Source organism: Butyrivibrio sp. NC3005, from assembly GCF_000424545.1.
Classification (GTDB): domain Bacteria; phylum Bacillota; class Clostridia; order Lachnospirales; family Lachnospiraceae; genus Butyrivibrio.
Genome location: NZ_KE384206.1, coordinates 61693 through 177035, shown reverse-complemented (window position 1 = coordinate 177035; position 115343 = coordinate 61693). Strand labels below are relative to the sequence as shown.

The following is a 115343-nucleotide window of genomic DNA, read 5'->3' as shown; positions in this document are numbered from 1 at the left end:
AAAAATGAAATGGCGGGGAATTCATTCGTATTTAACAAGGTAAAAATGTTTACATTTGTATCGGTGACTATTCTTGGAACACTTAATGTAATGCTTATGTTTATTTATCTGTTCAAGGATTCTAATAGAATAAAAACAAATGTATTCCTGGTTTTAGTGACTGTTGTTATATGCTTTATAATATCAATGATAATGAATCTTATACTGCTTAATGGAGTAAAAGCATTATTTAAGAACTTTAAATTTACACTTGCCTGCTGTGTGTTTGCCTCAGTGTTCATTATTTCATTTAGACTTGATTTATTTGGATATAATTCATATCTTCCAAACCCATCTAAGGTTGAAAGTTGTGCGCTGTTCGATGCTTACTATGGAAGCGATAACGAACTATTTAATAGTGAGTATGCTAGTGACAGTCAGAGAATATCAAAATACTTTGCAGAAAAATATATGAATATCACTGATGTTCAAAGCTTCGAAAGAATTGCAGCTGTAGGACAAAGAAACAAAGTTACAAATGAGGTCTATGGTAATGATTTAGTGGTTTTATATAGAATGAAGAATGGAAGAAAGATATATCGTGTAATCACGGTTCCGTTCAACATAGATGAAGCTTTAATGGATAAGGTTACGAGCTCTAACCAGTTTAAAGAGGGTGCTTTCAAGATTTATCATGTAGATGAGTTTGAGAAAGAATATCCGGAGAATCATGACTTTTCATATCATAGTTATGGTGAATCTATTCATAGCACTAAAAGAAGTGCGGTTAAAGAGTTTGTTAAAGCTTACAAGAAAGATCTTGAAAGTTACTCATATAGTAAAGAGAAAAATGATCTTATTATAGGAAAAGTTCAATACTCTGGAGAGAAGGATTATTGCAAACGAAGCATCACTCTTCCTGTGTATGCTTCATATACTAATTCTATAAATGTGTTAAAGCAAAATGGTATGTTGCTTAGTCAGAAAGCAAGTACATATAATGTGAAAGCTATAACGATATCTCATTATTCAAATGTAGATGGAGAAGACATAAAAGATAAAACTGTCACTTACACTGATGAGAATAAGATGCATGAAATATTATCTCATGTTCACGGAAATAGTAGCAACTATTGGATGTCAGATGAGGAGGACGATAGCTCTGAAGATTATTACAGAATAAATATGTATTATATGTCAAGGAAAGAATTGACAGATAAACTTATAAAAGAAAAAAATAAAAATGAAAAAGATAAAAATGAAAAAGATAATGAGCTTAATAGTTCTGGCAGCAATAAAGAAGATCAAGACAGTTATGATGAGTACGATAGTGAGTATGGAGACGAATATGATGATGAATATGGATATGATGATGAATATGGATATGATGATGGCAGAGATTCGGATGAAGAAAATGTAATTATTCCTGTTCAAGACGAAGAAGGAAGAACTATTTCAAATTATAGAAACTTCAGTTTTAATAAAAATGAAGTACCTGCTTTTGTTATTTCAGATTTGAAGTAAAATGTCGAAATATCCAAAGCGTCTTGAACTTTCACTGCAGATGGTTTTAGGAAAATAGCAATTAGTAAACTAATTCGGGATGATTGTTTAATACATTCGTCCCGAAATTTTTTGCTTAATGGTAATTTCAAATTACAGATTAAACTGACCTAAACTACGACTTATTGCTCTTTGGGACAAAACTTCTCTAATTATAAATATTGGTCTGATACGGTTCTTGTTTTTCCTGATGAAAACAAGAACCTATGACTTCTTGCTGAGATTTAGGATAATCATCAGCAAGAATCCTGCTTCGCAGGACAAAATTTGTCTTAACGACAAATTTTGGTCTGGTACGGTTACCTGTTTTCCTGATGAAAACAATAACCTATGATTTATTTATACACTTTACTATGGATAAAATACTTAAAATATAATAAAATGTCGGAAGAAACAATAATTAATACAGGTTTTGAAGAGGTTTTGGAAATGAAAAGAAAATTGTTAGGAAATAGTATTGAAAAATTTAAAGATTTAGGGGATGATAATTGTTCTGAAGATAGCATAAAAGTTAAATTATTCTTTTTGATTCAATGGATTTTAATGGGGAGCATTACAGGAATTGTGGTTGGCGCAGTAGGAGCTGTGTTTTATCATGCAATTGTATTTGCTACAAAGTTTAGAACTAATCACGATTTTATTATTTTTCTGCTTCCATTTGCTGGCCTTTTTATAGTTTTCATGTATAGATCTTGTAAAGATTATGAGGATAGAGGAACTAATCTTGTAATCAAGTCTATTCAATCTGGCGAGAACCTTCCTCTTATAAAGGCTCCATTAATTTTTATTTCTACCACAGTGACACATCTTTTTGGCGGATCAACAGGAAGAGAGAGTGCTGCTCTGCAGATGGGTGGTAGCCTTGGCTATAATATAGGAAAGCTATTCAAACTAAATGAAGGTAATAGTAAAATTATTACTATGTGTGGCATGAGTGCAGCTTTTTCAGCTCTTTTTGGAACTCCGATGACTGCTGCTTTTATGGCGATGGAATTGGAAAGTGTTGGAATTATGTACTACTCAGCGTTGTTTCCTTGTGTCCTTTCGGCACTAATAGCTAATTTTGTTGCCAAAAACATGGGGGTTGCTGCAGAAATCTTTGTTGTTAATATTACATATGATTTTTCACCTGCAAAGGCTTTGGCAACGGGGGCTTTAGCGATTTTATGTGCTGTACTTAGTGTGTTTTTTTGTCAATCATTGAAATTTGCAGGTAAGAATTATAAAAAACTTTTGACAAATCCATATGTAAGAGTATTTGTGGGTGGTGTTATAGTAGTAGCACTGACATTTATTTCTGGTTCTCGTTATTATAATGGTGCAGGAATGAATGTTATAGAAATGGCAATTGAAGGAAAAGCACCATATCTTGCTTTTTTATTTAAGATTATATTTACTGCATTTACTCTTGGAGCAGGATATAAAGGTGGTGAGATTGTACCTGCTCTTTATGTTGGTGCAACGTTTGGATGTTTGTTTTCTAATATTTTTGGATTTGATTCGGCTCTTTGTGCTTCAATAGGAATGGGAGCTTTGTTTTGTGGTGTTACCAATTGTCCTATTTCATCATTGTTTATTTGTTTTGAACTTTTTGGATTTAAGGCAATGCCATTTTATTTGTTCGCGGTTGCGCTTAGTTATACTTTTTCTGGTTATCACAGTTTATATAGTAGCCAGAAGATTGTATATTCTAAATTTCATAATAAATATATTAACAGACCAACAAAGTAGAGTATATTGAAGAATATATAGGTTCTTGATTTTCCTGATGAAAACAAGAACCTATGCTTTATTGCTAATGAAATGGATTATGCTAAAACTTGTTTTATTCCAATAATCCTTATAAAAAAGAGGGAAATTTGAAAAGACTTGCATCTCTACAAATTTCTCTCTTTTTATTTGTTAGCGATTAAAAACTTAGTGTTTTTCGATTATTTTCTAAATGCACCTAGGTTTTTTACTTGAATAGATTCAAATGAACCATCATCATTGATGTAGATTCTGATGTAGTCCTTAGGATAGTCAGATGTGTCATTCTTATCAAGTGGAATTGTGTAATACTTAGAAGATTTCTTGTATCTGTAGTTTGTAATTCCCTGCTTATCTAATACAGCCTTAAGATCACTATCATTTGATTTGATAGTTATTCCACCAGGTAATTCAAAGCTTGCACTAGAATGATCACGTACTGTAACTGAAGTAATCATTGTATTCTGAAGGTATGTAGCGTTTTCAGATAAGTTATAAGCACTTACATTGATACGTTTATCACCCTTCTTCATGGATACAGAATAACCTTCTCCGGCACCAACCTTGTAAGAATCATCTTTACCATAGCTCCAACCATCATCTAAAAGAAGCTGCATTGGGAATGGTACAGAGTATGTCTTTCCTTCAAGTGTGACATTGCCACTTACTAAATCATCGCCAAGTGAGTCTGGAGCTTTATATTGGCTAAGGTATTCAGGCTTCTCATCACTTACTTTGGCTTCTTCCATGTCTGCTGGCTTAACTTCATTTTTTACTGAAATTGTACCAACGCCTGGTTTATCATCTTCAAACATGAATGATAAAGATGAATTGTAGTTTGAAGAATCATGGTTGAGGTAGTAGCTAATATGTGTATAAGATGAAGAACTATCACTTGTATAATCAGGTTCACCATAAATCTGCTTTATTTCATCAATTGTTGTTTTGCCAAGAACAACAGAACCTCCATGAGTAGTAACTTCTATGCCCATCTTATCAAATGTGAAGTCATACAAAGATACAGATGAAATGTAGCAATCCTTAACTTCCATTGCATTAAGAGAGAAGTTTGTAACTTCTATGGATACTCTGTGAGATGTATCATCTTTGTAAAGTACGTCTAAATAATCTGTCTGACCTGATGAAAGCTTTTTAGTTGCATCAGAATCTTCATTATACTGCCATCCCTTTGACATGAAATCTTCAACTTTTACTGGAAGACTATAATTCTGACCATCAATTGTGAATGAGAACAAATTATCATCACTGACAGTAGTTGTTGCTGTTGATGCCTCAGTTGAACTTCCTAATGTTACGTCTTCATCTGTTGTTGTGCTTTCAGTTGAAGCATTGTTAACGGCATCAAGATCTTCAGTAGTTGCGGTTGTTGATGCAACTGCTATTTCTTTGTCATCATCTTTCTTTTTGGTTTCTTTTTTCTTATTAGAAGAGTCTTTTTTCTTGGTTACTTCTCTTGAAGTTTCCTTATTGTCATTAAAGCTGGATATAATGCGAGTTGTTGCAAATGCGCCTGCACCTACAAGTAAGAGTACAATTAAAACAACAGCAATAACTGCTTTCTTGTTGCTCTTACCACTTTGAGCAGGAGGAACAGCTCCGTTAAAGTTGTTCTGAATAGGCTGTCCAGTCATAGGATCAAAACCGGCATTACCAGAAATAGGCTGCCCAGTCATAGGATCAAAACCGGCATTACCAGAAATAGGCTGTCCAGTCATAGGATCAAAACCGGCATTACCAGAAATAGGCTGTCCGGTCATAGGATCGAAACCGGCATTACCAGAAATAGGCTGCCCAGTCATAGGATCGAAACCGGCATTATCAGAAATAGGCTGTCCAGTCATAGGATCGAAGCCGCTGTTACCAGAAATAGGCTGACCGGTCATAGGATCAAAACCGGTATTACCAGAAATAGGCTGCCCAGTCATAGGATCAAAACCGGCATTGCTGGAAATAGGCTGACCGGTCATAGGATCAAAGCCGCCATTGCCGGAAATAGGCTGCCCAGTCATAGGATCAAAACCAGCATTACTAGAAATAGGCTGACCGGTCATAGGATCAAAACCAGCATTACTAGAAATAGGCTGTCCGGTCATGGAATCGAAACCGCCGTTTTCTAAATTAGACTCAGTATTTAATGTATTAGATTGTTGTCCATTTTCAAGATTATCATTTTCCGGAGCTATAGGTTGCCCAGTCATAGGATCGAAATTTTGTTCACTCATTTCATAATTCTCCCTTCAATTTTTGTTTCGCACCATGAAACGAATTTTATTTTATCAAATCACCGAATATCTAGCAACAGCAAAATTGTCGCTTTATCGGATAAAATTGTTAATACGATAAATGTTAATGGTATATTGTTCACTCGCTTCGATAGCATATAAGTGATATAATAAACAATTGTGTCGCATAATCACGATAAATCTTTTTTATGTGGCGCTTAAGTTTAATTTATTTAGAAGGAGATTATTATGTTAGAGATTAAGATTAAATATTTTGATAAGGATGCTGAGAAAATTGAACTTGTCGCAGGTAAGTCTGATTGGTTCGATCTTCGTGCATCGGAGGAGGTTGAATTTAAGGCTGGTGAGTTTAAACTTGTACCACTTGGAGTTGCTATGAAGCTTCCAGAGGGGTATGAAGCCCATATTGCACCTAGAAGTTCAACTTTCAAGAATTTTGGAGTACTTCAAACCAATTCAGTTGGAGTTGTGGATAATAGCTATTCAGGTGATGAAGATATGTGGAAAATGCCTTGTCTTGCAATGAGAGATACTGTGATTCGCAAGGGTGACAGAATTTGTCAGTTCAGAATAATGCAAAAGCAACCTGTAATAAATTTTGTTGAAGTTGAACATTTAGATGGAATTAATCGTGGTGGATTTGGTTCTACAGGAAAAAACTAATTGAAAACACACTTTTTTCACATTTTTTTCTATAAACAAACACAAAGTACTAATAGTATTATAAAGCGTTAAAAGCTTCAAAAAATATTTTAAGGGAGGGACTAAAGTGATTGAGGTTGATAATATCGTAAAAACTTATGGCGATTATCTTGCTGTTGATCATTTGTCTTTTAAATTGGAAAAAGGCAAAATTTATGGATTTTTAGGACCTAATGGTGCCGGAAAGTCTACTACAATGAATATTATGACAGGTTATATTGCTGCAGATAGCGGCAGTGTAAAAATAAACGGACATGATATTTTGAAGGAGCCAGAGGCTGCAAAGTCTCATATTGGTTATCTTCCGGAGATTCCACCGCTTTACACAGATATGACAGTGGGTGAGTATCTTAGATTTGTCAGTGAATTGAAAAAAGTTCCAAAGAAGATGATTAAAGATTCTCTGTCTCATATTTTGGAAAAGACAATGCTTACAGATTATGAGAATAGAATGATTCGTAATCTATCTAAAGGTTATCGTCAAAGAGTGGGGCTTGCTCAGGCTCTTGTAGGAGATCCTGAAGTTATCATTCTAGATGAGCCTACTGTAGGTCTTGATCCTCAGCAGATTAATCAGATGGAAGATTTGATGCGTGAGCTTAAAGAAAATCATATTGTTATATTGAGTTCGCATATTCTTTCACAGGTGAGCGAAGTGTGCGATTATATTCTTATTGTTTCTCATGGAAAACTTGTTCAGGAAGGTTCACAGGAAGAGCTCGAGGCAAATGAAAACAAGAATCAGACGTTGCAGCTTTCTTTACTTTCTGATAATAGAGATAAGATTATTGATGTTCTTTCATCTATTGGAAATGTTACTGTTACAGTTGGTGAAAATGAGGATGAGAACGGTGCATATTCTGCAAGTGTTGTAACTGATGGTTATAGAGATATCAGAAAAGAAGTTGGCATTTTGCTTGCTCAAAACAGTATTCCTGTTTTAGAACTGAGCGAGAAGAAGATTACTCTGGAAGATATTTTCCTTACAGCTACAAGCGAAACTCCTGGTATTTCCGAAAAAGCACGTCTTAAAGCTGAGAAAAAAGCAAAAAAAGAAGCTTTAAAGGATATGGAAGAAACTAAAGGTAATAAATCAGATGTAGCTGACAAGGATGTCCCAGAGGATGACATTAGCTCAGAATCTTTAGAGAATAGAACTAATGATTTATTAAAAGAAGAATCATCGGATATTGATGACAGTAGAAGTGGGGAGGAAAACTAACAATGCTTGCTATATTTAAAAGAGAGTTTAAATCCTATTTTCAGACTTTGATTGCGCCTATCGCAATTTTTATATTGTTACTTCTTGGTTTTTTGTTTTTTCAGGTTTATAACCTTGTTTCAGGGTATAACAATATTTCTAATATGTTATACAGTCTTTGCTTATATGGAATGACTTTTGCACTTCCTATTTTGTCAATGCGTGTTTTTGCTGATGAAAAAAGGACAAAGTCTGATCAGCTCATTTTGACTGCACCTGTTTCAATAGGGAAAATAGTTCTTGGAAAGTTTTTAGCACTTTCAGCTGTTTTTGCCATTCCTATGGCGTTTTTTTGCATATTGCCACCGGTTATGTCTCTTTATGGAAATGTACCGCTTAAGTGGAATTATGTTTCTATTGTAACCATTTTTTTGTACGGACTTATGATAATTGCAATTAGCATGTTCATGTCATCAATGACAGAGACTCCGGCTATTGCAGCTGTACTTGCTATTATCGTAACATTCCTTGGAATGATAATGAGTACAATTTATAAGAATATCAAGATTGAGTGGTTGTCAAAGGCTTTGTCTGCTGTTTACGATTTTGGAAGCAGACTTACAACACTGCTTAATGGAACACTTGATTGGACTGCTATTGTTTACTTTATTTCAGTTATTGCTTTGTTCCTTTTTTTATGTACACAATCTATACAAAAGAGAAGGTTTTCTTTTTCAAAAGATACTCTTTCTGTTAGTGCATACTCATTTGTAACAACTATTGTATGTATTTTGGTGATTGTATTTGTAAATCTGGCATCCAATCAGATTCCAGAGAGATTCAAGACTATTGATATTACCTCAAATCATTTATATTCTTTGACAAAAGATTCAAAAGATTTTGTTAAATCCATAAATGATGATATTAAGATTTATATTCTTAGCGAAAAAGATACAGACAATGGTTATGTGTCTGTAGTTGCCAAAAATATTGAGAATTATGCTTCTCTTAATAAGAAAATAAGCTATGAATATGTTAGCACTGTTACAAATCCTACTTTTGCAACAAAGTATACATCTGATAAATTGTCAGATGGTAGTGTAATTGTAGAAAACACTACTAAAAATCGTAGCAGAGTAATTGATTTTTACAGTTTTTTCAAACTTGATATGGATTACCAGACTTACCAGCAATACATTACGGGATATGATATTGAAGGAAAGCTTACAGAGGCTCTGCAATATGTTAATCTGTCAGAGGATTCTTTGAATAAGGCTTATTCGCTTACAGGTCACAATGAAGCCAGTCTTGATGACTCCTTTACAGACCTTTTGACCAAAAATTATTTGTCTATGACAGATTTGAATCTTATGACAAGCGAAAAAGTACCTGATGATTGTAAGGTTCTTTTCATTAACGCACCAAAAAATGACTTAAATGATGATGAAGTATTAAAGATTGAGGCTTACATCAAAAAAGGCGGAAATATTCTTTTTGTCAGCAGTATTTCTGGTACAGGACTTACAAATTTTGATAAAGTTCTTGACATGTATTCTGTTTCTATTGCAGATAACCTTGCTATTGAAAATGACTCACAGCACTATTACAACGGACAGTTTGGAACAAGTCAGATTTATCTTATTCCTGAAATGGGAAGTTCAGATATAGTTTCTGGATTTGGTGATGCTAATAATATGGTAATTGCGCCTATTTGCCAGCCAATTAGTTATGAAAAGAAAGATGGTTTGACATTTACAGAACTGCTTACGACATCTGATAAGGCAAGTCTTGGAAAGGTTAATGGAAATCAGGTTCAGCTCGTTGATAATACTCAGAAGAAGCTTGTAGTTGGTCTTGAAGCTGAGAAGAAGATAAGTGATAAAGTTAGCAGTAAGTGCATTGTTTACTCAAGTGAGAATATGTTTACTAAGGATGCTGATAAGCTTGTAAATGGTACAAACCAGAGACTATTTTCCAATACGGTGAACGCACTTTCAAAGGGTGAGTTTTCATTTGTATCAATTCCTGTGAAAGAGGTTAGCAATACAATTACACTTCCGGTTTCTACAGTTAGACTTATTTCTACAGTTTGGATTGTAATCATTTTTGCTGTCATTATCTGCGGCATTGTTACATGGGTTAGAAGAAGACATATGTAAAATGCTGAAAAAATATATATGATTCGAGGTGCTTAACATGAAAAAGCAGAAAATTCAGCTCATAATTATGTTAATTGTTCTTGCTGTTGTTGCAGGTACATGGTTTTTTCTTGGAAAATACAATAAAAATGCGGCTAAAGAGAAGGCAGATGATAAGTACACTGTGATGACTTTAGACAGTTCCAAGGTTAAAGAGATTCAGATAAAAAATGATAAGAATTCAGATATAACACTTGTTTTATCTGATAAAAACTGGTCTTTAAAGAACGATAAGGCATTAAATGTCGATGATAGTAAAGTTATTTCAAAGCTTAATCAGCTTAGTAAGGTAACTTCTTCAATTGAGATTAAAGATGTTACTGATTTTGATCAATACGGTCTTGAAAAGCCATCAACTACTGTTACATTGACACTTGATGATGGTAAAAAGATGGTACTAAACTTTGGTAATCTCAATTCTAATGCAGGAAAGTACTATGTAAGAATTGGCAGTGAAAATACAGTTTACTTTATTGATTCCACTATTAAGACTGCTTTTGATGTTGATACAGGCGATTTTGAAAAAGCAGATTCAGCATCAAGTGCTGCATCTTCAAAAGCAAGTAATGATTAATTTTTTGTCATAGTAAGTTACAGGCATTAAACAGTACCTCCATTTACTTTATCTGAATGAATTGCACAGAGATTGTATTTGTAATATAATCATGTGGTTTGGTTTGCGCACCTTAATCAATATTAAGAGTGTAAGGGGCAAATAGGGAATCCGTTTTTGGCGGTGAACATTGATAAGGTGAGTGGAGGATATTGTTTATGAGTTTGTGCGAGAGTGAACAAAACAGCACATATCGAATTAAGCAGATGAACTTTGAGTTGGATGAGACAGGTGCTGGAAAAAGACTTGAAGCGCTTGGTCTTAAGAAGGGCACAATTGTAACTGTTATCAGCAAAAAGAAGCAGGGTGGCGTTATAATAGATGCTGAGGGAAAACATATTGCGCTCTGCAGGTCTTTTGCTTCTGCAATAGATGTAGAGGAAAAAGAGGCTGTATAAGTGTAGTGTTTGAAAGTTTTTGTAATCTGAATTTCATCAGAAATGCGGATTCCGTATCTGACAGTTTTTTATCTTTATGGAAGTTTTTTCGGTAATAAATCTGTCTTGTTTAAAATATTTTTTTAAAAGAGGAACATGAAATGGCAATTAAGATTAGAACAAGATATGCACCAAGCCCAACTGGACGTATGCATGTAGGTAACCTTAGAACAGCTTTGTATGCTTATCTGATTGCGAAGCATGAAGATGGCGATTTTATTCTTAGAATTGAAGATACTGATCAGGAACGTTTTGTAGAAGGTGCTACTGAGATTATTTATCAAACACTTAAAGATACTGGACTTAAGCATGATGAAGGTCCGGATATTGGTGGCCCTGTCGGCCCTTATGTTCAGAGTGAACGTCAGACAAACGGACTTTATCTTAAATATGCTCAGGAACTTGTAGAAAAGGGAGAGGCATATTACTGTTTTTGTACTCAGGAAAGACTTGATTCTTTGAAACAGGAGATTGATGGCAAGGAAGTTATGGTATATGACAAGCATTGCCTCCATCTTTCCAAAGAAGAGGTTGAAAAGAATCTTGCTGATGGAAAGCCTTATGTTATTAGACAGAATAATCCTAGAGAAGGTGTTACAACTTTTCATGATGAACTTTATGGGGATATTTCTGTTGAAAATAAAGAGTTAGACGATATGGTATTGATTAAGTCAGATGGATATCCGACTTACAATTTTGCTAATGTTGTTGATGATCATCTTATGGGGATTACTCATGTTGTTCGTGGAAATGAGTATATTTCGTCTTCTCCTAAGTATAATCGTTTGTATGATGCTTTTGGATGGGAAGTTCCTAAATATATCCATTGTCCACTTATTACAGATGAGGATCATCACAAACTTTCCAAGCGTTCTGGTCACAGCTCTTTTGAGGACTTGATTGATCAGGGATTTTTAGCTGAAGCTGTAGTAAACTTTGTAGCACTTCTTGGATGGTCTCCTGAAGAGAACAAGGAAATCATGAATCTTGATGAACTTGTAAAGAGCTTTGATTATCATCGTATTAACAAGTCTCCAGCGGTATTTGATTATGTTAAGCTTCGTTGGATGAATGGCGAGTATATCAAGATGATGGATGATGATAAGTTTTATGAACTTGCACTTCCATATATGAGGGAAGTAATCAAGAGAGAGGTTGATTTTCATAAGATTGCTCCTATGATAAAGACTCGTATTGAAGTTTGGACAGATATTGCTGATATGATTGACTTCTTTGAGAGTGTTCCTGAATATGATAATTCAGTTTACTGTAACAAGAAAATGAAGACAGATGAGTCTTCTTCACTTACAGTATTGAAAGAGCTTCTTCCACTTTGTGAGAGCATAGATGATTATAGCAATGACAATCTCTTTGCTAAGATAAAAGAGTTTAATGCCAATAAGGGTTACAAGAATGGCTATACTTTATGGCCACTTCGTATCGCTCTTTCTGGTAAGATGATGACTCCTTGCGGCGGAACCGAGATGATGGATGTCTTAGGTAAGGAAGAGTCAATAAAGCGTCTCAAGGATGCTATTGCTAAACTTGAGGCTTAATAACAGGATATGTATTAATATATGAAATATAGAATCACGGAAGATTCCCTGAAAGGTTGCGGAGGAGATTTTTCCGCAGCCTTTTATGATGATGATTTTATCGTCAAAGGAAATAAAGAACAGATTGAAGCGATAACGCATATAAATGGGCCGGCAATGGTATTGGCGGGGCCTGGAAGTGGTAAAACATATGTTATCGTTCAAAGATTGAAATATATGATAACGAGAGCTCATATTAATCCAGCCAATATTCTCGTTATCACTTTTACAAAGGCTGCTGCCCTTGAAATGCAGAATAGATTTTTAAAAGAAACAGATGGAAAGTATCAAAATGTTGCATTCGGAACATTTCATTCTGTCTTTTATCAAATTCTTTGTAGATCTAAGCCGGGTTTTCGCCCGAAATTACTCACTAGTACCGATAAATATACTTTGCTTGATAAATCAATTAATAAAGTTTTGATGCTAAATGCAGAGGTAGTAAATGAATATTGTATAAGAGAAAGAGAAAAAGTTAACTTTTCGCAGGAGGATAAGAGGCTTATTTTGTCTGAAATTTCCAGACTAAAAAATGAAGGAAGTAATTTGTCTAATTGCATAGAGGAGGTTCCGTATAGATTTTTATTTGAAGATATATTCAGAGAGTATACCTATTACTGCAAGCAGATTGGAAGAATTGATTTTGATGACATGGTTTTAATGTGCCATAATCTTCTTTATAGAGATGCGAAAATCTTAGAGAAATGGCAGAACCTTTTTAAATATGTTCTTATAGATGAATATCAGGATATAAATAATTTGCAGGAACAGATTATCAGAATGTTGTGTGATAAAAGTCAGAATATTTTTGTCGTAGGAGATGATGACCAGTCTATATATGGTTTTAGAGGTGCAAAACCAGCTATCATGAAGGAATTCAAAGAATATTATGAAGATGTACATAATATTACATTGAAAATCAATTACAGGTGTGGTCAGGAGATAGTTGAAAATTCTTTAAAGCTTATTTCGGAGAATAAGAATAGATTTGTAAAGAAAATAGCTGCAGCAAATGCTGATAGGGCTGGAGAGTTTAGCATTCTTAAATTTGAATCAGAACAGGAAGAAGCAAAATTCCTTGTTGATATGATTGTCTATGAGTCTATGAACACTTCTCTAGACAAAATGGCAGTTTTGTTCAGGACAAATTCAGAAGCACAGTTATTGGCACTTAGATTAAGTGACAATAACATTCCATTTCTATTTGCCGGTGGTTTTAAAAGTTTTTACGAAAATAAAGATATTTCACTTATTTTAGATTATTTAAGATTTGTTACAAATGGACAACAAAGGGGTACTTTCCTGCGTATTATGAATCATCCTTTAAGGTACATTAAAAGAGATTCTTTGAAAGAAGTTGTGAGATTTGAAGATTTGTATTCTTTATACGCATATGATGAAGATATGCGCAGGGGTATCAAGAGGCTTTTTGATGGATTTAATCTAATATCTAGAATGAAATCTGAGTTTGCAATAAGATTTATCCTTTCCGAAATGGGAGTAAGGGAAGATGTCTGTAAGAATAAATCGAGTGAAGATGTTAAAATCTTTGAAGGTAATGTTGACAAAATGTTAGAAGATGCAAAACAGTATCCTGATATAAGAAAATTTTTGAAATTTGCAGATGATAGTAATGAAAAATCAAAGATAGTAAAAAATAGATGTAAAGGTGAAAGTGATAATAATGATGGTACTTATGATAAAGTCGCACTAAGACTTATGACTATGCACTCATCAAAAGGACTTGAATTTGACGTTGTCTTTTTGCCAAATCTTAATGAAGGAGTAATTCCTTCAAGGAAAAGTACTGAAGATGAGCAGATTGAGGAAGAGCGAAGACTCCTATATGTTGGAATGACGAGAGCTAAAAACAAATTGTATATGAGTTATGTATCAGGAAATGGAGATGATAATAGATCTCCTTCAAGATTTCTTAAACCTTTAATAAGAAAAAGTGTGAAAAAAGTGTGAAGATGTGGTATCATTTAAAGTGTCAGTGAGTTTTATTTTTATAACTATATTATAGGTGGAGGTGCATGGATGTTTTTTTCTGACATTGCAACAAAAATGAATCAAAGAATTATCGATGGTGAAGAGATCACTGTAGATCTTGATTTGGATGATGGAAGAAAAGTTACCTGTGCTACGATGATTATTCTGACTGTTAAAGAGAAAGATTATATTGTTTTGCTTCCTCTTGATAAGAAGGGTCAGAATACTGATGGAAATGTATGGTTCTACAGATATATAACTAAAGAGGGTTCAGAGCCTGAGCTTGGTTATATAAGTGATGACGATGAATACACAGATGTTTCAGATGCTTTTGATAAGTATTTGGATGAGTCAGAGCATGATGAAGTCGTTGATGCAACAGATGCAGATGAAATTTTAAAATGATAGAAATACCAGAGAATTTAAAACGTTCTCTGGTATTTTTATGCTGTGAGATAGTGTTGTTATTAAAAAAGAAAATGTGTTATACTAGTACCGATTATGATTTTTTACTGCCTAAAAAGCAGACAAAATCTTATAAATACTGAAGCTGTAGATGTTATTGCCGGCTTTATAGAAAAAATATGTTGGGATTATGTACCTGACCATGGGAGTTAAATGATAAAAAATTATAAAATAATGCCTGCTGGCCCGTATCCACTTGGACTTCGTAGACAGGGATCAACATTTCTTTATAGCGGAGTTTTTCGCAGAGCAACAGGTTGTGGAATTAAGCTTATAAAACTCTTGTTCAAAAAAGATAAGTGGGAAGTTGAAAAAGAAGAGATAATTTCTTTTGATGACTCATGTCGTTTTGGTGATATTTATTCGGCACAGATAAGTGGTATTGATGATGATTTTAATGCATATCAGGTTGTTGCTGATGGAAAGTGCTTTCCCGATTCTAGCGCTCGTAGAATATATGGACTTGAGAAATTTGGGAATTTTATTCCTGATTCTGCTATTTACAGCGCAATTGATGATACTGCAAGTTACGATTGGAAGAGGGATGAGAGGCCACAGATTCCTTTTTCTCAAAGTTTTTTTTACTTAGTTCATGTTCGTGGATACACTATGCAGGACAAGAGTGTTGAGGCAGCAAAAAGAGGTACTTTTAAAGGGCTTATTTCTAAGATTCCATATTTGAAATCTCTTGGTGTTACGACAATTGAGCTTATGCCTATTGCTGAGCAGGTTAGTGTTTTGCCTAAACGTTTCAGAAGAGTTGGACACGCGCCAGGAATAGTTAAAAGTAGTGTGATGTTCAGTGATAATGGCGTTTTAAAGGCAGAAAGTGCTTCTAATTCAAATAAACTCAATTACTGGGGATTTGAGAAGGCTTATTATTACGCTCCTCGAAGCTGTTACGCTTGTAAAGACAGTGATCCAATTGTCGAGTTTAAGGAAATGGTTGCCAGCTTCCACAAAGCTGGAATTGAGGTTATTGCACAGTTTTTTTTCACGGAAGATATGTATCTTCAGGAAGTGATTGATATTCTTCGTTTTTGGAGAATAGAGTATCATCTTGACGGCTTTCATCTTAAGGGCAAAAATCTTAATTCAACTGTAATTGCTCAAGAACCGCTTCTTGCTGATGTGAAGATTCTTGACTATGGTTTTGATTATGGAAGAATTTATAATGGTTGTCAGATTGAGCCTAGAAAGAGAAATTTGTGCGAATGCAGAGACGATTTTTTGTATACCGCAAGACATTTCCTTAAAGGCGATGACCATATTTTGTCAGATTTTCTTAGGATATCCAAGGAGGTTGGACAAGATCATGCGAATCTTCATTACATTTCTAATTATGAAGGATTTTGTCTTGCTGATATGGTTACTTACGAACATAAGCATAATGAGGCAAATGGTGAAGGTAATGCTGATGGACCTGATGATAATGAAACCTGGAATTGCGGAGTAGAAGGAAAGAGCAGGAAGAAATCTATTGTTTCATTAAGAAATAAACAGATAAGAAATGCTCTTGCACTTGTATTTTTGTCTCAGGGAGTTCCAGCTCTTTATGGAGGTGATGAATTCGGTAATTCACAAGATGGTAATAACAATCCTTATTGTCAGGATAATTCAATCGGCTGGATAAGTTGGAATCAGGCGGCAAAGAATGTTGATTTGACCAATTATGTGAAGTTTTTGACTGAAATTAGAAAAAAGTATTCGATGATTAGGTCAGAGACACCTTTTAGGCAGATAGATTATAAGGCATGTGGTTATCCGGATTTTTCTTATCACGGAAGCGAAGCGTGGAGACCGGATTTGTCTTCCTATAGTCATACTATTGGAATGCTCTATTGTGGAAATTATGTTCAAAATGATATGGATTCCGCAAGCATTTATGTGGCTTATAATATGCATTGGGAAAAGAAGCTTTTTGCACTTCCTGTTCTTCCGAAGGGATGTAACTGGAAACTTCTAATGGATACTGCAGGTGAAAGTTTTGACAAGATTTGTTATGAGGTTCCGGCAGAGCTTAAGTCTCAGCAAGAATATCTTCTTCAGGACAGAAGTATTTGCGTGTTTGTATCAGATGGGATGCCTATGCCTGAACGTAAAGGCAGACATGGGACAGAGAAAAGCTTTTTTTAAAGGCAGGTTGGAAATTGAGGCTTTAAATGGAACAAATAAATGATAGTAAAAACATAGCTGAAGTGAAAATTCCAAGGCTAAGGCTTATTAATGTATGGAGACATTTTAAAACAATAACACAGCACAAGGTAAAAGTGTGTCAGCATTGTTTTAAAATGGGACTTTATTATCAGGGACTTACGCATGATTTATCTAAGTATTCATTTACTGAATTTTGGGTAGGATGCAGGTTTTATCAAGGAACTCGTTCGCCTAATGCGAAAGAACGAGAAATATATGGTCTTTCAAAGGCGTGGCTTCATCACAAAGGAAGAAACAAGCACCATTTTGAATATTGGATAGACTTTTCTTGCAGAGCATCAGACAAGCCGTATGGTATTTTGCCTTGTAAAATGCCTGATAGATATATTGCAGAAATGGTAGCTGACAGGGTTGCCGCCTGCAAGATTTATATGGGAGAAAAGTATACATCATCTTCTCCATTAGAGTATTATCTTGCATCTAAGAAAAAGGGGGTGCCTATGCATCCTTATACTCAGGAAATGCTTGAAAAGTTTTTATATATGCTTGCAGATGAGGGTGAAGAAAAAACCTTTTCATATATTAAGAATGTATTTTTAAAAAACACAGACATTAAAGGAGAAAATTATGACAAACGAAATAAAAAATGAAGACGTGATTTCCCGTTTTCTTAAATACGTTAAATTTGATACTCAGTCAGATGAAAATACCGGCACATCACCTTCCACTATGAAACAGCATGAACTTGCAAAGTTTTTGTATAATGAGCTGACAGAGCTTGGAGCAAGCGATGTTTATTATGACAAAGAGCATTGCTATGTTTATGCTACTATTCCATCAAATCTGGAAGATAAGAAAGCCCCTACAATTGGTTTTATCAGCCATATGGATACATCTGATGCTGTAAGCGGTAAAGATGTAAATCCTAGAATTGTTGAAAACTATGATGGAAGTGATATCGTTCTTTGCGAGAAAGATCCGGACAGTGGAAAGAAGATTGTTCTTTCTCCAGTTGACTTCCCTGAACTTTATAACCATAAGTCAGAAGATCTTATTGTAACAGATGGTACAACACTTCTTGGTGCAGATGACAAGGCCGGCATAGCTGAGATTATGACTCTTTGCGAGAAACTATTGAAAAATCCGGATATTAAGCATGGCAAAATACGTGTTGCGTTTACTCCTGATGAGGAAATTGGTGAAGGTACAAAGCATTTTGATTTAGAGCGCTTTGGAGCTGATTTTGCTTATACAGTTGATGGTGGTAAACTTGGTGAACTTGAATATGAATGTTTTAACGCTGCTGAGGTTGAACTTGTAATTAATGGTCGAAGTGTGCACCCTGGAGATGCCAAAAACAAGATGTTAAACGCTACTTTAGTTGCATATGAGTTTCAGTCAATGCTTCCAAAGGAGCAGAATCCTATGTACACAGAGAAGCGTGAAGGATTTTTCCATCTCACTGTTATGAAGGGAACTTGTGAAAAGGCAGTTGTATATTATATTATCCGAGATCATGATATGGATAAGTTTGAGGATAAGAAGAAGCTTGTTAAGAAAATAGTTGAGTTCCTTAATGATAAATATGGCGAAGGAACTGTTGAGCTTACTATGGAAGATAGTTATTATAACATGATTGAGAAGATTCGTCCTCACATGCATTTGATTGAAAATGCACGCCTTGCAATGAAGGAGGCAGGAGTTGTGTCTATCGAGAATCCTATTCGTGGAGGCACAGATGGAGCAATGCTTTCTTTCAAAGGTCTTCCTTGTCCAAATCTTTGTACAGGTGGTTATAACTACCATGGAAGATATGAGTATGCATCAATTCCAGAAATGAGAAAAGTTACGGAAATTCTTGAAAATATAGTTAAGCTATATGCTGATTTTGAAAATTGAAACAATGTTAATAAGCTGCAAGACCCTAAGCTATACTAGGGTCTTGCAGTAGGATTTTTTTAGAAAGATATTTATGAATAAAGTTACAATAAGCAATAATTCAAATTATAAGATTGATGAAAATATGGAGGCAATGATTAATGCCTCTGATTTAAATGGACCAGTACCTATAAACGAGCCTGAAAGACAATACTATTTTATAAAAAAAGCAAGAAATTATGTTGATGAGCTAGCAAAAGAACTTGGAAGACGTCCTAAGGCTTGCAGCATTGCATTTGGATGTCAGATGAACGCTCGTGATTCTGAGAAGATTCTGGGTGTATTAAGATGTGTTGGATATGATGAAGCAGAAGATGAAAAGGCAGATTTTGTAATTTATAATACATGTACCGTTCGTGATAATGCTGATCAGAGAGTATACGGAAGACTTGGATATGCCGGTAGTTTGAAGAAAAAAAATCCACATATGAAAATTGCTGTCTGCGGTTGTATGATGCAGGAAGAAGTCGCAGTTGAAAAGATTCGTAAGAGTTACAGACAGGTTGATCTTATTTTCGGAACACATAATTTATTTAAATTTGCAGAACTGTTATGCTACATGTTTGAATCAGACAGAATGATTATTGATATTTGGAAGGAAACTACTGAGATTGTAGAAGATCTTCCTATTGAGCGTAAATATCCGTTCAAATCTGGTGTAAATATAATGTTTGGATGTAATAATTTCTGTACGTATTGTATAGTTCCATACGTTAGAGGAAGAGAGCGAAGCAGAGAACCTAAGGATATCATAAGAGAGATTGAGCATCTTGCTGCTGATGGTGTTAAGGAAGTAATGCTTCTTGGTCAGAATGTTAATTCCTATGGTCAGAATCTTGAGAATCCTATTTCTTTTGCTCAGCTTCTTGCAGAGGTATGCAAAGTTGACGGAATTGAAAGAGTAAGATTTATGACTCCTCATCCAAAAGATTTGTCACAGGAACTTATTGATGTAATAAGAGATAATCCAAAGGTGGCTCGTCATATTCATCTTCCATGCCAGTCTGGAAGTACAGAAATTCTAAGACGTATGAATCGCAAATATACTAAGGAATCTTATCTTGAACTTGCAACCAGAATAAGAGAGCAGCTTCCTGATGTTGCGATTACTACTGATATTATTGTTGGTTTCCCAGGTGAAACTGATAAAGATGTTGATGATACTATCGATCTTATTAATAAAGTTAAGTATGATAATGCGTTTACATTTATATATAGTAAGCGTACTGGAACGCCTGCTGCCTCTTTTGAAAATCAGGTTTCAGAAGAAGATGTTAAGAGAAACTTTGATAGAGTGTTGAAGGCTGTCCAGGAAAATGCTCATGCTCAGGCTAGAAAGTGGACTGGAACTGTTCAAAGAGTTTTGATTGAATCTATAAATGAACAGGATGAAAGTCTTGTAACAGGAAGAATGAGTAATAATACTCTTGTTCATTTTAAAGGTGATAAAACTAGAATTGGTACATTTGCAGATGTTCACCTTGACGAGTGTAGAGGTTTCTATTATATGGGCACTGAAGTAGGAGGCGTATAATTGGATACTCAGGATATAAGCGTGGGAATCCCTGAAGGGTTGGCAGTTAAGCCGGATATAGATAAAGTTTCACCTATGATGAAGCACTATCTTCAGACGAAAGAGGAAAATCCGGATTGTCTTTTGTTCTATAGACTAGGTGATTTCTACGAAATGTTTTTTGAAGATGCTATTATTTGTAGCAGAGAATTGGAATTGACGCTTACAGGTAAAGCTTGTGGTATGGAAGAACGTGCTCCTATGTGCGGTATTCCATATCATGCTGTGGATTCATACCTTACTCGCCTTGTAAAAAAAGGATATAAAGTAGCTATATGTGAGCAGATGGAAGATCCAAAACAAGCTAAGGGTATTGTTAAAAGAGAAGTTATAAGAATAGTAACGCCTGGAACTAATATTGATACGCAATCTCTTGAAGAATCACGAAATAATTATCTAATGTGCGTATATTATAGTGATGAAAGTATCGGAATTACTGCAGTTGATGTATCAACAGGTGATTTTTATCTTACTCAGGTGCAGAAACTTCGAGGTGTGCTTGATGAAATATCCAAGTATATGCCTTCGGAAATTATCTGCAATGAAGCGTTTTCTTTGTGTGGTGCAGATTTTGATGATTTAAAAGGAAGACTTGGAATTACTATTTATCCGCTTGATCCTCATTATTTTGATGAAGATTTATGCAAAAAGGCTATAATGAAGCAGTTTAATGTTAATTCATTAATCGGGCTTGGAATTGAAGATTTTCATGAAGGCGTACTTGCTGCTGGAGCATGCCTTACATATATGAGAGAAATGGCAAAATCTGATTTGACCAATCTTACGCACATAACTCCATATCTGACCAGTAAGTTTATGCTTTTAGATACTTCAACTCGTAGAAATCTTGAACTTGTAGAAACAATGAGAGACAAGCAAAAAAGAGGAACTCTTTTGTGGGTTCTTGATAAGACAAAAACCGCAATGGGTGCTAGAATGCTTAGAAATTTTATTGAGCAGCCACTTATCGATCTGGATGAAATGATTTTAAGGCAGAATGCAGTTGAAAGTCTTGTTAATAATGCTGTTTCAAGAGATGAAATCAGAGAATATCTTACACCGGTATATGATCTTGAAAGAATTATGAGTAAGGTCAGCTATAAGACAGCAAATCCAAGAGATTTATTGTCGTTTAGAAATTCTTTGAAGATGCTTCCAGCTATAAAAATTGCTCTCGAAGACTTAAAGGATTGTTCTGAACTTGAAAATGTTTTTGATAATATTGATGAACTTAAAGATATATATGAATTGATTGATTCTTCGATTGTTGAAGAACCACCTTTGGTTATTCGCGAGGGTGGAATAATAAAAGACGGTTTTGATGAGAATATTGATAATTTTAGACAGGCAAGAGCAAATGGAAAACAATGGCTTGCAGAACTTGAATCTAGAGTCAAAGAAGAAACAGGAATTAAGAATCTAAGAATCAAATACAGTAATGTATTTGGGTATGCGTTTGAAGTTACGAATTCTTTCAAGAATCTTGTACCAGAAAACTTCGAAAGAAAACAGACTCTTACTAATTGTGAGCGTTATACAACTAAAGAATTAAAAGAACTCGAAGATACTATTCTTAATGCAGAAGATAAGCTTAATGGTCTTGAGTACGAGCTTTTTTGCATGGTCAGAGATAAAATAGCTGCTCAAATGGAAAGAATTCAGAAAACTGCCAAAGCAATTGCTCTTTTGGATGTTTATTGTTCTCTTGCATTTGTTGCTGAAAGAAATCATTATACAAAGCCAATTCTTAATGATAAGGGAAAAATTCATATTTGCGAAGGACGTCATCCGGTTGTTGAACAGATGATGGATCAGTCAAATATGTTTATTGCTAATGATACTTATCTTGATAATAAAAAGCATATGATTGCGATTATAACCGGTCCTAATATGGCAGGAAAATCCACGTATATGCGTCAGACAGCACTTATTGTTTTAATGGCACAACTAGGAAGTTTTGTTCCTGCTCAAAGTGCAGAAATTGGAATTGTAGATAGAATTTTTACTCGTGTGGGTGCAAGTGATGATCTTGGAAGTGGCCAGTCTACTTTTATGGTGGAGATGAATGAAGTTGCTAATATTCTTAGAAATGCTACTAATAAGAGTCTTCTTATTCTTGATGAAATTGGCCGTGGAACTTCTACATATGATGGACTTTCAATTGCTTGGGCAGTTATTGAGCATATCGCTAACAGGAAATATCTTGGAGCAAGGTCACTTTTTGCGACACATTATCATGAATTGACAGAACTTGAAGGAAAGATTGATTCAGTTAACAATTATTGCATTGCTGTCAAAGAAAAAGGTGATGATATAGTTTTTCTTAGAAAAATTATCAAGGGCGGTGCAGACAAAAGTTATGGTATTCAAGTTGCAAAACTTGCAGGCATTCCTGACATGGTTACTGATAGAGCTAAGGAAATCTGTGCGCAGCTTGTAGATAGTGATATTACTGATAAAGTTCAGGAAATAGCAGCAATAAGCGCCAAAAATACGAAAGTTTCCAAGACTGAAGTAAAGCATTACGATACTGTGGATCTTGGTCAGATGAGCTTGTTTGATACTTATAAAGACGAAGATATATTGAAAGAATTAGAGTCTATAGATGTGACCAATTTAACACCTATGGATGCACTTAATACTTTATACAAACTTCAAAATGATTTGAAGAACAGATGGAAGGGCAATAAAGCAGTTAATGACTAATAGTTATTGACATCTTACACCTATAAGGAGTTGCACATGGCTGAAATACATATTCTCGATAAAAACACAGTTGATCAGATTGCGGCCGGTGAGGTTGTAGAAAGACCTAGCAGTGTTGTTAAGGAGCTGGTAGAAAATGCAATGGATGCAGGTGCTACTGCGATTACAGTTGAAATACATAATGGCGGAATTGATTTTATCAGGATTACGGATAACGGTGATGGAATCGAAGAAAGTCAGATAAAAAAAGCTTTTTTGCGTCATGCAACGAGCAAACTTGAAAGAATAGAGGATCTCTTTACCCTAAATACTCTAGGATTTAGAGGGGAGGCACTTTCAAGTATAGCATCTGTTGCTATGGTTGAAATGATTACCAAGACTTCTAAGTCTTTAACAGGAACAAGATATATTATTGAAGGTGGAGAAGAAAAAGAGTGTGAAGAAGTTGGAGCACCAAAGGGAACGACTATCATTGTAAGAAATCTCTTTTTTAATACACCAGTCCGAAAAAAGTTCCTGAAATCAGCACGTACTGAAGCAAGTTATGTAGCTGATCTTATGGAACACTTGGCGCTGGATAATCCAAATGTTTCTTTTCATTTCATCAATAATAAAGACGACCGTTTTCATACAAATGGTAATGGTGATTTGAAAGAACTTATATATCGAATTTATGGTAGAGATGTTTCAATGGCACTTGTTCCAATAAAGGTTGAATCTTGCGGCATTGTGATGGAAGGATATCTTGGAGAACCTTCCATTAACAGGTCTAATCGTAATTATGAGATATTCTTTGTGAATGGTCGTTATATTAAAGATAGGGTAATGTCTAAAGCAATCGAAGAAGGATACAAACAGTATTTGATGCAGCATAAGTTTCCATTTTGTGTTTTGCATTTTAGGCTGGATCCAGATCAGATTGATGTTAATGTTCACCCATCCAAGATGGAGATAAAGTTTCAAAATCAACATGAATTGTTTGAATTTATAAGGATTCATGTTGATGAAACTTTGAGAAATCATGAAATGATTCCAGAGGCGCTTCGTGATGAAGAAGAAGATTTGAAAGTAGCTGCGCTTAGTAAGAAGGCTAAGATAAATCCAGATGGAAGCATTGATTTTTTTGGTACTGAATCTGAATTTAAGAAAAATGGAACGTATCATGTTGATAAAAAGGCTCCAGGAAGTTTTCATGGCGAATTTGAATTAAGCGGAAAACAGATTGGTGGCGGTTTTACTAATGATTATGTTAAAAATGAAGAAGATTTTTCAGAAATTAAAAATAATCAGGTAAAAGAAAAATCAGCTGAACCATTTGAAACTTCTCGCTTTACTGAGCAGCAAAAAAAAGAAAGCAAACCTGTATTTGCTGAAAATGTCGATATTAAGCCGGTTAGGATTGAAGATAATGATATAAATCCTATTTGGTCAAATAAAAAAGATACAGATGATAATTCTTTGCCTAACAAAACAGAATTGTTTTTATTTGAATCTGATAAAGATAATACGATTATTAAAAATGATGAAAATAGAAGCGAGTTTATAAATGTTACAGATACTGCCAATTTAACAGAAGTTAAAGCAGCTTATGAAAACAAAGAAGGTCTAGAAGAATCTAATAGGGATGGAGATTTGTTATCTTCCTTAGAAGAAGCATCTGATAATAAAGAGAATTCTCCTGAAAACAGTAATTTTACAGGGAAAGTGATAGGACAACCTCTTGACAATATATCTGAGTATTCTTCGCCTATTTTAAAGAAGAGTGCGACCACATTTGTTGAAAAGCCTGTTCAAATGAAGCTTTTCGATGAAGAAGAAAAGATGCTCACGAGCGATAACAGAAGGCAGTACAAGATTATTGGCCAGGTTTTCAACACTTATTGGATTCTTGAATTCAAGGATAAATTGTATGTTGTTGACCAGCATGCGGCTCATGAAAAGGTGAATTTTGAGCACATGATGGCTTCTTTTAAAAATAAGAATGTTTGTAGTCAGATGGTTAATCCTCCTGTAATTATGACTTTTTCTGCACAGGAGGAAGAGATATATCTTGAATTTGAAGATTATTTTTCTAATCTTGGTTTTCAAATAGATCATTTTGGAGGAAAAGAGTATGCTATGAGGGCGATTCCTCAGGATTTGTTTGGATGTGATAATGCAAAAGAGATGTTTTTAGATATATTAGGAGAAATGAGTCATGATAGTGGACATAGAGAGCCTAATGTAATTTATTACAAGATTGCCAGCATGGCCTGTAAAGCTTCTGTGAAAGGAAATATGAGAATGTCTGTTCAAGAGATGGAAGCACTTATTGATGAACTTTTGACTTTGGAAAATCCTTATAATTGTCCACACGGAAGACCGACAATTATTTCGATGAGTAAATATGAACTTGAAAAGCGTTTTAAGCGCGTTGTGGATTGAGTATGAATAAACTGGTTATTTTAACGGGACCAACTGCTGTTGGTAAATCAAAATTGTCTATAGAACTTGCAAAGAAAATCGGAGGAGAGATTATTTCTGCTGATTCTATGCAGGTATATAAACACATGGATATAGGAACAGATAAAATTTCACCTGAGAAAATGGAAGGCGTAACTCATTATTTGATTGATATATTAGAGCCTACTGAAGAATTTAATGTTGTTCTTTTTCAGAAAAAAGTAAAAGAAGCTATGAAAAGGATCTATCAAAATGGGCATATTCCTATTCTTGTGGGTGGAACAGGTTTTTATATTCAGGCTGTATTGTATGATATAGATTTTACTCAGACTGATGCTGATACTTCTTTTAGAAAAGGATTAGAGCAGATTGCGCTAACTGAAGGTGCCTCTGTTTTGCATGAGAGATTATCTATGGTTGATCCTGAGTCAGCAAAGGCTATTCCAGAGGGAAATGTTAAACGAGTTATAAGAGCACTTGAGTATTTTGAGAAAACCGGAAAGAAAATTTCAGAGCATAATAAAGAGCAGCATGAACGCACATCGCCTTACGATTTCAGATATTTTGTTCTAACTGATGATAGAGACGAACTTTATAGAAGAATTGAAGTTAGAATTGATGAGATGATAAAAAATGGTCTGGTAGAGGAATGCCAAAATCTTAAGAAACTTGGAGTTACTAATGATATGACCTCTATGCAGGGGCTTGGATATCGTGAAGTAATGTCTTATTTAGATGGCAAGACAAATCTTGAAAATGCAATTTATCTTATAAAAAGAAATACAAGACATTTTGCCAAAAGACAGCTTACATGGTTTAGAAGAGAAAAAGATGTAATATGGCTTGACAAGAAGGCTTATAATAGAGAAGATGCGCTTGTGCTTAAAGCTATATGTTCTAAATTAAACTGGTGAATTATAGTTTTGTTTTAATTTGTATAATAAGGAAGTGAATTATATGTCAGAATTTAATAAAGCAAAGATGTTCGAGAAAATGGGTATTTCTGCTGATGTATATGAATATGGAGAAATGATTTGCAACTCTTTAAAAGAGCGCTTTGAGAGAATTGATCAGGTGGCAGAGTATAATCAGCTTAAGGTTATAAATGCTATGCAAAAAGCTCAGGTTCAAGAAGCTTGTCTTATGGGAACAACAGGTTATGGTTATAATGATCTTGGTCGTGATACTTTAGAAAAGGTATATGCAGATATTTTTCATACTGAAGATGCACTTGTAAGACCGCAGATAACATGTGGAACACATGCACTTGCACTTGCTCTTATGAGTAATCTTAGACCAGGCGATGAGCTTCTTTCTCCAGTCGGAAAACCATATGATACTTTGGAAGAAGTTATCGGAATACGTCCTTCAAAGGGTTCTCTTGCTGAATACGGTATTTCATACAAACAGGTAGATCTTTTAGAAGATGGAGGTTTTGATTACGATGGAATTGAGAAGGCTCTTAATTCCAAAACAAAACTTGTGACAATCCAGCGATCGAAAGGATATCAAACAAGACCTACACTTTCTGTTGAGAGAATTGGCGAACTTATTAGCTTCATAAAAGAAAGAAGACCTGACGTTTTGGTTATGGTCGATAACTGTTATGGGGAATTTGTTGAAACTATAGAGCCTACAGATGTAGGTGCTGATATGGTAGTAGGATCTCTTATCAAGAACCCTGGCGGCGGACTTGCACCTATTGGTGGATATATTGCGGGTAAGAAAGAATGTGTAGAAAATGCAGCGTATCGTCTTACTAGTCCTGGATTGGGTAAAGAAGTTGGGGCCTCGCTTGGTATTCTTCCGCAGTTTTATCAGGGATTATTCCTTGCACCTATAGTAGTTGCATCAGCGCTTAAGGGAGCTATTTTTGCAGCAAATCTTTATGAAAGACTGGGATATTCGTGTCTTCCTAACGCAACAGAAGATCGTTTTGATATTATTCAGGCTATTACTTTTGGAACAGAAGATGGACTTGTTGGATTTTGCGAAGGTATTCAATCGGGTTCTCCAGTAGATAGTTTTGTAACTCCAGAACCATGGCCAATGCCTGGATATGATTCAAATGTTATTATGGCAGCCGGTAATTTTGTTTCCGGTTCATCAATTGAATTATCAGCCGATGGTCCGCTAAAGCCTCCTTATGCTGTATATTTTCAAGGAGGACTTACATTTCCTCATGCAAAGTATGGTATTTTAAAGACGGTTCAGGCTCTTAAGGATAAAGGTGTTATAGATACTGTCAATTTGAAAAACAAATGATATTTTTCTATATAGGTTTTTTTCCAAAAAACTATACAGTAAATTTTTTTTGTAGTAAAATATAGAAACATGGGGAAATTATTGTTTGATTCCTACTGTCCGGAGAGGCTTTTGATAGTAGGAGGAAAAGTTTGAGTCATAAAAAATCACTTTCAAATATGCTTCAGGATGGGAGCGCAAGTATTGAGGCTCTACCTTTTGAACGTTTTCGAAAATATGGACCTGAAACTTTAACAGATGCAGAACTTCTTGCTGTTTTAATACGGTGTGGGACTTTGAACTCTACTCCGATGGAGATTGGTCAGGAAGTCTTAAAAAGGGGAAGTATCTATGAAAAGGGATTAAATGGACTTCATCATCTTTCTGTGAAAGAGTTATGTGAGATTAATGGTATTGGTGAAGTTAAAGCTATCCAGTTGAAGGCTATAGGTGAGATTGCGAGGAGAATGTCTGTTTCAAGCAAAAATGATAGATTATGTTGTAATAATCCGACGACTGTGGCAAAGCATTATATGGAAATGATGCGCCATGAAGAAAGAGAACAGCTTCGTATTCTGTCGCTAGGAACCCACTTGGAGCTAAAAAGTGATAAGGTGATATATCAAGGAACTGCTGACAGATGTCTAATAGAACCGCGTGATATTTTTCAATTTGCATTACGGGCAGGAGCGGTTTCTATTATTCTTTTACATAATCATCCCAGCGGAGATCCCACTCCGTCCAACGCAGATTGCAAAATTACAAAACGCATAAGCACACTTGGAAAAGAGCTTGGAATTATACTCCAAGATCATATAATTATTGGAGATAACAAATATATAAGCTTTAGGGAAAATAAATTGCTTGATTTTAATTAAATCATAATTACAGGAGGTCCACTTTGGCTAATAACGCATTTGGTATTGACCTGGGAACAAGTACCATAAAAATTTATAACAGAGCAACTGATAGCACAATCGTTGAAAAAAATATGATTGCTATTCAAAATAAATCAACAATCCGTGCAATTGGTAATGAAGCATACGAAATGTATGAGAAAACGCCGGAATCTATTCGTGTATCATATCCGCTTAGTAATGGCGTCATTGCAGATATTAAGCACATGGGTATATTAATCAATCGCTTTATTACTCAGGAAATGAAGGGTAGTGTTAAGCCTGCTGATTATTATATTGCAACACCATATGATATTACATCTGTTGAAACACGAGCTTTCACAGATTTGATTCGTGATAGTAATGTTAAGGCAAAGAAAATTAAAGTAGTAGATAAGTCTATTGCTGGCGGACTTGGAATGGATGTTGATGTACAGAATTCTAATGGTGTTCTTATTGTGGATGTTGGATTTGACACAACTGAAATTTCTGTATTGTCACTTGGTGGAATTGTTATCAGCAAGCTTATTAAAGTTGGCGGACGTAAGTTTGATGATTCTATTCGTTCTGCAATTCGAAAAGAGTATAGTCTTTTGATTGGTTCTAAAACAGCTGAAAATGTTAAGATGGAACTTAGAAATTTGGAAAACGAAAATAAGCCGGCTGTAGTATATGGTAGAGATATTGTGACAGGCCTTCCTATTGAACGTGAGATTCCAACAGATCTTGTAAATAATGCTCTTATAGAGAGCTTTGATACTATTTTAGATAATATTAAAGCTACTTTGGAGAAAACACCACCAGAACTTGCTGCTGATATTTACAAGCATGGTCTCTACCTTACTGGCGGAGCATCTCAGGTATACCATTTGGCACAGCAGATTAGCAATGGATGCGGTTTGAATGTCAATATATCAGAGGAGCCAGTTGAATCTGTAACTTTTGGATTGGCTAAGATAATCAAGGATGATCAATATAAATCACTTGCAAGGGATGAGTAAATGAGTTCTGTGATTAGAAGAGAAAGAGAGAAATTTACCATTCCTGGTAAATATCTCCTTTTTATTTTGACAACATTATCTATAGTGTTAGCTGTGATAACAATTAATACCAACATTTTTTCTGGTGTATCCAATACAATTGTTGGTGTAATTGTTGTGCCGTTTCAAAAGGGTGCTACGGTAGCTGGAACCTTTTTGACACATCAGGCTGAGAAGTTTACTACAATGGATAAGCTTCGAGAGGAAAATCATAAGTTAAAAAAACAGGTTGCTGATTTAATGGAAGCAAATACTCAGCTTGCGCAGGATCAGTATGAAATTCAGGAACTTAGAAAACTGTATAGTCTTGATGCGAAGTATTCTTCCTATAAAAAAGTTGGAGCAAGAGTCATTGCAAAGGATTCGGGCAACTGGTATCACAGTTTTATTATAAACAAAGGTACAGAAGACGGCTTGGCTGTAAATATGAATATTATTGCAGATGGCGGTCTTGTAGGAAGAATTTCAAGTATCGGTAAGAATTGGTCGAAGATTACAACTATAATTGCTGATAATTCTGCTGTAAGTGGTAAAGTTTTAACTACATCTGATAATTTAATTGTATCTGGTAGTCTTGAAAACTATTCCAAAGGAGTTATTAACTTTTCTAAACTTAAGGATGATTCGGATAGAGTATCTGTCAGTGATAAAATAGTTACATCAAATATTTCTGATAAGTATCTTCCTGGAATATTAATAGGTTATATTACAACGATTGAATCAGATTCAAATAACCTGACTAAATCTGGAACTGTTACACCAGCTGTTGACTTTGAACATCTTGATGAAGTTCTTGTTATTACAACGCTTAAACAGACTGTAAATGAGGATAAGGAAGTATTAGAAACTGACTCTATTATTCCTGACACTAATAAGAAAAAATCTAGCGAGAATTCAAATGAAAATAGTAGCGAGGAATCATCTGGTAGTGATGAAGCAGAAAATAGACAGAATAACTAGGAGGTATGTATGAGGAAATTTCTTGCAACTTTTCTGATGATTCTTGTTTGTTATTTGCTTCAGACAACCGTTTTTTCTTATTTTAGGTTTGGAGATATAGTACCGAATTGTTTGCTTATAATTACAGTCTCATCAGGTATTATGCGTGGTGACAGACATGGTTTGTTGGCTGGATTTGTGTGCGGATTGTTAGTGGATATTTTCTTTGGAAATTTTATTGGATTTTATGCAATTTTATATATGTATGCAGGATTTCTAAGTGGAATTTTTCATAAAATCTATTTTCCAGAAAATATGTTATTTTCATTAGGTGTTATAACAGGAGTAGATTTTTGCTACGGATTTCTGGTCTATGTTTTGAGCTTTTTGCTTAGATCTAGATTTGCATTTGGATATTATCTGCTTCATATTATTGTGCCAGAAGTAATATATACATCAATTGTTGCGGTATTTCTTTATCCAGTTATATTGAAAGTCAATATGAAAGTGGATGATATTATTCAAGGGAGCGCGAAAAAATTTGTTTGATGAAATTAAAGAAGCCATTGCGAGGTTTTTAACTTCACGCCTTTTAGTTATTGGCCTAGTGATGATACTTATTGCGAGTGGTCTTGTTTATAGACTATTTGATTTGCAGATAATAAAAGGTGAAGCATATTTGGATTCATTTCAGCTTAGAATAAAAAAAGAAAAAGAAATTCAGGCTGCAAGAGGAAATATTTATGATAAAAATGGAAATCTTCTTGCGTATAATGAACTTGCAAACTCGGTTGTAATTGAAGATGTATATGAAAGTGGTTCACAGCGTAGCAAAAAGATTAATGCTACGCTTAATGCAGTTGTAGACATTGTTGAAAAGAACGGTGATGCAATTGTAAATGACTTAAGTATTCAGTTAAATGAAAATAATGAATTTGAATTCACTGTTGAAGGAACAATGCAACTGAGATTTTTGGCTGATATTTATGGATATAAAACCATAGATAAAATGAAGTATGATGAAAGAACTTCAACCGCTGACGATGTAATGAACTATATGGGAAAAAAGTTTGAAGTCGGCGAGTATATAAATCCTGATGATAAGAATAGTTTTGTTGCAGGTAAAGGATATAGCAAAAAGAGATTTCTTCAGCTTGTAACATTAAGATATAATATGAGTCTTAACAGTTATCAGAAGTATATTGACACAACTATTGCGGAAGATGTATCTGATAAAACTGTATCTGATATTGAAGAGAATAAGTCTTGCCTTGAAGGTGTAAGTATAGATGAAAAAACTGCAAGAAAGTATGTAGATTCTAAGTATTTTGCTCAAATATTGGGATATACAGGCAAAATATCTTCTACTGAACTTAAAGATTTAAGAGAAAAATATCCTAATCTCAATTATGATGGAAATGATACCGTTGGAAAATCAGGAATCGAAGCAGCAATGGAAACAACTTTGCAGGGAAAAAAAGGTTCGGAAACATTATTTGTAGATAAAGTTGGACAGGTTCTTGATACCACTAACTATATTGAACCATCTGCTGGAAATGATGTTTATCTTACAATAGATAAGGATTTGCAAGAAGCTGCTTATGATATTCTTGAATCAAGACTTGCAGGTATTTTGTCGAGGAAAATTGTTAATTCTAAAAAAGTAGGAACCACAGCAAAATCAAGTGATATCATGATAGCTGTTTATGATGTTTACTATAAACTTTTTGAGAATACAGTAATTGATACAAAGAAGTTTAATAACAAAAATGCAAGTGCAACAGAAAAAAAAGTTGCAAAAGTATTTGCCGGTAAACAAAAAAATGTTCTTTCTACATTAAAAAAAGAATTGACATCATCTAAAACTGCATATAATAAACTTCCGCTTGAATATCAAAACTATGAGACATATATTACTGGAATTCTACGTAATAGTGGAATTCTGACAAATGAAGATTATCATGATGAAACGTATATTAAGTACGCCAAAAATGAAAGTATTTCTTTAAATGAGTACTTACACTATGCTATTTCTATGAATTGGGTTGATATTACAAAGCTTGAGCTTGATGGACAATATTCTGATTCAGAAGAAGTGTACTTGCAAGTTGTCAATCATTTAATTAATACTTTGGAAAATGATGTTACTTTTAGTAAGATGCTGTATAGATATATTTTACAGTCTGATTTAATAAGTCCAACTGACTGTTGTAATCTTTTACTTGATCAAAAAGTTGTAAAGCTTTCAGATGCTGAACTTACAAGGTGGAAATCTGGTAGCGAATCTGCATATACTTTTATAATGAATCGTATTCAGAAACTTGATTTGACACCTGCACAATTAAATCTTGATCCATGTAGTGGATCTATTGTTATTACAGATATTAAGACAGGTGAAGTGAGAGCACTTGTTTCATATCCGGGTTATGATAATAATAAAATGGCAAATGGAGTAGATGCTAAGTATTATGCAAAGCTTAGAGCTGATTTATCTAATCCATTGTACAACTATGCAACGCAGCAGAAGACGGCTCCTGGATCAACTTTTAAACCATTGTCAGCAACAGCGGGTCTTATGGAAGGTGTGATTTCTACAACATCAACGATTACATGTACAGGAAGTTTTACAAGATTTAATCCAGCGCCTAAATGTTGGATTTATCCGCGTGCACATGGTTCTTTAAATGTATCTGGAGGTATCACTAATTCTTGTAACGATTTCTTCTTTGAAGTTGGTTATAGACTTGGATCGGTTGGAGGAAATTATAATTCTGACAAAGGTCTTGAAAAGTTAAAGAAATATGCCAACTTGTATGGACTTACAGAGAAAAGTGGAATAGAAATTGAAGAAAGTGAACCGTCTGTTTCTAAAGAAGATGCAGTTAGATCTGCTATTGGACAGGGTAGTAATGCGTATACTACAGTTCAGCTTTCTAGATATATAACAACTGTTGCAAACAGTGGAACATGTTTTAATTTAACACTAATTGATAAAACAACAGATTCTAATGGTAAATTGTTAAAAGATAACAAAGCAACAGTTAGAAACAAGGTAAAAATGCCTAGCGCATATTGGGATGCTATTCATGCTGGTATGAGAGGCGTTGTTGAGAAAAGGAGTGAATATGCAAATCTTGGAGTAAATGTAGCAGGTAAGACAGGTACAGCCGAAGAGAGACATGATAGAGCTAACCATGCTTTGTTTGTAAGTTATGCTCCGTATGAACAACCTTGTATATCTGTAACTACTCGAGTGGCTTATGGTTATTCTTCTAGTTATGCTGCACAAATTTCAAGAGATGTATATGATTATTATTTCAATGAAGAATCTAGAGAAAAACTTCTTAAAGGAGGAGCAAAGACTCTAGAAGGTGGTGGAAGAGCCGACTAAAGAGGGTTATATGAATAAAAAATATAAGCTGCGAAATTTTGATTTTATGTTAGTTATAATGGCATGGGCACTATCTGCTGTTGGTGTAGTAGCTGTTAGCTCATCTAATAATACACTAACATCCAAGCAAATATTGGGTATAGTAATTGGTACCATAGTTATGTTTTTTATAGCTTTTGTTGATTATGTAAAAGTGATTAAGTATAATTATGTGTTTTATTCGATTACTATTTTGATGCTTGCTGCTGTTAAAATAATGGGAAGATCGTCACATGGTGCGACAAGATGGCTGAGAATTGGAGGATTCATGTTTCAGCCATCTGAATTTTCCAAAATCTTGCTAATTCTATTTTTTTCAAAACTAATGTTTGATAACAGAAAAAAAGCAAAAACTATAAAATATGTAATTACATGTATCCTCTATTTTGTACCGCCTCTTTTGCTGGTTTTGGTAGAACCCGATTTATCCACTAGTATTTTAATTTGTCTTGTATTTGTGGCTCTATTATATGAATCTGGAATTAGTTCCAAACTTGTAACTATGACTCTACTTGTTGCAATTCCGGTACTTGCTGTTGGCTTTTATCTTGTAATTATGCCTAATAGTCCTATTGTCAAGAAATATCAGCAAGAAAGAGTCTTGGCATGGCTTCATCCAGAAGATTATGCCAGCACAACAGCTTATCAGACTATGAATTCTATTATGGCTATTGGTTCCGGACAGCTTGAAGGAAAAGGTTATAATACAAATGAAATTAGTTCTGTTTTAAATGGCGGATTTATCTCTGAGTCTGATACTGACTTTATATTCACAGTTATTGGCGAAGAGTTTGGATTTATAGGAGGAATTGTAGTTGTATCTCTTATTTTGATTATTTCTTTAAGATGTTTAATGATTGCCGGGAAGGCAAAAGATTTGTCGGGGAGGCTGATTGCAACCGGAGTCGGAGCATGGATAGGATTTCAAGGCTTTATGAATATTGCAGTTGCAACTGGAGCTATGCCTAATACAGGTCTTCCTCTACCTTTAGTAAGTAGTGGTCTTACATCAATTGTTAGTGTATATATTGGAATTGGTTTTGTGTTAAATGTAGGACTTCAACAAACAAGACGATATTCATGACAAGAAGTAATGTTAGTTTCTGATGAAAAAATAAGAAGTCATGACTTTGAAAAATTCACATATTTTTGATAATATTGTTGTAAAATATGTAGAAGTTTTGATTAGCTCCTTGAAATAATTTCAAAATAGGTTAAAATCCTTAGTGGAAACGATACCATAATTATATTAATTTGAAATGATTATATATAATTTTAGAATATAGATGGAGGGAAATAAAATGAACATTGCTTTAATAGCACATGATGCAAAGAAGAAACTCATGCAGAATTTTTGTATTGCCTATAGAGGAGTTTTAAGTAAAAATGAATTATATGCTACAGGAACAACTGGCCGACTAGTCGAAGAAGTAACGAATTTAAGTGTTCACAAGTTTCTTGCAGGACATTTGGGTGGAGAGCAGCAAATCGGTGCAGCAATTGAACACAATGAAATTGATTTAGTTATATTTCTTAGAGATCCTTTGACACAGAAGTCACATGAACCTGATGTTGGAAATGTTATGCATTTATGTGATGTACATAATATTCCAGTAGCAACAAATTTAGCTTCAGCAGAACTTTTGATTAAATCATTAGATAGAGGAGATCTTGAGTGGCGTGAGATGTATAAATAAGCATAAAGTTCTTATTTCAATTTTTTTACTTAGTAGCATTTTTCTTGGTGGTTGTAACAGCGCATCATATGAGATGCCATATTCTTCTGATAATACTAATTCTGTTGCAGGAACACAGCTACTAGAGACATTTTCATCAAACTTATGTGTTGTTGGAAGCGATATTCCTAAAGAGGGTATTACTATGTCAAATAATTCATGCGCAGGGTTATTTGACTTAAATAAGAAAGAAACCCTTTATGCAGTTAATGTTAACGAAAGAATAAATCCTGCTTCTCTGACAAAAATAATGACTGCCCTTGTAGCTTTGAAATATGGATCATTGGATAAAGTGCTAACCGCCTCCTCTAATGTCAATATTTCAGAATCAGGAGCTCAACTTATAGGTCTGTCTAAAGGCGATACAATGACTTTGGATCAGGCTTTACATTTGTTACTTATTTATTCTGCTAATGATGCGGCAGAACTTATCGCAGAGAATATAGGTGGTTCTGAGGATTCTTTCGTAGAAATGATGAATCAAGAAGCGAGGTCTATTGGTGCGGTTGGGTGTAATTTTAGAAATCCTCATGGCTTAACAGCTGAAAACCACTATGTTACTGCATATGATATGTATTTGATTTTTAATGAAGCCATGAAGTATGATACATTTCAAGAAATTATAAATATGGGGGTGTATTCAACTACATATACCAAGGCTGATGGAAGTGGAAAAAAAGTTGATATTAAGTCAACAAATGCTTTTTTGCGAGGAGATAGGAAGGCACCTACTAATATTACAGTTATAGGTGGCAAGACAGGTACTACGAACGCTGCTGGTCACTGTCTAATTTTGCTTGCAAAAGATTCATCCGGAAACCCATATATCGCTGTTGTAATGCGTGCTGAGGATACAGATACTCTGTACAATGAAATGACACAGCTTCTTGCTAGCTGTGCTGAACAGTGAGTAAGAAAATATATATTGTTTTTTCTATCATACAAACTTATAATAGTATTATGTAGGAGCGAAAACCTGGTTAGAGTATTTTGAAGGGTTTGTCTTATCCGCTCATTTTTCCTATTAGTATTCAAGCATCCGTACAGAAGAAAGTGATCAACAAATTTAAGGAGGTTACGCTTATGGTACAGCTGATTGTAGGTAAGAAAGGAAAGGGTAAGACCAAATGTCTCTTGGAAAAGGTTAATTCCGAGGTCAAGAGCATTTTGGGGGATGTAGTATTTCTTGACAAGAATACGAGCCACATGTATGAGTTGAATAATAAGGTTCGACTTATTGTAGTTCCAGATTTTATGATTGATACAGAAGAAGAGTTTGTAGGCTTTATAGCAGGTATTATTTCTCAAGATCATGATTTGCAACAAGTTTATGTAGATAGTTTTCTAAATGTCTCTGGAATAGGAGAAGGTGGTATTCTTCCTATTATCGAGAAACTCGAAAAATTCAGTGATAATTTCCATATCGATTTTATATTGAGTATTTCAATGGATGAGACTGAGCTACCCGAGTCAGTTCGTAAAAATGTTGTGACCTCTCTTTGATTTTGATATATTGCTTTTTATTTTGATAACATTATTAATTATGAAGCCGCGACTTGTGCCGCGGCTTTTATAATTACATTGGAGGTAGAGATGGCTTCTTCCCGAAAAAAAAATAATGTAATAAGTATGAACGACGGGCGAAAAGCTGTTAATATCGGCTACCTTATTTTCGCTGGTTTATTATTTTATATTTGCAGTTGTATTTGGCAATATGCGCATACGAAGCATATTGTTGGATATGAAGTGGTTGAAGGCTCCATCTCGACCAATAATATCTATACAGCTATTGCACTTAGACAGGAAATGACTGTACCTAATGCTGTAGCAGGTCCGGTTTATTATTTTGCAACAGAGGATAGAAAAGTTGCAGCTAAAGATTTAGTTTATGTTGTCGATGAATCAGATACTCTTTCACAGAGCAAAGATGTTGGTTCTGCAGATAATAGCATGTCTTTATCAGAATCTGATTATTCAGCAATTCAGAATAACATTGAAGGTTTTTGTGAAACATTTTCAGCTTCAAAGTTTAGTCAGGTTTATGATTTTAAAAATAGCATACAGGGATCGGTTTCAAAACTTGTTAATAGTCTTTATTTAAAAAATATTGATGATTTAAAAGCATCTTCCCAAGCTTTTTCATATCAATATTCTCCTGCATCTGGAGTTGTAGTGTATTCAGTTGATGGATATGAAGGTTTAACATTGAAAGATATGAAAAGTGATTATTTTGATCAGGAAAAGTATAACAAAACTGTTTTTGGATCTAATGAGATAATTGCTGCAAATGATCCTGCATATAAACTTGTCACATCAGAAGATTGGTCGGTTGTGATTAATACAGATGAAGAAACTGCAAAAAAATTAGTTGATGAAAAATTTGTTCAGGTCCGCTTTTTGAAAAACCAGGTTAAGGCATGGGGAGAAGTATCTTCTTTTACAAATAAGGATGGCGAAACATTTGTTGCGCTGACATTTACAAATTCTATGATAACTTTTGCATCGGACAGATTTTTATCAATTGAAATTATTAGTAATCAAGAAAAAGGATTGAAAATACCTAATAGTGCAATTGTAAAAAAAGAATTTTATTTGATTCCAAAAGACTATGTTGTTAGTAGTGATAACGAACAATATGTATATAGAAAAGCTTTTTCTGACGATGGTACAGAATCGCAGGAAAAAGTATCTGCTCAGATATGCGGTTTGTCAAAAAATGAAAAAGAATACTACATAGATAAAACTTCATTAAGAACAGGAGATATTCTCTTAAATCCTTCGAATGATCAGACTTTTACCGTTAGTAAAGTTGATTCACTTTATGGAGTATATAATATCAATAAAGGATATGCTGACTTTAAAGAAATTGTTAGAGATAAGCGTTATTCCAATGATGAGTATTCAATTGTTAAGTCAAATACTAAATATGGTTTGAGTGTTTATGATTACATTGTTCTTGATGCATCAGCAGTTGTTGATGATGAATTAATAAAATGAGAAAAAACATTGACATTATCATTGAAAAAAACGATAATATAGTAGTAGTTGAGGATTTTATCTGGTTTTTCAGGTGAAATTTTTGTTACTGAATTAAATAACTTAAGGAAATCGGTAACGAATTATTAGAGGGATCTGCCTAAAGTTCAATCAATGGTGGAGTTAGGAGAAAAGTATGAGTATAATGGACAGCTTACTAAAGACCATGAAGTTGACTGACGTAGATGATGATTATTATGATGATGGCGATGATGATTACTATGAAAAGGGTTCCAATGCATTAGACACTAAGCCAATTGGCAAAGATGATCCATCCATAGAGGTTCCTGAGGAGAAGCTTTCTAAGAGAAGCGGAGCGCAGATTAGAACAATGTCTGGTACCAAAGCAAGGAAGTCTAATGGTGGACTGAGTGCACTAGAGCATAATAGTGGTATGGAAGTATGTGTTATTAAACCTAAGTCCTTTGAAGAGGCTGGTGCTATAACTGAAACTCTTTTGTCTAATCGCACAGTCGTATTGAATTTAGAAGGTTTAGATGTTGATGTTGCACAGCGTATTATTGATTTTGCATCTGGTTCTACATTTGCTATAAATGGCACATTACAAAAGATTTCTAAGTTCATTTTCATAATTACACCACCTACTGTTGACGTTTCTGGTGATTTTCAGGAATTAATTGGTGGGTTAGATGAGAAGAAAGCTTCATTTCAGGTTGATACAACCTTAAGCTAACTAACATCAGCGTTATTTTCAACGACTAATAATAAAGCAATGTTGCTTTTTTGTAGCTGTTCATGGCGCAATTATTTAATGACAGTTACGCTTTTGAAAAGCGAAAGGCAAATTTTGAGTTTGCTTTTCGCTTTTTATATTGAATCAAAACAGGAGTTTTTCGTATAACGTCTGTTTAAATAAAGGAGCTATTTATGGGAGAACAAATACTTAATGTGAATTATGAAGAAAAGCCTTGTTATGACATTATTTTTAGAAATGATTTTGATGGGCTTGCTTCAAGGGTTAGAGAATTAGGATTTCTTAAGAGAAAAATCTGCATCATTACTGATTCAAATGTAAGACCTTTATATCTTGATTGCGTTAGAGACCTTTTAAAAAGCGTTGGAAAAGTTTTTGCATTTGAAATTGAAGCTGGTGAAGATAATAAGAATCTTAATACTGTTCGTAATATATACGGTTACTTAATTGAAAATCATTTTGATAGACATGATTTGTTAGTTGCACTTGGCGGGGGTGTTGTAGGAGATATTACTGGTTTCGCTGCAAGTACATATTTGCGAGGAATTGCTTTTATTCAAATTCCAACGACTCTTTTGGCTCAGACAGATTCAAGTATTGGAGGAAAAACAGGTGTTGATTTTGAAGGATACAAGAACATGGTAGGAGCTTTTTATATGCCTGCTCTTGTTTATATAAATACTGAAGTTTTGAAAACTCTTGATGATCGTCAATTTGCTGCTGGATTTGCTGAAGTTATGAAATATGGTCTTATAATGGACCAGGAGTTTTATTTCTGGCTTATTGAAAACATGTATGAAATACAGGAGAAAGACAATGAAGTTCTTACTCATATGATTTATAGAAGTTGTGAATGCAAAAAGGAAGTAGTTGAGAAAGATCCAAAAGAGCAGAATGAGCGTGCTCTTCTTAACTTTGGTCATACAATAGGACATGCTATTGAAAAGGCTAGTAATTTCAAGCTTCTTCATGGCGAATGTGTTGCTCTTGGAAGTATTGCTGCAGCGTACATTTCCATGAAAAAAGGTTTGATTGAAACAGGTACGTGCTACGAGATTAGAGATATGTTTGTTCCTTTTAACCTTCCTATTTCTGTCGAAAATATTGAGCCTAATCAGATTGCAGAGCTTATAAAGAGCGATAAAAAAGTGGATAATGGTACAATTCGCTTCATTCTTTTGCACGATATAGGCAAAGCTTTTATAGATACAACTGTTACTAAAGAAGAAATATGTGAAGCAGTAAAAGAAATTTTGTATATGGAGAATGGGGATTAATATATGCCGCAAATAACTAAGAGAAAGAAAGTTTTTTTATTGGCTGATATAGTTTTACTCATACTATTAGTGTTTTTTGATCAATTTACTAAATATTTAGCTGTGAAGTTTTTGAAAGGTAAAGAGAATTTTTATCTTTTAAAAGATATTCTTGAACTTCAATATCTTGAAAATAACGGTGCAGCTTTTGGAGTACTGCAGAATCAAAAAGCGTTTTTTATTTTAATTGCGATTCTGATTTTGGCAGTAATAGCATATGTATTGTTTCTTATACCAGATGATAAGAAATACAATATTGTACATATCCTTCTAATCAGCATAAGCGCGGGTGCTGTTGGAAATATGATTGATAGATTAAAGGGAACTTATGTAGTTGATTTTATCTATTTTAAAATAATTAATTTCCCGATTTTTAATGTGGCAGATATTTATATTACTGTAGCGACATTTGTCTTTGCATTTATGATTTGTTTTTATTATAAAGAAAAAGATTTTGAGTTTTTAAGTTTTAAACAGCAAAAGAAGATTAGAGATATTAAGTGATTTTAAGATGTTAGTATCAAATTTAAATAGGAAAATTATTAATTTATGACTTTAATTTGATACTAACAACTTGACTTTATGCATGCTAAAAGTAATAATTTGGAGTTGAATTTTATGATTGTATCTGACAATAATGATGGAATTCGTTTGGATAAATATCTTAGTCTGCAATATTCAGAGCATTCTAGATCATATTTAAAAAATCTGATTTCAGACGGAAAAGTTACTGTTAACGGAAAAGAAGTTTTGAAAGGATCTTTTATCGTTTCAGCAGGAGATGAAATTGAGTTTGAACTTCCGCCTGTTCAGGAGTTAAGTGTCGAGGAAGAAGATATTCCTCTAGATATTTTATACGAAGATAATGATGTTTTGGTGATTAATAAGCCTAAGAATATGGTAGTACATCCAGCTGCAGGGCATAGTAGTGGAACGCTTGTTAATGCTGTTTTGTTTCATTGTAAGGGAAATCTTTCGGGTATAAATGGTGTTCTAAGACCTGGAATTGTTCATCGCATTGATAAAGATACAACAGGATCTGTTATTATCTGTAAAAATGATAAATCTCATCAAAGTATTGCAAAGCAGCTTAAGGATCATAGTATTAACAGAATATATCATGCTATAGTTTACGGTATTATCGATAATGATGAGGGCACTATTAAAGGCTCTATAGGACGAAGTACTGTAGATAGAAAAAAGATGGCTATTAATGAGAAGAATGGAAAGCCTGCTGTGACGCACTATAAGGTTCTAAAACGATTTTCAACTGATAAGATGACATATATTGCATGCAAACTAGAAACAGGCCGTACGCATCAAATTAGAGTGCATATGGCTAGTATTGGTCATCCACTTCTTGGCGATGAGGTTTATGCTGGTAATAGAAAAACAAAATTTAAGCTTGAAGGACAGTGTCTTCATGCAAAAATACTGGGTTTTGTGCATCCAACAACAGGAGAGTATGTCGAAACAGACGCTCCATTACCTGAATATTTTGAACATTTATTAGAAATACTGAAATAGTAATGTATTTGTTGAAGAATAGCGACAATTCTTGAATTGAGTTTGATTTTCATCTATAATTAGAAGTGTTTGAGATATTATTTCATATATCGTTATCTATAAAAGGAGGATATGTGTTATGAATTCTATTATTACGATAGGAAGAGAATTTGGTTCGGGAGGTAGAGCCATCGGGGAACTTGTTGCGAAAAAATGTAATGTGAAGTATTACGATAAGGAATTGATTGCAAGGGTGGCAAAAGAAAGTGGTTTTTGCGAAGAGATGATTGAAAATCACGATGAAAGACCAACTAATTCCTTTTTGTACAATCTTGTTATGGACACATATTCATTTGGCTATAACTCTTCAAGTTTTATGGATATGCCAATTAGTCATAAGGTTTTTTTGGCCCAGTTTGATACCATTAAGAAAATTGCAAAGGAAGGTCCATGTGTTATCATCGGAAGATGCGCTGATTATGCATTAAGTGATTTCTCTAATGTAGTTAATATATTTATCACAGCTGATGAAAAAGAAAAAATTCGCCGTATAAAGAACAGATATGCTGATATAACAAGCGACGAAAAGGCTAGAGATATGTTTCTTAAGAAAGATAAACAGCGTAAAAGCTATTATAATTATTATACGTCCAAGAAATGGGCAGCTTGTGACAGCTATGATTTAACAGTCAGAGCTGGAATTGTTTCAGATGAAGCTACTGCAGATTTTATTATTGATTATGTCAATAAAATAGAAGAAACAAGAAAAAATTATTAATATGCTTTCTTTTAAAATTGATGAACTATAGATAAATGACTTGGCTTGATTTTATAATAAGAGTGGTATAAGTTAAACAATGCCTGCAAAAGAGTGTTGTTTAACTTATACCAAACTATTCGCAAAACACAGGTTTTTCGAATAGTTTGGTATAAGTTGTGCTTTTCTCAATATTTTATCATCTTTTAAAAAATCTATATTTTAAAAGAGTTTTTGTTTTATTTTGATGAACTTATGAATCATAGATAAATGACTTTGCTTGATTTTTATAACCGGAGGTTTTATGCAGTCAAATATTAATTCAGACAATCAACGCTATTTTGAGGAACAAGATAAAGAAAATATTCAAAAATTGCGTGCAGTTATTGAAACGTTACCATCTTTTTGCAAAAGTTATTTTCGTTCTATTTCAAATACTGCTGCTGTAAGAACAAGACTTGGTTACGCATATGATCTTCGAATTTTTTTTGAATATTTACATGAAATAAATCCTGTTTTATCTAAGATTGACATTAAGGATTTTCCTATTGATGTCCTAGATCAGATTAAACGCGATGATTTGGATGAATATCTAGAATATGTTACTTTGTATGATAAAGATGGTATGGAGTTTACTAATGGAGAAAATGGCAAGAAACGTAAAGTTTCTGCTCTTCGTTCCATGTATAATTACTTCTTTAAAATGGATAAAATTGAGACAAATCCAGCTTCTAAAGTTAATACTCCTAAACTTCATGACAAGGAAATTATCAGATTAGAACCTAATGAAGTGGCTATAATGCTTGATAAAGTTGAGGAGGGCGAAGGGCTTACCAAGCGCCAGAAGGCTTACCATAAGCTTACCAGAAATAGAGATGTTGCTCTTATTACTCTCCTTCTTGGAACAGGTATACGTGTTTCTGAGTGTGTTGGTCTTGATCTTAGTGATATAAATTTCGATACTAATGGTATTAGAGTTCATAGAAAAGGTGGAAATGAATCTATTGTTTATTTTGGTGATGAGGTTGAGTCTGCACTTAGAGTTTATCTCTTAGAAAGAAATAAAATTGTTGCTTTATCAGGACATGAAGATGCTCTTTTTTTGTCGATTCAAAATCGCCGAATTACAGTTAGAGCTGTCGAAAATCTCGTTAAAAAGTATGCTAAGACTGTAACTACTCTAAAGAAAATTACACCTCATAAGCTTAGAAGCACTTTTGGTACAAATCTTTATAATGAAACAGGTGATATTTATCTTGTAGCTGATGTGCTTGGTCACAAAGATGTTAATACTACAAGAAAACACTATGCGGCTATGCAAGATGCCAACCGAAGAAAGGCTGCCAGAATTATCCATTTACGTGAAGAGAACGAATAACAATCAAAAAGCCATAATTTTAATGGTTTTACCTAAAATCATGGCTTTTTGATTAATAAATAAATGCTCTTTTATTCTTCACAACTATCAACAATTTCAACAGATTGGTCTGATATCTCATTTATGGTATCAATGATTCGATTTTTATACTCTTCGCTAGATTTATCCATTTCTATACCTTTTTCTCTTAAACGTATATCAGTAATGTTTCTAGCAATATTGTATAAAGTATAGCTTCCGTGTTGAATCATTCCATTGTCATCGGATTGCGTGAATTGTGAACCAAATTTAAGATTCAGGCATGAATTACCATCAGATTGATTTCTAACCTCTATCTTAAATATATAATCATTTATTTCATTTTCGCTCATACTGCTTTCTCCTTACATATTTTTAAACTCATTCGCACACTATATTTTTCGGTATATTATTCAAAAAAAAATAAGAAAAAAGGCTTAAAATGATAAAGAAATAATAAATTAGAACTCAAATTCTTTGGCATCTCTCCAAATTCGTTCCAAATCATAATATTTTCTACTTTCATCATCGAAAATGTGAATTACAATATCTCCATAATCCATTAGAATCCAGTTAGAATTATTATGTCCTTCAATATAATTTACAAAATATCCGGCGTGTCCAAGAATTTCATCAACCCTGTTTTTTAAAGCATTAATCTGGTTTTTATTCGTACCATTAGCGATTATGAATAAATCAGACATTACAGATACTTCACTGATATCTAAAACCTTGATATCTTGTCCTTTTACATCTTCAAGTGCTGAAACTGCAAGCTTTGCCATTTCTTTTGATTTTTCTGTTACAAAACTCATAAATCAGAGGTGTTCCTTCCTAAAATAATATCATTATAAAAATCATATGTTACTTTTGTCATAGGATCTTCTTCGAAATCTTCTGACTCGAGGTAAGTTAGTGTATTATGTAAAATATGCCATACAGCTTTATCGATATCACTTAAAGCTTCTTTTCTAATGCTTTCAATTTCTGGTAGTGGTGCTCTATTTGGCTCAATATAATCAGCGGTAAAGATAATTTTATCTAACTTGGTCATATTTGGACGACCTGTTGTATGATAACGTATAGCATCTAAGATATAGTAGTCAGTGATTCCATATTTATACTGTGCAAGACACATGCCAGCTTTCGCGTGAATGAGTTTTTGATTCCTTAACTCTATATCTGTTAGTTCAACATGATACTTATTGCAGATTGAAATCTGTTTTTCATGAGGAAGACATTTTGCACAATCATGAAGCATTCCTGCGACTAATGCTTTTTCAACATCTTCATCAAACACAAAAGCCATATTTGCAGCTGTATATGCTACACCAAGCGTATGATCAAAACGGTTCTTTTTTAAAGTCTTTTCCATTTCGATGCGTAACTGTTGTGATTTTTCCAAAATACTGTCTGACATTATAGTTTCTCCTGGTTGTGATGATTTTTGTCGGTTCTATGATTAAGATAACATATATATATTTTTTGTATGTAATGTTTTCAATATATTTTAACATCGTCAGAATTTAATGAAATCTGATTGTCTTCTGCATATAAATTATTCATTACAATATACTCTAAACATTCCTCCGGAAGCAAGTATCGAACGGATTGTTTATTGTGTATTTTTTCTCTAATCATCGTAGAACTAATATCAAGTCGTCCTGTTCTAATCATCCTTATATCTGCACTTGGAACGATACTTTTTAATTCTTCAATTTTTTTAACAAGCGTTTTTTCGTCCGTATCATTTCGCACAGCAGCTAAAATCGTACAAATTTCAAGAATATCAGTGAAACGAACCCATTTATCTAGTGAATTCACTGAATCAGCACCCATTATAAAGTATAAGTCATCACCTGGGTACATGTCAGAAAGCTGTTCCAAAGTTTCAATTGTATAGGTGTCACCTGGTCTGTCTATTTCAATCCGAGATACAGTGAAATAAGGATTTGATTCAACAGCCTTTTTTACAAGTTGATACCTGATTGATCCGTCAGGGATTTCCATACCTTGCTTAAAGTATGAAAATCCACTTGGAATAAAAATAACTCTATCTAAGTGAAACTGCTCTCTTGCCTGTTCTGCCATGTATAAATGAGCATTGTGAATCGGATTAAAAGTTCCACCCATTATACCAATCTTTTTATTACTCATATCATATCCTCTGTGATTCTATACTGCTTCAAAGGCTTGGTCTAGTCTTTTTACTTGTAGTTGTCTATAATAATTGTATTTGGTAACAATGATTTTAGCTTCCTACATATAATATATCGGGAAAATTACTTATTTTATTATCGTGGAAGTTTTATTTCAGGCTTTTCATGAAACTGTTTATATAGAACAACCTTTCTTCCGGTTACAGCTACAAGCGTGGAACGAGTACGATCTGCAATCATATTTGCAGCTGTTTTAACATCTTCTGGACAGTTTTTTAAAATAGAAATCTTTACCAGTTCTCTATTATTAAAGGATTCGCTTACTGCTTCAGTAACTTCAGGGGAAACTGCGCTTTTTCCAATCTGAAAAATAGGATCTACATCAGCTGCAAGACTGCGTAAATATGCTCTTTGTTTGCTAGTTAAGTTAACCATGTTTCCTTCTTTCTTGAATAAGATAAATCATTGTAAAACGCAATGGGAATTTATTATATTCATTAATCAATCTCAGAATTATCAAAATCTTCTTTATCAAAATCTTCATCACCGAAATTTTCTTCATTAAAATCAGTATTTGAAGATTCTTCGGCCTGTTTAATAGTGTCTGCATTTCTAAAATAGTCGAATGCCAGTCCATACATACGAACAGTATCACCTTCTTGAATATTAAGTGCTTCAAGTTCATCAAGAATTTTATTATCTTCAAGGAATTTTTGGAAGAAAATAAAGCCTTTTTCTGAATCAAGATTTGTATATCCAAGCATTTTTTCAATCTTTGGTCCTTCTACAACATACTCATGAGATTTGGAATCATAAGTAACAGTGAAGGATTCTGTAGTAGTTGCAAGTTCTACTTCCGGATCAAATTCCTGTTCGTAAACCATAGGTTTGTCACCCATTTCAACTAATGTACGGCTCACATAATAAAGAAGTTCTTTAAGTCCTTTTCCGGTTATTGTTGATAAAGGAAATACCTTAACTCCTTTTGGTTCAAATTCTTTACGAATCTTCTCTACAATGTTGTTAGCGTCTTCTTCAGAGAGCATATCGAGCTTATTTGCGGCTATAATTTGAGTTTTCTGTCCTAAATCAGCATTATAATTTGAAAGCTCCTTGTTAATAGCATATATATCATCTATAGGATCTCTTCCTTCAGTTGATGCTGCATCTACTACATGAATAATAAGCCTTGTTCTTTCGATATGACGTAAGAATTCATGACCAAGTCCAGCACCTGAAGCGGCACCTTCTATAAGTCCAGGTATATCAGCTACAACAAAACCCTTTGCATCTGGAAGATCTACCACTCCCAAAGAAGGTGTTAATGTTGTGAAATGATAATTGGCAATCTTGGGTTTTGCATTAGAAACTTTGGAAAGAAAAGTTGATTTACCAACATTTGGAAAACCTGCAAGACCAACATCAGCTATAACCTTAAGTTCAAGTATGATTTCGAGTTCCTTAGCTGGCTGACCAGGTTGAGCATACTTTGGGGCTTGCATAGTAGATGTGGCGTAATGCATATTTCCGTTTCCGCCACGGCCACCTTTAAGCAATACTACGCGCTTATTATCACCAGACATATCTGCTATTATTTTTTTGCTTGAAGCTTCTTTAATGACAGTTCCTTCTGGAACTTTAAGAATAATATCGGCACCACTTTTACCTGTACAGCGATTCTGACCGCCTTCATCACCATTTTCAGCTTTATATTTTCCACCAAAATGGTAATCAGAAAGCGTATTAAGACCGTTGTCAACAACTACAACGACATCTCCACCTTTACCGCCATCTCCGCCATTTGGGCCGCCGCTTGCGACAAATTTTTCTCTTCTAAAAGAAACATGGCCGTCGCCGCCTTTTCCACTTTTAATAAAAATCCTAGCCTGATCTACAAATTGTGGCATTTTATCTCCGTTCTGACTTTCCTCACAGCTTCGCAAAAATGCTGAGCCATTCCTGTCAGTTCAATGATGGACTGTGTAAATACAGCCTGTGAGTGTATTCGATTAAAAAGGGACTTCAAACTTATTGTTTGAAGTCCCCTCGAGTTCAATTTAAAATTGCTAATCAATCTTTAGCAACAACTGGGTGAACACTAGCCTGCTTCTTGTCTCTACCCTTACGCTCAAATCTTAGAACGCCGTCAACAAGTGCGAATAATGTATCATCCTTACCGATTCCTACATTAACGCCAGGGTGAATGTGTGTTCCACGCTGTCTGTAAAGAATGTTACCAGCTTTTACGAACTGACCATCAGCTCTCTTTGCTCCTAATCTCTTGGATTCGGAATCACGACCGTTCTTTGTGGATCCGACACCCTTCTTATGAGCAAAAAATTGAAGGTTCATCTGTAACATAGCTCTAGACCTCCTCAAATTTAATGTTCAAATACTGTTCTCCATACTGCTTAAACACAGAGGTGACACCGAGTTCGAATGATTTCATAAGAAGCGTTGCTTCGTCAGAAATATCACTAACTCCGGATTTGAACTTACAAGATATAAATCCCTGCTCTTCATCCGCTTCTACATCCATTAAATCGCCACACAATTCTTCAATTGAATTGATGGTATTTATAGTCAGCATTGAAATTGCCGCACAGACAATATCCATTCCTTCATAACTAAATCCTGAATGTCCATTGCAGGAAAATCCTTTATACCATCCTTTGGCATTTTTCTGAATAGTAATGTTTGTCATAATATCTGTCTTCCAGTATGATTTTAAAACCTAGACATGCTCCAGAAATTAGAGAGAAATCTTTTCAATCTTAACCTGTGTATAAGCCTGTCTGTGACCGTTCTTCTTGTGATAACCTGTCTTTGGCTTGAACTTATAAACGATAACCTTCTTTGCACGAGCCTGCTTTACAACAGTAGCCTCTACCTTTGCAGATGCTACATCTCCAGCAACCTTAAGCTCCTTGTCATCATTTACAGCAAGAACCTGGTCAAATGTAACCTTTTCGTCAGCTGCAGCTTCAAGCTTCTCAACGTTGATTACATCACCCTCGGAAACTTTGTACTGCTTACCACCTGTAACAATAATTGCGTACATAAGTAACCTCCTTCTTCAAAAAAACTCGCTAACTATGGTGATACTATTTTAGTATACTTAAACCTCGTTAAGCGGCATACTCAATTATAATAAGTCAGTCATTAGAGTTTGTCAATAACTTTTGATTTTTTTTATAATATCTTTGGAAATTTCTTTTATTATATGGTAAAATTATAAACTGTAGGCATGATATGTCCAAAATAATTGCCATTACACTGTTTTCTTGTTCATAAATAGCAGATAACGTTCTTACGTAGTCTGCAAAATGATATGATGAAAGAACTGATGCAATTGTTGATTGGTTTAGATTTTTACTGCGAAATTCTAAACCAATCAATAGTATTCCTCACAAATTCATTCTTTTATCGTCTCACGGCACGCGGCTATTTTCTATAGTTTTTTTCATGAAGGAAAATAATGAACCATACTAGACCAAAATCTATTGTAAGAGTTATTTTGTCCTTCAAAGCAGGATTTTTACTAATGATTATTCTAAATCTTAGTAAGAAGTCATGATAATAGGAAGATATATCGCGAAAGGGATTAATCTGATATTTAGGAGAACGAACTTGAAAAAACTTAATATTTACAAGACTAAACTTATTACTACTATTTTATCTTTTTGCTGCATTTGTTCTATTGTATTCAATATGATGCCTGTAATAACTACATCTGGTGCAGCTACTAATTCCCGAGTACCTGCAGATATTATTGAGAAGCTTGGAATTGGATGGAACTTGGGAAACAGTTTGGATTGTGTCAATAAAAAACTGGGGTACACAAAAGATACAGAGGAAATCTGGGGCAATAAAAAGGCTACTTCCAAGCTTTTTAAGGCTGTTAAAAAAGCTGGTTTTAGTTCTGTTAGGATTCCTGTAACTTATTACAATCATATTGATTCCAAGAAGAAAATTGATCCAGAGTGGCTTAAGCGTGTATCTGAGGTGGTTGATTATGCTATAAATGAAAATTTATATGTAGTAATTGATGTACATCATGATGCAGGTATGGATAAGCAATACAGTTGGATTTTTGCTGATACTGATACTTATGCTCAGTCATCAACTGATTTAACAGCGCTTTGGGCACAGATTGCAGAGTATTTTAAGAATTATGATGAACACTTAATTTTTCAGGCTACAAATGAGATCATCAACGTTGATGGTAATTGGGACTGGGGGCAAAGCTATAAGGATTTTAGAGTCGTTCATGACCTTGATCAGCATTTTATAAATGTTGTAAGAGGCTCAGGTGGAAATAATGCAACTAGATATTTGATGTTAACAACCTGGGGAGCTTCTGTGGATTCATGTGAAATTGAATCTTTGTTTTATAAGCCTTTTGAAGATGCTGTAAAAGGAAGGCTTATTATGAGTGTTCACAATTATGCTACAAAGCAGGATGGAATTAATGCTGTTGTTGCTTCTCTTTCAAATTATAGCAAGAAATATAATATTCCTGTAGTTATTGATGAGTCTGGTACATTTGATAGAGAAGACATGAATGTGCGAATTGCTGCTCTATCTCATTGGGTGTATATAACAAGAAAAGAACATATGGGATACTTTTGGTGGGACAATGGAAGTGACAGTGCTCTTTTTTCAAGAGTTGATTATCACGTAATTCATGAGGATTTAATACGTGCCATTAAAGCTGGTTATGCAAAAAAGTACCGACAAGGAGTTTATTTTAATCCTTTTTTTCGCTGATTTTAATATATTTTTTGGGGATAAGGAGTTAAGAAAGTTTATTTTTTATGAGTAATATTTTAATGATTGACGACGATACAGAGCTTCTTTTTTTAAATAAGAAGTACTTTGTTCAAAAGGGATATAATGTATTGTGTTTCTCTGATCCACTAGAAGGAATAGATTATTTGAAAAATAATTCTGCTGATATTATTTTGCTGGATGTTATGATGCCCAATATAGATGGGTTTGAGGCAATGTGTAGGATTCGTCAGTTTTCTAAGGTACCCATTATCTTTTTGACTGGAAAAGATGATGAAGAAAACAAAATTAAAGGTCTTTTAAATGGTGCTGATGATTATATGTGTAAACCTTTTAGTCTTGCTGAATTATCCGCAAGAATTCAGGTTCAACTTCGAAAGGAATCTCTTTTAATAAAGAAGAATGTTAAACAAAAGAGTTCAATTCAGACTTTGTCATTTCCTCCTCTTTTGTTAAATAGGTTAGATCGAAAGCTATTTTACCTAGATCAAGAGGTGCCTTTATCTAACAGAGAGTTTTCTTTTTTACAATATATGATGGAGAATGCTCGTAGATTAGTTACTTTTGAAGAAATTGGAAATAAGATATGGGGGTTTTATGAAGAAAAAGATAGGCGTAGTGTCATGGTTCTTGCCAGTCGAGTAAGAAATCGTTTATCATGTTTTAGTGACTTGGAAAATGCAATTGAAACCGAATATGGAAAAGGCTATCGATTTACTTTAAAAAGTTGATTATATGTAAGCATGGATAAGTCTTTTATATTAAGATTTTACTAGAATAAATAAAAAATATTTATTCTAGTAATTAGTTAAAACACTTATTTTAATAATTTGCGAAATAAAAAATATTTATTTGTTAATCTGTAAATGTGTCAAAAGTAAATAATATTGATTTACTATGAAAAATCATAGATTGTATAAAATTTTAAAACATTATTTTCTTAGAGGAGCCGAGGTGCTTAGATATTGAATACTAAAGATTATAAAGAAGTTCAGGAGCTTGAAAAAAAAGAGTATCAAGCTCCTGAACTTGCAATTGAAAACCTAACAAAGGCATTATACGAATCGAATCAGAAATTAGCTCGAGTTATGAGAGAAAGAGATGATATTTTTAGTAATATCTCACATGATCTTCGCTCTCCTATTACAACAATCCATAATTCTTTGGAATATTTACTTGAACAGAAGGATTTATCAAAAGAAGAAATTAGTGAAACATTAAATATAATGTATAAAAGGACCTTAACTCTTGAGCATATGGTTGAAAATATTTTTCTTTTGACAAAACTAAAATCTTCCAATCAGTTATTTTCTTTTAAAAATGTTCCAATAGGTTCATTTTTGGAAGATTTATTTTATCAGCGTATGGTTGAACAAAAATATTCCGAAAGAAAATTGATGATTAATATTCCTATGGATTTTCCTTATTCTGCTAATATTGATATTGATTATCTAACCAGAGCTATTGATAATCTTTTAGAAAATGCTTTAAAAGCTTCAAAGAAAGACGATATCATTAGTCTTGAAGCTTTATTATTGGACGATTTTCATATTAAAGAAATTGTAAAGACACAATCGGATGGAACATGTATATCAGATAAAGATATAGATGTTTTTATACACTCTAATCCGGGTACAGCATATTGCTATATAAAAATTTGGAATACAGGGTCAATTATGACACAAGATATGATTTCTCATATTTTTGAAAGAACATATACAGCTCAAAATGCTAGAACTCCTTCTTCGAAATCAGGAATAGGGCTTGGATTGACCATTTGTAGATCAATAATTGAGAAGCACGAAGGAAAAATCTGGTGTACCTCTATTCCAACTGAAGAAAAGTGTATTTTTAATATTCTTCTTCCGGTTTATAGTATGTAAAATATTTTTAACATAAAAGCATTAAACCCGCATTGACTGCGAATTTTGTGAGAACAATGCTAAGTTGCAAACTGTTCTTGGGCAAATTCTTTTTAAATTGCTAGTTGCGTGTTTTTTGTTACAATGTGAAAAAATATAGATTTTTTATTATTAGATAGATACAGAAAAATACTAGACTTCTTGCTGATGATTAATCCAAATCTCAACAAGAAGTCTAGTATTTTTTAATTATATTTGATATTTACAAAAATATGTATGAAATTACATGTCAGTGTTTTAATGATTTTACTGTCATATAAAAGGTATTTTTTTCTATTTTTCGAAAACTTGAATGAATCAAATGCTCAAAATATAGTTTGCTAATCTCTGAGTCTGAAAATAATGATTTTGAATACTTAATTAAAGAGTTTTCCTCGAGTTCTTTTTTCCAATTGTTCTTATCTTCTAGCGACCATTTGTATTCATGTTTAATACTATAAATCTGTCGTATATAAAACATAATCCAATATTTGTGCATTTCTTTATTATATTCATTTTGTAAATCAAATTTTTTAAAATCTTTAATGTACTGGGCAAAGATTTTTTCCCTATTTTCAAGTTCTAGTTGACAGTCTTTCCGATTTTTGCAATAAATTCTTGATAAGCTATTTCGATTTTGATATCTATAAAAGTATAGTTTGTTATGGATTATTCTGACATTATTTATAAATAAGAGATACTCTAGTAAAAATACAAAATCTTCTCCTAATGTTATGTCAGAATGAAAATAAACTCTATTTTTTTTAATGACATCTAAGCAAAACATTTTGTTCCAAACAACACCAAAATAGTGATGTCCAGGATCAATTAAAGTCATCTTTATAAACTCTTTTGATGTTAAATTACTGTTCCGTAAAAGAGGCTTTTGAGGAATTGTAACATCATAGATGAGTCTGTTGTACCCACATATGACCAAATCTGTCTGGCTTTTTTTTATAATAGACCACATTTTATAAATATAGTCTTTTTGCACAAAATCATCCCCGTCAATAAAAACTATGTAGTTTCCTTTTGCATGTTCAATTCCTCTATTTCTTGCAACAGATACTCCTTGTCTTGTTTGCGTAAATAGCTTTATGCGCTTATCGTTTTTTGTGTAGCTTAATACTTTTTTCGCTGTTGAATCTGTTGAACCATCATCTATTATGAGTATTTCAATATTCGAGTATGTTTGACTAAGGATACTTTGCAAACAATCATCAATTGTATTCGAACATTGATATACTGGAACTACAACAGATATCAAATCCCCATTTAACATCTTTTATACTCACCACATTATTATAGATAGTACTTTTATTAGCAAATTTAACTAATAAAATGAATAATGACTTTATGAAACAAATAAATTAGTATTATCAAGAATCGAAATTATAAAAAAGTAGTAATCTGTAAGTTTAACATTTCGATTCTTGACGTATAGTTCTATTAAAAGCTTTCAAAAGTCTTCAATCGTTTGCATTCAAACCTAGATTTTTTATCAAAGATAATCTGTTTTCACCAACATTAATCTTTTCTTTGACAGAATAGACTTGATCATGATGGAAAATATACTTCCATAAAAATTTAAAATCTCTTTGTATCCAAGCAAATGGCAAAAGGCACGGATGCTTTTTAACATAAGTATAGCAAGAAGGTATACTTTTAACGCTAGGAAAAATCATCTGAATTTTCCTAGAAACTTCAGATGATGCTACTTTGGCATTTCCTGTAAAATAGGGAGCCATCGCGCCCATTATTTGCCAATCAGCATCCTTTTTAATTGTATGTCCGCCATACAAAAGATCTAGCTTGAATTGTTCGATTTCCTTTGTAACTCTTACATTTCTGTTTGCAAGAATTTTTGGGTTCATACCTAAATAATCAATGCAAATCTTGAAAAAACTATCACAAAAACATGAATAGCCTAAATATTCAATCTTTTTCCAAAAGTTTTCCCAATCAATTTTGGCATAGTAGGCATTGATATAATAGGTTATATCAAGTAAATAGCGCATTCCAATTCCATCAAGCGAAAAATGCTTTATAACATGAAACATTTGATAAATCAAATGTTCTTCGTAACCGAGTGTGGTTATGTGAATATTACATGCACATATATTCACCAGTGAATCTCTGTTTGTTAAATCCATTTCCTTTAACTTTTCAATTTTAGGCCCTGTAAAATCTTCCCATAATCTTGTGTGAAGTTCAATTACATGTTTTGGATTTTCATGGAGAAAAACCAATACGTTCTCTTTACACTCATCTTCTATCAACCTGTAATCCATATTATTAAGAAGTTTTATAGCATCTTCCTTTTCTTCCTCATAGACAAAAATATCTGAATCACATCCAGGTCTTTCAAATGATTGAGGATACAAAGATGCTAATACTATCCCCTTAAAGAAAACAAAGGTAAGATTTTCTTCTTTTGCTTTCTTGGATAATTTGAAAATTTGCATTGATTTAGACATCTCTGTGAACATTGTTTTTTGAGTGTGATTTTTCCACAATGTCAAAAGTTTTTTGTCATCCTCTGTACCATTGTATGCTGCAACAGTTTTATATAAAAACGGCATAACATTATTTGAATCAGCAATACAAAAAAGATTATTTAACCCCTCTTGCTTTATTATTTCATTAATCTTATTTTGATCATAACCTTTTTGCATTCCCATTCCTAGCAATTTCAGAAAATTATCAACCGTATTTTCTGTAATAACCGGTTTTGCAATATCATGTTTTTCCATAACACTTTCCCCTTACTTTTTTCTTGTGCTTATTTTTTTCGCTTGAGTTTTTTCGAAATAAGTTCTCTAGCCATTATTCTCTCTTCTTTATTAAGAACAATTACATAATTAATTGCATATCCCAAAATACCACTGAAAATTGATATTATAATAAGCATTAACCATGAATTAATTGTAACAAAATATCTTATTGTAGCAAAACATAAAAATACAATTATTGATGAAAACGTTCCTCGTAACAATGGTATGTAGAAAGTCCACCATTTTTGTTTAAGAATATGAGCTGCATATATTGGCGCAAAGAAGAATACTCTTGCAGTTAATAAAATAGAGCTGACTATCTGAATCGCATAAATTCCAAGACTGGAATGTTCACACAACAGGATTGAACCAATTATATTGGCAACTCCTATTCCTAAAGAAACAAACACTGGTATTCTTAGCTTGGCTGTTATTTGATTAACAGTATAAAGTGGATAAATATAAACATCAAAAACAGTTTGAGCCAAAATCATTATTGAAAGAATCTGGATGGTTCTAATCTCCGATGAATTATAAGCTGGAAGCCACAAACTAAAGAACTCAGTTCCAAAGGCTATAAATCCAAGTATTGGAATCGAACATATAAAACCACAGACTTTAATAGCATGCTTTACATATGTGGTAAATTTGTCCATGTCTCCTTCAGCATAGATATAGGTCATTTCTGGGCCGAAAGAACTGCAAACAATGCCTATAATTGACATTAAATAATTTGGAAATGTTTTGGCAAATGTCATCAATGTCATTGATGCTGCATTTATATAGAGATTTGTAATAAGCGTATCACATCCATTTACAAGAATAGCAGATAACTGCTGAACCGAGTTCCATATTCCGGTCTTTATTAAATCCATGATTGAAGATAATTTTACAAGACTTTTTTTGAAGTATAATTCTGGGGTTAGCTTTTTGGTAAAGTAAATATTAGTAGCAATTATATAAAAGCCAGTGATAAATTTTGTTAAACCAACATACCATGCATTTGATGGAAAGAAAGCAAATAGAATAAATAACAGGGTAGCTCTAATAAAATTACATTCCATTGCTCTTCTAGCAGATAAGTCTAATCTATTTGCAGCAAAAGTTGAAACACCATAGCTATTTGTAATAAGACTTGCAAAAAAATCAAAAAAGATAAAAGCCCATAATAATTTTACGTCCAAAGTATTTTTTGCAGGAATTTGAAGCCACTTGTCCAAATATAAAATAGAACATGTAACAGGAAGAAAACAAATCGCTGACATAATTATATTAGCAGCCATTGCAGATGAAAAATATGATCTAGCAGATTCATAATCTTTCCTACTTACATTTATTGTTATATACCTTCCGAGCATTGCATTTAGAGCAGATGTAACGATTGTAATATAGCCCGTTGTCTGAAAAGCTAAATTGATAAATCCATATATATCTTTTCCAACATTTTTGCTGATAAAAGGCGCTAATATAAAATTTATTCCTAAATTCACAATAAATGAAATGAACTGAGCTATCATATTGATAGCAATTTTCTTTTTATTACTCATTTTAACTTCCTTATAATATGTTTCTGTCAGAAATTCAATTTACGTTTTATATATAATTTTGGACAAATAGCAAAAGCCATATAGCCAAGTTTTTTCTTTAAAGGCACTGGTAGAACGATAACATACTTTTTAATGATTTTTTTATAATGCGATGAATATTTTTTAAAATATTCTACTGAAAGATCATTTTGAAAAATAGTATGTCGCGCTAGATTTCTGAAATATAATCGATATAAATTCAGGATTTTTTCCAAAGAATAGTAATCATTTCTTTGATAATAATAATCCATTCGTTCTTCATAGGCATCAAACTTGGAAAGATTCTTTTCAGAAAAACTTTCTTTCATGATACTATTTTGTCGACTAAGATAATTATAAAGAGGGTGTTCTATGTAGCAGATTGTATCAGCTCTATCCAAAAGCTTATATGTGGTAAATTCATCTTCGTGAATCTTTCCTTTTGGATATCTAATATTTTTGAAAAAATAGGCTGGATACATTTTATTCCATGCAACAACAAATGTTACTATTTTTTCTTCTTCAAAATAGTATTTATGTCTATCTGCCAAGGAATGAATGTAAACACACTTCTCATTATTTATAAATGAAGTATTTGTTACTTCTGGCTCTGTAATTGGATTAAAATCACATACGCTAAGTTGTGCTTTTCCTGCTAAAATTGGTTTTATCAGTAATTCTATCATTTGAGGATGAATCGAATCATCCGAATCAATAAAAACAAGGTATTCACCAGTAGCAACTTCTATACCTGCGTTTCTCGCATCAGAAAGGCCGCCATTTTCCTTATGAATGACTTGTATTCTGAAATCTTTAATAGCATATTCATCGCATATCTGACCACAATTATCTGGTGACCCATCATCAACTAATATAATCTCAAGGTTGGAATATGTTTGATTTAAGATGCTTTCGATGCATATTTTTAAACAACCTTCAACCTTGTAAATAGGTACAATTACACTTACAAGCACTTGTTCCATGCTTAAACCTCCAAGCGAATATATATTCTTCATGTTATAATGACCAGCAATAATACAAAAAAGAATATATTGTATATTTTATTCCTCTTGTTATCCCGAGTGTATTTACTGTGACATAAAACTTTGTTAAAGAAAGATTAAGCATTAATCTAAAAGCTTTTTTATTTGATAAATGCTTTATAATTATCCTTTGACTTTTTAAACTTTCATTCATAAGTTCGTGATAAAGTAAAAGGATGTGTATAAGATAATAATGTCTTGCAATGTATGATTTTTCTTCATTTTTTGATATCAAATCAAATACATCAGAACTAATCTGCACATACCTTTCAAGAATGTTTTTATCTTTGACTTTGGATATTGTAGAGCCTTCTCTATGTCGATAATAATACAATCTTTTGTTTGTAACTAAAGCTTTTCTGGAATACATGAGGTATTTTAGATTAAAGCATACGTCCTCGCCTAATACAGGTTTGTATATAGGAAAGGATAAATTATTATTTTTAATAACCTTGGCGCTATATAATCTGTTCCACACTTCAAATCCACATTTATATGGAAGAAAAATATTGGTAATAAAATACATTCTTGATTTTTGATTTGTTAAATCAATTGAGATTTCTGAAAAATGACGTTCTTCGCATTCTTTTCCATTTGAAAAAACATGAGTATAATTAAACATAATCGTATCTAGGCGATTTTGTTCAATTTTCTCCATACAAAAAGAAATCAAATCCTCGTGCAGATAATCATCACTGTCAGCAAAATATAAGTAATCTCCTGTCGATTCTTTTATTCCGAGATTTCTTGCATTTGATTGACCAGAATTATTTATATGAAATAATCGAATTCTAGAATCATTATTTTGATATTGTTTACAAATATCATAGCTTGAATCAGTTGAACCATCATCTATCAATATGATTTCAAGATTTTTATATGTTTGATTAACAACTGAATCCAAACATTTTTTTAAATATTGTTCGACGTTATATATTGGAATAATAACGCTTACTAAATTACCCATTTATCCCCTCACATTAACCTGATGTCTAACTAAATCCATTAAATCCTTTTATAAAAAACATTAGAATACTTAATGGATTCGCTTTTTCTGGCACTTCCAAATAAAAAAATAAATATTCGGAAAATACATAAATAAAAAGCATTCAGTTTTTAGTCTAAAATCCATTTTACATTTTTTACCTATGTTTTGTATAGTCTTTTTAACTGATTTTGCTCTATCTCCCTTAAAAATATCTTGTTTTATATTTTCTTTATCAAATCTGTATTGAAGAAAACAAAACATATGAAGAAGATGTGATAATTCTTTTGTCCAAAAAAAGTATTCTTTTTTTTGATTATAAAAATTAAGTTTATCAATATAAGCGTCTAAAAGCTGTATATTTTTTGGTGTTAGCTTCTTTCCAACAATACTTGCTTTGTGCTGGTGATAGAAGTATAAAGGCTGATTAAGATATATTATGCGTGATGCTTTATATAATATTTTAAAAACGCTTGCCTCGTCTTCATAAATTCTTTTTGAAGGAAAATCAATGTCATCATATAAAGATTTTTTACATAATTTATTCCACAAGACTGAGAAAGTAACGCCATCCTGATAAGAAGCATATCCCTGAAGTAATGCTTCTTTGCCATTTAAAACAGATTTACTAACGTTTACAGGTAGATTATCATGAACCATTTTGTCAACATCGTTATCATAGACATATTTGTAATCACACATGGCTATATCAGCTTCAAAATCAATAATTTGATTCATTAGAATTTCATACATATGATTGTTAATATAATCATCAGGATCAACAAATGTAATAAAATCTCCGCTGGCTTTTTTGAGTCCAATATTTCTTGCGTCGGCTACTCCTCGATTTTCCTGATGAACTACTACTATTCGACTATCTTTTTTGGCATATTCATCACAAATTTGAGGACATTTGTCATCAGAACCATCATCAATAAGAATTATTTCCAAATTAGTATAGCTCTGAGCTAAAATTGAATCTAAGCATCTTTCTAAATATTGCTCGACTCTGAATATAGGTACAATAACAGATATTTTATTTTCAAAACGACTATCGTTGGTAGATGTCATTTATTTATACACTCCTTATCCAGTAAATCTAAAAGTTTATCAGATTTTCCAGTTCTGACTTTGCGAACGAATAAATCTTTCTGAATACGTATTTTATCGTAATCTTGTTCAGTCATTACCGTAACTTCTTTTGGAAATTCAAAGTAAGTTAGATTTCTCCAGTTAACAAGCCAGCGTTTCATTGGTTCATTGTGTAGAATACACTTGTCTTTGAATTTGCTGTTGTGAACAACCGTATGAAAATATTCCTCATCAGGAAACTGCATAATACGCATTTTTTCATTAAAACGTTTATGAGTTTTTTCAAATGTATCAAGATATTTCGCACAATCTCTTGATACTGCCCATTGAGCACATCCATAGTAAATTGGATAATCACCATCTTCTTCTTTTATTACACCATTAGAAAAAAAAGTAGTAATACTCATCAATGCAGTATAAGCCATGAGCAAGAGCTTATGCGGATTTTTGTGAGAACATTTTCCATATGGATTATCTTTTTTATAGTAAAGCTTATATTTTCGAGAGAACTCAAAATCTCTGGTTTGGGCTATTGGACATCCTCTGATAAACTCTCTTCCATTATTAGCTATAAAAAATTCTTTTATGTATTGATTAGATTTTATAGGATAATCAAGATTTTGCATCATAACAAAATAATCATACTTTACGTTACTATTTAAAGCTGTTCTCAAAAGTTCAAAACAAGCATTAATCGCATTGTAACCTCCCCAGTATACTGGATATCTATTTGGTGTAAAGTATACTCTATCAATAGAATTTAAATATTTTTTAAATGGTGCTATATTCTGTTTTGCGTCAACATGAACGTACATGTCAAAATCAGCATCTTTTGTCAAACGTTTTGCACAGCGGGCTACTAATTCAGGATCAGTGTGACACAGATTTAAAAATGCGATTTTCATTTTATTCCCCAATCTTACTTATCTGGTAAACTTATATTTGAATAAATGCAAAATGGTACATGCATCAAAAAGCAGCTTATAATGACCTTTTTTAACCATAAGTAAAGGTATTTTTTTGATGGTACTACCGCTTTTGCACGGATTATACTTTGATACTAAATTGCGAACAATTGCCTCATCTGCAAAAGATCTGAATGCTTCATATCTTTTTCGTCGATTAATACTATTGTTTTTTGCGGAGAGTAAAAATGCCATTTCTACAACCGACATCAGAATTGTTCCGCTCCAAGTAGGAGTAATATCAATTTTAGAACGATTTTTTATTCTATTTGTCAGTTTTACTCTGGCAATGTTAAGTCTTTTTTTACCTTCAAGCTTAGAGAATGGTTCGCGTTCATAACGAAATATCGCAGAGCTTTCTCTTGTTACAAGATAGTAAAAACTATCATGACATACACTTACTTTATTGCAACAGCTGATATATTCGGTAATGAATACGGTATCTTCTCCTACTTTTAATGTAGTATCAAAGGATAGATTATTATTGATTATAACATCTTTTCTAAGTAAAACATGCCATAATGCAGGGTTTTCAACATAAAGCGAATTTTTCTTTCCCTGAATCCAATTATTAACACTATCAAAAGATAAACCAACGAAATACGGAAGAATACTATTAAAGATTTCGATTTTACCTTCATATTTATCTTTTGAAAAAATCGGTTTTAATTCTGTAATATTAGACTGGCTTTCGTATTTGTAATAGCCAAATATTACAGCTTCAGAAATATCCTTTTCTGCAATTTCAACAAGTTTAGTGCATGTATTTTGCTTTTCAAAATCATCACCATCAAAAAATAGAATGTACTTGCCCTTAGCGATGGAAATTCCATCATTTCTAGCAGCTGAAACACCTTCATTTTTTTTATGAATCACCTTTATTCTTGAATCTTTTTCGGCGTAGGTATCAATTATTTTACCTGTCTCATCTGTCGATCCATCATCAATTACTATTACTTCTATTTCGTTTTGAGGAAAATCTTGATTTAATGCACTGTCAAGACATTTTCCAATGTATCCCTCAATATTGTAAGCTGGGATAATAATGCTTATGCAAGTGTTCATTTCTTTTTTTCTCCTGTACCTTGGCAATATACATTCCTACAATCAGAAGTGAAAAACAAATTGAGCAGTTCATTACATATGCTTCCATAATTGTATACAGTGTGTATAAAACCAAAAAAATACAATCTATTGTCTCCATTTCTTTGGCATATTTCCAAAAGAAAAAAGATATCATTATTAAATAGATAACGCCATAACTTATAAACATCCAAATAAAGCAATTGTCAAAAATCATACTATCAATCCAATATCCTCTCCAATATATTTTGGGAGGAAATTCAACAGTTTTTCCAAACCAGGACATTCCTTTTAAATCATAGGCAACAGCTCCATATAAAAGCCTACCTGTAAAAAAATTATCCAGTTTTTTGAAAATATCAGAAAAAAAGCCGTTTACAAAACCAATAATAACGGTTGTAAAGAATACTGATAATACTGCGTATAAATATCGAGATAAAAATTTTATATTAATCTCGAAGATTTTTTTGTATCTTCCTGTTAGAGACTTAAATGCAAGTATATTTAAACAAGCTAATGTGATAATAATAAAAGATGTATTAGAATCACAACATAAATAAAAAATGAAATTGATAAACCATATAAATCCTATGTGACCTGGTTTTAATTTATCATTTTTGGCATATAAGAATTCAAGTGATGACCAACAAATATACATTGCAAATGTATTGGCGTGTCCCTGATAAAAAGTCATTCTCGGGCCTCCGCCTAATCTATAGGAATATGTAACTTTCCAAGGAAAGAATATTAAATCTTTTATATAGCAAAACACATGATAACCAAGCAAAACAAACTTTGTGATGCTCGTTGCTGATAATACTTTTTTTAAATCAATTTCCTGCATTGCACATAATAACAATGATGTGAAGAACAAATAAAAATAGTGGCATTTTATGCAGGTAAAAACACATGTAAAAAAGAACATAGCAGATAAAATAATGCTTTTAAAAGTATATTTTTGAGTTAGAATTTTTATGCTAATCAAAAATATAAATAATATAATCATAAAATCATCTAATTTATCTGGTTTACGCAAAATCATAGATGAATCTGTTATGTTCTTTATGGCAAGTATAATCATAGCAGCTATAAATAAAGATTGATGAAATTTTTTCTTTTTTTCACCTTCAATGGCATACCATGATAACATTACTTCGATAATCCTTTCGCTTTCAATCTATAATATGCTAATGATAAAGTAATTAATTTGTACTTCATCATCAAATATTCCAAACGTTTATATAGTGGAATATCTGAAAATTTTAGTTTACTAATAACATCTTTTGACATATTACATCCATATAAAAATGTCAGATTTTTTTTAGCATTTTCTTGAATACTGTAAGTTCGAAATAAATCTGTCATTATCCTAAAATGATAGACATATGCCGCTTTTTTTAAATCATCATTCTTATTGGTTATGTACTTTAGATAATAAGAGTATAAATACTCGTTAAATTTCATTCTGTTTTCAACATTAAATCCATGCATAGCACTTTGTGAATGAATTCTATAATTAAGAATACTTTCCTTTTTAAAAGAAATTGTCTTTGCATAAGTATAGTATTCCATAACAAACAATAAGTCTTCTCCACTTTTTATACCCTTTTGAAAGCAAATCTGGTGCTCCTTTATAATGCTGTTTTTAAATAATTTTCCCCAGCATTCATTAAGACTAGATGTAGAATACATAATGAAATCAGCTGTGTTGGTTTTATCAATATTGTCGCCTATAACAGGAAGAGATACCTCTTCCTGTTTTCCTGATTCCATAAAAAGGTTGTGATGAGAATAGGCACAAAAATCATAATTTTTTTCTATGTCAGAAAAAATAGATGTTAACGAATTTTCACGCAAACAGTCGTCTGCATCTAGAAAAAAAATATATTTTCCAGATGCTAGAAACAGTCCTGTATTTCTTGCTTGAGATACTCCGCTATTTATTTGAGATACAACATTTAAATTAATATATGTTGAATCAAAAAATTTAGAATATGAATTAGCAATTTCAAAAGTTTCATCCGTGCTTCCATCATCAATTATGATAATTTCAACCATATGATTATACATAGTCGAATTATTGCATTCATACAATAATGAATCTAAGCAGCTTTTAATATGATTTTGTGCATTATAAGCAGGTATAATAATACTTAAACTAATATTGTTTTCCATTTTTTAATCACATCACTTTAACTTTGATTTGGGAATTATAGCAATTATGTTGTCATTTTCAGAAATTGCGCATTGGCTTGCTTCTCTTATTTTTCCAGAGAAAAATTCTTTGCAAAAATAAAATGCTGCAACAACAACAAAACCAAATGCAAATCCAAGTATACGCTTTTTCCAAACTTCAGTAAGGCCTTTAGAAACTACATAAGCCTCTTGTGCAGGCTCAAGGATTTGTACTGCATCTGTTCCAGTCATATTCTTAATCTCTATTGCAAATGATTTTGATACAGCATTAGCAATTTCAACTGAAAGCGCTGGATCAGAACTATATGCAGAAACAGTTAAGGTTATATCATCTGTGGATTTAGTTATGCCAATCATATTTTGAATATCCTTGGCTGACAATTTCGTTCCTGAAATCATTGAAGCAGCACGTGTACAAACTGTTGTTCCCTGAACCAATGAAGAATAAGTTGTTACAATGCTTGCTGTTTTAGAAGACTGTCCAGACTCGCCATAAAAGGCATTATAAATTGTTGTTGAAGCACAATATGAATTTGTTACTGGATTGAGAACAGTAATCAAAATAACAGCAATAAAACCAATACATCCGCCTAGTACACAGGCAAAGATATTCTTCAAAATGTACAAAAAGCTTTCTATAAAATCTTCAACGCGAATATCCATATTAAAATTAAACTCCCTTTTTACCTTTTATTTTCTTCAATGAAAAAAGTCCTAACAAAGCTGCAATAATTAAGCATATCCCAGATATAGTAAAGTTTATGCCATTTAATTTGTTCATAGATTCGCTATAATCTGTAGCGTTCTTTTTGTCAGAAACATTTATTGTAAAACTTTGAGGTATAGTTTTATATTCATTACCATCATTGTCTTTATAAGAAAAGTATACATTTAGATTTTGCTTTCCTTTTTTGGCAATATTTAAATAGCAGTCAGTATTATTTGAACTGCCTTTTTCCAAAATTCCAATTTTCTTTGTCTGATTTTTCATATTAGTGCCACTAACGTGCATTGAAATATCAGATATTCTTGTTGAGCTGATGTTAGCTAATGATACTCCTATACGAACAGGCTGATCAATCGATATATCTGTATTAACATCAATTTTCTTTATATTTAAGGCGCAATCCATGGATGTCGCAAGAGAAATTTGTTGGAAAATTTCATTATGTGTGCTGTATGCATCCGAATAAGAAACTTTGATATTACATACGATATTAGATAGAGATGTATTACTTAGATTTTTCAAACGTAATTTACAAGTCTGAGTTTCCTGTTGAACTAATTGTCCAATGTAAGCAATAGAACTACTGCCATTTGCTGGAGCAATCAAATTTTGATCTTGTGAAACAGAAACGTAAACATTACCAGCAATTTCAGTATAACTTGTGTTTTTAACAGATAATGTTAATACAAAATTGGAATTAGATTCATCTTCAATTGTGTAAGAATCAATTAGAACAGTGACATTATCAAAAGGCTGCTCATTTAATCCTTTTATTCTTTGAATAGTTTCAGGCTTAGAAGCTGAAGCAGTTGCAGAATTTAAATTGTTTTTTTCTTCAACTTTCTGTTTTGAATTAGTAGCTGAAGCTTTGCCAGAATTATCCTGTATCAAAGAATCAGAAACTGGATTATTCTTTGTTGTATCTTGTGGCAAAGAATTTGAGATAGAATTATTCTTTGTATCTGATTTTGTTGCAGCATCTCTTGTTGAGACGGAAGTTGATTCTTGTTTAGTAGCTGAAGGAGCTTTTTCAGCATTATATCGAGAAGCAGTGTTTCCCGATGGCGAATATACATTTGCTGCAGCATAAGCTACACTTTGATTACAAAATAATACTATTAAAACAATTGGCAATACCTTACCAATGAAAAACTTTTTCATATATAACAATCCCCTTAAAAATGCAAGCTTTTAGTAACGTTGTTAAATACAACCCCTGCATACTTTTCTTCATATTCATTAACGTGCATCCTGGCTTCGAACATTTGTCTCTTTGTAGAATGATTCTGAGAAGAAACAAGCATAAAGTAGTCCATTTCAGGAATCAATAAAAGTGCATCGCTAAATATATTGATAGACGCTGTATCAAAAACAACGTAATCATACTCTCTCTTGACTTTTTTAATCAGAGCTTTCATAGATTCTCTTCCAAGTTTCATAATGTTTGTAGCATTACTACTCATTCCGGAAGTGATAATCTCAAGGCCTCTTATATTAGTAGGATGAACGATTTCATCTATGTTGTTGTAGTTTCCTGTTGAATAGTCAGTTAAACCGGCTTCTTCCGGACATGTAAGGTGTTTATTTTCAGGTGATTTCCGTATATCACTATCTACAAACAGTACCTTGTTTCCGCTTTTTGCCAGAAAAATTGCGCTATTAATAGCTACTGTTGTATTACCAACGTTTGTGTCAACTCCAGTAAATAAAAATGCTTTTGCGCCTTTTGCTTCATGAAGATGATGCATTTGTACACAAAAACGTTCAATTGCATCAGAAAATTCTGAATTATGCAATTGATACAATTCAATATCTTTCATCAATAAAACTCCATTCATAAAATATTTATGCAGAAATCTCTTCAACTTCTGATAATGAGACCTTCCCTTCTTTGATACAAATTTCTTTATTACAATATTTAAGAACCGCTTTTCTATGTGTGATAAGCAGACAAGTCGGTTTATCAACAAGGCTATTTAGATTCTTTAATAACTCGATTTCTGTATCCTCATCAAGAGCAGACGTAGCTTCATCAAAAACTATAAAAGGAGATTTTCTCAAAAGAGCTCTCGCAATAGCAATTCGCTGTGCTTGACCTTCTGATAAACCACTCCCTTTTTCCCCGATTTTTGTATTTAGCCCGTTTGGAAGTTTTGAAATAAATTCATCACAAACGGCAATGTGTAAAGCTTCGTCAATCTCTTTCATTGATGCATTCTTATTTGCAAGCTTAAGGTTTTCAAGAATTGTACCAGAGAAAAGAGTGTTTCCTTGTGGAACATATGAAATTCTTTTTCTAATTGTTCCTGTTGATTTATATGAATTCTTAAAGCAATCATAGAAAACTATATTTCCATGTAAAGGCTCTAAGAAATGCATAATAAGTCTAACAAGTGTTGTTTTACCAACACCTGATTTTCCAACTATGGCAATGGATTCTCCTGGTTCAATATCAATATTTACATTTGATAGAACCTCTTTGGAGGATTCTTTTCCTTTGTAGGAAAAGCTTACATTGTTCAATTGAACACCTATTGAGCCTTTTAGATTTGGCTCATTTCCAATTGACTCGTTGTGAAAATTCTGGATTTCTATTACTCTTCCTGCAGAGGCAAAAATTGTTGCAAGCTGTGAAAACTGACTAGCAATACCCATAATAGGAGTCTGAATTCGACCAAATAAAGTCATTGTCAGTGTCAATATACCAAATGTAATCGTGCCCTTTGAAATACCGATTGCTGAATAGATAAATGCAATCATCATTCCTATACTAAAAGTACCATTTAATACAACTGTTGCTGCTGACGATACAATATTTTTCTTCCAAACCCAAAAAAATCTTTCATTTCGAAGCACTGTAAGTTTGCCTGAAAAGTCATCCTCTGCTGAAAAAGCTTTAACTACAAGCAGGTTTGCTAAACTTTCTTGGATAAAAGATCTGTAGTTTGTCTCTGTTTCCTGAACTTTGACCTGAAGCTTTTTTAGCTTTTTGCCTAGTATCCATGAAAAAAGTAGTCCGAATGGAGTCAAGAACAAAGCTGCAACCGCAAGAAAGTGAGAATAATGAAACAGTGTGAAGAAGAATGATACCAACTGAACCACAAGAATAATGATGTGAGGTACTGTGGAAACCATTCCAGTAGCAATATTGCCAGCATCACTTGTCATTCGAGTCATCATATCTCCAGTATGAAATCTTTGAGAGTCTTCCCATGTCGAATGCAAGATTTTTTCATAAATTTGCTTTCTGATTCCAAAACTGTATTTCTCATTGAGCATCGCTGACATTAAATTTGTGCCCTCGATAATCAAAAGTTGAGAAATAGCTAACATTGCATATAGAGCAAACAATACAGTATTAATTTGGCCTTTTCCGGCACTGTCTACAACTCTTTGGGAAATAATCGCATAATAAATGCTCAAATACGTTAGTCCTATTTGAATTGCCATTAGAAAGGCTATTTTCCACTTATAAGGACTTGTATATTTCAGAAGCCATCGAAAATAGTTATATCCCCTTTTTTTGTTAGTTTTGAATAAACAAACACATTTTTTTATTTTTCCAACCATAACTTTCTCCCCTTTGTCTGCTACCACAGACAAAATACTGCTATAATTTATCACATTTCGGAATATAAATCAATTACTTATTCTTTTTTTATTATAAAAAATAAGTTGAAATATTATAATCTTGTGGTAGAATTTAGTATGCAGTTATTTTTATGAAGTTTTAAGGGGGTTGTATGTATGACTAAAGAAACAATTATTACACTGATTAAGAAACTAGATGTAACTGATATTACTGGTGATAAGGTAATGATTGATTTTGAAACGGGAAAATACTTTATGCTGAAAGGAACGGCTGTTGATATTTGGGATAGTATCCAGTCTCCTATTTCTTTTGGTAATTTGCTTGGAAAACTCGAGAATATCTATGAAGTTGACGAAGCAACATGTAAAGATGATGTTGAAAAATTTTTGAATCAATTAGAAAGTAATAAATTCATTACTCTTTCTTAAAATAATTGCACATAAACAAAAAGCTGTTAGGAGTTTAGGCTTCTTAACAGCTTTTTTTATGACCTGCGTTATTTATAAAACTCTATTAATAATTACAAAAATAGCTCATGAGATGTATCTCATGAGCTATTAACTTATTCATATGTATAAGTTATAAATTAGTGAGCAGTTTCGCTACCGCTAATAGATCCGTTACCTGGGCGATACCATCTTCCGTTGATTTCAACCCAATCTCCGTCAAAGTTTTCGTCTGGAGCCATACCATTTGCTGTAGCATTGATGTTAAGCTCTTCCATAACTGGTGCATTCCACTTCATTATTGTGTCCCCCTTTCTTCAAGCGATGAAGCTATGATAATACTATATTTCCTAAACATCAAATATTCTAACAAAATTGATAGAAAAATGTTTTTTAATGAAATTATGCTTACTCGTCAGCAAAAAAATTCCGTCCATGCTATTTATAAAAATAACATGAACGGAACAATAATTCATCTCTATGAATTAAAATTACTGAGCGATTTCTCCACCGCTTACAGAGCCATTACCTGGGCGATACCATTTTCCGTTGATTTCAACCCAATCTCCGTCAAAGTTTTCGTCTGGAGCCATACCATTTGCTGTAGCATTGATGTTAAGCTCTTCCATAACTGGTGCATTCCACTTCATTATTGTGTCCCCCTTTCTTCATTTGATAAGTTTATGATAATACTTATCTTTTATGATTTCAAACAATCTAACAACATTGATAGAAAACTGTATTTAGTAATAAGAAATTGCTAAATAATGCGAGTTTATTTGCAGATTCTCTTTATAATCTGGTCCATCATTTTAGCTCTTTGAGTTATAGTATAACCCTCTCTTGGTCTTGTTATTTTTAAAACACTGATTTGAGCTCCGAGTTTGGAACACTTCATAAATAAATCTATAGAATTACCAGCTTCATTAGAAGATTGTCCTTGGAAAAGATTTTTTAAAATGTACTTTATTTTTTCTCCACCAGTAATTTCATTTACAACAGGTTCGGTAATTTCATCAGAAATATCCAAATGAAAAAGTGCTTTTACGGGTTTTGGATCATTTATGTAAATATCCTTTGCATCTATAAAAAACTTATCTCTTTCATCTCCTAAAACTTGTTTATAAAGATTTTTGTTCAGATTATTAAAATCCATTGTATCGCCACATAGTTTTCTAAGAGGGAAAGATGCAATTGCATTCATGTTGCTATCAATAGGACAAATTCTAACAATGTCATCAGACAAAAAACCATAGTCCATATTTAACAATGCATCTGTTATTGAAGACTTTCCAGCCCCGGATTCACCGCTTATTATAAAGGCATTATCACCATAGGAAATGCAACTTCCGTGCATTAGCAAATCTTTTCTAATGACCATATTAAATACAAGTAACCAACAAAGAATTATCTGACTAAACCAGCTGTTTTCAATTCCATCAACTATTCTATATTCGATAACGTTCTTTGTTATTTTAAAGAATCCAAATTCAGGAAATGCTAGACTGACTTCATCGGATGTTATGTTTCTATATACAATGTTTTCTTCTGATTTGGAAAGAATACATTCATCAGGAAAAGAATGGTATTTAACAGTTATATCCGGAGTATCAAAATGGGTTTGGACTGCACCTTCAATTTCATAATCAGATTCAATGTTGTAACCAAAAATATAATACTTATACATAGCGTTCACCTTGATTAAAATATTATTTGCTAAAAAAATTCCGTCCATGCTATTTATAAAAATAACATGAACGGAACAATAATTCATCTCTATGAATTAAAATTACTGAGCGATTTCTCCGCCGCTTACAGAGCCATTACCTGGGCGATACCATTTTCCGTTGATTTCAACCCAATCTCCGTCAAAGTTTTCGTCTGGAGCCATACCATTTGCTGTAGCATTGATGTTAAGCTCTTCCATAACTGGTGCATTCCACTTCATTATTGTGTCCCCCTTTCTTCATTTGATGAGTTTATGATAATACTTATCTTTTATGATTTCAAACAATCTAACAACATTGATAGATTGTTGCTTTTGTCTCATCAAGCTGTCATGTACTCATGAATCATTACAGCGTTAATTAGTGCTATAAATTCATTGTCTTTAAGCTCGTCTTTTTGTCCACGTTCAATGTCTTTTTTTATCTTATCAAGGTTCAAAATAGCACTTGTCGGATTAGCATTGATTATCGAGAGCATTTGAATACTTGCTTTGCCCCATTCTTTTCGTATTCTTGAATACATATCTGCACTTTGTCGTCCCTTAAAGGATTGATTAAGTATATGTTCCGGAATAAGATCCTTCATGTAAACGCTAATAAGTCTTCTGAACTCCTCACCTTTTTGATACTGTTCAAGAGGAAGGTTCATACAAAACTCAATAAGTCTTCTGTCTTTTGTTGGATCGCGCATCATTACTCCAGAGTAAATTGAAAACTTGCTTGTAAGTTCTCCAATTTGTCTTTGTGAAAGACGGCGATTTTCCATTTCGAGAAACTTATTATAATCATATCCCATGTCCTTACAGTCTTTGTAATATTTTAAAATCGTATCCGTGATACTATATTTTTTTAGGATATCGTGTTCAATATAGTTTTTATCTTCTGAAAAAACAAGATTGTTTTTCTCAAGCTTTAGACGTGATTTTAATAAACATTTTCGGAAGTATTTATAGGAATAACCCATTTTTCGACAAAAAATTTTGGCCTCTTTAAGTGCTTTAAAATAATGTCTTTTATTCCAAAGTTCGTTAACATACAAAGCATAGTCTCCGAATGAAACTGTTGTGTTTCCATATTCTCCCGTTAAAAGAATCCTACAGTTTTGTTTTCTGCTTTCTTTCATTGATTTGAAAATCCAGACGAGATTTTCGAGAGATTTGTATGGCATTTCAATCACGTTCATCATTTCATCATGAATATCCCATAATCCTATTCCATGTAGATCTATAAAACTGGTATCAAGATTTCCAAAAATCGAAGCAGTCTTTTTTACACTCTCTGACTCATCTGAAAAACCAAATCCATTTGATACATTAAGGCTTTTATCAGGAACAGAGGTGTAGGTGAAAATTTTCTTACCAGATTTTTTTAAATATGGCGCAGCAACAGCGCAAACACTTGTTGAATCATAACCACCACTAAGAAGCATTGCAGTCTCGCCATCTGCTCTTAAAACATCTTTTATAGCCTTAAAATAAATCCTTCTAAATTCGTCTGCATATTCTTTATCAGTTTTGAATTTTATTTTTTTTCCATTTTTTAGTGGATCATAATATCTGATATTTTCTACCTTGGCTCCGTCAAAAGTTATATACTCAGCAGGAGCAACACGATAAATGTCTTTAATTGGCGTTTCATAGATTTCATTTATCATAATCGGCCCAAGAATGGAATTCGTAGTTGCAAGCCATTTTTCATTATATTTAAAATCGTCAAGTTGTTTTAGTGGTTCAATCAAAGAAGAATAATAAATAGTACTTCCAATCACTCGATAATAGATACATACATTTCCGACTCCGTCATCTGCCAAATAGATTTTTTTTGAATTGTCATCATACCAACATATTGAAAAAGCTCCCAACATGTTATAAACACAAGATATACCTTTTTTCTCAAGTGCTTTAAATGCAATTTCTGCATCTCCTGTTTCTTGCAAATCGTCATCATGAATCTGAGCAATCTTGTTTATTTCATTTCGATTATCTAGCATCATTACAGCATTTCCATAGTAACCGTTTTCGGAAACATATGGTAATTGTTCATAATGGCTTTCACGAGTGATATACTGCATTCCATTACCCATATAGATATTTTTTTTCCTGTACTCAGTCAGATTATCAAGCGGAATATCAGTAATCGAATTTTTAAAAATTCTGATAGATTCGTCAGAAATCTCCTTTCCATCAAAATCTACCGCTCCCCACATTATCGGCATAACAAAACCTCTTTCTTAAAACTAATCAAAAATATGGAAAGTGCATTCAATATGAAATACACTTTCCATAAATATATTTCTGTACTAAATAATTACACATGTAAATACTAGCACAAGAAATCAGCCACGTCAAAATCGTTATTGCTTTACCTATTCATAAACTTATTGGTAATGCTACTTTTGGATAATCTCACCATCAACATGCCAACCATCATTTTCTTTTTTTATGGAATACCATTGAACTCTGTATCCATCTGGTATGTATTTACTATAAGATGGTATTTCACCTAAGTTTTTAAGAATTGCTTCCTCATCATTTTTTATTGTGGTTGGTGTTAAAATAGTACCACTTCCAAGCGAAATGTAATTTGATGCTTTATAATTTGTACGACTTCCGCCTTGTTTTACGAGATAAAACATAGCTTTAGTTGCAGTTGATGATGGTTTCTGAGGCTCCGGATTTACAGGTGTAGGTGTTTCTGGTTCTGGATCTGCAGGTTTAGGCTCCGGATTTGAAGGCTCTGGATCTGAAGGCTTTTGGTTATCATCTTGTTTATTTTCTTTGATTTCGCCATCAACATGCCAACCATCGCCTTCTTTTTTAATTGAATACCATTCAACATATTCATTTTGATTTAAATATTTTGAATAATCAGGAATCTGAGCTAAATTCTTCAGAATTTTATCTGAATCATTTTTAATAGTCTCTTCTTTTGTTATATAGCCTTTTCCAAGTGAAATATAGTTTGAAGCTTTGTAATTTGTACGGCTTCCACCTTTTTTTAATAAATAATAGCTGGCAACAGTCTTTTTAGTTACAATAGAAGGCTCCGGCTCTGGTTTTGGTTCAGGTTTTGGCTCTGGTTTTGGAACATTGGATTCTGAACCATTGAGGTTAATTGTTGAACTTTCGCTATTGCAACGGTAAGTCAAAACACCATCTTTTATGTCAACTATTTCAACATTAGAAGCTGCTGTATATACAACTTCTGATGTTGAAGATGTGAGTTTGGCTTTTTCAATATTTTTACCGTTTGCGAAATACCAGTATCCTTTATAAAATGCGATTTGATTCTCAACATCATGCAATACACTATCAGAATAGATAGTTGAGTCTGCTACAGCTGTTGAACCATCTAAAGGAGTGACTTTATATCCTGTATGCTTTTTGAGCTTATCCGTCTGAAATTCCTTATCGGAACGTAAAAAGAAATGTCTGAAATAAATTCCATTTCCTGTTCCTTTCGAATATCCAGTATCGTCCCATGTGGCATCTACGTTATACCATTTATTATCAATCTTAACGTAATTCCAACTATGATTTGAATTATAAACTTCAAAACTCTCGATACCTGCTAGCTTTAAAAGCAGTGTATACGCATTATTGTATCCACTGCATATTCCTGTTCCGAAGATTAGAGGACCTCCGCCCATATAACAGTAATTGTTAGAGTTGGCATATACAGTGCATTTTACAAGTTCATCATGCAAATATAATGCCTTATCTGCCTCTGTCATATCATTTTGTATTCCAGAAAGAATACGATTTGTATTCTGTTTGATTTTAGAAAAATTTGACTTAAAGTCTACGGGAGCTCTCCCATATGTTTTTAAATAAACCGTTTTAACTTTACTATTTGGAAGTTTTTCATCACCAAGCCCTAGATAAGAATAACAGTATTTGGCAAGAAGTGCATCTCCGCTACTGCCTGCCTTATCATATAGTTCCTTTAATTCATGGAAATACAGGTTGTACTTGGATACATCATGCATAGAATAATCAGCAGTTGTAAGCATTTTTGTAAACATATTTACCAATTCTGTTTTGTCAGAATTAGATATAGCCTTTGATTCAAAGCCTCTAAACAAAAATGCTTGAACAAAGATAGATAATGTTAAAATGATTGATAGAATCTTAAAAGTGCCTCGTGTTACTTTTTTCTTCTGAAAATGCATATTGACCTCCGATTTTTAATGAACAGCGTAACGTTGTTAATATAACAAAGTGTGATATTAACATTTATTCTTCTTGTGTATCATTAAATAATTTAGGATACATAGTGCACTTAACCCATAAAATATATCGGAGAGAAATATGGAATATCAAAGGTTTGAAAACGTTGCTACTTTGGTATAGCCTTTACCATATCCTCCTGTAATAAAAGTGTTTCCGCAGCGAAGCCAGGCATGAGCTTGTAGTCCATGCTCCGAATTTTTTATCCCGAGATAAATTGTTGAAGAGATATTTTTTTCTGACAACAATTTTCGTAAAGTCAACGCTCTCACAAAACATTTTGCATTCCATGGAAGATGCTCAGTTATACGATTAACATGAAAAGCATAAAGATTTGCAAGTTGAAGATTTTCCGGAGTTTCCTCATAAGGAGATTCTTCTCCCTCTTTGCCTAATCTTTTTTTAAGCTTTTTCATGGAAGTGTGCTTTACGATAAATCTGTAATAGAATGAATAAAGGTAGGATTTTATTGTCACAACCTTTTCTCCATTATCTCTAAAAAAAGAAATTATGTCAATATTTTTCATATATTTTATCCTTTGTTTTAAAAAATGTAACTTTGATACAATAAAAAGCTGATATTTGACTCTTTATTATTCTCTCGAAATGTGATAACCTTTAAAGCGTATGTTTATTTGCGTACTTTTATGACTAACCTTTATTTACAACAAATGTTGGTCTATTGCTTTTTTAGGCATCAAATGATTTTAACATACAAAAATAATCTATAAACTCTTAGAGGTTAATATGAAAATAAGTATTATTGTACCAGTCTATAACGTTGAGAAGTATTTAAGTCGATGCATGGAATCACTTATCCATCAAACCTTAGATGATATCGAAATTCTTGCAGTGAATGATGGCTCTACTGATAACTCTTTAAGCATTCTAGAAGATTATGCCACTAAATCTGACAAAATTCAAATCTTAAACAAAAAAAATGGTGGTTTATCTGATGCCCGCAACTATGCTATTCCATTCTGCAAGGGCGAGTACATAGGTTTTGTAGATTCAGATGATTATGTTGATCTTGACATGTACGAAAACTTATATAACAAAGCTATCTTTGACGATGCAGACATTGTCGAATGTAACCTTCATCATACATGGGAAGATCATGAAGATACTGAAATAGGTGAAAAAATAACCGATAAGCAGAAGCTACTTAGAGTAGGTAGATCTGTTGTTTGGAATAAAATCTATAAAAGAGAATGGTTTGAACAATTACAGATAATATTTCCTAAGGGATTTATTTATGAAGATGTTGAATTTTTTTCTATGTTAGTTCCATATATAAGAAAAATTTCTTATGTAGATAATGCTTCTTATCATTATATTCAACGTTCCTCATCTATAAATAATTATCAAACCCTAAAGACTATGGAAATTTTGGATATTTTAAATCACATTATGTTTTTTTACAAAAATCGTGGTTTATATGATGAATATAGAGATTCACTTGAGTATTTGTTTACTAGAATTCTATTGTGCAGTTCGCTTAGTAGAATGTCTAGAATTCCAGATAAGAGTGACAGAAAACGAGCAATACAATCAAATTGGTTATTTCTAAATCTTAATTTTCCAAAGTGGAAAGAGAATGCTTATTTAAGAACGCAAAAAGGAAAAAATGCCATTTTTATGCGTGCTATGAATCCTGTTACTTATTACACTAGTGCTTTTTTACTTCATCTTTTTAGATAAAAAACAGCCTATACGTTTAGATAATAAGCGTATGGGCTGTTTTTTTATCTTTTGGTATTTAATGTGTTTTTAAAACATGTTTTAAAAGTGTTATTATTTAATTCTTTTTAACTTTTCGAAGTACAATAACACTGATACTAACAGCTGCCAACATTAATATGCAAATATTTAGAGCAAGATTGCTGTTATCTCCTGTACTTCTTGGTCTTCTTTTACCTAAAACTTCGCCTTCTTTTGCTTTTTTTCTAGAAGCGCCAAGAACGTCTCCTTCTTGTTTTTTTGTTCTTTTTTGACCAAGAACACTTCCTTCATTTTCCTTATTTCTTCGTTTGCCAGAAATTTCTCCCTGATCTTCATCATTGATACCATTTATGAGTTCAACCTTTTGGACAGTTTTCTGCTTATCTGGTGTTACTGTTGTAGGCTGTGGAGTTGAATCATTGTGGACTGAAGGATCATTTGGTCTTGGATTATCATTATGAGGCGGCGTATTTGGAGTTGGAGTATCTTTTGAAGGTGTATTAGGAATAGTTTCATCTTTCTTTTTTACTTCTAACAAGCCAAGTTTTTCTTCAATCAGTTCATAGTTTTCTTTTTTCGCAGTGAAGTTATTATCATCACTCTTCCAGGTCATTTCATATGTGTTGTCAGATTTTCCAACCTCTGTTTGACTTCCTGTTGTTTCAAAACCGTAAGTTTCGTTATTAACAATACCTTCTACCTTATAACCTTTTTCTGTAAGAGGCTTCCCATCATAGTATTTCTCAGCAGAATCAGTTTTAATCTTAATAGGAGCAGGTGTTACAGCAAGCTTTGCTGTATTAACTTTTACTGTGACATTATACATAGTAGAGTCATCTAACGTTCCTTTATTCCCTGGAATATTAGTTGCTAGCATGTGATGCAATCCATCATCCAAATCAATATATACACAATATTTAACCGTTATTGGAGTTTCTCCAACATCTTTAACATCTCTTGATTCAAGCCTAACAGCAATCTTAAATTTTTTCATGTACTCATCAGATTTATCTGCAGTTACACTCACTTTGTCATTTGTAAAAAGTCCATTCATGGACTTTACCATAAAGCCATTATGAATCTTTCCGTCATAAACATAGGTCAAATCTTCTGGAGTTATTGTAATCTCGATATCTTCCTGACGACCAACGTGAGTCCACTGAAGGCTTCCATCAATGTTCCATTTTTCGTTTGGCTTTCCATAAGAGTCTTTTTCTGATGCTTTAACCACGTACCACTTAATAGTACTGAAATTACTTACGAAAACTTCATTATTTACAATGCAGGTTATATTGTTACCTTCAACATTTATTATAACTTTTTGATTCTTCGGAGTAGAATGGTATATTCCACTTTTTTCCAGTGTACGGTCTATCTTGACGTATTTTGTCAAATCATCTTTTGCATATGACTGATAGTTTTTAGTAATGCAATTAGCAACCCTTGAGCTTCCGTTTCTGGAAAATGTCAAATATGCAACTGTTGGATTTTGAATTGATTGGTAAGGACCCTCGTCTCTTGTAACTGTAACTTCCGGAACTTCATAAATCCATTGTCCATTTACTTTGGCTGGCATACGTATATATGCTCCAGCTATTTTGTCCATGTTCATATCGAGCTCATCTTTTTTTAAAGACTTATATATAAATTTTAAAGAGCTCAAATCATCTATTTCTTTGAATTCTCCATTTTCACTTGTTGTATAAAAAATAGAGAAATTACTATTTACTTTTTCATTAGAATCACTTTCTTGGCGATTTTCTGCTGATATTTCATTTTTGTTATTATGTTTGGAAATTTTTATTTTATATATTTTTTCATTGCCGATTTTGGCGCTGACGCATTGATAATCTTTAATTGCAGGTGCAATATCTGTTGGCAGATAGTCTTTGTCATAAACTACAGCGGCAAAGATATCTTTCTCTGAAATCAAATCTTTAATACTAGTTCCATCTTCTGTCTCGTATGAAAAAAGATCTTTATCGAGCCTGATTTGATCAAGAGTTGAAGGTTCCATCCTCTCTTTATTGCTTAGTACAGTGATTGTAAATGTAGAACACTGTTTTGTAGTGAAAGAAACAGACCTTTTTGATGTAGATGAAGGTACTTTTTCTATTTTTTCAACGTCCCTGTTCTTAGTAGTTACGTTATAAACATCTACTTTTTGACTATCCTTTTTATTAACATTATCAAATGTAACGTTAATATTTCCGTTTAACATACCATTTTCTATTTTTGATTCCTTAGATCTTAATAAAATATCATATGAATATGTATTATCGATAGTTGTTTCGCTTCCTGCGTTATTGGAAATTACTTTTTTGATATTTTTTTCAGTTTCCTGATCAACTTTGATAACGTCAACAGCTGTATCTTGTGGAAGAATTCCTTTGTCCACGTGAATCGTTATTTTGACACCATCAAGTTTCTTTGAAAAATCTACTGATTCTGATGATCTGATATCTTCGCTTGTTTTATCAGATTCCTTTTTGTCTTGAACTTGTTCTCTGGAAGAATCTGTTTCATCATCAAGTAATTCTACGTTTTCGACACCATTTATAGTTTCAATTGAAGGATTACCTTCTATTTCTGTTTCTTGAGCATTTTTTGTTTGCAACTCTTCATTTGGAATATTCTCTGTTTCCAATGATCTGTTACTGTTTTGATCTTTAGATTGTCCAGAATCATCGCTTTGACCGGTATTATTTGTTTCAACCTCTTGCAAAGATTCGTTTGACCCGAATTCATCTTTCGAAGAAAGCTGTGTCACATCACTTGATGGCGGTTCACCCTCAACCTGCCTTTCAAGTTGTGTTAAATTGTCCTCCATTGCATAGCTAGACACAATTGGTCCTCCCAAAAAAGAAGAACCAACAGTAGCTACTGCCAGAATGGTTGACAGTAATCTTATTCTTTTCATTTCTATCTCCTCCCTAGACGATATGGGAAATAACTTTTTGAAAAATTCCCTAACCTAATCTTACTTCACGTTATATCATACAAATTATCATAATTAAAAATTAATTTGATATTTAGGTATATGCGTATAATAGTTATCAATATAGCGATAGTGTTTTAAGTTTTTGTTTATATTTTAGATAATATTTGTTATAATTAGTTTAAAGGTAATGATGAGCTTTGAAATAAAAAACATTGTTATTAATTTTCTTAAGGAGAAAAGTGTAGATGGGAATAAATGTGGCAGAGCCAGAAAAAAATAATCAGATATCCAAGCAATATAAGAAAGTCAAGATTGTTGAGATATTAGTGGTTTTCGTCTGCTTTCTTTTTGCTGTTATTTATCATTATTATAGTTATAAAATGATTAGTTTTAATTCCTTCTTTGGACCTTTTACTATATTATTAGTTGTATTTACTCTTATAATATTTTTTTTGATTTATGAATTGTTATCATTTATTCCTAAAATAGAGGATATCGAAAATTCGGCAGACAGAAATCTTTTGGACAATCTCACAGGGATACCTAACAGATTATCATGTGATTTAATTTTTGAAATGTATGGAAAAAATAAAAGTATAGAAAATGTAGGATGTGCCATTATTACTATTGGCAATCTTGTAACAATAAACGAATCAATAGGTAGAGATGCTGGTAATCAAGCCATTATTGACTTTTCGTGGATGCTTGAAGATATTAGTGAAGATTTCGGATTTGTAGGTAGAAACGGTGGTAATGAATTTCTTCTTATAATTCAGGAGTGTAATAGACAACTTATGGATGATTTCTTTAGAAATCTTGAGCAACGTGTTGAAAAATATAATAAACTTAATCTTGTTCACCCAATATCTCCTTATTATAAATATGTTTTAAATAGTGAATTACAAGCGACTAGGTTTTCTGATATTATAACGGAAGCTTATCATAGAATGCATACAAGACCAGGAAGGATATATAATAAATTTTTTTAAGAATCATTCTACTTAACTAAATCATAAGAATTATAAGTTGTTGATTAAGCAAGAAAAAAAGGATATCTTCGAAGAAAAAAATCTTTATTATCTTTCGAAAATATCCTTTTTGTAATTATTTAATTATTCGTATATAAGTCTATTTAAAATAGTAATTTTTTTACAAGAGAAAAATCAAAAATCAGTGTCTTGTTTTATGCATGACGACTTACTAATGCGGTATTCTCTACTGTAAGCATATATGACTGGATTGTATTAACCATTCTCTTGCGCTGGCTGTGGTAATAGTCAAAATGCATACTCTTGGCCTTAGCAATGCTATCAGCAAGCTGTTTTTCATCCTGACATACAAGAACATAATTTTTCAAAGAAAAAACTCTGGCAATATCAAGCTGATGATCATCAACATGTTCTCTGTATTTTGCCAAACGAGGAAAAACAATTATTGGTGTCTTGCATTGCATAGCTTGAATAATAGAACCAACGCCGCAATGAGTAATAACAAGACTGCTTTCTCTCATTAATCTTCCCATTTCGTCTTTGTCAAAAAAAGGCTGATATTTATAATGCCTTGGAGAATAATCAGAATTACCAACCTGTGCAATAACAGGTTCTTTGATTTCCCCATTTTCAATCATAATATCAATCTGTCTTAAAAGACGATTCAACTGAAACTTTTGTGTACCCAACGTTACAAAAATCATACCCTAATCCCCTTTCAGCAAAACTTATTTATGTTTAACTGTTAACCTGCAAATTACAGGTTAATTAAAACCAAAACTTTTTTCAAAAATTGAATAAGAATTTCCAGGAAAAGAAATCAAAAAATTCCGCCTCCGAATACACCGTTCGGTACTTTATCTTTCAAATCTTCCCACTGATAGATAAATAAATCAGCGACGTGCTTCATAATTTTTCCTGTTAATGATAATTCATCAACTCTAGCGAAAGATTCTATATAGATAACTTTAACTCTTTTGAGTTTTCCTAAAATACATATTGGAACAGTAGCCAAAGCTCCTGTGGAAATAATGAAGTCCGGACGCTCTTTTTTTAGTACGTCATTGGACTTTAGAGTTAACTTAATGAAGTTAAAGAAAAAACCTTTTTCATGTCGGTTGATAACCGGTACTGTAATAGTCCTTTCACAGATTTTATTTTCTGAGAACTCTACTTCTTCCGTGAAAAGAAAAGAATCATACTTTTCTGCCAACTCCTTAAGACACGAAACTTCTTCTAAGTGTCCTCCAGCGGAAGCAGCAAAACAAACTTTATATCCCATATATCCCTTAAACCCTATTCATACAAAAATCACCCATTAAAAACTTATTTAATGATATCACAAATTCAGATAAAATAAACATTATTTTTAAAAAAAATTATTTTTCTGTTCGGCTTCTGATAAATTCTCCTATTCCCAATAGAGTAAAATCAACAAAGCGAACATGGCTATAATCCTTTTTACATTCCGTAATAATAACATCTTTAAGTGCACTATAATCTTTTTGAGATTGCATGTTTATAAAATCAACCATTATCATTCCAGTCAGATTTCGTAAACGTATCTGTCTTAGAATTTCTTTTGCAGCTTCAATATTTATCTGTAAAAAAAGATTTCCTTTTTGTTTTATACTTTTTCCTGTATTAACATCTATAACATGCATAGCTTCGGTAGATTCTACAACAAGATATGCTCCGCTGTTCAGCCAGACATTTTTCTTTTTTATTTCATCAAGCTGTGAGGAAATTCGATAAAGAACATTAAGCGAAACATTTTCATCTATCCATTCTCGTACAAGCATGTCAGGATTTTCTTTTCGCCAAACAGAGTCTTCAATAATATTTTTCATTGAACATGTCTGAGCAATTATTTCAATCTCATTTTTGGAGTCTTGATTAAAGAAATCAAAGCAAGCCTTTAGATATCTCGATATTATATCATCAGTTTGAGGCATGTATAGACAAGTTCCAATTGAAAGATGTTTTCCCTTGTTTATTATATCTGTTAGAGTATCTGTGATTGCTTTAGAATCATTAAAAATATCATCGACTACTGATTCTTCGTTTTTTCTATGAGAAAGCTCTGTTCGTAGAATAAGACCTCTAGAAGGCATGTTGTCATGCTCTTCAAGAAACGAAACCAGTTCTTTGTTTTTTTTACATTCTTTTAAAAGACTATCTTTATCACTTTCGGAAAGTTTTCTTGAGCAGCCAATTCCTCTTTTTCCTAAAGTTATAGCAGTTATTTTACTACTTAAACTAAGTTTCATAGTTAGAGTTGCCTGCTTTGTTTTAACCGGTGCTTTTAAAATTTGGACTATAACTAAATCTCCACCTTTTAATCTATCACCTGTTTTAAAATGTCTATTTATGACACATTCGCTTATTATTTCAGAAAAAGGAAGATAACCAATAGAGTATTGCTTATCTTCTACATTCTGATATTTTACAAATGCAGCGTTCAAGTTATCAACAATGTAATCAACTCTTCCAACATAAATAGAAGAAACAACGTTCCCCTTTTTTGCTTCGTCCTGCCTTTTTGGACAGGAGAAGCAAAGCTCTAATTTTTTGTCATCTATTGCACAGATTCTTATACTATCGTTTTCTTCTAAAACAAGAATATGTTTATTGAAGTTATATTTTTCCATTTTGGAATACGGTTTAATTAATTCCATATCTAAATCCTAGTTTATATAGATTTTTTCGCATGATTCTGCAATCATAGGAATTTCATAGGTTCCTTTATCGTCACTTTCGGATAAATAAGTGTCTACCCTGTGAATTTTATATACAAAATCAGGCATTTCGATACCAAGAGATTTGTAGAAATTTTCAATTATAAGTCCTGGTTTTAAATGATCTCTACTGCCAGAACTTATAAGCATATGAATACATTTGCAGTCTTTTGAAAGAGAATTATCTTCGTATCTATAATTCTTGTTTGAAAATCCTTGAAGTTTATCCCTATCAACTATCTCGAACCTGTAAATAAAAGGTTTCATATCAATTTCAACTTCACCCTTTTTGCTTTTCTTAACAGCCATAAGTTTATCTGAATCAATATACTTCATGAGCATATTTTCCCAATCTTTACAAGGTTCTTTTCCATTTCTGAAAGTAAGAATCCATTCGGCAGCATCGACCATAGTCATAGCCTTTTGAGAATGTTCATCAAGATGCTCGATTGCGGTAATCTTTACTCCTTCATTCATTACACTGTTAAGATCGTCTTTCATTTTGTTGAGGTCTACAGGACTATCAAGCTGAATATCAATGTATTCACCATCACTTGTGGCACCGACACTAAGAGGTTCTGCAAATGACATAATCTGATGAGGACTATAGCCTTCAGAATATTTAACATTAATCTCTGCTCGTCTGTTGCATTTTTGGAAATATCTCATAAGATCCAAATGACCTATAAAGCGTATTGGACCGTTCTTGGTAAACTTTAAACGTATTTTTTCCATTTTCAAATAACTCCTGTCCTATTTATCTTGCTTCACCGCTACAGCTCTTGCCAGCGTTAGGATCTTTTTTATCGTAGCAGACGCCTACACCATATTTTCTAGCACCACAACCAAGACATTGTTGTGCACAATTTGGTGAAACACTGCCATTTTGTGCAGTATGCCATTCTCTTAAAAGGAAAGACTTATCTACACCGCAGTCGAGAATATCCCATGGAAAAATCTCATCATCTTTTCTTTCGCGAACAGTGTAAAAATCTGGGTTAACACCACATTCTTCAAATGTTTTGAGCCAAATATCATAGTGAAAATATTCACTCCATGCATCATATACACAACCATTTTGGTATGCTTTTAAGATAACATCACATAAATGTCTGTCACCTCTTGCAAAGACTCCTTCGAGCATGCTTGCATCCGCTTCATGCCACATATAACGAATATGACGCTGATTAACCTGACTTCTTATGCCAGCTTTAGTCTTTGCTGCTTTTGTAAGAAACTCTTCAGGTGTATTCATTCTTGCCCATTGAAATGGAGTAAACGGTTTTGGAACAAAGAAACTTGTACTTGCAGTGATGTCTATGCTTTTTCCGTTTCTCTTTTCTTTAGGTAATGTTGCATAATATTCTGCCGCCACTGCATTGCAGATTTCACCGATACCAGCAATATCTTCATCTGTTTCTGTCGGATGGCCAAGCATGAAATAAAATTTAACTTTATTCCAACCGCCTTCAAAAGCTTCTCGACTTCCACGCAGAATATCTTCAACAGTAACACCTTTATTAATTACATCTCTAAGCCTTTGAGTTCCAGCTTCTGCAGCAAATGTTAAAGAACTTTTTTTGATATCCTGTACTTTACTCATAACATCTAATGAGAAGTTATCGATTCGTAGTGAAGGGAGTGAAATATTAACATGTCTGCTACCACACTCACGAAGAAGGAAATCCAATAGTTCTGGTAATTGTGAGTAGTCACTTGTCGAAAGAGAACTTAAAGATATTTCTTCATAACCTGTATTTTTCAGCATTTCAAGAGCATACTTTTTAAGAACTTCAACGCTTTTTTCTCGCTTTGGTCTATAAAGCTGTCCTGCCTGACAGAATCTACATCCTCTGATGCATCCACGCATAACTTCAAGAACAATTCTATCCTGCGTAGCCTTAATAAATGGAACTACAGGTTTGGTAGGATAAAAAGCTTCGTCAAGATTTGTTACAACTTCCTTTGAGATATGAGAAGGAACACCGTCATATTTAGGAGTCATAGACTCAATAGTTCCGTCTTCTTTATAAGCTACATCATAAAATGATGGAATATACATTCCAGGAATTTTTGCTACTTCCAGCAAAAAATCATGTTTGGTCGTTCCACTTTCTTTAGCTTTTTCGTATAAATCAAAGAGAGCCCTATATTGTGTTTCTCCTTCACCAATATAGAAAATATCAAAGAAATCAGCTATAGGCTCAGGATTATACGTACATGGACCTCCGCCGATAACAATCGGATATGAGAAATCTGTTCTGTCTTTACTCAAAAAAGGTATTCCAGATAAATCAAGAACCTGCAGAATGTTAGTGTAGCAAAGTTCATACTGCAGAGTAAATGCAAGGAAATCAAAGTTTTTTACAGGATCCTGCGACTCAAGACAGAATAATGGAATGTTGTTTTTTCTCATTACAGCATCCATATCCATCCATGGAGAATAAACTCTTTCGCACCATACATCTTCGTAAGAATTGAACATTCCATACAAAATTTGGATTCCCAAATGAGACATTCCAATTTCATAAACGTCAGGGAAACAGAAAGCAAAACGAATTTTAACGTCATCTTTATTCTTGGTAACGCTATTAACTTCATTTCCAATATAACGTTCTGGTTTAGAAACTGATAAAAGTATTTCATCAGTTAAAGCTAGATTTTCATTCATCTATTAACAACTCCAATCAGAATTTCTATAATAATTTTTTACAAAAATAAAAAGGAGTACTCCGGCATCTGCTAGAGCCACCCCTTTATAATTTAACATCATAAATCAATTTTGGCAATTGAATTAAAGAAACATGAATAAGAACCCGTGTGACAAGCTGCTCCAATCTGCTTAACTTTTGCAAGAATCGTATCTTTATCACAATCAGCTACAAGGTCTTGTACATATTGAAAATGTCCACTTGTATTTCCTTTTATCCACAGTTCTTTTCGCGACCTGCTGTAATAAGTCATTTTTCCGGTTGCGATAGTTGTATTAAATGCTTCTTCATTCATGTAAGCAACCATAAGCACCTGATTTGACAAGTAGTCCTGCACCACAACAGGTACAAGATTATCTGGGCCAAGTTTAAAATCAGACCATTTATAATCCGTTTTTAAAGGCTTTTTTGAATACTCTTCATTACAATCAATCTCACTATCAATACTTTCGCCAAGACTTCCTTTAGTACTTAAAACTTCTGTGATACGTGTATCAAATTGTGTCGCTTCATCCATGGCTTTTGCAAAAGATTTAAACATTGCTTCAATCTTATGATGATCATTTTGTCCTGAAAAGAGCTTAAAATGCAAGTTAATCATAGCACTATAGGATAATGCATAGAAAAACTCTTCTACAAGCTGTGTATCAAAATCTCCAACCATTGGTGCAGTAAAACAAGCATCTGAAACGAAATATGGACGTCCGCATAAATCTACAGCGCACATTGAAAGTGTTTCATCCATAGGTAGAGTGCAGCTTCCATATCGTTTTATACCTTTTTTATCTCCGACAGCTTTAGCTATAGCCTGACCAATCACTATTCCAGTATCTTCTACGCTATGATGGCCATCTACTTCATAGTCTCCCTTAACTTTGACACTTAAATCGAAAAATCCGTGCCTGGCAAAAGCATTCAACATATGATCCAAAAAACCAATACCGGTTGCAATATCCGCTTTTCCGCTACCATCAAGGTTGATAGTAACAGATATATTAGTCTCTCCTGTTTTTCTATGAACTGTTGCTATTCTGCTCATTGGGTATCTCCTTCAAAACGAACTGCAATACTGTTGGCATGTGCAGTTAAGAATTCTTCTTTGGCAAAAAGTTCTATATCTTTGTGTACAGATTTTAGTCCCTCTCGTGAATAAGAGATGATACTGGTCTTTTTTACAAAGTCATCTACAGATAATGGACTAAAAAATCTTGCAGTTTGATTGGTTGGAAGGATATGGTTAGGTCCTGCAAAATAGTCTCCAAGTGGCTCGGATGAATAGTGACCAAGGAAAATTGCACCAGCATTTTTTATTTTTGTCATTGTTTCAAAAGGATTTTTAGTAATAATTTCTAAATGTTCAGAAGCAATTGCATTAGCACAGTCGATTGCATCATCCATATTTTGAGCGACAAAGATATATCCATAGCTATCAAGTGATTTTGTTATTATTTCTTTTCTTTCTAGTACTTTGACAAATTTATCAACTTCTTCAGAGACTTTTTTGGCAATTTCTTCAGAAGTTGTAACCAAAATAGCACTTGCCATTTCATCATGTTCTGCTTGAGAAAGCAAATCAGCAGCAACCCATCTTGGATTGGAAGTTTCATCTGCAATAACCAAAATTTCGGATGGACCAGCAATAGAATCAATAGAAACATATCCAAAGCAAGCTTTTTTTGCTAGAGCAACAAAAATATTTCCTGGACCTGTTATCTTGTCAACTTTAGGAATAGATTCTGTGCCAAAAGCCATTGCCGCAATAGCTTGAGCACCGCCAACTTTATATACTCTATCGGCGCCGGCTATATCCGCAGCCACTAGTGTTCCAGGATTAACTTTTCCATCTTTTCCAGGAGGCGTGCATGCGATAATTTCATTAACTCCTGCAACTTTGGCAGGAACAATATTCATTAGGACACTACTTGGATATGCTGCTTTTCCACCTGGAACATATACTCCTGACTTCTCGATTGGAAGAATTCTTTGACCAAGTATAGAACCATCATCTTTTGTCTCAATCCAAGTATTTCTCTTTTGCTTTTCATGAAAATCTCTAATATTGGCAGCAGCCTTTTTCATCACTTCTATAAAATCAGGAGAAATTTTTGTATAAGCTTCTTGAATTTCTTCTTTGGTTACCAGAATGTTATCAGAGCTAATGTCGCATTTATCAAACTTTTTTGTATAGTCAAATAAGGCCTTGTCACCATTTGTTCGTACATTTGAGATAATATCATTTACTGTTTGTTCATATTCTATATAACTTGCAGGACTTCTATTTTCCAACAAATCCAGAAGCTCTTTTTTTGATTCATTAGTAAGTTTTACAATTCGCATATTCCATTCTCCCTAATATACTTAATCCAGATTTTCTTTCATAGCTTTAATTAGTTTTCGAATCCTATCCGTTTCAATCTGCATACTTACCTGATTGACAATAACCCTTGCGGAAAGTGGACAGATTTCTTCGAGTACTTCCAATCCGTTAGCCTTAAGAGTTGAACCGGTTTCCACTATATCAACAATTACATCGGACAACCCCACAATAGGTCCAAGTTCAACTGAACCGTTTAATTTTATAATATCAACTGTTTGATTTTTTTTATTATAAAAATAGTCTTTTGCAATGTTAGGATATTTACTTGCAACTCGAATCATTTCATGATGGTCAAGGAGTTCTTTTGCTGATTTTGGACCAGCGACACACATCCTGCATTTTCCAAAACCAAGATCAAGAACTTCATATACATTTCGCTGCTCTTCTAAAATAGTATCTTCACCAACAATTCCAATATCAGCAGCTCCATACTCTACATAGGTAGGGACATCAGGACCTTTTGCTAAAAAGAATTTCAGTTTTAATTCTTCATTGGTAAAAATAAGTTTTCTCGTATTTTTGTCAGTAACTTCGTTACAAGTAATACCACATTTATCAAGCAGCTCCATTGTTTGATTAACAAGCCGGCCTTTTCCAAGTGCAAATGTTAAATAACGCATATTATCACCTTTCACTAGTTTAAAGAATTAAGATTCAGAAATTTTTTCAAGTGCAACATAATATCCAGCATTTCGAAGTTTTCTTGCCTTTTGGAGTATTTCTTCGTAGTTGTCATCTGTAAAATAAAGAGTTTGATGTCCTTCTGCAAATGGAATATTAATCTTCTGGCTGTACAGAGCTTTCATAAGGTATTCTAAATCAACCATAAAACCTATAGCAGGCGCATCTTTCCCGAATTTGCTCAAAAGCGTATCATATCTTCCGCCAGTCGCAATAGCATCTCCAACGCCATAAGTATAAGCTCTAAACATTACTCCTGTGTAATAATTCAATGGAGAAAGCATGGATAAATCAAAAGAAATGTATTTTTCAACACCATATATTTTGAGCTTTTGATATAGACTTTTAAGGTGTGCAATAGCTGAGCTTGATCGTTTATTATTTACATTAATAAGTGCATTATCAAGTTCATTGGCCTTTGCAAAATCCGGAGAATTAAGCAAAATGTTAATATACTTATCTTCAACACCGGCATCAATAAGGATTTTTTCTGCAGCAAAGTAATTTTTGCCAGAAATAGCATCTCTTAATTCGATTTCAGTAGCTTCATCAATTTTAGCTTCTTCGCAAATTCCTCTGTAGTAATCAGCTTCGCCAATAGTTACCTGAAAATCTTTAAGCCCGGTTTCTTCAAGCGACTGTATCATCATGGCTATTATTTCAGCATCAGCATACACACTTCCATCACACATAAGTTCAGCTCCAAGTTGAGTATGCTCAGACATTTTTCCCTGGAGGCGATGATTATTAGTAAAAGTATTTCCACTATAGCAAATGCGCACAGAATCATCATTTTCCATGAAATATTTTGCTATACATCTTGCAACAGATGGAGTGAAATCAGGTCTTAGTACAATGGTACTTCCATCATTATCAAAAAATTTATACAAATCTTTTGAGTTTTCCTGGCTGATTTCTTTTGCAAAAACTTCAAAGAATTCAAATGTAGGCGTTGTAATATTTGAATATCCAAACCTTTTCATTATTTCTTTGATTCGATGTTTTACAGTGCTTCTATCACTACATTCTCTGCCATAAATGTCACGAACACCATCAGGTGTATGAACCAGTTCCCTATTCATTTTCTTAGTAGCTAAATTCATTGTAAAGTCTCCTTATATGGTGAGCTTGGTTAATTATATGACTTCTTGCTGAGATTTAGGATAATCATCAGCAAGAATCCTGCTTCGCAGGACAAAATTTCTCTTAACGACAAATTTTGGTCTGGTACGGTTATTGATTTTCTAGATGAAAACAATAACCTATAAATTACTCAAAAGGGCATATTAAAAAATCAACAACGCTTCATTACGTTAATGTGTTATTTATCTAATGTAATAAACTATTAAGAGTATATCTGATAAAAGCAATCTTGTCAAAGACTTTTAATACATTTTTTAATTTCTTTCTTCTAAATCAAGTTGAAGAGCCTCAAGGTACGGAACAAGGCCGTCATGTTTATGCCTTATGAAATATTTGTCATCAAGTTCTTCGTGACGAAAACTCTTTCTTCCGCCTTCTTTCATTCTTTCCCAAAATACTTTCAAATATCTGAAAGGTAGATAATATAGTTCATCTCTACTAGTATAATAAATTAGAAAAAAAGCTACTCCATCCTGCTTTTCAAATTCTTCCATGAATTTAACCTGATGTGGATGTATATTTTGTAATGAAAAGGTATCAACAGCACACTCTTTTGCATCAAAGCATACAGGAATTCCCTGAACAGCGCCAATGTAATCAACCGTACTTTTTTGATCAAAATATGCAAGTGTTATATGTCTTGTTTCTTTATCAATATTAATCGGTGTAATAGGTGTTGGTATTTTCTGCATGAGACAAAGCCCATCTAAAAGATATTTTTCATTTGTCCTGTTTACCATATCTTCTAATACCGAACCTCTAAGTCCTCTGGAATTCCACGTTGCCATATTTTTTCTTTCCTTGTGTCATTTTTTACATTTCATTTATAACTTGGTTCATTTTTGTTGGTAGCACTGAAACAAATTCTCGTTCGCTTAAATCTTCAAAGCCTTCTGGCATTTTTGGAAAAACAACTCTATAGCAGTGAAGCATCTGAGATTTAATGCCATATGTTGAACGGAAATACGTATTTATATCTTCAATTCCATATTTATAATCTCCTATAAGCGGATGTCCTATACTCGATAAATGCGCCCTTATTTGGTGTGTTTTTCCAGTTATAAGTTCTACTTCAAGATATGTTATGTTCTTTTTTTCATTTTGTTTTATCGGATAATAGGCTGTTACTATCTTTGAAGAATCATCGTTTTCTTCTTCAGAAACACTGACTGTATTAGTTTTTTCGTCCTTATGTAAAAAGCCATTAATTCTCGCTTTATCGGTAATAATGCCGCTTACAACCGTTCTATAATATTTCTCAAGTGTTCGCTCTTTTAATAGTTTTGCCATAAGCTGTGCTCCAGGAAGTGTTATAGCTATTATAACAATGCCTGATGTGTTTCTATCTAATCTGTTGCAGATAGATGGCTTGAATGTTGTAAGACTTTTTGCATCTATCTTATTTGTAGCAAGAAGATAGCCAATTCCCCATTCATTCAGCGATATGTCAGAAGGTTCTGCCTTTTGAGTTAATACACCTTCTGGCTTATTAACAAGCAAAATGTGGTGGTTTTCAAAGACTATAGATATATTTTTTAGCTTTCTGTATGCTTTTTCATAAGTTGCAGTGGATATACCTTTTCCGCTTTCAATTGCCTTAATATTTTCATTTGCAAATTTTAAAAATGTATCGTCTGAAAAATAAATCTTAACTACATCGCCTTTTTCAAGTTTTTCTTTACCATCAGCTTTTTTGTCATTTAATACTATATTTTTTTTTCTAAGCATTTTATAAATAAAGCCGGAAGATGCTTTTGACAAATACTGCGATAGAAATTTATCAAATCTCTTTCCGGCTTCATTTTCCTGTATTCTGATTTCTCTCATTAGACTAGCTTTTTCTCCTCATATTTAGTTAATGCTTACCTGCATTATGTAGGTAAGCATTAACATTACTACTAAACTTATTGGCTCGAGCTTATAAAGAAGCCGACATCAAAACTCCCATAGGAGTTTGAATTGTTCCTGGTTTCCAGTTTGCTTCTATTTCTTTTGGATTTATTTTATGGTCTTCTCTTAGCTTTTCAAGTTGCTTTAATCTCTCGCAAAAATCATCAAGCTTCGTGAAAATCTTGATTGTGTAATCATTATGTTTGTTTTGATTCAATAAAAGTTCTATGTGCTTTTCACAGTCAGAAATATCCATATCATCATCTTGTGTAAAGCCGATTACATTTTTCTCAAGTACGGTTAATGCTGCCACGTGAAAAGTAGCCCTTTCAGAAGTCATTTCAAGCTCATAATTAACTAGAAGACTTCCCTTACACTTCTCTATTCGTTCAAAAGCATCTTCACTTATTTTTTTTCCTCTGAAATACATAATAAAGTTAACAACACTCCATCCAGTCGGAAGACAGCCAAGTGCAGCAACAATAGATAACCCGTTCTGATTTGTTTTAAAACGAATCAGTCCTATTAGAAACAGTCCGACCACAATTCCTATACAAATAAGAGAACGAATAAAAGTAAATCTTTTGTTATATTCAATATAACCTTTGTGACCTTTTGTGATTTTTTTCATTATTTTCCTAACACTATTCTAATTATTTTTGAGACTTTCGATTTCTTCTAATGTAAGTCTTCTATATTCTCCAAAGTCAAGATTACTATCTAGAATAACTGCTCCCATTCTAACTCTTTTTAAGTATTCAACTTTGTTTCCTACAGCTTCTAACATTCTTTTTACTTGATGAAAACGTCCTTCATGGAGCGTTAAATAGATTACACTTCTTCCCTTTTCGTCTTTTTCTCCTAGACGGCATTTTGCAGGGAGTGTTATATCTTTTTCTCCACTTTTTTTGATGTCCCCAATATCAACACCTTCTTCAAGTTTTTTGATATCACTTGAAGAAATCTCATGTTCTAAGTGAACTTCATATTCCTTATCAACATGTTTTGTCGGAGATAAAAGGCTATGGATGAGTCCACCATCATCAGTCAGTATCAAAAGTCCTTCAGTGTCTTTGTCAAGACGTCCAACTGGAGAAAGCCCTTTAACATTTTCATTTTTTAATAGATTTAAAACGGTAATGCTTTTCCCGTCTTTTGTTGCGGATACAACATCAGCAGGTTTATTAAGCATGTAATAACGGAACTTTTCATAAACAAGTATTTGTCCCATAAATACTACTTCATCATTCTCTTCATCAATGTGCATATCTGGTTTTTTGGCAACAATTCCGTTAACCTTAACAACTCCGTTTTTAACATAGTCTTTAATTTCTTTTCTTGTGCCTATACCTTGGTCACCAAGAAACTTATCTAATCTTTTCATTAAAAATCCTTTTTTATTTCATTATTACCGGTAAGCTATCTGCAGTAAGGTCATACTGGTTGTATGCTCTTATGGTTAGTATCTTAGAATTATTTGGATTAGGAATAACCACAGTATCTGTTTCAAGAGCTCTGTTCCAACCAACGACAGATGACCAGGTAATTCCACCATCTAAACTATATTTGTAATATATAATCATTGTATCAGGGTCTTTTACAGAAATATTTGCGGTAATGTTTTTTGCAGATTTATTCCTAACAGCAGAATTAATCTTGCAGACAGTAGGATTTGTTAAATCTTCTCCCTTAGGAAATTTTGGAGGTACTACATTGTTTTTTGGATAATTTCCATAGTTTACTTTTAATAAACTGCTTGAAAGACCAAAATATTTTGCGACTGCTGTAGCGTCAGCCTTTCCAAGAATAGTATATGGATCTTTTGATGATTTAAGCCAGTTTAAATCCGCGCCCTGATCCAGATAACAATGCTCGATTATTACGCATGGAATATTAAAAAGTCTGGAATTATTAATTATTCCATAATAATCACCATTTGTACCGAGTTTAGTCTTAACACCTCTTGGATAAATTCCAAGATTTAAAAGCTCGTTTTCCTCGATTTCACCAAATGAGTAACCTTTTTGATAAAAAGAACCAAAGCCAGAGGTCCATACTTCGGAACCACAAAGATCGTGACCTGTAGAAGCATTAAAATGAATTGAATAAACGAAATCAGCATTAACACTTGCTGCATATGCGGCTCTGTTTTTGAGTGATATTTCTGTGTCAGTTGTTCTTGTCATATAGATATTGACACCTTCATATTTTGAAAGTTCTTCTTTCATGGCATTTGCAACTTTAAGAGTAATTTCTTTTTCACTCAGACCATTATATTGAGCACCAAGATTTCTTCCACCTGTTCCACCGTGTCCCGGGTCAATACAGATGTTAACTACTCTTGAAGCTTCAACTTTGCTTTCTGAACTTTTCATAGAAAACAAACTAGAAGAAACTAAAAATGCAACTAAAGCCACGCTGACTTTTTTCTTAAGTGATTTCTTATTCATATTACCCTTCCTGTTCTTGTTATTTAATACTGTCCTTGATATTATTTTTTAGTTTAAAAAGCAGCGCCGGATCTAATGAACCAATCGCTGCTTTTGTAATAGGTAGTTTTTCTCAGGTTAATCCTTCTGCTACTTCCATAGTAGGAATAGTTCCTGTCTGAGAAGAGTCAGAATAATCAGCTTCTGTAGACTTATCAGGTGAGGATTCTTCCTGAGGTGGAACCAGTTCAGATCTATTGGAACGAACCATTTCTGCATACGCAGAAAGATCTGTGAGCATACCTTCATAATGCTTATTTGTAGTATCAATAGAATTTTGCAATATACGTTCAACTTCAGCTAACAATCCATCTGTATACTGTACAGCAGAAGCCTTCATTGTATTGGCTTCCATTGTAGCTCTGTTTAGAAGATCCTGAGCTTGAGTTGCAGCAGCGCTTACTACTTGATTGGCCTGCTCATAAGCTTGCTTCATAATAACATTTTCGTCAATTAGTTCATTAGTCTGCTTTTTTGCATCCTCGATGAGCTGTTCAGCTTTTGTCTTAGCATCATTTAAAATTGCCTCTTTATTGGAAACAATTTTCTGATAACGCTTTATTTCATCAGGAGTTTTAGCTCGAAGTGTTCGAAGAAGCTCCTGAATTTCCTCTTTATTTACTCTGATGTCAGTATTGGAAAAAGCAACAAATTTGCAATTCTCAATATAGGCATCAATTTCGTCTATCATTTGTTCGATTTTGCTGCTCATAGGCGGACTCCCCTTTTAGTTTTTTGGACAAATTACCTTTCATCAGGAAAATTAAATTCTTTCCTCAAGTGCTATTCTAACATTATCAGTAACCATTGATGAAACATCACCATGGTAACTTGCAATTTCTTTAACAGTCGAACTGCTAAGGTATGAATACCTTAAATTAGTTGTTAGAAACACTGTATCAACGTTATTGTGTGAAAGTTCACGATTGGTTTGAGCAATTTGCAATTCATATTCAAAGTCTGTTATAGCTCTAAGCCCCCTCAGGACAATATGAATATTTTTTTGCCTGCAATAGTCAATCATCAAACCATCGAAAGAATCTACTTCAATATTACCTAAATCCCTAGTAATATCTTCTATCATTTTAACACGTTCGTCTACTGAAAACAATGAACTCTTAGAAGAGTTATTCATTACAGTGACAATAACTTTGTCAAACATAATAGATGCTCTTTTTATAACGTCCAAATGACCTAATGTTATCGGGTCAAAAGAACCCGGATATACAGCAACTTTCATAAAATACAATGCCTCTTATATTACTTTATTTTTTTTAAAAATACATGTTTGTTACTCTTGTATAGCTTTTCTCTTGTTATATTGAACCCTAAGGCTTCTACAAAAGAAAAATCCTCATCAAGAATTGCTTCACATATAATTGTTGTATATTCCGTGATATACGGAAGCTGACTTAATGTCTGCAGAGTATATTCATACAGACCTTCTTTGTATGGTGGATCAATATAAACAAGGTCAACTTCTTTTTCATGGATGCTTCGAAGTCCCATTGTTACATCTTTCTTGATAACAGTAGCCATATCCTCAAAATGTGTTTTATGAAGATTTTGAAGAATGCATGCATTGGGTTCTTTTCCATTGTCTATAAAGTAAGCATGCTTTGCTCCTCGGGAAAGTGCTTCGATTCCAATTCCGCCACTTCCAGCAAATGTATCAATGAAAACAGAACCTGGTACTTCCATTTGAATCATATTAAAGAGTGTTTCTTTGATTCTATCTTGTGTAGGTCTTGTCTCCTGCCCTGAAGGAGTGACAAGTGGCATACTACGAGCTTCACCAGCTATTACTCTCATATTAATTATCCTAGCCTTTCTTGGGTTTTACACCCTTGGTTGCACGACCTGCAATTTTCAAATCTGAAAGTGCAACATTTTTATCATTTACTTTAACGACTTTTTCTTCCTCCGCATGCAAGAGCCATACATTTTCAATAAAATCTCCCTTGCCAAGATTCATGCCTTTGGCACCTGCAGCAGTTTTTTTCTGGGTTGGAATCTCTTCAATAGGGAATCTGAGGTAATAGCCATTTTTGGTAGACAAAACTACGCTCTCTTCTCCATCAATTATTCCCACATATTTTACCCTATCATCATCAGAAAGTTTTGTTGCAGCAACACTCTTTCTTGTAACATCAAATTCACCACCGTCAACAATCTTTATCATAGACAAATCTGTAACAAACAATACTCTGTATAGATTTAGGCTTGATTGTGGCATTACACAAATAATCTCTTCTTTTGTTGTATCAAAATTAGATATATTGTCAATAGGCACACCTTTATCGCGCATTTTTCCCTGCGGCATATCCGAAGCTTTAATAGTATGAAGCTGACCAACATTCGTAAACACACATACTTTTCCTGTGTTTTTCATAATAAAGCTGTATTTAAAATCCTGCTTTATTGTTTCAAAGTTCTTTTCGTAAGTATTAGAATCTATAGTTTTAACATAACCAAACTTATCCATAAGAAAAGCAACATCTATCTCTTCTTCAGGTTTTTCTTCATACACAGCTTCGGCATAATTACCAATTTCCGTTTTTCTTGCGCTCTTATATTGCTTGCGAATATTTCTAAGTTCTTCCTGTATTACCATTGACATTGATAATCTGTCTTCAAGAATATCTTCGTATCTGTATATATTGGCAACAGTTTCTTCATGCTCTTTTACAAGGGCATCAAGTTCAAGTCCTATAAGTTTATACAAACGCATTTCTAGAATTGCGTCTGCCTGCCTAGGAGTAAATTTCAGCTGAGAAGCCATTACTTTTGATTCTCTGGATTTGAAATTTATTCCCTCGGTTGTTCCATTTACAAGACATTCCTTTGCTTGTGCTCTATCATGAGAACCCCTTAAGATTTCAATTACAAGGTCGATTACATTGCATGCCTTTATAAGGCCTTCTTGTATTTCTTTCTTCTCGCGTTCTTTTGCTAAAAGTGTAGTGTATTTTCTTGTTGTTGTCTCAAACTGGAAATCAATATTAGCCTGCAATATTTCCTTTAATCCCATAGTTTCCGGGCGGCCATTATATATTGCCAGCATATTAACACCAAATGTATCTTCTAACTTTGTCTTTTTGTATAAAAGATTTGTGAAATTTTCTACATCAGTGTTTTTACGCAGTTCGATTACAATACGAACTCCTTCCTTGGAAGACTGGTTTGAAATATCAATAATATCATTTGAAACCTTCTTTTCAGCAAGGGAAGCAACATCCTGACAAAACTTGGAAATTCCACTACCTATCATTGTATAAGGAATTTCAGTAATAATTAGATTAATATGACCGTTCTTGGTCTTTTCTGTTTCTACTTTTCCTCTTAATCGAATTTTTCCTTCGCCTTTTTCGTAAATGCTTTCAAGGTCGGTTTGGTTAATTACAATTCCACCAGTTGGAAAATCAGGACCTTTTACAAAACGCATCAGCTGTTTTGTGGTCATTTCAGGATTTTGCATAAGCGAAATTTCTGCATCAATAACCTCTGCAAGATTATGTGGTGGAGTATTTGTGGCCATACCAACAGCTATACCTTCAGATCCATTTATTAAGAAATTTGGAATTTTAACAGGCAATACAGAAGGTTCTTTTTCGGTCTCGTCAAAGTTAGGAACAAAATCTACAATATCTTTATCAAGATCAGAGAGGAAATTTTCTTGGGTGATTTTTGCCAGCCTTGCTTCTGTGTAACGCATAGCTGCGGCGCCATCACCCTCAATTGTTCCAAAGTTACCATGTCCGTCAACAAGCGGAACACCTTTTTTGAATGTCTGTGCCATTACAACAAGACAATCGTAAATAGAGCTATCACCATGGGGATGATATTTACCCATGGTATCACCTACGATACGCGCACTTTTTCTGTAAGGGCGGTCATATCGGATGCCAAGCTCATACATATCATATAAAGTTCGTCTTTGAACCGGTTTCAAACCATCTCTGATATCCGGCAAAGCTCTAGATACAATTACACTCATAGCGTAGTCAATATATGACTTCTGCATAATTTCGGAGTATTCACTTCGAATAATACGATCTTCCATTATAGACGATCCTTTCAGGTTTTTAACAATATTTCATTAGCTGTCAATTTCAGCATCATTTGCGTGATCGTGGATAAAATCACGTCTTGGAGCAACATCTGTTCCCATAAGAAGTGATGTCATTTGTGAAGCTGCTTTTGCATCATCAATTTCTACAACACGCATCATGCGTCGTTCCGGATCAAGTGTGGTTTCCCATAACTGACTAGGATCCATTTCACCAAGACCCTTGTATCTTTGAAGAGTAAAACTTCCTGTATGAGTTTTACGATACTTTTCAAGTGCTTTATCATCATAAAGATATTCTTCCTTTCCGCGGGAAGGCATAACTTTATAAAGAGGTGGCATAGCAATATAAACATGTCCCTCAGAAATAAGCTCAGGCATAAATCTGTAGAACAAAGTCAATAGAAGCGTAGCAATATGCGCACCATCGACGTCGGCATCTGCCATTATGACAATTTTGTCATATCTTAATTTGGATATATCAAAATCATTTCCATAACCTTCAGAGAAACCACATCCAAAAGCATTAATCATGGTTTTAATTTCTGCATTTGCTAAAACTTTATCGATACTTGCTTTTTCAACATTAAGAATCTTACCTCTAATAGGGAGAATAGCCTGATACTCTCTATTTCTTGCCATTTTAGCAGAACCACCGGCAGAATCACCCTCTACAATAAAAATCTCGCATTTTTTTGCATCCTTACTGATACAGTTAGCAAGTTTACCATTGCTGTCAAAAGAGTATTTCTGTTTTGTTAGAAGATTTGTTTTGGTTTTCTCTTCGGTTTTTCTAATCTTTGCTGCTTTTTCTGCACAGCTGATAACAGCCTTTAAAGATTCAAGGTTTCTATCAAAATATCTTGTTAGTTCATCACTAGCCACTTTCGATACAGCTTTGCCAGCATCCTGATTATCAAGCTTTGTTTTAGTCTGACCTTCAAATCGAGGATCTGGATGTTTTATAGAAATAACAGCAGTCATTCCGTTACGTACATCAGCACCTGTATAATTCTGATCTTTATCCTTGAGATTACCGAGTTCTCTAGCATAATTATTTATTATTGTTGTGAAAACTGTTTTGAATCCGGTAATGTGCGTACCGCCTTCGGCATTGTAAATATTATTACAAAAACCTAAAACATCTTCATGGAAATCATTTACATACTGAAATGCAACCTCTACGGACACATTGTCACTTTCTCCTTTAAAGTAGACAACATCCTGCATCGTCTCGGAATTTTTGTTCATTTCCTTAACAAATCCAATGATTCCCTCAGGTTCCTGAAATTCAAGATGTTCTTCTGTTCCTTCTCTCTTATCATCATAAATGATACGAAGATTTGGATTTAAATATGCTGTTTCATGAAGTCTGTTCTTAATATCATCTTCCTTGAAACGCGTTTTATCAAAAATGGTATCATCTGGAAGAAATGATATTGTTGTTCCATGCTGATTAGTCTTACCAACTTCCGGGAGTAGTCCGTCTACAAGTTGTGTTGTAGGTTTTCCTCTTTCGTAAGAATCTTCATAGATAAATCCGTTTTCTTTAATACGAACTTTCATCCAGGTTGAAAGTGCATTAACAACGGAAGAACCTACTCCATGTAGTCCGCCGGAGGTTTTATAAGCAGCATTGTCAAATTTTCCTCCAGCATGAAGCGTTGTAAGAACAACTCTTTCAGCAGTTATGCCCTTTGCATGCATTCCAACTGGAATACCTCTTCCATTATCTTCAATTGTAGCTGAACCATCTGCCTCTAAGGTAACATGAATCTGGCTGCAGTATCCTGCAAGATGTTCATCGACAGAGTTATCAACAATTTCATAAATAAGATGGTTTAATCCACGTGTTGATGTACTTCCGATGTACATACCTGGTCTCTTACGAACAGCTTCGAGTCCCTCTAATACTGTAATGCTCGACGCATTATATTCGTTTTGATTCGACATTAAAAAAGAATCCTCCCTCGTTTGGCAAATTATTTCAAAATTTTGGTGATAGTTACAGCTAAAGCACCTGGTCCGATATGGCATGAAACAGATAATGACAATGGATCCATGTTTACTTCAAAGCCTGGAAAAGCATCCTCAATAACAGATTTCCACTGATTAGCTTTTTCAATATCATCAGTATAAGCAGCATCGATTTTTACGTTTTCAGGGTCAAGACCTCCAAAACGATTTTCCGCATCTTCTTTAATAGCAGCAAGCATAAGTTTTTCGCCCTGAGAAGATGTTCTTGCCTTAGCAAAAGCATCAAGCTTTTCACCCTGAATCTGAAGAACTGGTTTTAATCGAAGCAGTGTTCCAAGCGCAGCAGCTGCAGGAGTTATTCTGCCACCTTTTTTCAGGTAATGAAGGGTATCTAACATAATATATATACTAGAATTGAATTTATCTTTTTCAAGAATATCCTTTATTTCAGCAGCATTCTTTCCTTCTTTTGCAAGTCTTAGAGCATCAAAAACAGAGTTTTTCATTGTTACAGAAATTCTCTGATTATCAACTACCTGAACTTTTCCATCATAATCCTGAGCAAAAATCATAGCACTCTGACAAGAACTTGAAAGGCCACTGCTCATCGGAATGTAAACGATTTCGTCATATTCTTTTAATGAAGCTTCCCATACCTTCATCAATGTGTCGGGAGAAGGCTGAGAAGTTGAAATCTCGTCATTATCATTTTTTAACTTACTATAAAATTCTTCCTGAGTAAGATTTATGTCTTCTTCGTAATCTACTCCATTAATTCGAAATGGCATTGGAATAACGGTAATTCCCATTTCCTTTGCCTGTGACTGGGTAATGCCACTGTTAGAATCTGTGATAACTGCAACCTTTGCCATATTTATATCCTACTTTCTGTTAAGTGTTTTTGTGATTTTTTTGTAAAAAACTTAAATTACATACTCTCAATATATTACAACGTAACGTTTTCGTTGGCAACTGTAACAGCTTGCAACAAAGCAGTATTCTGTGGTAATTCAAGAGTAGGGTCTTCTGACAATATTCTGTCAGCATCAATACTTGCCATTTGTACTAGTTTAGAATCAGCATATATATCCGCCAATTTGAAATATAAATCCCCGCTTTGAGCAATTCCAAATAAATCTCCAGGTCCCCGTTGTTTTAAATCTTCATTAGCAATATAGAACCCATCATTAGACTGACCTAATACTTTTAGTCTATTTTCAGCTTCCTTGCTTTTTGAAGTATTAATAAAAATGCAGTAACTTTGATCTTTTCCTCTTCCAACACGTCCTCTAAGCTGGTGAAGCTGAGCAAGACCAAATCGCTGTGCATTTTCTATCATCATTACTGTTGCATTTGGAACATTAATTCCAACTTCAATAACGGTTGTTGATACTAGAATATCTATTTGTTTCAAAGAAAAAGCTTCCATTAGTTTGTCTTTTTCAGATGGCTTCATTTTTCCATTAAGCATTTCGATTCTTACACCAGGAAGAGCTTCTCGGAGTTTCGTGGTGTAATCAGTTACATTTTCAACATCATTCATTTCGCCCTCTTCAATCATTGGACAAATCACATATGCCTGATGACCTTCTTTTATTTGCTTATTTATAAATTTATAAGCAGCAGGTCTGTAACTTTCATCTACAACAGAATTTTTTATAGGAAGTCTTCCTTTAGGCATTTCATCTACGATAGAAACATGTAAATCTCCATATAATACAATTGCAAGAGTCCTTGGAATAGGAGTTGCACTCATCGCAAGAATATGGGCTCTATTACCTTTTTTGGCAAGCTTTTCTCTTTGTCTTACACCAAAACGGTGTTGTTCATCAGTAATTACAAGAGAAAGATTTTTATATTTAACAGGTTCTTGAATAAGAGCATTTGTACCAATACAAACATTTACTGTTCCATCAGCTATTTTTGCACGATTTTCTTTTTTTTGTTTTGCTGTAAGACTTCCTACCATAAGAACAGGCTTTATAGGTAGAGAATATTTTTTTGAAAGTTCAAGTAAATCTTCATAATGCTGCCTTGCAAGAACTTCAGTTGGAGCCATCAAAGCTCCCTGATATCCGTTTTCGACAGCCATAAGCAAAGAAAGAAATGCAAGAATAGTCTTACCACATCCAACATCCCCTTGCACCAGCCGGTTCATTACATGTTCGCTTTTTAAGTCTTTTTTTATCTCTTCCCAAACTTTTTTTTGAGCATTGGTCAGTTCAAAAGGTAGTTTTTGTAAGAAATCATCAGTCTGCGAATGCTTTGTAAAAATTGATTTACTTTGAAGTTCTTCATCTGTTAGTTTTAAAAGTCGAAGCCTTATAATAAAAAACAAAAATTCATCGTATGCAAGACGTTTTCTTGCTCTTTCATAGCAATCCTGATTTTTTGGAAAATGTATACTTCTTACTGCATCGCGATAATTCATAAAATTATGCTCGAAAATAAGATAAGAAGGAACCGTTTCCTTCAAATAAATGCTACTTTCAAGTGCTGATGTAACAGCCTTTACAACAGTATTGTTACTAAGTCCTTTGACAAGAGAATAACGCGGTTGCATAGTTCCCTGCATAGCAAGATACTCTGAAACTTCATATATTTTGGGCTGTTCTAACACTGTCATAGAGCCCTTTTTCTTTAACAACCCACGAAATATATAAAAATGTCCACTTTTTAATGAGCTTCTAAGATAAGGCGTATTAAAAAATGTCACTTTAAGCCTACCTGTATTATCTGCAATATCAAAAGTTATAATTGATAGATTTCTAACTTTTTTAACACTGATGTTAGTAACGATTTGGCATCTAAGTGCAAGTGTATTTCCTGCAACAGCATTTTCAACTTTTATTACCGGCTCGAAGATATCGTAATTTCTTGGATAAAAATGCAATAGGTCATTAATTCTTGTAACGCCAACTTTATCAAAAAGCTTTGCTGTTTTTTCGCCAATACCTTTAATACTTTCTATATTTTCTAATAAAGCTTCTTCATTCATACACTTTTCCTTCGCCAAACAACTAATTAGCGGAGCCTGACATAATAGTCAGTCTCCGCTAAACAATCTCACACAGTAATATAGATGTATCAAACATACTGCTGAGCTAAAAGATTTTTCATTCGCTGAAGAACAAGTTCAACTTGTCCGGATTTGCAGCGTTCCAAAAACTTACCATTGTCAAAATAATCTTCTCGTAGCATCATTGTCATCAAAGCGCAACACAAATCATAATTTGCATGTGGCAGACGCTTTAATTCTACATCAGCCTCTACTGGTCCTGTGGTCATATAATCGGCATAATTATACTTTAAATCACCCATATTCCCCAGAACATTGTAGTAGTCAACTGTGCGATCTGATCCTTCAATTGCTCTCAGAATCTTAATCTTTTCCACATTTTTCATCTGCTTTATCCTCTTATGAATCTAATGATAGATGGTGTTCCTTCACCATCATTAAGACTCGCATCCTCCCTTGACGCGTTGCCAACCAAGGAATATCATAGCATATTAAAAAATGTTTTTCTCTTGGCAGAATTTACAAATAAAATAATGCAAATTTTCGAAAATGATTATTCGTTAATTAAAAATCAATTTCAGACTGCCTCTCCTGCGCTTTCTTCAAAATCGTCATTATTTTCTATTGACGTATTTTCACTAATGCTATCTAAAACATTAGTATCGGCAGGTATACTTAAAGCTTTACTAACTTTTACGCCAAGGCTCTCATTATATCCCATTTTTTTGGCTATTTCTCTGATTGCCTTGACTGTATTACTTATTTCAGATTTATCTTTGCAGAGTGCAATTGGAACTCCGTTTTCATAAACAGTGGAATAGCCTTTTGCAATTAATTCATTCATGAATTTCTGCTTGGATATTTCATTAGATATAGTTCCCATAGTTCCTCTTTTTTATTCAGCACTTACGATATAGTAGTATACAGGCTGTCCACCAAACTGCAATTCAACATCACAGTCAGGATGAGCTGCTGCAACACGTTCTCTAAGCTTCTCTGCTGTTTCTTCATCGACATCTGCACCATAATAAATGCTGATAAGTTCGATTTCTTCATTCACAAAGCTTTCAAGCATGTCAAAAGTAACATCTTCCATTTCTCTGCCAACAGCAAGAATTCCGCTATCGCCAATTCCCATGTAGTCACCTTCATGAATCTGCTTATCATCAATAACAGTATCTCTTACTGCATAGGTAACTTCACCAGTATGTACACCGCTTATAGCATCAAGAATTGTTTCCTCATTCTCTTTGGCAGAAGCATCAGGAAGGAAATTAATAGCAGCTGTAATACCCTGAGGAACTGTCTTTGTAGGAATTACAATTACTTCTTTATCCTCAGAAATGTCTCTTGCCTGATTTGCTGCCATAATAATATTTTTATTATTAGGAAGTACAAATACAGTTTTAGCATTTACATGTTCAATAGCTGTAAGAATATCATCTGTGCTCGGGTTCATTGTCTGTCCGCCAGAAATAACTTCATCTACGCCAAGTCCCTTGAAAAGCTCAGCAAGTCCGTCACCGGCACAAACTGCAACAAAACCAAAGTCTTTAGCTTCTTTTTGAGATTCTGCAACACTATTGTCCTTCATAGAACCATAAGCTTCACCCTTGTCATCGTCCCACTTTGCAGCGCCATTAAGAACTGCATCGACATGTTTTCCAGATAAACTGATATTTCCTTCTGGATATTCATATTCAGCCTTCTGAGGAACTGTTCTTTCTGCCATTCCGGAAATTTCCTGATCGATTTCATCAACTTTTCCGTCTTTGTTCATGTGGAAGAGCTTCTCGCGATGCTCCATGCGCATATTATCAACCTTCATATTGGAAAGCTGACCAAGAAGAAGTGCCTTCTGAATTGCAAGACCTGGATCATTTGTATGAACGTGAATCTTACAAATCTCATCATCCGCAACCATAACAATACTATCGCCGATATCACCAAGGAATTTTCTGAAATCCTGTTCCTGAACAGCCTTAAGTGGATTTTTTAACAAAATAACAAATTCTGTACAATAACCAAACTTTATTTCTGTTGGAGCAGATTTGGAAACCATTGTCTTGGGAGCTACATTCTCTTCAGATGAAGTAGAAACTGCACTTAAATCAATCTCTTTTCCAAGAAGACCATCGAATGCGCCTTTCATAACCTGAACAAGACCTTCTCCACCTGAATCTACCACTCCAGCTTGTTTAAGAACCGGAAGCATATCAGGAGTTTTATCAAGCACTTCATCAGCATAACGAATTACTTCTTCACAAAATTTCTCGAGATCAGTTTCGCCACCTGAAGCAATTTCTCTTGCTTTGTCAGCGGCGCCCTTGGCTACAGTAAGAATTGTTCCTTCTTTTGGCTTCATTACAGCCTTATAAGCTGTTTCAACCGCTTTATCAAAAGCATCTGCCATAACAGCAACATCAACTGTTTCATGTTCTTTAATAACCTTTGTAAAGCCTCGAAGAAGCTGAGAAAGGATAACACCAGAGTTACCTCTTGCACCTCTTAAAGAACCTGAAGAAATCCCCTTACAAACAGCAACCATATCATTTTGATCACATGCCTGAACTTCTTTTGCTGCAGACATAATTGTCATTGTCATGTTAGTGCCTGTATCACCGTCTGGTACCGGAAATACATTTAACTGGTTAATCCAATCTTTTTTTGCCTCCAGATTCTGAGCTCCAGCTAAAAACATCTTAGCTATCAATCTGGAATCTATGGAATTGATACTCAAAAGTCTATCCTGCTACTACAAACATATACATCTGTATACGCTAGATGGAATTTTTTCCATCCAAATAGCTTTTCCTTTCATAAATTTTAAATGGATTCTGATTAATTTAACTGATTAAAACAGCTGACTTAGTCGATAACACGAACACCTTCAACGAAAATGTTAATCTTTTCGATTTCTAGACCGGTGAACTCTTCAACTTTGTATTTCACATTATCAATCAAATTATCAGCGACTGCAGAAATGCTTACGCCATAAGAAACAATCACATGAAAATTTAAAATAAGTTTTCCAGTAGATGTAATTTCAACATTAATTCCCTTAGTCATATTATCGCTGCGAAGTAAGCTTACTAAGCCATCACGCAGACTAACATTTGCCATTCCGACAATACCGAAGCATTCCATTGCAACTGCACCAGCATATTGCGCAATAACCTCTGCGTCAATAGAGATATTGCCCATATGTGTATTCATAGATGAAGCCTTCATTGATTGTCCTCCTCAATTATTCTTTGTCATATATAAACGTATTATGTGTCTTTTGACAACGCATATAATCGTATTATAATTTATTTGTTCAAAAAAATAAAGAGTATGTTTGTGGTACTTATGTTAAATTGCAACAAAAAAGAGCGTTTCCATCACTCGGAAAAACGCTCTTAATGTTTCATTTCCCAAAAACAGATCAAGCTCTCTCAACAGCGTTAGATCTCATGCAGCTAGTGCATACGTTCATTCTACGTGTAGAACCATTAATCTTAACAGCGACACGCTTAACGTTTGCATTCCATGCTCTGTTTGATCTTCTATGAGAATGGCTTACGTTGTTACCGAAATGAACGCCCTTGCCACAAACTTCGCACTTTGCCATTTTGACACCTCCTTATAAGCCATGTGAAATCTGATAATCTACATAACAATATTTTTATATAATTGCATGCATATTCATGCCGCAACAGTGATACTATATCAAAGAATTTTCTTTTTGGCAAGTAGTTTCTAGCTATTTTTATGAAAAATTTAATTGCTAATTTCAGGTTACTTTAACTGTTTAAAAGTTGTAAAACAAGTTGCTTTGATTGATTGGCCTGCGCAAGCATTGACTGACCTGTTTGGGCAAGAATATTGTGCTGACTGAAATGTACCATTTCTTTTGCCATGTCAGCATCTCTTATTAGTGATTCAGCTGAAGTTGTGTTTTCTACAACATTATCAAGATTCTTAATAATATGTTCGAGCCTATTCTGAAATGCACCGTAATATGAGCGCACATTTGAAACTTTCTCTATAGCATTTTTTATTTTATCTATAGCTGCGCTTGCTTCATCTCTTGTCAGAACCCTAACATAGGAACGTGCTGGATTAGATACTGATATATCCATATTATCCAGATATTCAAAAGGCGAAACAGATGAACTTCCTCCAAGCAGTACATCTGCAGACATTTTAAATCTTCTCATCTGAATGTAATCAGGTGATTCGGATCCAACATGTATGCAAATTCCATTTGCCTGTCCGCCGCCCATTGTAGCTGGCCCAATATTTGTAGCATTGTATCCGTTTTTTATACTATAAAACTCTGGAACAATTACATAATTGTCGTAACTTCCGCCTGCTCCAAAAAGACTTGACGGTTCTGTACTTAGCGATCCAAGAACAGAGCCTGCTCCATTAGTTCCTCGTGTTCTTAGTAAATCTCTTATAAAATCAAATCTTTCGGTATTAACAGATGTATCACCGCTGAAAAAACTACCAGCAAAATCGCTCTCATTTGAATAAGATCCAACTTTTGACGCAATTGCTTCTCCTAGCGATGACTGATTTGTTTGGATTCCTTCTGCAGGAGTGGAATTACTCTTATTAGCTATATAAGTTAGAATTTCATCCAATCCATTACCTATACTAGTGTTAGACAAATTGTTTCCGCCTGCCTTATATCCAAGATACATGGAAGCCAAATATCCTGCGCCATAATCTCTATAGCTTCCATTTGCCAGATATGAAGCAATTTCTGCATCAGTGGAATTCTCATTTAAATGATAAGTAACCCATCCATCATCACCACTTGAAGTCTGTGCCATTCCTTCAACAAACCATGAAGGAAAATTATTCATCATACCTCCAGTTACCATATCATACATAATAAGATGAGTCATTTCATGCGCAACTGTAGTTGCAAGCTGACCAGAATTATAATTATTGATATTAAAATCAGACATATCTACAGCCATCTGATACTCTATTGCTGCACCATCTGCCGACTCTCCTACACGCATTTTTGCAACTGCAAGTGTTTGACCCTGTCCATCAACATTTGTTAGATTCAGACCAATTTTGACTCCCTGTGTTGCTGCAACCGAAAAAAGGCTATCATACCTGGTCGCAAGTTTACTCATAACATCTTTGGCAACACCTGTTACATATTCAGCTATAGTCTGCCTATCACCGGTATACCCTGTAGCTTCTCCTTCTACTGTTTCACTGACACTGTCGACTTTATTGCCTTGTCTTGTAATGTAGTTAAATTCAACAGTTATATTGTATGCTGAAAGAATTGCATCAACCCTTGAGAAATTGGGCGCTTCACCAGTTTCCGGGAAACATTCTATTTCATTAAATCTTGCCTGAGAAGTCGAATGATTGATTTCTTCACATAGAGCATCCATTTCTTCCTGGATATAGCTTCTATCATTGTCAGTTAAAGTATCATTAGCAGCTTTTACTGCAAGTTCATTCATTCTTTGTAGCATATCATGAACTTCATTTAATGCTCCTTCTGAAATTTTAACAAACGAAATACCATCATTAGCGTTTGAACTTGCCTGAGTAAGTCCACGAATTTGCCTTCTCATTTTTTCGGAAATTGCCAACCCGGCAGCGTCGTCAGCTGCTTTATTAATTCTATAGCCAGAAGATAGTTTTTCAGCGCACTGAGCCTGATTTCCAGTAGTTATTTTCAATTGCCTTTGAGAATTTATGGCAGACATATTATGTTGAACTACATTACTCATATCTTATCCTCAATCAACATTTTTCTATATAAGCTTATTCTTAAATCATAGCAATAAATAATAAAACATATTATTCATTCAGTTTATCGACATATAACTTTATCTTCTTGACATTTCCTTTAGAAAATCATAGTAGTTGAGTTTTTGAAAAAATATACTGATTACAAAAAGCCATAAAAAAACATAATAAAAGAGCAATGCTTTTTATTTGCACTACTCTTTTATTATGTTTAACTCAATTCGCTATATTTTATCAAATATATTTACTTTATTATATGGAATGATTTCTGAATAATATTGACAATTAAATGTGTTTATCCCACGTACGAGCCTGAAAGCTTTGAATATTCAATATTAATCATCTGCATAAGCTGAGAGTCTCCGCTTTCGTTGTCCGGATGAAAAATTTTCATAAGGTCACGATAACGTTTCTTCAAAGCATCTTCGGTATCAGCTCCTTTGAAGAAAAAATCTATAGCATCTGCAGCTTGTTCATCCATATATCTCTGATCTTCTGCAAGAAAGCTTCTTTCAAGCTCAAGCTGTTTCTTATCTTGGTTGAGCTTGTCAAAACCTTCTTTTAAGATTTTCATTTTTTGGTCAAAAAATAATCTGTCTTTTCTTAACTGCTCCTGCTTGCGCTCAAATTCTGTAGCAATTTCATCCATCTGACTGCGAAAGTTCCTACGCTCTTCTTCTAATTTTGCAAGCTGTTCATCAAGCAAAGACTCTTTTTCCTGCAATCTGCAGTTTTCAGAAAACAAAAACTGTCTGATTTCGTTGAGCTGCTGGTAATCACCTGCTTCAATTAGAATTTCTATTCCCTTATTTGTGTACATATTAATTTTTTGATCCATATTAGGCTCCATCCCTTTATAACTTTTTCCTATTAACAACATTACATAAAACTATTTTATTCTTCATCTTCTGGAAAAGCTGCATCTACAACTTCACTGTCATCAGGCATATCAGCTTTTCCTGCAGTAAAACGATCCACAACATCCGGGACTAAATCTAAAATCTTGGTTACTGCGTCCTGGTTCTTGATATTTACAAGTTTTGTGTGGCCATCCTTTATTACAAGTACTGCAGTAGGTGACATCTTAGCACCAAATCCGCCACCACCATTTGTCTTTCTATCATCGTTTTTAGAGCCGGCACCGACACCAAATGATACATCAACAAGAGGAAGAATAATTGTATCTCCTACAACGGTAGGCTCTCCCACAACTGTTTTGGTTGAAAGAAGGTTTCCCATACCATCAAGCAGAGAGTTTACAACCTCTCCAAAATTATTATCACTCATAAAGTCCTCCCACCTTATTTCTTACGTCCATGCATGATTATGTCAAATCTATGCAAAACCTTTCGTATGTTTTTATCAAAATAAATCTTACAAGCGCTGATTAAAATAAAAAAGATTGTCAATTTACCTTTTATTTTTATATCGGCACGAATTACTACATCATTAAAATCCGGTTCTAAAGTAATGCTATATCTTGAAAATGAATTCAAAATATACAATGCGGATAATAAATTTGCAGTATCTGCCGGATCTCCGGTACCAAACAATAAATCAGCATCGAATTTCCGTGGTAAAAGACAACGCGCAATAAAAAATATTTCTTTAGTAGCCCTAGTGTAAGCCTTATCAAAAGTCTTACTTTCAAGGACATTATAAATCGCCTTTATTTTATCACAAACACTCGATATTGTATAGATAAGCTTTTTTATAGAATTTGTCTTTCCGTCAAAAAAATCCTTAAATTTGGATATTTTATCTGTCAAACGCATTATTTTTTCTTTAATCTTTGCAATAAATGCAAAAAAGCCCCTATCCTGTCTAGGCTTATCTTCATCATTGTAAAACGTGTCTTCTTCTTGTGCTTTATTATTTGAAAAATCAGACTTTTCTTCTTTGGAATTAGAATAAACTTCTGATGATTCTTTTTCTTTATTAATGCCTTCAAAAGATGTGGTTTCTTCCTTTTCTCCGTAAGAATTTGAATCCAATGTTTTTTCTTTGTTTTCCTGGTCTTCGCTACTATTGCTGTAATCATTATCAACAAAATCGTCAAAATCATTGTTGACAATTTCATGATTTTCTTGGCTATCCAAATTTTCTTTAGCTTTTCTGGTAATGTTATTGGCCTTTTTTCCATTGTGTTCACCCTCTAAAGCAACTTTGCTTTTTTCTTTTTTCGGCAAGATTCTAAAAAAAAGAACCTTTAACGTAAAGTCTTTTTTATCCGGGTATGCTACCTCTCCCCTTATAAAGTGAAGAAACCAGTTAAATCGAAAAACTGCACAGATACCATCTAAAAAATCAATTTCTTTGTTAGAAAACCTTTTTTCAGGCACATAAAGACTTGCTTCATATCTTATTGGAACAAACAAAACTAATATGATAAGAAGTAAAAAAACAGCAAGAAGAATCAGTAAAATTATGCCGATTGTTTTTAGTATTGCAAGTATTATTCCTAGCATCATCCCTCCCTAGCTGTTTTAACAGCACTTGAAGCACTTTGTAAATAACCAAGAAGCTGCCCGGGCATGTTACATTCAGATGCTTCATCACTGATTTTTACTATTATATCCAAAGCTTCTCGATATCCTTTTGCAATTCCATAAACATAAACCGGATTGTGCTTGTAATACTTTTGCTTAAGTATTAAACTATGACAAATCTCAAGCTGATCCACGTTATTAGAAGCTTTGCAGATAACGTAGATTAATAGCTGAGGTTTGCCCAAAGCAAGCTTTAATTTGACTAGTCTTGGATGGGTAATAGATTCACCAATATACATTTTTTTGTCAAAAACACAATAATGTCGTATATTCATTTTTTTCTCCCATCTTTTTTATTCGTTTTTTATCGTATTGACTTTGAAATATTCATCGAAAATACGCTTTGCAACAGGAACTGCCATATGTCCTCCACTTCCCGCATTTTCCATAATAACAGTTACACAAATTTGAGGATCGTTTGCAGGAGCAAAACCTGTAAACCATGCATGAGAATTTCTTGTTTTATCTTCAAATTCTGCAGAACCGGTTTTTCCAACAGCTTCATATTCAGCATTTTTTAAAGATGATGCAGTTCCTTTTGTGACAACAGCTCTCATCATTTGTGTTAATATTTCAGCTTCATTTTCACTCATAATTCTGCCAATTTCTGAACTTTCAAACTTTTTTACAACGTTTCCATCAGAAGAAACCACCCTATCAATCTGGTAAGGCTTTTTTAAGATACCATCATTGGCAATTGCCATTGTTATCATATTCATGTGTAACGGCGATACCGAAGTTGCGCCCTGTCCTATTGATAATTGCATAATAGCATGCGTTGACAAGGATGTAGATGCAGTTGCCCTGCTTTTTGCAGTAGCAAAATCCACAGGTAGTGGAGCATTGAACAGCATGCTATCAAGAGTTTTTGCAAAATCTGTCTGATTAAGCATAAGTCCAATATTAGAATAAGACGAGTTACACGAAACTGCAAAAGACTTTGTAAAATCTTCTTTTCCATGAACCTGTCCATGATAACATTTAATAGTATTACCATCCTTGGTGATTGATCCATGACACATATAAGAATAACCCATAAAATTAGTTGGATTTTCGCGAATGTATTCTAGACTTGTTAAAATCTTAAAAGTTGATCCCGGAGGATACAACCCCTGTGTTGCTCTATTCAAAAGAGGAGCATTTTCTTTATCTTTAGACAATGTATTCCAATCATCAGCAATAGTATTTGGATCAAAATCAGGTTTGCTGACCATTGCCAAAATTTCTCCTGTCTTCGGATTAGAAATAATAACGGCTCCATTATATTGTCCGAGTGAGTAATATGCAAGTCTTTGAAGGCTGGAATTAAGCGTTACATAGACGTTATCACCTGGAAATTTCTTCTTGGCATTTGAATATGCTGCTTTGGTTGAAAGATCTGAATTACAGTTTATTAAATAGTAATTAACCTGATTTTCAATTCCTGCTCCTCCAAGCTTGGAATATCCTACAACATGTGCAAACTCGTTTTTGTATGGATAAACACGGTTTTCATTTCCATTATCATCTATTTGTGTAATAGCAAGCTCTACTCCATCACTTGATATAATACTTCCTCTTGAATTTTCTTTCTTTAGCTGAGAAGCTCTTGTATTATATTTGTTTTCTACGAAAGTCTGAGCATTAGAATAACTGTAAATACCAATGTAACTTAGCATCGATATAATCAGTAGTGAGAAAAAAATACCAAGAAAAACAAGCGCTTTATTATTTGAATGTTTTCTTTTTTTTCGGGAATTCTCATGCTCAAATGCTTCATACATTTCATCATTCAACATAGTAATCTTCCTGTCTTTGTTTATTCCTTAATTGCTGATTCTGACGCTGCTTTTTCAGTTGCCTTTTTTCAAATTTTTCCATAGCTTCATAGAATTCATCTGCTCTTATGAGACAAGCAGCTTCAAATACTCCCATCATCAGTGACGTCGACACAAGTGATGAACCTCCATAACTTACAAGAGGAAGAGTTACACCTGTAAGTGGAATAAATTTTGTGCCTCCTCCGACAGTTAAGAAAGTTTGAAAAATAAAACTTACAGCAATTCCTCCGCATAAAAGTTTGCTGAAATTATCACGAAGTCTGGATGCTTCCAACAAAATCATAAGAAACATTCCAAGCATTACAAGAATTAGAGCAATTGCATAAATCATTCCAAGTTCCTGACAAATTGCTGAAAAAATAAAGTCATCTTCTACATATGGTATTGTTTTGGGATTACCATGATATAGACCAAGTCCCCACAATCCACCTGAACTGATTGCAAACAAAGATTGTGCAATCTGATATCCTGATGAATCAATTTTAGACCATGGATCAAGCCATGCATGAACACGTAATCGTACATGTGCAAACATTACATAACCTATGACAGAACCTATTACTGCCAGCATAAATCCTGTTAACAGATATGAAGGT

Annotated in this window: 105 protein-coding genes and 1 pseudogene (2 of these 106 only partly in view); 40 read left to right on the top strand and 66 right to left on the bottom strand. The window is 33.5% G+C overall.

Annotated features, from left to right (window positions below; genetic code table 11):
* Both G634_RS0115660 and G634_RS0115655 read left to right on the top strand, forming a co-directional pair.
* Window positions 1–1503 carry the 3' portion of a DUF6449 domain-containing protein gene (locus tag G634_RS0115660; RefSeq protein ID WP_026506048.1) on the top strand. Its footprint begins 843 nt before the window's first position, so only the last 1503 of its 2346 coding nucleotides appear in the window; its start codon lies beyond the left edge, outside the window; its stop codon occupies window positions 1501–1503.
* 468 nt (window positions 1504–1971) lie between these two features.
* Window positions 1972–3273 (top strand): chloride channel protein, encoded by a 1302-nt coding sequence (locus tag G634_RS0115655; RefSeq protein WP_081676676.1) that lies wholly within the window; start codon window positions 1972–1974, stop codon window positions 3271–3273.
* A gap of 200 nt (window positions 3274–3473) precedes the next feature.
* Here G634_RS0115655 and G634_RS20585 read toward each other — a convergent pair whose 3' ends face one another.
* Window positions 3474–5534, bottom strand: a complete 2061-nt coding sequence (locus tag G634_RS20585) for a hypothetical protein (protein ID WP_026506046.1) — start codon at window positions 5532–5534, stop codon at window positions 3474–3476.
* A gap of 249 nt (window positions 5535–5783) precedes the next feature.
* On the opposite strand from G634_RS20585, the gene G634_RS0115645 reads away from it, so the two are divergent.
* The 32 genes from G634_RS0115645 (at window position 5784) to G634_RS0115490 (ending at window position 44567) form a co-directional block, all read left to right on the top strand.
* Window positions 5784–6218 (top strand): dUTP diphosphatase, encoded by a 435-nt coding sequence (locus G634_RS0115645; protein WP_026506045.1) that lies wholly within the window; start codon window positions 5784–5786, stop codon window positions 6216–6218.
* A 106-nt stretch (window positions 6219–6324) separates the two neighbouring features.
* A complete protein-coding gene (locus G634_RS19665; RefSeq protein WP_051234144.1) occupies window positions 6325–7479 on the top strand; it encodes an ABC transporter ATP-binding protein in 1155 nt (384 codons plus the stop codon).
* A 2-nt stretch (window positions 7480–7481) separates the two neighbouring features.
* Window positions 7482–9617: a Gldg family protein gene (locus G634_RS19660; protein WP_051234142.1), complete on the top strand. Its 2136-nt coding sequence runs from the start codon at window positions 7482–7484 to the stop codon at window positions 9615–9617.
* A gap of 37 nt (window positions 9618–9654) precedes the next feature.
* Entirely contained in the window at window positions 9655–10230 is a 576-nt protein-coding gene (locus tag G634_RS0115630; protein ID WP_026506044.1) for a DUF4340 domain-containing protein, read from the top strand.
* Window positions 10231–10427: 197 nt separating this feature from the next.
* Window positions 10428–10667 carry a FeoA family protein gene (locus tag G634_RS0115625; protein WP_026506043.1) on the top strand — a complete coding sequence of 80 codons (240 nt, stop codon included), beginning with the start codon at window positions 10428–10430 and terminating at the stop codon, window positions 10665–10667.
* 140 nt (window positions 10668–10807) lie between these two features.
* The gene (gltX, locus tag G634_RS0115620) at window positions 10808–12262 is read left to right on the top strand and encodes a glutamate--tRNA ligase (protein WP_035800418.1); all 1455 of its coding nucleotides are present in this window, start codon (window positions 10808–10810) and stop codon (window positions 12260–12262) included.
* Between the two features lie 21 nt (window positions 12263–12283).
* Complete coding sequence (locus tag G634_RS0115615) at window positions 12284–14272, top strand: ATP-dependent helicase (RefSeq protein ID WP_026506041.1); 1989 nt, start codon at window positions 12284–12286, stop codon at window positions 14270–14272.
* 69 nt (window positions 14273–14341) lie between these two features.
* A complete protein-coding gene (locus G634_RS0115610) occupies window positions 14342–14698 on the top strand; it encodes a DUF1292 domain-containing protein (RefSeq protein WP_051234140.1) in 357 nt (118 codons plus the stop codon).
* Between the two features lie 213 nt (window positions 14699–14911).
* On the top strand, window positions 14912–16894 hold the full coding sequence (locus G634_RS19655) for an alpha-amylase family glycosyl hydrolase (RefSeq protein WP_051234138.1): 1983 nt from the start codon (window positions 14912–14914) through the stop codon (window positions 16892–16894).
* Window positions 16895–16920: 26 nt separating this feature from the next.
* Window positions 16921–17565 (top strand): DUF5662 family protein, encoded by a 645-nt coding sequence (locus tag G634_RS19650; protein WP_051234135.1) that lies wholly within the window; start codon window positions 16921–16923, stop codon window positions 17563–17565.
* Window positions 17543–18814: a peptidase T gene (gene pepT / locus G634_RS0115595; RefSeq protein WP_035800415.1), complete on the top strand. Its 1272-nt coding sequence runs from the start codon at window positions 17543–17545 to the stop codon at window positions 18812–18814. The genes G634_RS19650 and pepT overlap by 23 nt, the downstream gene beginning before the upstream one ends.
* A 73-nt stretch (window positions 18815–18887) precedes the next feature.
* A complete protein-coding gene (gene miaB, locus G634_RS0115590) occupies window positions 18888–20387 on the top strand; it encodes a tRNA (N6-isopentenyl adenosine(37)-C2)-methylthiotransferase MiaB (RefSeq protein ID WP_051234133.1) in 1500 nt (499 codons plus the stop codon).
* A 75-nt stretch (window positions 20388–20462) separates the two neighbouring features.
* Window positions 20463–23132, top strand: coding sequence for a DNA mismatch repair protein MutS (gene mutS / locus G634_RS0115585; RefSeq protein WP_081676682.1), 2670 nt, complete (start codon window positions 20463–20465; stop codon window positions 23130–23132).
* A gap of 36 nt (window positions 23133–23168) precedes the next feature.
* On the top strand, window positions 23169–25556 hold the full coding sequence (gene mutL / locus G634_RS0115580; protein ID WP_026506036.1) for a DNA mismatch repair endonuclease MutL: 2388 nt from the start codon (window positions 23169–23171) through the stop codon (window positions 25554–25556).
* A 2-nt stretch (window positions 25557–25558) separates the two neighbouring features.
* Entirely contained in the window at window positions 25559–26488 is a 930-nt protein-coding gene (miaA, locus tag G634_RS0115575) for a tRNA (adenosine(37)-N6)-dimethylallyltransferase MiaA (protein WP_026506035.1), read from the top strand.
* Window positions 26489–26531: 43 nt separating this feature from the next.
* The gene (locus G634_RS0115570; protein WP_026506034.1) at window positions 26532–27839 is read left to right on the top strand and encodes a methionine gamma-lyase family protein; all 1308 of its coding nucleotides are present in this window, start codon (window positions 26532–26534) and stop codon (window positions 27837–27839) included.
* Window positions 27840–27970: 131 nt separating this feature from the next.
* Window positions 27971–28696, top strand: a complete 726-nt coding sequence (gene radC / locus G634_RS0115565) for a RadC family protein (protein WP_051234131.1) — start codon at window positions 27971–27973, stop codon at window positions 28694–28696.
* Between the two features lie 23 nt (window positions 28697–28719).
* Window positions 28720–29715 carry a rod shape-determining protein gene (mreB, locus tag G634_RS0115560; RefSeq protein WP_026506032.1) on the top strand — a complete coding sequence of 332 codons (996 nt, stop codon included), beginning with the start codon at window positions 28720–28722 and terminating at the stop codon, window positions 29713–29715.
* A complete protein-coding gene (gene mreC / locus G634_RS19645) occupies window positions 29716–30714 on the top strand; it encodes a rod shape-determining protein MreC (protein WP_081676675.1) in 999 nt (332 codons plus the stop codon). It begins immediately after the preceding gene.
* 9 nt (window positions 30715–30723) lie between these two features.
* Complete coding sequence (gene mreD / locus G634_RS0115550; protein WP_026506031.1) at window positions 30724–31242, top strand: rod shape-determining protein MreD; 519 nt, start codon at window positions 30724–30726, stop codon at window positions 31240–31242.
* Entirely contained in the window at window positions 31235–34084 is a 2850-nt protein-coding gene (locus G634_RS0115545; RefSeq protein ID WP_026506030.1) for a penicillin-binding transpeptidase domain-containing protein, read from the top strand. Before mreD ends, G634_RS0115545 begins: the two co-directional genes overlap by 8 nt.
* A 10-nt stretch (window positions 34085–34094) precedes the next feature.
* Complete coding sequence (locus G634_RS0115540) at window positions 34095–35207, top strand: FtsW/RodA/SpoVE family cell cycle protein (RefSeq protein ID WP_026506029.1); 1113 nt, start codon at window positions 34095–34097, stop codon at window positions 35205–35207.
* A 217-nt stretch (window positions 35208–35424) separates the two neighbouring features.
* A complete protein-coding gene (gene mgsA, locus G634_RS0115535) occupies window positions 35425–35820 on the top strand; it encodes a methylglyoxal synthase (RefSeq protein ID WP_026506028.1) in 396 nt (131 codons plus the stop codon).
* Complete coding sequence (locus G634_RS0115530) at window positions 35804–36769, top strand: D-alanyl-D-alanine carboxypeptidase family protein (RefSeq protein WP_026506027.1); 966 nt, start codon at window positions 35804–35806, stop codon at window positions 36767–36769. The genes mgsA and G634_RS0115530 overlap by 17 nt, the downstream gene beginning before the upstream one ends.
* Before the next feature lie 173 nt (window positions 36770–36942).
* Entirely contained in the window at window positions 36943–37362 is a 420-nt protein-coding gene (locus tag G634_RS0115525; protein ID WP_026506026.1) for a hypothetical protein, read from the top strand.
* Window positions 37363–37452: 90 nt separating this feature from the next.
* A complete protein-coding gene (locus tag G634_RS0115520) occupies window positions 37453–38856 on the top strand; it encodes an HlyD family efflux transporter periplasmic adaptor subunit (protein WP_242826830.1) in 1404 nt (467 codons plus the stop codon).
* 175 nt (window positions 38857–39031) lie between these two features.
* On the top strand, window positions 39032–39589 hold the full coding sequence (locus G634_RS19640) for a cell division protein SepF (protein WP_051234129.1): 558 nt from the start codon (window positions 39032–39034) through the stop codon (window positions 39587–39589).
* Window positions 39590–39783: 194 nt separating this feature from the next.
* On the top strand, window positions 39784–40887 hold the full coding sequence (gene aroB, locus G634_RS0115510) for a 3-dehydroquinate synthase (RefSeq protein ID WP_026506024.1): 1104 nt from the start codon (window positions 39784–39786) through the stop codon (window positions 40885–40887).
* A 3-nt stretch (window positions 40888–40890) separates the two neighbouring features.
* Window positions 40891–41430 (top strand): signal peptidase II, encoded by a 540-nt coding sequence (lspA, locus tag G634_RS0115505; protein ID WP_051234127.1) that lies wholly within the window; start codon window positions 40891–40893, stop codon window positions 41428–41430.
* A 114-nt stretch (window positions 41431–41544) separates the two neighbouring features.
* Window positions 41545–42453 (top strand): RluA family pseudouridine synthase, encoded by a 909-nt coding sequence (locus G634_RS0115500; RefSeq protein WP_035800413.1) that lies wholly within the window; start codon window positions 41545–41547, stop codon window positions 42451–42453.
* A 118-nt stretch (window positions 42454–42571) separates the two neighbouring features.
* Window positions 42572–43210, top strand: coding sequence for a cytidylate kinase-like family protein (locus tag G634_RS0115495; RefSeq protein ID WP_026506021.1), 639 nt, complete (start codon window positions 42572–42574; stop codon window positions 43208–43210).
* A gap of 283 nt (window positions 43211–43493) precedes the next feature.
* The gene (locus G634_RS0115490; RefSeq protein WP_026506020.1) at window positions 43494–44567 is read left to right on the top strand and encodes a tyrosine-type recombinase/integrase; all 1074 of its coding nucleotides are present in this window, start codon (window positions 43494–43496) and stop codon (window positions 44565–44567) included.
* Window positions 44568–44638: 71 nt separating this feature from the next.
* On the opposite strand, the gene G634_RS0115485 is transcribed toward G634_RS0115490, so the two are convergent.
* The 9 genes from G634_RS0115485 to rplU all read right to left on the bottom strand — a co-directional run bounded on the left by G634_RS0115485 (window position 44639) and on the right by rplU (window position 49805).
* On the bottom strand, window positions 44639–44938 hold the full coding sequence (locus G634_RS0115485) for a hypothetical protein (protein ID WP_026506019.1): 300 nt from the start codon (window positions 44936–44938) through the stop codon (window positions 44639–44641).
* 108 nt (window positions 44939–45046) lie between these two features.
* Window positions 45047–45400 (bottom strand): ribosome silencing factor, encoded by a 354-nt coding sequence (gene rsfS, locus G634_RS0115480; protein ID WP_026506018.1) that lies wholly within the window; start codon window positions 45398–45400, stop codon window positions 45047–45049.
* Window positions 45397–46005: a bis(5'-nucleosyl)-tetraphosphatase (symmetrical) YqeK gene (gene yqeK / locus G634_RS0115475; RefSeq protein ID WP_026506017.1), complete on the bottom strand. Its 609-nt coding sequence runs from the start codon at window positions 46003–46005 to the stop codon at window positions 45397–45399. The genes rsfS and yqeK overlap by 4 nt, the downstream gene beginning before the upstream one ends.
* An 80-nt stretch (window positions 46006–46085) precedes the next feature.
* Window positions 46086–46742, bottom strand: coding sequence for a nicotinate-nucleotide adenylyltransferase (gene nadD, locus G634_RS19635; protein WP_051234123.1), 657 nt, complete (start codon window positions 46740–46742; stop codon window positions 46086–46088).
* Window positions 46743–46879: 137 nt separating this feature from the next.
* Complete coding sequence (locus G634_RS0115465) at window positions 46880–47179, bottom strand: YhbY family RNA-binding protein (protein WP_026506016.1); 300 nt, start codon at window positions 47177–47179, stop codon at window positions 46880–46882.
* A gap of 62 nt (window positions 47180–47241) precedes the next feature.
* Window positions 47242–48651, bottom strand: a complete 1410-nt coding sequence (gene obgE / locus G634_RS19630; RefSeq protein WP_081676674.1) for a GTPase ObgE — start codon at window positions 48649–48651, stop codon at window positions 47242–47244.
* Between the two features lie 163 nt (window positions 48652–48814).
* A complete protein-coding gene (gene rpmA / locus G634_RS0115455; protein WP_026506015.1) occupies window positions 48815–49105 on the bottom strand; it encodes a 50S ribosomal protein L27 in 291 nt (96 codons plus the stop codon).
* A 4-nt stretch (window positions 49106–49109) separates the two neighbouring features.
* Window positions 49110–49448 carry a ribosomal-processing cysteine protease Prp gene (locus G634_RS0115450; protein ID WP_026506014.1) on the bottom strand — a complete coding sequence of 113 codons (339 nt, stop codon included), beginning with the start codon at window positions 49446–49448 and terminating at the stop codon, window positions 49110–49112.
* A 48-nt stretch (window positions 49449–49496) separates the two neighbouring features.
* Entirely contained in the window at window positions 49497–49805 is a 309-nt protein-coding gene (rplU, locus tag G634_RS0115445; protein ID WP_026506013.1) for a 50S ribosomal protein L21, read from the bottom strand.
* A 569-nt stretch (window positions 49806–50374) separates the two neighbouring features.
* Between rplU and G634_RS0115440 the strand changes: the two genes are divergently transcribed.
* The 3 genes from G634_RS0115440 to G634_RS0115430 all read left to right on the top strand — a co-directional run bounded on the left by G634_RS0115440 (window position 50375) and on the right by G634_RS0115430 (window position 53418).
* The gene (locus G634_RS0115440) at window positions 50375–51514 is read left to right on the top strand and encodes a glycoside hydrolase family 5 protein (RefSeq protein ID WP_026506012.1); all 1140 of its coding nucleotides are present in this window, start codon (window positions 50375–50377) and stop codon (window positions 51512–51514) included.
* Between the two features lie 47 nt (window positions 51515–51561).
* Complete coding sequence (locus G634_RS0115435; RefSeq protein WP_081676672.1) at window positions 51562–52266, top strand: response regulator transcription factor; 705 nt, start codon at window positions 51562–51564, stop codon at window positions 52264–52266.
* A gap of 234 nt (window positions 52267–52500) precedes the next feature.
* A complete protein-coding gene (locus tag G634_RS0115430) occupies window positions 52501–53418 on the top strand; it encodes a sensor histidine kinase (RefSeq protein ID WP_026506010.1) in 918 nt (305 codons plus the stop codon).
* A gap of 268 nt (window positions 53419–53686) precedes the next feature.
* Here G634_RS0115430 and G634_RS0115425 read toward each other — a convergent pair whose 3' ends face one another.
* The 14 genes from G634_RS0115425 to G634_RS19615 form a co-directional block, all read right to left on the bottom strand.
* Window positions 53687–54718, bottom strand: a complete 1032-nt coding sequence (locus G634_RS0115425) for a glycosyltransferase family 2 protein (protein WP_026506009.1) — start codon at window positions 54716–54718, stop codon at window positions 53687–53689.
* 187 nt (window positions 54719–54905) lie between these two features.
* On the bottom strand, window positions 54906–56189 hold the full coding sequence (locus G634_RS0115420) for a nucleotidyltransferase domain-containing protein (protein ID WP_026506008.1): 1284 nt from the start codon (window positions 56187–56189) through the stop codon (window positions 54906–54908).
* 29 nt (window positions 56190–56218) lie between these two features.
* Window positions 56219–57757 (bottom strand): lipopolysaccharide biosynthesis protein, encoded by a 1539-nt coding sequence (locus G634_RS0115415; RefSeq protein WP_026506007.1) that lies wholly within the window; start codon window positions 57755–57757, stop codon window positions 56219–56221.
* Window positions 57758–57783: 26 nt separating this feature from the next.
* Window positions 57784–58758, bottom strand: a complete 975-nt coding sequence (locus G634_RS19625; protein WP_051234121.1) for a glycosyltransferase family 2 protein — start codon at window positions 58756–58758, stop codon at window positions 57784–57786.
* Window positions 58759–58792: 34 nt separating this feature from the next.
* Entirely contained in the window at window positions 58793–59785 is a 993-nt protein-coding gene (locus tag G634_RS0115405) for a glycosyltransferase family 2 protein (RefSeq protein WP_026506006.1), read from the bottom strand.
* Window positions 59786–59854: 69 nt separating this feature from the next.
* The gene (locus G634_RS19620; protein WP_051234119.1) at window positions 59855–60874 is read right to left on the bottom strand and encodes a glycosyltransferase family 2 protein; all 1020 of its coding nucleotides are present in this window, start codon (window positions 60872–60874) and stop codon (window positions 59855–59857) included.
* Window positions 60871–61800 (bottom strand): beta-1,6-N-acetylglucosaminyltransferase, encoded by a 930-nt coding sequence (locus G634_RS0115395; RefSeq protein WP_026506005.1) that lies wholly within the window; start codon window positions 61798–61800, stop codon window positions 60871–60873. The genes G634_RS19620 and G634_RS0115395 overlap by 4 nt, the downstream gene beginning before the upstream one ends.
* Before the next feature lie 18 nt (window positions 61801–61818).
* Window positions 61819–62925, bottom strand: a complete 1107-nt coding sequence (locus tag G634_RS0115390) for a glycosyltransferase (protein WP_026506004.1) — start codon at window positions 62923–62925, stop codon at window positions 61819–61821.
* Complete coding sequence (locus G634_RS0115385; RefSeq protein WP_026506003.1) at window positions 62882–64093, bottom strand: hypothetical protein; 1212 nt, start codon at window positions 64091–64093, stop codon at window positions 62882–62884. The genes G634_RS0115390 and G634_RS0115385 overlap by 44 nt, the downstream gene beginning before the upstream one ends.
* Entirely contained in the window at window positions 64093–65118 is a 1026-nt protein-coding gene (locus tag G634_RS0115380) for a glycosyltransferase family A protein (RefSeq protein ID WP_026506002.1), read from the bottom strand. Before G634_RS0115380 ends, G634_RS0115385 begins: the two co-directional genes overlap by 1 nt.
* 12 nt (window positions 65119–65130) lie before the next feature.
* Complete coding sequence (locus G634_RS0115375) at window positions 65131–65802, bottom strand: YveK family protein (protein ID WP_026506001.1); 672 nt, start codon at window positions 65800–65802, stop codon at window positions 65131–65133.
* Window positions 65803–65809: 7 nt separating this feature from the next.
* On the bottom strand, window positions 65810–67027 hold the full coding sequence (locus tag G634_RS0115370) for a hypothetical protein (protein ID WP_026506000.1): 1218 nt from the start codon (window positions 67025–67027) through the stop codon (window positions 65810–65812).
* A gap of 14 nt (window positions 67028–67041) precedes the next feature.
* Window positions 67042–67686, bottom strand: coding sequence for a CpsD/CapB family tyrosine-protein kinase (locus G634_RS0115365; protein ID WP_026505999.1), 645 nt, complete (start codon window positions 67684–67686; stop codon window positions 67042–67044).
* A gap of 25 nt (window positions 67687–67711) precedes the next feature.
* Window positions 67712–69436, bottom strand: a complete 1725-nt coding sequence (locus G634_RS19615; protein ID WP_051234117.1) for an ABC transporter ATP-binding protein — start codon at window positions 69434–69436, stop codon at window positions 67712–67714.
* Between the two features lie 177 nt (window positions 69437–69613).
* On the opposite strand from G634_RS19615, the gene G634_RS0115355 reads away from it, so the two are divergent.
* Window positions 69614–69886, top strand: coding sequence for a PqqD family peptide modification chaperone (locus tag G634_RS0115355; protein WP_026505998.1), 273 nt, complete (start codon window positions 69614–69616; stop codon window positions 69884–69886).
* A gap of 158 nt (window positions 69887–70044) precedes the next feature.
* Here the strand turns inward: G634_RS0115355 and G634_RS21295 are convergent, their stop codons facing one another.
* The 7 genes from G634_RS21295 to G634_RS19610 form a co-directional block, all read right to left on the bottom strand.
* A complete protein-coding gene (locus G634_RS21295) occupies window positions 70045–70203 on the bottom strand; it encodes a hypothetical protein (protein ID WP_155830612.1) in 159 nt (52 codons plus the stop codon).
* 192 nt (window positions 70204–70395) lie between these two features.
* Window positions 70396–70554, bottom strand: a complete 159-nt coding sequence (locus G634_RS21290) for a hypothetical protein (RefSeq protein WP_155830610.1) — start codon at window positions 70552–70554, stop codon at window positions 70396–70398.
* A 125-nt stretch (window positions 70555–70679) separates the two neighbouring features.
* Window positions 70680–71591 carry a hypothetical protein gene (locus G634_RS0115340; RefSeq protein WP_155830611.1) on the bottom strand — a complete coding sequence of 304 codons (912 nt, stop codon included), beginning with the start codon at window positions 71589–71591 and terminating at the stop codon, window positions 70680–70682.
* A 102-nt stretch (window positions 71592–71693) separates the two neighbouring features.
* Window positions 71694–71852, bottom strand: coding sequence for a hypothetical protein (locus tag G634_RS21285; protein WP_155830610.1), 159 nt, complete (start codon window positions 71850–71852; stop codon window positions 71694–71696).
* 101 nt (window positions 71853–71953) lie between these two features.
* Window positions 71954–73846 (bottom strand): asparagine synthase-related protein, encoded by a 1893-nt coding sequence (locus G634_RS0115330; RefSeq protein ID WP_026505996.1) that lies wholly within the window; start codon window positions 73844–73846, stop codon window positions 71954–71956.
* A 174-nt stretch (window positions 73847–74020) separates the two neighbouring features.
* A complete protein-coding gene (locus tag G634_RS0115325; RefSeq protein WP_026505995.1) occupies window positions 74021–75802 on the bottom strand; it encodes a transglutaminase domain-containing protein in 1782 nt (593 codons plus the stop codon).
* Between the two features lie 147 nt (window positions 75803–75949).
* Complete coding sequence (locus G634_RS19610) at window positions 75950–76387, bottom strand: lasso peptide biosynthesis B2 protein (RefSeq protein ID WP_051234115.1); 438 nt, start codon at window positions 76385–76387, stop codon at window positions 75950–75952.
* Window positions 76388–76607: 220 nt separating this feature from the next.
* Between G634_RS19610 and G634_RS0115315 the strand changes: the two genes are divergently transcribed.
* Window positions 76608–77561, top strand: coding sequence for a glycosyltransferase (locus G634_RS0115315; protein ID WP_035800411.1), 954 nt, complete (start codon window positions 76608–76610; stop codon window positions 77559–77561).
* Window positions 77562–77658: 97 nt separating this feature from the next.
* Here G634_RS0115315 and G634_RS0115310 read toward each other — a convergent pair whose 3' ends face one another.
* Complete coding sequence (locus tag G634_RS0115310; protein WP_026505993.1) at window positions 77659–80502, bottom strand: hypothetical protein; 2844 nt, start codon at window positions 80500–80502, stop codon at window positions 77659–77661.
* 266 nt (window positions 80503–80768) lie between these two features.
* Between G634_RS0115310 and G634_RS0115305 the strand changes: the two genes are divergently transcribed.
* Window positions 80769–81512: a diguanylate cyclase domain-containing protein gene (locus G634_RS0115305; RefSeq protein ID WP_026505992.1), complete on the top strand. Its 744-nt coding sequence runs from the start codon at window positions 80769–80771 to the stop codon at window positions 81510–81512.
* Between the two features lie 194 nt (window positions 81513–81706).
* Here the strand turns inward: G634_RS0115305 and pssE are convergent, their stop codons facing one another.
* From pssE to G634_RS0115140, 34 genes and pseudogenes are all read right to left on the bottom strand, one after another.
* Window positions 81707–82216 carry a PssE/Cps14G family polysaccharide biosynthesis glycosyltransferase gene (pssE, locus tag G634_RS0115300; protein WP_026505991.1) on the bottom strand — a complete coding sequence of 170 codons (510 nt, stop codon included), beginning with the start codon at window positions 82214–82216 and terminating at the stop codon, window positions 81707–81709.
* Between the two features lie 116 nt (window positions 82217–82332).
* On the bottom strand, window positions 82333–82794 hold the full coding sequence (gene pssD, locus G634_RS0115295; protein WP_026505990.1) for a PssD/Cps14F family polysaccharide biosynthesis glycosyltransferase: 462 nt from the start codon (window positions 82792–82794) through the stop codon (window positions 82333–82335).
* 97 nt (window positions 82795–82891) lie between these two features.
* Entirely contained in the window at window positions 82892–84190 is a 1299-nt protein-coding gene (locus G634_RS0115290) for a ribonuclease E/G (RefSeq protein ID WP_026505989.1), read from the bottom strand.
* 9 nt (window positions 84191–84199) lie between these two features.
* Window positions 84200–84985, bottom strand: coding sequence for a TIGR03936 family radical SAM-associated protein (locus G634_RS0115285; RefSeq protein ID WP_035800409.1), 786 nt, complete (start codon window positions 84983–84985; stop codon window positions 84200–84202).
* A 22-nt stretch (window positions 84986–85007) separates the two neighbouring features.
* Window positions 85008–86921, bottom strand: coding sequence for a TIGR03960 family B12-binding radical SAM protein (locus G634_RS0115280; protein ID WP_026505987.1), 1914 nt, complete (start codon window positions 86919–86921; stop codon window positions 85008–85010).
* A 98-nt stretch (window positions 86922–87019) separates the two neighbouring features.
* On the bottom strand, window positions 87020–87394 hold the full coding sequence (hisI, locus tag G634_RS22050) for a phosphoribosyl-AMP cyclohydrolase (protein ID WP_256379383.1): 375 nt from the start codon (window positions 87392–87394) through the stop codon (window positions 87020–87022).
* 21 nt (window positions 87395–87415) lie between these two features.
* A pseudogene (gene hisB / locus G634_RS22045) lies at window positions 87416–88000 on the bottom strand (imidazoleglycerol-phosphate dehydratase HisB); the annotation flags it as partial.
* A complete protein-coding gene (gene hisD / locus G634_RS0115270) occupies window positions 87997–89298 on the bottom strand; it encodes a histidinol dehydrogenase (RefSeq protein ID WP_026505986.1) in 1302 nt (433 codons plus the stop codon). The gene hisD and the pseudogene hisB, both read right to left, overlap by 4 nt.
* 21 nt (window positions 89299–89319) lie before the next feature.
* Window positions 89320–89958 carry an ATP phosphoribosyltransferase gene (hisG, locus tag G634_RS0115265; protein WP_026505985.1) on the bottom strand — a complete coding sequence of 213 codons (639 nt, stop codon included), beginning with the start codon at window positions 89956–89958 and terminating at the stop codon, window positions 89320–89322.
* A gap of 27 nt (window positions 89959–89985) precedes the next feature.
* On the bottom strand, window positions 89986–91122 hold the full coding sequence (hisZ, locus tag G634_RS19600; protein WP_242826829.1) for an ATP phosphoribosyltransferase regulatory subunit: 1137 nt from the start codon (window positions 91120–91122) through the stop codon (window positions 89986–89988).
* 294 nt (window positions 91123–91416) lie between these two features.
* A complete protein-coding gene (locus tag G634_RS0115255; RefSeq protein ID WP_026505984.1) occupies window positions 91417–91950 on the bottom strand; it encodes a Holliday junction resolvase RecU in 534 nt (177 codons plus the stop codon).
* Window positions 91951–91975: 25 nt separating this feature from the next.
* A complete protein-coding gene (locus G634_RS0115250; protein ID WP_026505983.1) occupies window positions 91976–92989 on the bottom strand; it encodes an RluA family pseudouridine synthase in 1014 nt (337 codons plus the stop codon).
* Between the two features lie 91 nt (window positions 92990–93080).
* Window positions 93081–93683: a hypothetical protein gene (locus G634_RS0115245; RefSeq protein ID WP_026505982.1), complete on the bottom strand. Its 603-nt coding sequence runs from the start codon at window positions 93681–93683 to the stop codon at window positions 93081–93083.
* Between the two features lie 18 nt (window positions 93684–93701).
* Window positions 93702–94436: a pseudouridine synthase gene (locus G634_RS0115240; RefSeq protein WP_026505981.1), complete on the bottom strand. Its 735-nt coding sequence runs from the start codon at window positions 94434–94436 to the stop codon at window positions 93702–93704.
* Window positions 94437–94449: 13 nt separating this feature from the next.
* Window positions 94450–95502 carry an N-acetylmuramoyl-L-alanine amidase family protein gene (locus G634_RS20580; protein ID WP_051234113.1) on the bottom strand — a complete coding sequence of 351 codons (1053 nt, stop codon included), beginning with the start codon at window positions 95500–95502 and terminating at the stop codon, window positions 94450–94452.
* Window positions 95503–95614: 112 nt separating this feature from the next.
* Window positions 95615–96253 carry a hypothetical protein gene (locus tag G634_RS0115230; RefSeq protein ID WP_026505980.1) on the bottom strand — a complete coding sequence of 213 codons (639 nt, stop codon included), beginning with the start codon at window positions 96251–96253 and terminating at the stop codon, window positions 95615–95617.
* Window positions 96254–96304: 51 nt separating this feature from the next.
* On the bottom strand, window positions 96305–96781 hold the full coding sequence (gene coaD, locus G634_RS0115225; protein ID WP_026505979.1) for a pantetheine-phosphate adenylyltransferase: 477 nt from the start codon (window positions 96779–96781) through the stop codon (window positions 96305–96307).
* Window positions 96782–96801: 20 nt separating this feature from the next.
* On the bottom strand, window positions 96802–97353 hold the full coding sequence (gene rsmD / locus G634_RS0115220) for a 16S rRNA (guanine(966)-N(2))-methyltransferase RsmD (RefSeq protein WP_026505978.1): 552 nt from the start codon (window positions 97351–97353) through the stop codon (window positions 96802–96804).
* A gap of 10 nt (window positions 97354–97363) precedes the next feature.
* A complete protein-coding gene (locus G634_RS0115215) occupies window positions 97364–99604 on the bottom strand; it encodes a DNA gyrase/topoisomerase IV subunit A (RefSeq protein ID WP_026505977.1) in 2241 nt (746 codons plus the stop codon).
* A 36-nt stretch (window positions 99605–99640) separates the two neighbouring features.
* On the bottom strand, window positions 99641–101563 hold the full coding sequence (locus G634_RS0115210) for a DNA gyrase/topoisomerase IV subunit B (protein WP_026505976.1): 1923 nt from the start codon (window positions 101561–101563) through the stop codon (window positions 99641–99643).
* 29 nt (window positions 101564–101592) lie between these two features.
* Window positions 101593–102459: a DegV family protein gene (locus G634_RS0115205; protein ID WP_026505975.1), complete on the bottom strand. Its 867-nt coding sequence runs from the start codon at window positions 102457–102459 to the stop codon at window positions 101593–101595.
* A gap of 74 nt (window positions 102460–102533) precedes the next feature.
* The gene (gene recG, locus G634_RS0115200) at window positions 102534–104585 is read right to left on the bottom strand and encodes an ATP-dependent DNA helicase RecG (protein ID WP_026505974.1); all 2052 of its coding nucleotides are present in this window, start codon (window positions 104583–104585) and stop codon (window positions 102534–102536) included.
* Between the two features lie 89 nt (window positions 104586–104674).
* Window positions 104675–104992: a hypothetical protein gene (locus G634_RS0115195; RefSeq protein ID WP_026505973.1), complete on the bottom strand. Its 318-nt coding sequence runs from the start codon at window positions 104990–104992 to the stop codon at window positions 104675–104677.
* A 191-nt stretch (window positions 104993–105183) separates the two neighbouring features.
* On the bottom strand, window positions 105184–105489 hold the full coding sequence (locus G634_RS0115190; protein WP_026505972.1) for a hypothetical protein: 306 nt from the start codon (window positions 105487–105489) through the stop codon (window positions 105184–105186).
* Window positions 105490–105501: 12 nt separating this feature from the next.
* The gene (locus tag G634_RS0115185) at window positions 105502–107346 is read right to left on the bottom strand and encodes a DAK2 domain-containing protein (RefSeq protein ID WP_026505971.1); all 1845 of its coding nucleotides are present in this window, start codon (window positions 107344–107346) and stop codon (window positions 105502–105504) included.
* A 128-nt stretch (window positions 107347–107474) separates the two neighbouring features.
* The gene (locus G634_RS0115180; protein WP_026505970.1) at window positions 107475–107837 is read right to left on the bottom strand and encodes an Asp23/Gls24 family envelope stress response protein; all 363 of its coding nucleotides are present in this window, start codon (window positions 107835–107837) and stop codon (window positions 107475–107477) included.
* Window positions 107838–108033: 196 nt separating this feature from the next.
* Window positions 108034–108219, bottom strand: coding sequence for a 50S ribosomal protein L28 (gene rpmB, locus G634_RS0115175; RefSeq protein ID WP_026505969.1), 186 nt, complete (start codon window positions 108217–108219; stop codon window positions 108034–108036).
* A gap of 172 nt (window positions 108220–108391) precedes the next feature.
* Window positions 108392–110359, bottom strand: coding sequence for a flagellin N-terminal helical domain-containing protein (locus G634_RS21690; protein ID WP_026505968.1), 1968 nt, complete (start codon window positions 110357–110359; stop codon window positions 108392–108394).
* Between the two features lie 314 nt (window positions 110360–110673).
* The gene (locus G634_RS0115165) at window positions 110674–111216 is read right to left on the bottom strand and encodes a J domain-containing protein (RefSeq protein ID WP_026505967.1); all 543 of its coding nucleotides are present in this window, start codon (window positions 111214–111216) and stop codon (window positions 110674–110676) included.
* 56 nt (window positions 111217–111272) lie between these two features.
* On the bottom strand, window positions 111273–111665 hold the full coding sequence (locus tag G634_RS0115160) for a GerW family sporulation protein (protein WP_026505966.1): 393 nt from the start codon (window positions 111663–111665) through the stop codon (window positions 111273–111275).
* Window positions 111666–111679: 14 nt separating this feature from the next.
* Window positions 111680–112846 carry a hypothetical protein gene (locus tag G634_RS0115155; RefSeq protein ID WP_026505965.1) on the bottom strand — a complete coding sequence of 389 codons (1167 nt, stop codon included), beginning with the start codon at window positions 112844–112846 and terminating at the stop codon, window positions 111680–111682.
* Window positions 112846–113202, bottom strand: a complete 357-nt coding sequence (locus tag G634_RS19585) for a hypothetical protein (RefSeq protein WP_155830609.1) — start codon at window positions 113200–113202, stop codon at window positions 112846–112848. The genes G634_RS0115155 and G634_RS19585 overlap by 1 nt, the downstream gene beginning before the upstream one ends.
* An 18-nt stretch (window positions 113203–113220) precedes the next feature.
* On the bottom strand, window positions 113221–114705 hold the full coding sequence (locus G634_RS0115145) for a peptidoglycan D,D-transpeptidase FtsI family protein (protein WP_242826828.1): 1485 nt from the start codon (window positions 114703–114705) through the stop codon (window positions 113221–113223).
* On the bottom strand, window positions 114695–115343 hold the end of the coding sequence (locus G634_RS0115140) for an FtsW/RodA/SpoVE family cell cycle protein (RefSeq protein ID WP_026505963.1). It continues 755 nt past the right edge of the window; the window shows 649 of its 1404 coding nt (coding positions 756–1404); its start codon lies off the right edge, out of view; its stop codon occupies window positions 114695–114697. Before G634_RS0115140 ends, G634_RS0115145 begins: the two co-directional genes overlap by 11 nt.

Bases quoted from the DNA above. Each gene is read 5' to 3' on its own strand.
- G634_RS0115655 (WP_081676676.1), top strand. From the start codon at position 1,972: ATGAAAAGAAAATTGTTAGGAAATAGTATTGAAAAATTTAAAGATTTA.
- G634_RS20585 (WP_026506046.1), bottom strand. From the start codon at position 5,534: ATGAGTGAACAAAATTTCGATCCTATGACTGGGCAACCTATAGCTCCG.
- G634_RS0115645 (WP_026506045.1), top strand. From the start codon at position 5,784: ATGTTAGAGATTAAGATTAAATATTTTGATAAGGATGCTGAGAAAATT.
- G634_RS19660 (WP_051234142.1), top strand. From the start codon at position 7,482: ATGCTTGCTATATTTAAAAGAGAGTTTAAATCCTATTTTCAGACTTTG.
- G634_RS0115630 (WP_026506044.1), top strand. From the start codon at position 9,655: ATGAAAAAGCAGAAAATTCAGCTCATAATTATGTTAATTGTTCTTGCT.
- G634_RS0115625 (WP_026506043.1), top strand. From the start codon at position 10,428: ATGAGTTTGTGCGAGAGTGAACAAAACAGCACATATCGAATTAAGCAG.
- gltX (WP_035800418.1), top strand. From the start codon at position 10,808: ATGGCAATTAAGATTAGAACAAGATATGCACCAAGCCCAACTGGACGT.
- G634_RS0115615 (WP_026506041.1), top strand. From the start codon at position 12,284: ATGAAATATAGAATCACGGAAGATTCCCTGAAAGGTTGCGGAGGAGAT.
- G634_RS0115610 (WP_051234140.1), top strand. From the start codon at position 14,342: ATGTTTTTTTCTGACATTGCAACAAAAATGAATCAAAGAATTATCGAT.
- G634_RS19655 (WP_051234138.1), top strand. From the start codon at position 14,912: ATGATAAAAAATTATAAAATAATGCCTGCTGGCCCGTATCCACTTGGA.
- G634_RS19650 (WP_051234135.1), top strand. From the start codon at position 16,921: ATGGAACAAATAAATGATAGTAAAAACATAGCTGAAGTGAAAATTCCA.
- pepT (WP_035800415.1), top strand. From the start codon at position 17,543: ATGACAAACGAAATAAAAAATGAAGACGTGATTTCCCGTTTTCTTAAA.
- miaB (WP_051234133.1), top strand. From the start codon at position 18,888: ATGAATAAAGTTACAATAAGCAATAATTCAAATTATAAGATTGATGAA.
- mutS (WP_081676682.1), top strand. From the start codon at position 20,463: ATGATGAAGCACTATCTTCAGACGAAAGAGGAAAATCCGGATTGTCTT.
- mutL (WP_026506036.1), top strand. From the start codon at position 23,169: ATGGCTGAAATACATATTCTCGATAAAAACACAGTTGATCAGATTGCG.
- miaA (WP_026506035.1), top strand. From the start codon at position 25,559: ATGAATAAACTGGTTATTTTAACGGGACCAACTGCTGTTGGTAAATCA.
- G634_RS0115570 (WP_026506034.1), top strand. From the start codon at position 26,532: ATGTCAGAATTTAATAAAGCAAAGATGTTCGAGAAAATGGGTATTTCT.
- mreC (WP_081676675.1), top strand. From the start codon at position 29,716: ATGAGTTCTGTGATTAGAAGAGAAAGAGAGAAATTTACCATTCCTGGT.
- mreD (WP_026506031.1), top strand. From the start codon at position 30,724: ATGAGGAAATTTCTTGCAACTTTTCTGATGATTCTTGTTTGTTATTTG.
- G634_RS0115540 (WP_026506029.1), top strand. From the start codon at position 34,095: ATGAATAAAAAATATAAGCTGCGAAATTTTGATTTTATGTTAGTTATA.
- mgsA (WP_026506028.1), top strand. From the start codon at position 35,425: ATGAACATTGCTTTAATAGCACATGATGCAAAGAAGAAACTCATGCAG.
- G634_RS0115525 (WP_026506026.1), top strand. From the start codon at position 36,943: ATGGTACAGCTGATTGTAGGTAAGAAAGGAAAGGGTAAGACCAAATGT.
- G634_RS0115520 (WP_242826830.1), top strand. From the start codon at position 37,453: ATGGCTTCTTCCCGAAAAAAAAATAATGTAATAAGTATGAACGACGGG.
- G634_RS19640 (WP_051234129.1), top strand. From the start codon at position 39,032: ATGAGTATAATGGACAGCTTACTAAAGACCATGAAGTTGACTGACGTA.
- aroB (WP_026506024.1), top strand. From the start codon at position 39,784: ATGGGAGAACAAATACTTAATGTGAATTATGAAGAAAAGCCTTGTTAT.
- lspA (WP_051234127.1), top strand. From the start codon at position 40,891: ATGCCGCAAATAACTAAGAGAAAGAAAGTTTTTTTATTGGCTGATATA.
- G634_RS0115500 (WP_035800413.1), top strand. From the start codon at position 41,545: ATGATTGTATCTGACAATAATGATGGAATTCGTTTGGATAAATATCTT.
- G634_RS0115495 (WP_026506021.1), top strand. From the start codon at position 42,572: ATGAATTCTATTATTACGATAGGAAGAGAATTTGGTTCGGGAGGTAGA.
- G634_RS0115490 (WP_026506020.1), top strand. From the start codon at position 43,494: ATGCAGTCAAATATTAATTCAGACAATCAACGCTATTTTGAGGAACAA.
- G634_RS0115485 (WP_026506019.1), bottom strand. From the start codon at position 44,938: ATGAGCGAAAATGAAATAAATGATTATATATTTAAGATAGAGGTTAGA.
- rsfS (WP_026506018.1), bottom strand. From the start codon at position 45,400: ATGAGTTTTGTAACAGAAAAATCAAAAGAAATGGCAAAGCTTGCAGTT.
- yqeK (WP_026506017.1), bottom strand. From the start codon at position 46,005: ATGTCAGACAGTATTTTGGAAAAATCACAACAGTTACGCATCGAAATG.
- nadD (WP_051234123.1), bottom strand. From the start codon at position 46,742: ATGAGTAATAAAAAGATTGGTATAATGGGTGGAACTTTTAATCCGATT.
- G634_RS0115465 (WP_026506016.1), bottom strand. From the start codon at position 47,179: ATGGTTAACTTAACTAGCAAACAAAGAGCATATTTACGCAGTCTTGCA.
- obgE (WP_081676674.1), bottom strand. From the start codon at position 48,651: ATGCCACAATTTGTAGATCAGGCTAGGATTTTTATTAAAAGTGGAAAA.
- rpmA (WP_026506015.1), bottom strand. From the start codon at position 49,105: ATGTTACAGATGAACCTTCAATTTTTTGCTCATAAGAAGGGTGTCGGA.
- G634_RS0115450 (WP_026506014.1), bottom strand. From the start codon at position 49,448: ATGACAAACATTACTATTCAGAAAAATGCCAAAGGATGGTATAAAGGA.
- rplU (WP_026506013.1), bottom strand. From the start codon at position 49,805: ATGTACGCAATTATTGTTACAGGTGGTAAGCAGTACAAAGTTTCCGAG.
- G634_RS0115435 (WP_081676672.1), top strand. From the start codon at position 51,562: ATGAGTAATATTTTAATGATTGACGACGATACAGAGCTTCTTTTTTTA.
- G634_RS0115425 (WP_026506009.1), bottom strand. From the start codon at position 54,718: ATGTTAAATGGGGATTTGATATCTGTTGTAGTTCCAGTATATCAATGT.
- G634_RS0115420 (WP_026506008.1), bottom strand. From the start codon at position 56,189: ATGGAAAAACATGATATTGCAAAACCGGTTATTACAGAAAATACGGTT.
- G634_RS0115415 (WP_026506007.1), bottom strand. From the start codon at position 57,757: ATGAGTAATAAAAAGAAAATTGCTATCAATATGATAGCTCAGTTCATT.
- G634_RS19625 (WP_051234121.1), bottom strand. From the start codon at position 58,758: ATGGAACAAGTGCTTGTAAGTGTAATTGTACCTATTTACAAGGTTGAA.
- G634_RS0115405 (WP_026506006.1), bottom strand. From the start codon at position 59,785: ATGGGTAATTTAGTAAGCGTTATTATTCCAATATATAACGTCGAACAA.
- G634_RS19620 (WP_051234119.1), bottom strand. From the start codon at position 60,874: ATGACATCTACCAACGATAGTCGTTTTGAAAATAAAATATCTGTTATT.
- G634_RS0115395 (WP_026506005.1), bottom strand. From the start codon at position 61,800: ATGAAAATCGCATTTTTAAATCTGTGTCACACTGATCCTGAATTAGTA.
- G634_RS0115390 (WP_026506004.1), bottom strand. From the start codon at position 62,925: ATGAACACTTGCATAAGCATTATTATCCCAGCTTACAATATTGAGGGA.
- G634_RS0115385 (WP_026506003.1), bottom strand. From the start codon at position 64,093: ATGTTATCATGGTATGCCATTGAAGGTGAAAAAAAGAAAAAATTTCAT.
- G634_RS0115380 (WP_026506002.1), bottom strand. From the start codon at position 65,118: ATGGAAAACAATATTAGTTTAAGTATTATTATACCTGCTTATAATGCA.
- G634_RS0115375 (WP_026506001.1), bottom strand. From the start codon at position 65,802: ATGGATATTCGCGTTGAAGATTTTATAGAAAGCTTTTTGTACATTTTG.
- G634_RS0115370 (WP_026506000.1), bottom strand. From the start codon at position 67,027: ATGAAAAAGTTTTTCATTGGTAAGGTATTGCCAATTGTTTTAATAGTA.
- G634_RS0115365 (WP_026505999.1), bottom strand. From the start codon at position 67,686: ATGAAAGATATTGAATTGTATCAATTGCATAATTCAGAATTTTCTGAT.
- G634_RS19615 (WP_051234117.1), bottom strand. From the start codon at position 69,436: ATGGTTGGAAAAATAAAAAAATGTGTTTGTTTATTCAAAACTAACAAA.
- G634_RS0115355 (WP_026505998.1), top strand. From the start codon at position 69,614: ATGACTAAAGAAACAATTATTACACTGATTAAGAAACTAGATGTAACT.
- G634_RS21295 (WP_155830612.1), bottom strand. From the start codon at position 70,203: ATGAAGTGGAATGCACCAGTTATGGAAGAGCTTAACATCAATGCTACA.
- G634_RS21290 (WP_155830610.1), bottom strand. From the start codon at position 70,554: ATGAAGTGGAATGCACCAGTTATGGAAGAGCTTAACATCAATGCTACA.
- G634_RS0115340 (WP_155830611.1), bottom strand. From the start codon at position 71,591: ATGTATAAGTATTATATTTTTGGTTACAACATTGAATCTGATTATGAA.
- G634_RS21285 (WP_155830610.1), bottom strand. From the start codon at position 71,852: ATGAAGTGGAATGCACCAGTTATGGAAGAGCTTAACATCAATGCTACA.
- G634_RS0115330 (WP_026505996.1), bottom strand. From the start codon at position 73,846: ATGCCGATAATGTGGGGAGCGGTAGATTTTGATGGAAAGGAGATTTCT.
- G634_RS0115325 (WP_026505995.1), bottom strand. From the start codon at position 75,802: ATGCATTTTCAGAAGAAAAAAGTAACACGAGGCACTTTTAAGATTCTA.
- G634_RS19610 (WP_051234115.1), bottom strand. From the start codon at position 76,387: ATGAAAAATATTGACATAATTTCTTTTTTTAGAGATAATGGAGAAAAG.
- G634_RS0115315 (WP_035800411.1), top strand. From the start codon at position 76,608: ATGAAAATAAGTATTATTGTACCAGTCTATAACGTTGAGAAGTATTTA.
- G634_RS0115310 (WP_026505993.1), bottom strand. From the start codon at position 80,502: ATGAAAAGAATAAGATTACTGTCAACCATTCTGGCAGTAGCTACTGTT.
- G634_RS0115305 (WP_026505992.1), top strand. From the start codon at position 80,769: ATGGGAATAAATGTGGCAGAGCCAGAAAAAAATAATCAGATATCCAAG.
- pssE (WP_026505991.1), bottom strand. From the start codon at position 82,216: ATGATTTTTGTAACGTTGGGTACACAAAAGTTTCAGTTGAATCGTCTT.
- pssD (WP_026505990.1), bottom strand. From the start codon at position 82,794: ATGGGATATAAAGTTTGTTTTGCTGCTTCCGCTGGAGGACACTTAGAA.
- G634_RS0115290 (WP_026505989.1), bottom strand. From the start codon at position 84,190: ATGGAATTAATTAAACCGTATTCCAAAATGGAAAAATATAACTTCAAT.
- G634_RS0115285 (WP_035800409.1), bottom strand. From the start codon at position 84,985: ATGGAAAAAATACGTTTAAAGTTTACCAAGAACGGTCCAATACGCTTT.
- G634_RS0115280 (WP_026505987.1), bottom strand. From the start codon at position 86,921: ATGAATGAAAATCTAGCTTTAACTGATGAAATACTTTTATCAGTTTCT.
- hisD (WP_026505986.1), bottom strand. From the start codon at position 89,298: ATGCGAATTGTAAAACTTACTAATGAATCAAAAAAAGAGCTTCTGGAT.
- hisG (WP_026505985.1), bottom strand. From the start codon at position 89,958: ATGCGTTATTTAACATTTGCACTTGGAAAAGGCCGGCTTGTTAATCAA.
- hisZ (WP_242826829.1), bottom strand. From the start codon at position 91,122: ATGAATTTAGCTACTAAGAAAATGAATAGGGAACTGGTTCATACACCT.
- G634_RS0115255 (WP_026505984.1), bottom strand. From the start codon at position 91,950: ATGGCAACGTGGAATTCCAGAGGACTTAGAGGTTCGGTATTAGAAGAT.
- G634_RS0115250 (WP_026505983.1), bottom strand. From the start codon at position 92,989: ATGAGAGAAATCAGAATACAGGAAAATGAAGCCGGAAAGAGATTTGAT.
- G634_RS0115245 (WP_026505982.1), bottom strand. From the start codon at position 93,683: ATGAAAAAAATCACAAAAGGTCACAAAGGTTATATTGAATATAACAAA.
- G634_RS0115240 (WP_026505981.1), bottom strand. From the start codon at position 94,436: ATGAAAAGATTAGATAAGTTTCTTGGTGACCAAGGTATAGGCACAAGA.
- G634_RS20580 (WP_051234113.1), bottom strand. From the start codon at position 95,502: ATGAATAAGAAATCACTTAAGAAAAAAGTCAGCGTGGCTTTAGTTGCA.
- G634_RS0115230 (WP_026505980.1), bottom strand. From the start codon at position 96,253: ATGAGCAGCAAAATCGAACAAATGATAGACGAAATTGATGCCTATATT.
- coaD (WP_026505979.1), bottom strand. From the start codon at position 96,781: ATGAAAGTTGCTGTATATCCGGGTTCTTTTGACCCGATAACATTAGGT.
- rsmD (WP_026505978.1), bottom strand. From the start codon at position 97,353: ATGAGAGTAATAGCTGGTGAAGCTCGTAGTATGCCACTTGTCACTCCT.
- G634_RS0115215 (WP_026505977.1), bottom strand. From the start codon at position 99,604: ATGGAAGATCGTATTATTCGAAGTGAATACTCCGAAATTATGCAGAAG.
- G634_RS0115210 (WP_026505976.1), bottom strand. From the start codon at position 101,563: ATGTCGAATCAAAACGAATATAATGCGTCGAGCATTACAGTATTAGAG.
- G634_RS0115205 (WP_026505975.1), bottom strand. From the start codon at position 102,459: ATGGCAAAGGTTGCAGTTATCACAGATTCTAACAGTGGCATTACCCAG.
- recG (WP_026505974.1), bottom strand. From the start codon at position 104,585: ATGAATGAAGAAGCTTTATTAGAAAATATAGAAAGTATTAAAGGTATT.
- G634_RS0115195 (WP_026505973.1), bottom strand. From the start codon at position 104,992: ATGAAAAATGTGGAAAAGATTAAGATTCTGAGAGCAATTGAAGGATCA.
- G634_RS0115190 (WP_026505972.1), bottom strand. From the start codon at position 105,489: ATGGGAACTATATCTAATGAAATATCCAAGCAGAAATTCATGAATGAA.
- G634_RS0115180 (WP_026505970.1), bottom strand. From the start codon at position 107,837: ATGAAGGCTTCATCTATGAATACACATATGGGCAATATCTCTATTGAC.
- rpmB (WP_026505969.1), bottom strand. From the start codon at position 108,219: ATGGCAAAGTGCGAAGTTTGTGGCAAGGGCGTTCATTTCGGTAACAAC.
- G634_RS21690 (WP_026505968.1), bottom strand. From the start codon at position 110,359: ATGAGTAATGTAGTTCAACATAATATGTCTGCCATAAATTCTCAAAGG.
- G634_RS0115165 (WP_026505967.1), bottom strand. From the start codon at position 111,216: ATGGATCAAAAAATTAATATGTACACAAATAAGGGAATAGAAATTCTA.
- G634_RS0115160 (WP_026505966.1), bottom strand. From the start codon at position 111,665: ATGAGTGATAATAATTTTGGAGAGGTTGTAAACTCTCTGCTTGATGGT.
- G634_RS0115155 (WP_026505965.1), bottom strand. From the start codon at position 112,846: ATGCTAGGAATAATACTTGCAATACTAAAAACAATCGGCATAATTTTA.
- G634_RS19585 (WP_155830609.1), bottom strand. From the start codon at position 113,202: ATGAATATACGACATTATTGTGTTTTTGACAAAAAAATGTATATTGGT.
- G634_RS0115145 (WP_242826828.1), bottom strand. From the start codon at position 114,705: ATGTTGAATGATGAAATGTATGAAGCATTTGAGCATGAGAATTCCCGA.